The organism is Amycolatopsis bullii, from assembly GCF_014654205.1.
In the GTDB taxonomy this organism is placed as follows: Bacteria; Actinomycetota; Actinomycetes; order Mycobacteriales; family Pseudonocardiaceae; genus Amycolatopsis; species Amycolatopsis plumensis.
Genome location: NZ_BNAW01000007.1, coordinates 1 through 115343 on the forward strand (window position 1 = coordinate 1; position 115343 = coordinate 115343).

103 protein-coding genes and 2 pseudogenes are annotated in these 115343 nt (G+C 71.3%); 64 read left to right on the plus strand and 41 right to left on the minus strand.

What is annotated here, in order from left to right:
* Positions 1-485, plus strand: a 485-nt coding sequence (locus tag IE317_RS11460; RefSeq protein ID WP_191309162.1) for a tetratricopeptide repeat protein, incomplete at its 5' end; no start/stop codon positions are given.
* Between the two features lie 31 nt (positions 486-516).
* The gene (locus IE317_RS11465; RefSeq protein ID WP_191309164.1) at positions 517-1740 is read left to right on the plus strand and encodes an FAD-dependent monooxygenase; all 1224 of its coding nucleotides are present in this window, start codon (positions 517-519) and stop codon (positions 1738-1740) included.
* Here the strand turns inward: IE317_RS11465 and IE317_RS11470 are convergent.
* Together IE317_RS11470 and IE317_RS45295 are read right to left on the minus strand one after the other, a co-directional pair.
* Entirely contained in the window at positions 1709-2029 is a 321-nt protein-coding gene (locus IE317_RS11470) for a DUF3140 domain-containing protein (protein ID WP_191309562.1), read from the minus strand. The genes IE317_RS11465 and IE317_RS11470 overlap by 32 nt on opposite strands.
* 387 nt (positions 2030-2416) lie before the next feature.
* Positions 2417-2794 (minus strand): annotated as a pseudogene (locus IE317_RS45295) (class I SAM-dependent methyltransferase); the annotation flags it as partial.
* 47 nt (positions 2795-2841) lie between these two features.
* Here IE317_RS45295 and IE317_RS11480 point away from each other — a divergent pair.
* Positions 2842-3051: a DUF2945 domain-containing protein gene (locus IE317_RS11480; protein ID WP_191309165.1), complete on the plus strand. Its 210-nt coding sequence runs from the start codon at positions 2842-2844 to the stop codon at positions 3049-3051.
* Here IE317_RS11480 and IE317_RS11485 read toward each other — a convergent pair.
* Both IE317_RS11485 and IE317_RS11490 read right to left on the minus strand, forming a co-directional pair.
* Entirely contained in the window at positions 3048-3497 is a 450-nt protein-coding gene (locus IE317_RS11485; RefSeq protein WP_191309167.1) for an HIT family protein, read from the minus strand. The genes IE317_RS11480 and IE317_RS11485 overlap by 4 nt on opposite strands.
* A 10-nt stretch (positions 3498-3507) precedes the next feature.
* Entirely contained in the window at positions 3508-4626 is a 1119-nt protein-coding gene (locus IE317_RS11490) for a helix-turn-helix domain-containing protein (RefSeq protein WP_191309169.1), read from the minus strand.
* Positions 4627-4803: 177 nt separating this feature from the next.
* Here IE317_RS11490 and IE317_RS11495 point away from each other — a divergent pair, with 177 nt between their 5' ends.
* The gene (locus IE317_RS11495) at positions 4804-6063 is read left to right on the plus strand and encodes a YncE family protein (RefSeq protein WP_191309171.1); all 1260 of its coding nucleotides are present in this window, start codon (positions 4804-4806) and stop codon (positions 6061-6063) included.
* A 3-nt stretch (positions 6064-6066) separates the two neighbouring features.
* Here IE317_RS11495 and IE317_RS11500 read toward each other — a convergent pair whose 3' ends face one another.
* Both IE317_RS11500 and IE317_RS11505 read right to left on the minus strand, forming a co-directional pair.
* Positions 6067-6480 (minus strand): DUF5655 domain-containing protein, encoded by a 414-nt coding sequence (locus IE317_RS11500; protein WP_229902645.1) that lies wholly within the window; start codon positions 6478-6480, stop codon positions 6067-6069.
* A 17-nt stretch (positions 6481-6497) separates the two neighbouring features.
* Positions 6498-6974, minus strand: a complete 477-nt coding sequence (locus IE317_RS11505; RefSeq protein ID WP_191309175.1) for a MarR family transcriptional regulator — start codon at positions 6972-6974, stop codon at positions 6498-6500.
* 222 nt (positions 6975-7196) lie between these two features.
* Between IE317_RS11505 and IE317_RS11510 the strand changes: the two genes are divergently transcribed.
* Positions 7197-7910, plus strand: a complete 714-nt coding sequence (locus IE317_RS11510) for a DUF4142 domain-containing protein (RefSeq protein WP_191309177.1) — start codon at positions 7197-7199, stop codon at positions 7908-7910.
* Positions 7911-7990: 80 nt separating this feature from the next.
* On the opposite strand, the gene IE317_RS11515 is transcribed toward IE317_RS11510, so the two are convergent.
* A complete protein-coding gene (locus tag IE317_RS11515) occupies positions 7991-9784 on the minus strand; it encodes a sigma-54-dependent Fis family transcriptional regulator (RefSeq protein ID WP_191309179.1) in 1794 nt (597 codons plus the stop codon).
* A 103-nt stretch (positions 9785-9887) separates the two neighbouring features.
* On the opposite strand from IE317_RS11515, the gene IE317_RS11520 reads away from it, so the two are divergent.
* The 9 genes from IE317_RS11520 to groL all read left to right on the plus strand — a co-directional run bounded on the left by IE317_RS11520 (position 9888) and on the right by groL (position 18940).
* Positions 9888-10142, plus strand: coding sequence for a hypothetical protein (locus IE317_RS11520; protein ID WP_191309182.1), 255 nt, complete (start codon positions 9888-9890; stop codon positions 10140-10142).
* A 72-nt stretch (positions 10143-10214) separates the two neighbouring features.
* Positions 10215-11864, plus strand: a complete 1650-nt coding sequence (locus IE317_RS11525) for a methane monooxygenase (protein WP_191309184.1) — start codon at positions 10215-10217, stop codon at positions 11862-11864.
* Between the two features lie 19 nt (positions 11865-11883).
* Complete coding sequence (locus tag IE317_RS11530) at positions 11884-12912, plus strand: FAD-binding oxidoreductase (RefSeq protein WP_191309186.1); 1029 nt, start codon at positions 11884-11886, stop codon at positions 12910-12912.
* Positions 12913-12920: 8 nt separating this feature from the next.
* Positions 12921-14090, plus strand: a complete 1170-nt coding sequence (locus tag IE317_RS11535; protein ID WP_191309188.1) for a toluene hydroxylase — start codon at positions 12921-12923, stop codon at positions 14088-14090.
* Complete coding sequence (gene mimD / locus IE317_RS11540; RefSeq protein ID WP_191309190.1) at positions 14087-14458, plus strand: propane 2-monooxygenase effector subunit MimD; 372 nt, start codon at positions 14087-14089, stop codon at positions 14456-14458. Before IE317_RS11535 ends, mimD begins: the two co-directional genes overlap by 4 nt.
* Positions 14459-14492: 34 nt before the next feature.
* Positions 14493-15530, plus strand: a complete 1038-nt coding sequence (locus IE317_RS11545; protein ID WP_191309192.1) for an amidohydrolase family protein — start codon at positions 14493-14495, stop codon at positions 15528-15530.
* A complete protein-coding gene (locus IE317_RS11550; protein WP_191309194.1) occupies positions 15527-16216 on the plus strand; it encodes an iron-sulfur cluster assembly protein in 690 nt (229 codons plus the stop codon). Before IE317_RS11545 ends, IE317_RS11550 begins: the two co-directional genes overlap by 4 nt.
* Positions 16213-17238: an NAD(P)-dependent alcohol dehydrogenase gene (locus tag IE317_RS11555; protein WP_191309196.1), complete on the plus strand. Its 1026-nt coding sequence runs from the start codon at positions 16213-16215 to the stop codon at positions 17236-17238. The genes IE317_RS11550 and IE317_RS11555 overlap by 4 nt, the downstream gene beginning before the upstream one ends.
* A 10-nt stretch (positions 17239-17248) precedes the next feature.
* Positions 17249-18940, plus strand: a complete 1692-nt coding sequence (gene groL, locus IE317_RS11560) for a chaperonin GroEL (RefSeq protein ID WP_191309198.1) — start codon at positions 17249-17251, stop codon at positions 18938-18940.
* Positions 18941-19010: 70 nt separating this feature from the next.
* Here the strand turns inward: groL and IE317_RS11565 are convergent, their stop codons facing one another.
* The gene (locus tag IE317_RS11565; RefSeq protein ID WP_191309201.1) at positions 19011-19610 is read right to left on the minus strand and encodes a hypothetical protein; all 600 of its coding nucleotides are present in this window, start codon (positions 19608-19610) and stop codon (positions 19011-19013) included.
* 132 nt (positions 19611-19742) lie between these two features.
* On the opposite strand from IE317_RS11565, the gene IE317_RS11570 reads away from it, so the two are divergent.
* Positions 19743-20384, plus strand: coding sequence for a GNAT family N-acetyltransferase (locus IE317_RS11570; RefSeq protein ID WP_229902646.1), 642 nt, complete (start codon positions 19743-19745; stop codon positions 20382-20384).
* Positions 20317-20835 (plus strand): LmrA/YxaF family transcription factor, encoded by a 519-nt coding sequence (locus IE317_RS11575; RefSeq protein ID WP_444859539.1) that lies wholly within the window; start codon positions 20317-20319, stop codon positions 20833-20835. Before IE317_RS11570 ends, IE317_RS11575 begins: the two co-directional genes overlap by 68 nt.
* On the opposite strand, the gene IE317_RS11580 is transcribed toward IE317_RS11575, so the two are convergent.
* The 4 genes from IE317_RS11580 to IE317_RS11595 form a co-directional block, all read right to left on the minus strand.
* Positions 20832-21962: an epoxide hydrolase family protein gene (locus IE317_RS11580; protein ID WP_191309205.1), complete on the minus strand. Its 1131-nt coding sequence runs from the start codon at positions 21960-21962 to the stop codon at positions 20832-20834. The genes IE317_RS11575 and IE317_RS11580 overlap by 4 nt on opposite strands.
* Positions 21914-22549, minus strand: a complete 636-nt coding sequence (locus IE317_RS11585; RefSeq protein WP_191309206.1) for an RNA polymerase sigma factor — start codon at positions 22547-22549, stop codon at positions 21914-21916. Before IE317_RS11585 ends, IE317_RS11580 begins: the two co-directional genes overlap by 49 nt.
* Positions 22550-22646: 97 nt before the next feature.
* Positions 22647-23630, minus strand: a complete 984-nt coding sequence (locus IE317_RS11590) for a glutathione S-transferase family protein (protein WP_191309208.1) — start codon at positions 23628-23630, stop codon at positions 22647-22649.
* Between the two features lie 8 nt (positions 23631-23638).
* On the minus strand, positions 23639-24115 hold the full coding sequence (locus IE317_RS11595; RefSeq protein ID WP_191309210.1) for a MarR family winged helix-turn-helix transcriptional regulator: 477 nt from the start codon (positions 24113-24115) through the stop codon (positions 23639-23641).
* Between the two features lie 107 nt (positions 24116-24222).
* On the opposite strand from IE317_RS11595, the gene IE317_RS11600 reads away from it, so the two are divergent.
* Positions 24223-24780, plus strand: a complete 558-nt coding sequence (locus IE317_RS11600) for a YceI family protein (RefSeq protein WP_191309211.1) — start codon at positions 24223-24225, stop codon at positions 24778-24780.
* A gap of 131 nt (positions 24781-24911) precedes the next feature.
* Positions 24912-25514, plus strand: a complete 603-nt coding sequence (locus IE317_RS11605) for a pentapeptide repeat-containing protein (RefSeq protein WP_191309213.1) — start codon at positions 24912-24914, stop codon at positions 25512-25514.
* On the opposite strand, the gene IE317_RS11610 is transcribed toward IE317_RS11605, so the two are convergent.
* The 5 genes from IE317_RS11610 to IE317_RS11630 are packed head-to-tail and all read right to left on the minus strand — an operon-like array spanning position 25515 to position 31560.
* Positions 25515-27518 (minus strand): glycoside hydrolase family 31 protein, encoded by a 2004-nt coding sequence (locus IE317_RS11610; RefSeq protein ID WP_191309215.1) that lies wholly within the window; start codon positions 27516-27518, stop codon positions 25515-25517. It abuts the gene before it with no gap.
* Positions 27519-27540: 22 nt separating this feature from the next.
* A complete protein-coding gene (locus IE317_RS11615; protein WP_191309217.1) occupies positions 27541-28356 on the minus strand; it encodes a carbohydrate ABC transporter permease in 816 nt (271 codons plus the stop codon).
* A complete protein-coding gene (locus IE317_RS11620) occupies positions 28353-29291 on the minus strand; it encodes a carbohydrate ABC transporter permease (RefSeq protein ID WP_191309219.1) in 939 nt (312 codons plus the stop codon). The genes IE317_RS11615 and IE317_RS11620 overlap by 4 nt, the downstream gene beginning before the upstream one ends.
* Complete coding sequence (locus IE317_RS11625) at positions 29288-30520, minus strand: sugar ABC transporter substrate-binding protein (protein ID WP_191309221.1); 1233 nt, start codon at positions 30518-30520, stop codon at positions 29288-29290. The genes IE317_RS11620 and IE317_RS11625 overlap by 4 nt, the downstream gene beginning before the upstream one ends.
* A gap of 32 nt (positions 30521-30552) precedes the next feature.
* On the minus strand, positions 30553-31560 hold the full coding sequence (locus tag IE317_RS11630) for a LacI family DNA-binding transcriptional regulator (RefSeq protein WP_191309223.1): 1008 nt from the start codon (positions 31558-31560) through the stop codon (positions 30553-30555).
* A 346-nt stretch (positions 31561-31906) separates the two neighbouring features.
* Between IE317_RS11630 and IE317_RS11635 the strand changes: the two genes are divergently transcribed.
* Positions 31907-34834, plus strand: a complete 2928-nt coding sequence (locus IE317_RS11635; protein WP_191309224.1) for a glycoside hydrolase family 3 protein — start codon at positions 31907-31909, stop codon at positions 34832-34834.
* Between the two features lie 9 nt (positions 34835-34843).
* On the opposite strand, the gene IE317_RS11640 is transcribed toward IE317_RS11635, so the two are convergent.
* On the minus strand, positions 34844-35200 hold the full coding sequence (locus IE317_RS11640) for an SAM-dependent methyltransferase (protein WP_229902647.1): 357 nt from the start codon (positions 35198-35200) through the stop codon (positions 34844-34846).
* An 11-nt stretch (positions 35201-35211) separates the two neighbouring features.
* Between IE317_RS11640 and IE317_RS11645 the strand changes: the two are divergent.
* The 3 genes and pseudogenes from IE317_RS11645 to IE317_RS11655 all read left to right on the plus strand — a co-directional run.
* A pseudogene (locus IE317_RS11645) lies at positions 35212-35904 on the plus strand (cytochrome P450); the annotation flags it as partial.
* A gap of 73 nt (positions 35905-35977) precedes the next feature.
* On the plus strand, positions 35978-37075 hold the full coding sequence (locus IE317_RS11650) for an alpha/beta fold hydrolase (RefSeq protein ID WP_191309229.1): 1098 nt from the start codon (positions 35978-35980) through the stop codon (positions 37073-37075).
* Positions 37076-37159: 84 nt separating this feature from the next.
* Positions 37160-39253 carry a GGDEF domain-containing protein gene (locus tag IE317_RS11655; RefSeq protein WP_191309231.1) on the plus strand — a complete coding sequence of 698 codons (2094 nt, stop codon included), beginning with the start codon at positions 37160-37162 and terminating at the stop codon, positions 39251-39253.
* A 5-nt stretch (positions 39254-39258) separates the two neighbouring features.
* Here IE317_RS11655 and IE317_RS11660 read toward each other — a convergent pair whose 3' ends face one another.
* Positions 39259-39921 (minus strand): nitroreductase family protein, encoded by a 663-nt coding sequence (locus IE317_RS11660; RefSeq protein WP_191309233.1) that lies wholly within the window; start codon positions 39919-39921, stop codon positions 39259-39261.
* 220 nt (positions 39922-40141) lie between these two features.
* Here IE317_RS11660 and IE317_RS11665 point away from each other — a divergent pair, with 220 nt between their 5' ends.
* The 4 genes from IE317_RS11665 (at position 40142) to IE317_RS11680 (ending at position 43747) form a co-directional block, all read left to right on the plus strand.
* On the plus strand, positions 40142-40558 hold the full coding sequence (locus IE317_RS11665; protein WP_191309235.1) for a hypothetical protein: 417 nt from the start codon (positions 40142-40144) through the stop codon (positions 40556-40558).
* A gap of 31 nt (positions 40559-40589) precedes the next feature.
* A complete protein-coding gene (locus IE317_RS11670) occupies positions 40590-42692 on the plus strand; it encodes a (Fe-S)-binding protein (protein WP_191309237.1) in 2103 nt (700 codons plus the stop codon).
* A 308-nt stretch (positions 42693-43000) separates the two neighbouring features.
* Positions 43001-43375 carry a hypothetical protein gene (locus tag IE317_RS44490; protein ID WP_229902648.1) on the plus strand — a complete coding sequence of 125 codons (375 nt, stop codon included), beginning with the start codon at positions 43001-43003 and terminating at the stop codon, positions 43373-43375.
* Positions 43376-43747, plus strand: coding sequence for a hypothetical protein (locus IE317_RS11680; RefSeq protein ID WP_191309239.1), 372 nt, complete (start codon positions 43376-43378; stop codon positions 43745-43747). It begins immediately after the preceding gene.
* Here the strand turns inward: IE317_RS11680 and IE317_RS11685 are convergent.
* Together IE317_RS11685 and IE317_RS11690 are read right to left on the minus strand one after the other, a co-directional pair.
* Entirely contained in the window at positions 43744-45057 is a 1314-nt protein-coding gene (locus IE317_RS11685) for an MFS transporter (protein WP_229902649.1), read from the minus strand. The two genes, IE317_RS11680 and IE317_RS11685, sit on opposite strands and share 4 nt — an antisense overlap.
* 118 nt (positions 45058-45175) lie before the next feature.
* Positions 45176-45817, minus strand: coding sequence for a TetR/AcrR family transcriptional regulator (locus IE317_RS11690; protein WP_191309241.1), 642 nt, complete (start codon positions 45815-45817; stop codon positions 45176-45178).
* A gap of 114 nt (positions 45818-45931) precedes the next feature.
* Between IE317_RS11690 and IE317_RS11695 the strand changes: the two genes are divergently transcribed.
* The 7 genes from IE317_RS11695 (at position 45932) to IE317_RS11725 (ending at position 54315) form a co-directional block, all read left to right on the plus strand.
* A complete protein-coding gene (locus IE317_RS11695) occupies positions 45932-46780 on the plus strand; it encodes a shikimate dehydrogenase (protein ID WP_191309243.1) in 849 nt (282 codons plus the stop codon).
* A complete protein-coding gene (locus IE317_RS11700; protein WP_191309245.1) occupies positions 46770-48569 on the plus strand; it encodes a sugar phosphate isomerase/epimerase and 4-hydroxyphenylpyruvate domain-containing protein in 1800 nt (599 codons plus the stop codon). The genes IE317_RS11695 and IE317_RS11700 overlap by 11 nt, the downstream gene beginning before the upstream one ends.
* Before the next feature lie 301 nt (positions 48570-48870).
* On the plus strand, positions 48871-50172 hold the full coding sequence (locus IE317_RS11705; RefSeq protein WP_191309246.1) for a sugar ABC transporter substrate-binding protein: 1302 nt from the start codon (positions 48871-48873) through the stop codon (positions 50170-50172).
* On the plus strand, positions 50169-51155 hold the full coding sequence (locus IE317_RS11710) for a carbohydrate ABC transporter permease (protein WP_191309248.1): 987 nt from the start codon (positions 50169-50171) through the stop codon (positions 51153-51155). The genes IE317_RS11705 and IE317_RS11710 overlap by 4 nt, the downstream gene beginning before the upstream one ends.
* Complete coding sequence (locus IE317_RS11715) at positions 51152-51982, plus strand: carbohydrate ABC transporter permease (protein ID WP_191309250.1); 831 nt, start codon at positions 51152-51154, stop codon at positions 51980-51982. The genes IE317_RS11710 and IE317_RS11715 overlap by 4 nt, the downstream gene beginning before the upstream one ends.
* A 5-nt stretch (positions 51983-51987) precedes the next feature.
* On the plus strand, positions 51988-53445 hold the full coding sequence (locus IE317_RS11720) for a glycoside hydrolase family 3 protein (RefSeq protein ID WP_191309252.1): 1458 nt from the start codon (positions 51988-51990) through the stop codon (positions 53443-53445).
* Positions 53446-53556: 111 nt separating this feature from the next.
* Positions 53557-54315, plus strand: coding sequence for a hypothetical protein (locus IE317_RS11725; RefSeq protein WP_191309254.1), 759 nt, complete (start codon positions 53557-53559; stop codon positions 54313-54315).
* Positions 54316-54396: 81 nt separating this feature from the next.
* Here IE317_RS11725 and IE317_RS11730 read toward each other — a convergent pair whose 3' ends face one another.
* From IE317_RS11730 to IE317_RS11750, 5 genes are all read right to left on the minus strand, one after another.
* A complete protein-coding gene (locus IE317_RS11730) occupies positions 54397-55446 on the minus strand; it encodes a DUF2235 domain-containing protein (protein WP_191309256.1) in 1050 nt (349 codons plus the stop codon).
* Positions 55447-55568: 122 nt separating this feature from the next.
* A complete protein-coding gene (locus IE317_RS11735) occupies positions 55569-56066 on the minus strand; it encodes a GNAT family N-acetyltransferase (RefSeq protein ID WP_191309258.1) in 498 nt (165 codons plus the stop codon).
* Positions 56059-56214 carry a hypothetical protein gene (locus IE317_RS11740; RefSeq protein ID WP_229902650.1) on the minus strand — a complete coding sequence of 52 codons (156 nt, stop codon included), beginning with the start codon at positions 56212-56214 and terminating at the stop codon, positions 56059-56061. Before IE317_RS11740 ends, IE317_RS11735 begins: the two co-directional genes overlap by 8 nt.
* Positions 56215-56405: 191 nt before the next feature.
* Positions 56406-57836, minus strand: a complete 1431-nt coding sequence (locus IE317_RS11745) for a DUF1996 domain-containing protein (RefSeq protein ID WP_191309260.1) — start codon at positions 57834-57836, stop codon at positions 56406-56408.
* A gap of 479 nt (positions 57837-58315) precedes the next feature.
* Positions 58316-58930: a sigma-70 family RNA polymerase sigma factor gene (locus IE317_RS11750; protein ID WP_191309262.1), complete on the minus strand. Its 615-nt coding sequence runs from the start codon at positions 58928-58930 to the stop codon at positions 58316-58318.
* Positions 58931-59172: 242 nt separating this feature from the next.
* Between IE317_RS11750 and IE317_RS11755 the strand changes: the two genes are divergently transcribed.
* From IE317_RS11755 to IE317_RS11770, 4 genes are all read left to right on the plus strand, one after another.
* Positions 59173-59580: a pyridoxamine 5'-phosphate oxidase family protein gene (locus IE317_RS11755; protein ID WP_191309264.1), complete on the plus strand. Its 408-nt coding sequence runs from the start codon at positions 59173-59175 to the stop codon at positions 59578-59580.
* Positions 59581-59744: 164 nt separating this feature from the next.
* Positions 59745-61247: a GAF domain-containing sensor histidine kinase gene (locus IE317_RS11760; RefSeq protein ID WP_191309566.1), complete on the plus strand. Its 1503-nt coding sequence runs from the start codon at positions 59745-59747 to the stop codon at positions 61245-61247.
* On the plus strand, positions 61244-61903 hold the full coding sequence (locus tag IE317_RS11765) for a response regulator (RefSeq protein ID WP_191309266.1): 660 nt from the start codon (positions 61244-61246) through the stop codon (positions 61901-61903). Before IE317_RS11760 ends, IE317_RS11765 begins: the two co-directional genes overlap by 4 nt.
* A gap of 109 nt (positions 61904-62012) precedes the next feature.
* Positions 62013-62447 (plus strand): hypothetical protein, encoded by a 435-nt coding sequence (locus IE317_RS11770; protein ID WP_191309268.1) that lies wholly within the window; start codon positions 62013-62015, stop codon positions 62445-62447.
* A gap of 84 nt (positions 62448-62531) precedes the next feature.
* Here IE317_RS11770 and IE317_RS11775 read toward each other — a convergent pair whose 3' ends face one another.
* Entirely contained in the window at positions 62532-63737 is a 1206-nt protein-coding gene (locus IE317_RS11775) for an NAD(P)/FAD-dependent oxidoreductase (protein ID WP_229902651.1), read from the minus strand.
* Positions 63737-64357 carry a GTP cyclohydrolase I FolE gene (gene folE, locus IE317_RS11780; protein ID WP_191309270.1) on the minus strand — a complete coding sequence of 207 codons (621 nt, stop codon included), beginning with the start codon at positions 64355-64357 and terminating at the stop codon, positions 63737-63739. The genes IE317_RS11775 and folE overlap by 1 nt, the downstream gene beginning before the upstream one ends.
* Positions 64358-64446: 89 nt before the next feature.
* On the opposite strand from folE, the gene IE317_RS11785 reads away from it, so the two are divergent.
* Positions 64447-65097: a helix-turn-helix transcriptional regulator gene (locus IE317_RS11785; protein ID WP_191309272.1), complete on the plus strand. Its 651-nt coding sequence runs from the start codon at positions 64447-64449 to the stop codon at positions 65095-65097.
* Positions 65098-65317: 220 nt separating this feature from the next.
* Here IE317_RS11785 and IE317_RS11790 read toward each other — a convergent pair whose 3' ends face one another.
* Both IE317_RS11790 and IE317_RS11795 read right to left on the minus strand, forming a co-directional pair.
* Positions 65318-66442 (minus strand): CU044_5270 family protein, encoded by a 1125-nt coding sequence (locus tag IE317_RS11790; protein ID WP_191309274.1) that lies wholly within the window; start codon positions 66440-66442, stop codon positions 65318-65320.
* Positions 66439-67008 (minus strand): RNA polymerase sigma factor, encoded by a 570-nt coding sequence (locus tag IE317_RS11795; protein WP_191309276.1) that lies wholly within the window; start codon positions 67006-67008, stop codon positions 66439-66441. Before IE317_RS11795 ends, IE317_RS11790 begins: the two co-directional genes overlap by 4 nt.
* 104 nt (positions 67009-67112) lie before the next feature.
* Here IE317_RS11795 and IE317_RS11800 point away from each other — a divergent pair, with 104 nt between their 5' ends.
* The 3 genes from IE317_RS11800 (at position 67113) to IE317_RS11810 (ending at position 73744) form a co-directional block, all read left to right on the plus strand.
* Positions 67113-67982 carry a hypothetical protein gene (locus tag IE317_RS11800; protein WP_191309278.1) on the plus strand — a complete coding sequence of 290 codons (870 nt, stop codon included), beginning with the start codon at positions 67113-67115 and terminating at the stop codon, positions 67980-67982.
* Positions 67983-68062: 80 nt separating this feature from the next.
* Positions 68063-69106, plus strand: coding sequence for a LacI family DNA-binding transcriptional regulator (locus IE317_RS11805; RefSeq protein WP_191309570.1), 1044 nt, complete (start codon positions 68063-68065; stop codon positions 69104-69106).
* A 534-nt stretch (positions 69107-69640) separates the two neighbouring features.
* Positions 69641-73744 carry a beta-galactosidase gene (locus IE317_RS11810; RefSeq protein ID WP_191309280.1) on the plus strand — a complete coding sequence of 1368 codons (4104 nt, stop codon included), beginning with the start codon at positions 69641-69643 and terminating at the stop codon, positions 73742-73744.
* Here IE317_RS11810 and IE317_RS11815 read toward each other — a convergent pair.
* Together IE317_RS11815 and IE317_RS11820 are read right to left on the minus strand one after the other, a co-directional pair.
* A complete protein-coding gene (locus IE317_RS11815) occupies positions 73725-74423 on the minus strand; it encodes a DUF6008 family protein (RefSeq protein ID WP_191309282.1) in 699 nt (232 codons plus the stop codon). The two genes, IE317_RS11810 and IE317_RS11815, sit on opposite strands and share 20 nt — an antisense overlap.
* A 111-nt stretch (positions 74424-74534) precedes the next feature.
* Positions 74535-75152, minus strand: a complete 618-nt coding sequence (locus IE317_RS11820) for a LysE family transporter (protein ID WP_191309284.1) — start codon at positions 75150-75152, stop codon at positions 74535-74537.
* Positions 75153-75372: 220 nt separating this feature from the next.
* On the opposite strand from IE317_RS11820, the gene IE317_RS11825 reads away from it, so the two are divergent.
* Positions 75373-76167, plus strand: a complete 795-nt coding sequence (locus IE317_RS11825) for an SDR family NAD(P)-dependent oxidoreductase (RefSeq protein ID WP_191309286.1) — start codon at positions 75373-75375, stop codon at positions 76165-76167.
* 6 nt (positions 76168-76173) lie between these two features.
* Here the strand turns inward: IE317_RS11825 and IE317_RS11830 are convergent, their stop codons facing one another.
* Entirely contained in the window at positions 76174-77235 is a 1062-nt protein-coding gene (locus IE317_RS11830) for a right-handed parallel beta-helix repeat-containing protein (RefSeq protein ID WP_229902652.1), read from the minus strand.
* Positions 77236-77523: 288 nt separating this feature from the next.
* Here IE317_RS11830 and IE317_RS11835 point away from each other — a divergent pair, with 288 nt between their 5' ends.
* The 14 genes from IE317_RS11835 (at position 77524) to mmsB (ending at position 97083) form a co-directional block, all read left to right on the plus strand.
* A complete protein-coding gene (locus IE317_RS11835) occupies positions 77524-78447 on the plus strand; it encodes a D-alanyl-D-alanine carboxypeptidase family protein (protein WP_191309288.1) in 924 nt (307 codons plus the stop codon).
* Positions 78444-79406: an endonuclease/exonuclease/phosphatase family protein gene (locus IE317_RS11840; RefSeq protein WP_191309291.1), complete on the plus strand. Its 963-nt coding sequence runs from the start codon at positions 78444-78446 to the stop codon at positions 79404-79406. The genes IE317_RS11835 and IE317_RS11840 overlap by 4 nt, the downstream gene beginning before the upstream one ends.
* Before the next feature lie 278 nt (positions 79407-79684).
* Positions 79685-80728, plus strand: a complete 1044-nt coding sequence (locus IE317_RS11845; RefSeq protein ID WP_191309293.1) for a LacI family DNA-binding transcriptional regulator — start codon at positions 79685-79687, stop codon at positions 80726-80728.
* 115 nt (positions 80729-80843) lie between these two features.
* Entirely contained in the window at positions 80844-81824 is a 981-nt protein-coding gene (locus IE317_RS11850; RefSeq protein WP_191309295.1) for an ABC transporter substrate-binding protein, read from the plus strand.
* Positions 81825-81925: 101 nt separating this feature from the next.
* The gene (locus IE317_RS11855) at positions 81926-83428 is read left to right on the plus strand and encodes a sugar ABC transporter ATP-binding protein (protein ID WP_191309572.1); all 1503 of its coding nucleotides are present in this window, start codon (positions 81926-81928) and stop codon (positions 83426-83428) included.
* Between the two features lie 5 nt (positions 83429-83433).
* Complete coding sequence (locus tag IE317_RS11860; protein ID WP_191309574.1) at positions 83434-84471, plus strand: ABC transporter permease; 1038 nt, start codon at positions 83434-83436, stop codon at positions 84469-84471.
* Positions 84468-85451, plus strand: a complete 984-nt coding sequence (gene yjfF / locus IE317_RS11865; RefSeq protein WP_191309297.1) for a galactofuranose ABC transporter, permease protein YjfF — start codon at positions 84468-84470, stop codon at positions 85449-85451. The genes IE317_RS11860 and yjfF overlap by 4 nt, the downstream gene beginning before the upstream one ends.
* A gap of 59 nt (positions 85452-85510) precedes the next feature.
* Positions 85511-89335: a LamG-like jellyroll fold domain-containing protein gene (locus tag IE317_RS11870; protein WP_191309299.1), complete on the plus strand. Its 3825-nt coding sequence runs from the start codon at positions 85511-85513 to the stop codon at positions 89333-89335.
* 70 nt (positions 89336-89405) lie between these two features.
* The gene (araB, locus tag IE317_RS11875) at positions 89406-91034 is read left to right on the plus strand and encodes a ribulokinase (protein WP_191309301.1); all 1629 of its coding nucleotides are present in this window, start codon (positions 89406-89408) and stop codon (positions 91032-91034) included.
* Positions 91034-91711 (plus strand): L-ribulose-5-phosphate 4-epimerase, encoded by a 678-nt coding sequence (locus IE317_RS11880; RefSeq protein WP_191309303.1) that lies wholly within the window; start codon positions 91034-91036, stop codon positions 91709-91711. Before araB ends, IE317_RS11880 begins: the two co-directional genes overlap by 1 nt.
* 17 nt (positions 91712-91728) lie before the next feature.
* Positions 91729-93228, plus strand: a complete 1500-nt coding sequence (gene araA, locus IE317_RS11885; protein ID WP_191309305.1) for an L-arabinose isomerase — start codon at positions 91729-91731, stop codon at positions 93226-93228.
* A 17-nt stretch (positions 93229-93245) separates the two neighbouring features.
* Positions 93246-94349, plus strand: a complete 1104-nt coding sequence (gene chvE, locus IE317_RS11890) for a multiple monosaccharide ABC transporter substrate-binding protein (RefSeq protein ID WP_191309307.1) — start codon at positions 93246-93248, stop codon at positions 94347-94349.
* The gene (mmsA, locus tag IE317_RS11895) at positions 94346-95866 is read left to right on the plus strand and encodes a multiple monosaccharide ABC transporter ATP-binding protein (RefSeq protein ID WP_191309309.1); all 1521 of its coding nucleotides are present in this window, start codon (positions 94346-94348) and stop codon (positions 95864-95866) included. Before chvE ends, mmsA begins: the two co-directional genes overlap by 4 nt.
* Positions 95863-97083 (plus strand): multiple monosaccharide ABC transporter permease, encoded by a 1221-nt coding sequence (gene mmsB / locus IE317_RS11900; protein WP_191309311.1) that lies wholly within the window; start codon positions 95863-95865, stop codon positions 97081-97083. The genes mmsA and mmsB overlap by 4 nt, the downstream gene beginning before the upstream one ends.
* A gap of 187 nt (positions 97084-97270) precedes the next feature.
* Here mmsB and IE317_RS11905 read toward each other — a convergent pair whose 3' ends face one another.
* Positions 97271-98716: a DUF1996 domain-containing protein gene (locus IE317_RS11905; protein WP_191309313.1), complete on the minus strand. Its 1446-nt coding sequence runs from the start codon at positions 98714-98716 to the stop codon at positions 97271-97273.
* Between the two features lie 240 nt (positions 98717-98956).
* Here IE317_RS11905 and IE317_RS11910 point away from each other — a divergent pair, with 240 nt between their 5' ends.
* Positions 98957-99781 carry a substrate-binding domain-containing protein gene (locus IE317_RS11910; protein WP_191309315.1) on the plus strand — a complete coding sequence of 275 codons (825 nt, stop codon included), beginning with the start codon at positions 98957-98959 and terminating at the stop codon, positions 99779-99781.
* Between the two features lie 14 nt (positions 99782-99795).
* Here IE317_RS11910 and IE317_RS11915 read toward each other — a convergent pair whose 3' ends face one another.
* The 4 genes from IE317_RS11915 to IE317_RS11930 all read right to left on the minus strand — a co-directional run bounded on the left by IE317_RS11915 (position 99796) and on the right by IE317_RS11930 (position 105037).
* Entirely contained in the window at positions 99796-101019 is a 1224-nt protein-coding gene (locus tag IE317_RS11915) for a cytochrome P450 (RefSeq protein WP_191309317.1), read from the minus strand.
* An 80-nt stretch (positions 101020-101099) separates the two neighbouring features.
* Complete coding sequence (locus IE317_RS11920; RefSeq protein ID WP_191309319.1) at positions 101100-102236, minus strand: MFS transporter; 1137 nt, start codon at positions 102234-102236, stop codon at positions 101100-101102.
* 88 nt (positions 102237-102324) lie between these two features.
* Positions 102325-104274 carry a glycerol kinase GlpK gene (glpK, locus tag IE317_RS11925; RefSeq protein WP_191309321.1) on the minus strand — a complete coding sequence of 650 codons (1950 nt, stop codon included), beginning with the start codon at positions 104272-104274 and terminating at the stop codon, positions 102325-102327.
* Between the two features lie 10 nt (positions 104275-104284).
* On the minus strand, positions 104285-105037 hold the full coding sequence (locus IE317_RS11930; RefSeq protein ID WP_191309323.1) for an IclR family transcriptional regulator: 753 nt from the start codon (positions 105035-105037) through the stop codon (positions 104285-104287).
* A gap of 154 nt (positions 105038-105191) precedes the next feature.
* On the opposite strand from IE317_RS11930, the gene IE317_RS11935 reads away from it, so the two are divergent.
* The 5 genes from IE317_RS11935 to IE317_RS11955 are packed head-to-tail and all read left to right on the plus strand — an operon-like array spanning position 105192 to position 110403.
* A complete protein-coding gene (locus IE317_RS11935) occupies positions 105192-106013 on the plus strand; it encodes an MIP/aquaporin family protein (protein WP_191309325.1) in 822 nt (273 codons plus the stop codon).
* A gap of 14 nt (positions 106014-106027) precedes the next feature.
* Positions 106028-107542, plus strand: a complete 1515-nt coding sequence (gene glpK, locus IE317_RS11940; protein ID WP_191309327.1) for a glycerol kinase GlpK — start codon at positions 106028-106030, stop codon at positions 107540-107542.
* A gap of 17 nt (positions 107543-107559) precedes the next feature.
* Positions 107560-109248, plus strand: coding sequence for a glycerol-3-phosphate dehydrogenase/oxidase (locus IE317_RS11945; protein WP_191309330.1), 1689 nt, complete (start codon positions 107560-107562; stop codon positions 109246-109248).
* A 60-nt stretch (positions 109249-109308) separates the two neighbouring features.
* A complete protein-coding gene (locus IE317_RS11950) occupies positions 109309-110121 on the plus strand; it encodes a hypothetical protein (protein WP_191309332.1) in 813 nt (270 codons plus the stop codon).
* Between the two features lie 21 nt (positions 110122-110142).
* Positions 110143-110403, plus strand: a complete 261-nt coding sequence (locus tag IE317_RS11955) for a hypothetical protein (RefSeq protein WP_191309334.1) — start codon at positions 110143-110145, stop codon at positions 110401-110403.
* Here the strand turns inward: IE317_RS11955 and IE317_RS11960 are convergent.
* The gene (locus IE317_RS11960; protein ID WP_191309336.1) at positions 110387-111268 is read right to left on the minus strand and encodes an aminoglycoside phosphotransferase family protein; all 882 of its coding nucleotides are present in this window, start codon (positions 111266-111268) and stop codon (positions 110387-110389) included. The genes IE317_RS11955 and IE317_RS11960 overlap by 17 nt on opposite strands.
* Before the next feature lie 91 nt (positions 111269-111359).
* Between IE317_RS11960 and argG the strand changes: the two genes are divergently transcribed.
* On the plus strand, positions 111360-112805 hold the full coding sequence (gene argG, locus IE317_RS11965; RefSeq protein WP_191309338.1) for an argininosuccinate synthase: 1446 nt from the start codon (positions 111360-111362) through the stop codon (positions 112803-112805).
* A gap of 60 nt (positions 112806-112865) precedes the next feature.
* Here the strand turns inward: argG and IE317_RS11970 are convergent, their stop codons facing one another.
* Positions 112866-113873 carry a medium chain dehydrogenase/reductase family protein gene (locus IE317_RS11970; protein WP_191309340.1) on the minus strand — a complete coding sequence of 336 codons (1008 nt, stop codon included), beginning with the start codon at positions 113871-113873 and terminating at the stop codon, positions 112866-112868.
* 77 nt (positions 113874-113950) lie between these two features.
* Positions 113951-114520 (minus strand): TetR/AcrR family transcriptional regulator, encoded by a 570-nt coding sequence (locus IE317_RS11975; RefSeq protein ID WP_191309342.1) that lies wholly within the window; start codon positions 114518-114520, stop codon positions 113951-113953.
* Between the two features lie 200 nt (positions 114521-114720).
* On the opposite strand from IE317_RS11975, the gene IE317_RS11980 reads away from it, so the two are divergent.
* Positions 114721-115296 carry a DUF6801 domain-containing protein gene (locus IE317_RS11980; RefSeq protein WP_191309344.1) on the plus strand — a complete coding sequence of 192 codons (576 nt, stop codon included), beginning with the start codon at positions 114721-114723 and terminating at the stop codon, positions 115294-115296.
* The last annotated feature ends 47 nt before the right edge of the window (positions 115297-115343 follow it).

Here is a 115343-nt window from a genome sequence, read left to right on the forward strand (position 1 = left end):
GGCTGGGCGAGCTCGCGCGGCGCGCGGGCGATCTGGCCGCGGCCCGGCGCTGGTACACCTCGGCGCTCGCCCTGGCCGCCGACCCGGTGACCGGCGGCGAGACCCGCATCCGCGTCCACACCGGCTTCGGCTGGACGGCGGCCGCCGCGGGCCGGCTCGACGAGGCCACCGAGCTCCACCAGGAAGCGCTGGCCACGGCGCTGGAGCACGCGAACCTGCCCGGTGCGGCCCAGGCGATCGAAGGACTGGCCGGGGTGCTGGCCGGACGGGACGAGGACGAGCGGGCCGCGTTCCTGCTCGGCGTGGCGGTCGGGCTGCGCGGCGCGCCGGTCACCGGGGACGCCGACGTCGACGGCGTGGCGGACCGCGTCCGCGCGCGCCTCGGCGCCGCGGCTTACGCCGAGGCGTTCGACCGCGGCCGGGAAACGCCCCCGGAGCAGGCCGTCGAGGAGGCCGGTCAGCGGCGGTTCGCGCTCGGTTCGTGAGCGGTCAGCGGCCGCGCCGATCCTTCGGGGCATGACGAAGCACATCCTGATCTCCGGCGCGAGTGTCGCCGGCCCCGCCCTCGCCTGGTGGCTGCACCACCACGGCTTCCGGGCCACCGTCGTCGAGCGCGCCCCGAGCCTGCGCGAAGGCGGCTACAAGGTCGACATCCGCGGCGTCGCGGTCGACGTCGTCCGCCGGATGGGCCTGCTGGAGCAGGTGCACGCGGCGAGCACAGACATGCGCGGCGCGGCCTTCGTGAACAAGCGCGGCAAGGAGCTCGCCACCCTCGACGCGGACACGTTCGGCTTCCGCCACGGCGACGACACCGAGATTCTGCGCGGCGACCTGGCCCGGATCCTCTACGACGCCACCCGATCGAACACCGAGTACCTCTTCGGCGACTGGATCACCGGGCTCGACGAGCGACCGGACGGCGTCGAGGTGACGTTCGCCCACGGCGCGCCCCGCCGGTTCGACCTGGTGGTGGGCGCCGACGGCCTCCACTCCGGCGTCCGTGCGCTGGCGTTCGGCCCGGAGGAGGACCACCTGCGCCGGTTCGACGCCTACATCTCGATCTCGACGGTGCCCAACAGCTTCGAGCTGGACCGCTGGGAGCTGCTGCACTCGGCGGCCCCGGGCAAGATGGTCAACGTCTACAGCACCGCGCGGGCGGCCGACGCGAAGGCGGCGTTCTGGTTCACCGCGCCCCCGCTGACCTACGACCGGCGCGACGTCGACAGCCAGAAGGAAATAGTGGCCGACCGGTTCGCCGGCCTGGGCTGGCAGATCCCGGCGCTGCTGGAGGCCATGCGCTCGGCGGACGACTTCTACTTCGACCCGGTGTGCCAGATCGTCATGGACCGCTGGTCGGCCGGCCGCGTGACCCTGCTGGGCGACGCGGGCTACTGCCCGTCCCCGGCGTCGGGCCAGGGAACGAGCCTGGCACTGGCGGGCGCGTACGTCTTGGCGGGCGAACTGGCTTCGGACTTTTCGCAGGCGCTGCCCCGGTACGAAGCCGCGATGCGGCCGTTCGTGGAGAAGAACCAGGCGCTGGCGAAGACGGCGTTGCGCGGGATCATCCCGCAGTCCCGGGCGTTCGCGTGGTTCAACACCCGGATGATCAAGCTGATGCCGCACCTGCCGGGCCGCAACCGCGTCCTCGAGCAGATGGCCCGCCCCATCCGGGAAGCGGCGAACGCCTTGGAGCTGAAGGATTACGCTGCTACTTCAGCGGATCGTGGCCCCAGTTCATGAGCGAGTGCCGCCAGGTCGTGTCCTCGACGTCCCCGGACGGGCGCTGGGCCAGGTGCCGGTGGACGTACCCGACCACCTTCCGCATGTGCGCCAGGTCGTCCTCGCTCAGGTCGTCCTTCTTCTTCCGCAGGATTTCGACGATGCGCCTGCCGGACTTGTGCCCGATCGACTCGCTGTCCTCGTGCTGCCCGGCGGCTTTCGACTCGTCGGTCCCCAGCCAGTCGTCGAGCTGCCGGGCGGTCATGTTGACGCTGGTGCCGAACTCGCGGCGCGTTTCCTCGTCGTCCATCCGGGACGGGTACCCGCGCCGGGCGCGCAGCACGCAGGTCAGCATGGGAAGGGTGAATTCACCGTCCGCGGTTTCCGGTTCCTGCGCCAGGAAAGCCCGGATGCGGCCGAGCGTGTCCGCTCGTTCCCGAGGCGGCATGACCAGCATCCCGGCCCGCGTGCCGAGGGTCGCCACCAGGGAAGCGGCGGTGCGGCGCTGCCGGTGCGGGAACCCGGCCCGCTCCGGCGAACCGAACCAGGTGGTCCCGCGCAGGATCTCACTCGTCACGGCACGCCAGCCGCCGGGCGTGTCCCGCGGCCCGATCACCGCGGGCCCGGCGACCCGCGCCAGCCCGGCCACCCACCCGACTCGGTCGTCCACGACATTCCACAGCCCGGCCAGGACGCCGCCGGGAGCGAGGACCCGGGCGATCTCGGGGCCCGCGACGGCCGGGTCGAACCAGTGCAGGGCGTTGCCGGCCAGGACCGCGTCGACGGACGCGTCCGGCAGCGGGACCGCCTCGGCGCTGCCCGGCCGGGCACGGACGTGCGGCTGCGACCGGCGCAACTCGGCCAGCATCGCCGGGTCGGGCTCGACCGCGGTCACGCCGAACCCGTGCTCCACCAGCGTCGCGGTGAGCTTGCCGGTTCCGGCGCCGAGGTCGAGCACCCGTGGGCCGGGCGCGGGGCCGAGTGCCCAGCGCACCGCGGCGGCCGCGTAGTCCGGGCGGTGCGCGGCGTAGGCGGCCGCCTCCGCACCGAACGACAGGCGCTCGTCCGGGTCCACGCGGTCACCGTAGTGGTGAGCGGGCGGATCCGGGGTACCCGCACGCCATGACCCAGGAATTCAAGAAGGGTGACCGCGTCCGGTGGGACGCGGGCAACCAGAGCTCGGTCGGCACGGTCGAGGAGAAGATCACCCAGGACACCCACGCCGGCAAGCGGGACGTCAAAGCGTCGCCCGACAACCCGCAGTACCTGGTCAAGAGCGAGAAGTCCGGGAAGACCGCCGTGCACCACCCGGACAAGCTGCACAAGGCCTAACGCGCCGCCCGGACCTTCTCCGCGACCTCCGTCAGCTCCTCGCGCGACCGCACCCGCCAGTCCGCCTGCATCACGAACCCGTCGCCGGCGAACCGGGGGATCACGTGCAGGTGGACGTGGGGGATCTCCTGGCCCGCGGCCTTCCCGTCGGCCAGGAACAGGTTGATCGCCTCGCAGCGCAGGTCCGTGCGCCGCAACGCCGCCGCCAGCTCCTGGGCGATGGTGAACATCCGCGCGCCCGCGGCCGCCGGGAGCGAGGCCAGGTCCGCGTGGTGGGTCCGCGGCAGCACCAGCAGGTGGCCGGTGGTCACCGGGCGCAGGTCGGCGACCGCCACGAAGTCGTCGTCCTCGTGCACGAAAGCCGCGGGCGCCTGGCCGCTGCCGATCGCGCAGAAAACGCATTCTCCGGTCGAGGTGGTCACCGGCAGACGGCGCAGCTCAGCCATGCGGGTGACCTTATCGGCCCCCGAGCCACCGGTGCAGGGCCCACCACGTCCGCACCGCATCGAGCACGCGGCCGCTGCTGTTCTCCGTCAGGGCCACCGGCGTGAGCTCGGCCAGCCGGTCGAGGCGGTACCGGACGGTGTTGGGGTGCAGGTGCAGTGCCTCGGCCGTGGGGCGGAGCCGCTGGCCGTGGTCGAGGTAGGCCAGCGCCGTCGCGGCCAGCTCGCGGTGGAACGCGTTGCCCGGGTCGAGCGCGCCGAGCAGGCCGGCCGTGAGCAGGCGCGCCAGCAGCGGCTGGGCCGTCAGCGCGATTTCGCCCGCCAGCTCGGTGAGGTCGTGGCAGCCGGGCCCGGCGATCCGGACCGCCGCCGTGCCGAGGCGGTGCACCTCGCGTAGCTCGGCCAGGGCTGCCGGGGGCGCGACGACCAGCCGGACGCCGTCGGCGAGCGCGACCCCGGCCGGCGGGCGGGCCGCGAGGCCGGTGAGCCGGCCCTCGACCAGCCCGTACACCCCGCCGAACTCCAGCAGCGCCTGTTCGAGCGTGCGCGCCCGCGCCGGGTCGCTGACGTCGGACACCACGCACGAGTACCGGCCTTCGGGGCGCAGCCCGGCCTGCCGGAGCTCCTCCGGCGTGGGCGAGTCGCCGCCGAGCAGCAGGGTGCGCAGGAGCTGCGTCCGCGCGTCGCGCACCGTCCGCGACAGCTGCAGCTCGGCCGCGTGGTAGCCCTTGACGATGTGCCGCTCGAGCGCGCCGGTATACCGCTCGGCTTCGAGGATGGTCTCGAGGATGACGTCGTCGGCCAGGCCCGCGGCCCGCGCGCGTTCGACGGCGAAGCGGGCCGCGAGGGTGCGGCCGGCCTGGACCCCGCGCAGCAGGTCGGCGAGCGGGACACCCTGTGCGGCCCGGTCGGCGCCCAGCGCCTCGGCGGTGGTGTAGTCCGCGGTGTCGGGGTTCGTCGTGGCGCGCAGCGCGGCGGAGAGCAGGAACCGGACGTGCCGCCGGTTCTCGGCTTCGGGCAGCCGCGCGACCTCGGGCGATTGGCTGCGCGCCGCCTTCACCAGCTCGTCGACGACGGCGTCGTCCGCGGCCATCGCGTCCAGCACCTGCCGCAGCAGCGGTGAGGCCGGCACGGCACCCTCCCGTTGTGGCAGCGCCACAACACCGCGTCCGCGATGTTGGGCGAGCGGCCCTACCGGAGCGGCTCCGGTGGCCGGTTATCGTGACAATACCGGACAGTAACCCCGTTCCTCCGCGAAATCCATCGACCGAAGGTCACCACACCTCTTCACTGCCGAAAGGTGTTCCCCGTGCGCAGTTCCCGTCGGAAACGGTCGTACCTCTCCCGCCTGGCTTTGCTCACCGCGTCCGTCGCCCTCCTGGCGACCGGCGCCGCGGTGCCGGCGACCGGCGCCGCGGCGGCCCTGCGGGAGGTGATGTTCGTCGGCAACAACTGGGAAGGCACGGCCGACGTCATCCAGTCCCGCGGTTCGTTCGCCAAGATCGGCCGGGTGAACATCATCCCCGACAAGGACCAGCGGCTCGCGGAGATCTACCTCAACCCGATCAAGCTGGCCTTCTTCCTCGGCATCCGCAACGGGCCGGGCGAGGGGCACGACCAGTTCGTCGACGACATGTACACCACGCCGGACGGCGGTTCGGTGGTGGCGTCGCGGCCGAGCTTCGCCGACGTCGTCTCGATCAACCTGACGACCGGCCGGATCAACTGGCGCTTCCCGGTGTCGGGTTTCCGCTCCGACCACATGGCGGTCTCGCCGGACGGCCGCCGCGTCGCCGTCTCCGCTTCGACGTCGAACACCGTGCACGTGCTGGACATCGTCACCGGCCAGCAGGTGGGCTCCTTCGCCACCGGCGACAAGCCGCACGAGAACGTGTTCACCGACGGCGGCCGGTACCTGTGGAACATGTCGATCGGCGAGGTCAACACCGACCTCGACGACCCGGGCTGGGACTTCACCAAGGGGGACCGGCGGATCACCGTGGTCGACGCGGCGACCTTCCGCCAGGTCAAGGTGATCGACATGCGCCAGCGCCTCGACGCCTTCGGCCGCAGCGACCTCTCGGACGCCGTGCGCCCGGTCGCCTTCACCCCGGACGAGTCCAAGCTGTACTTCCAGGTGTCGTTCTTCAACGGTTTCGCCGAGTACGACGTCGCCACCGACAAGATCACGCGGATCAAGGAACTGCCGAAGAACCCGGCCACCAGCGACGACCGCAAGACCTTCGTCAACGACTCGCGCCACCACGGCATGTCGATGAACCCGGCGGGCACCAAGCTCTGCATCGCCGGGACCATGGACGACTACGCCACGGTCGTCGACCGCGCGTCCCTGCAACAGGGGACGCTGGTGCCCGCGGTGAAGCCGTACTGGGCGACGGTGAGCGGCGACGGCAAGGCCTGCGTGATTTCCGAGGCCGGCGCGGACCAGGTCACCGCCATCGACTTCGCGACCGGGCAGAAGCTCGTCTCGGTGCCGGTCGGCGACCACCCCCAGCGGGTCCGCATCGGCCACGTGCCGGACGGCTGGACCGGCCCGTCCGGTTCCTGAGGATCAGGAGACGGCGAAGGCCGCGGTCAGCCAGCCGCGGACTTCGTCGTCCACATCGGACACGGCGCGCAGGCTGAGCTTGTGCCCGACGCGCGGCCCGCTCGCCCAGCTCGCCGGGGCGATGCGGGCCGTTTCGATCGGCCGGGGCAGCCACAGGTACACCAGCACGTCCCGCGACCGCGGGCGCAGCTCGGCCAGCTTCCGGTCCCGCTTGAGGAACACCCCGACCTTGACGGCGTCCTCGTGGACGTCGCCGAGGGTGCGCAGGTGGTCGAGCACCGCGTCGTACACCGAACGCTGCCACGGCGGCTTGCCCGCGAACGTGTCGTCCACCGTGCAGCCGGGGACGCAGGTGTGCCCCTGACCGGCCCGCGCGAACTCCCGGTCGCAGCGGGGGCACGTCCACCGGGTCGGCATGCCGTCCAGGATGGCACTCACAGCGCGGCCGGGCCGAGTGCGGGGATGGTGGCGGCCGCGTGCACCAGCTGCCGGGCCGCCTTGGCCGCGGCCTTCCGCTGCGATGGCGGCAGCTTGTCCAGCAGCGCGCCGAGGGCGGCCTGCCGCCGCTCGAGCATCCGCGCCACGATTTCGTGACCCGTCTCGGTCACCTCCAGCGTGACGACGCTGCGGTTGCCCGGGCTGCGGCCACGGGCCACGTACCCGAGGGCCTCCAGCCGGTCGGCCAGACGCGTCACCGAGGACGCGTTGACGCCCATCGCCGCCGCCAGCTGTGAGCTCGGGACCCGGCCGAGGCGGTCGAGGACGAGCAGGAGCCGCGTCTGCGGGAAGGACACTTCGGGCGGGGCCGCGTGCGCGCATTCCCACGCGATCCCGACCAGTACCACGGTGAGGCCGTCGAGGGCGGCCACGTCCGGGTCGGCGCCCGGGGCCGCGTCTTCGAGGGGTTGCATGACGCAATACTTGCCAATCGCAAGAGCATCGGTCAAGATGGACATCCCCGGCGCTCGCCGGCGGTGCTCGGCCGGACCGGCCGCACTTCCCTTTCCGCTGTCTTCGACGCCTTTGTGCGCTGATTCCGTTGGCAGGCAAGAAAAATACTCCGGATTTCGCTGAACCTCCGCGTGACGGCGTCCGTGTACCCCGTACCAGAACTGTCGTCATAAGGAGGAACCATGCCGGATCACCGTGGCATGACGGGCCGCGCCAAGGCCCGGACCGCGCTGGTCGTCGTGGCCACGCTCGCCGTCGTCGGCGTGGGCTCGGTCATGGTGCTGAACGCCAACGCCCAGACCGCGCCCGGCTCGACGCAGGCGCAGGTCCCCGCCTACGGCCACGACATGGCCGGCATGCAGATGGGGTCGGACGGCGACGCCGCCGCCGGCGCCCCGGTCTCCGGTGCCGGGCCGGTCACCGAGCTCGACAAGACGTTCCTGGTCAAGGTTCGCCAGGCCGGTCTGTGGGAGATCCCCGCCGGCTCCCTGGCGCAGACCCACGCCAGCAGCGAGCAGGTGAAGCGTGCGGGGCTGCACCTGCTCGACGGCCATTCGCGCCTCGACCAGCTCGTCCGCGAGGACGCGAAGATGCTCGGGGTGACGCTTCCGGAGCAGGCCACCGCCGAACAGCAGGGCTGGGTCCGGCAGCTGACCGCCGCCCAGGGGCTCGAGTTCGACAAGCTGTTCGCGAACCTCCTCCGCTCCTCGCACGGCAAGATCTTCGCGACCATCGCCGAAGTCCGCGCCGGCACGCAGAACGACGTGATCCGGCGGCACGCGAAGCAGGCCAACCAGACCGTCATGGACCACATGGAGGTCCTCGAGGACACCGGCCTGGTCGACGCGAAAACGCTCGCCGACGTCGCCGCGGCGGTGAACCCGCCCGCGAAGTGACCCGCACGCAATGAATGACTCATTCCTGGCTTGCGACGCCAGGAATGAGTCATTCACTGCACCGCGCGGCCCGGTGGCGGTTACCGGGCCGGCGGCACGATGCCGTACTCGTGGATCTTGCGGTAGATCGTCGCCCGCGAGATGCCCAGCAGCTTCGCCGCCCTGACCTTGTTGCCGTCCGCGTCCTCCAGGCACCGCACGATGGCGTCCCGCTCGATCGACTCGAAGCGGTTCAGCGGCCGCCGGGTCACCGCGTGGAACTCCGCCGGCAGGTCGCCCGGGCGGATGGTGCCCGCCCGGCGGCGCCGGGCGACCGTGCGCAGCACCTGGTGGAGCTGACCGGTGTTGCCCGGCCACTCCGCCCGCATCAGCAGGTGCAGGGCCGCGGCCGAACACGTGAGCCTGCCGCCGTAGCCGAGCTTGCTCAGCACCAGCGGGACGAGCTCCGCGAGGTCTTCGACGTGGTGGCGCAGCGGCGGCACCCGCACCGTCCGGGGGAAGAACTTCAGCAGCTCGGCCAGTGCCGGCTCGGTTTCGGCCTCCGGCACGAGGGTGACGACGACCCAAGGTGCTCCGGGGTCCTCGCGCAGGGTCCGCAGCACCGCCGCCAGCGCGGCGGCCGCCGGCGCCGTCAGCCGGTCGGCGTGGCGGATCACCAGCGTGCGGATCGGGGCTTCGGCGTGCTCGCGCGGCAAGGCGGCCCACTCCGCGCCGAGGGCCGCGTCGACGGTCAGCAGCCGGGCCGCCGGGTGATGACGCTGGTGGAGGCCCTTCGCCAGGGTCAGCTTGCCGGTCCCGGACTCGCCTTCGAGCGCGACCCACTCACCGCGCTGGTGGCCGGTGTCGAGGTCGTGCGCGCACCGCAGCCACAGCGGCGCCGAGCCGACGACACCCGGCAGGTACAGCGGCAGCATCGGCGTCGGGACGGCCAGGGTCTCCTCGGCCTCGATCAGCTTCACCGACAGCACGCCACCCGCGGTCTCGGAGTCACGCCGTCCCGCGACGCGGCGGCACAGCACCCGGACCCGCAGCCCGCTGGACAGCGACAGGGTCGCCGGGGTCCGGCGGCCCTCCGCCAGCGCTTCGGTGGCGTGGCCGAGCAGCACCGACTGGTCGGCCGGGTCGAGCAGCTGCCGGGCCCGGTCGTTCATCATCACGATGTCTTCGTTGAACGCCAGCACGATCCCGGTCCACCGGCGGCAGGTCTGCAGGTAGGCCTGGAAGAGCAGCATCTCGCGCAGGTCGCTGTGCCGCAGCAGGGCCTGGCGGATCTGCTCGGCCGTCGAACGGGCCAGCGCGACGAGGAGGCCGCCGGCGTCCCGGTGCCAGCAGGTGAGGTCGACGGCGCCGACCTTCTTGCCCGAGATGGGGTGGTGGATCGGCACCCCCGCGCAGGCCAGGTTCTCCAGGTGCTCGGCGTAGTGCTCGTGGCCGAACACCGTCGTCGGGCGGCCGTCCTCCAGCGCGGTCCCGATGCCGTTCGTGCCGACCGACTGCTCACCGTAGCTGAACCCGGGCACCAGTTCGACGCGCTCCAGGTGCCGGGCCAGGTCGGCGTCGCCGGTCCGCTGGGTGAGCACGACGCCGCCGGCGTCGGTGAGGATGAGGCTGATCGGCTGGCCATCGAACTGCTCGCCCAGCTTGTCCAGCACCGGTTCGGCGCCGCGCATGAGCGGGATGTCGAGGTTCTGGTCGCCGAGGTAGAGGGGGTCGATCCGGTCGGCCTCGACCTGGAACTCCCGCGACCGCCGCCACGAAGCCAGGATCGTCGGCCGGACCGTGCCGGCGGGAACCGCTTCCGCGGTGAGGAACCGCACCCGGGTGCGGGCGAGCTCGTCGTCGGCGACCAGTGTGCCGGGCGCGATCTCGTCCACGTGACCTCCCGTAGTGACGCCAGTCCAGCGTAAGCGCGCGCCGACGGCGGCGGTGTCTCAAATTGAGACGCGCCCGGCCGCGCGGCAGCGGTGCGATGGGGGAATGGCCGCCGAAACGTACAACCCCTGGACGATCGTCAACCTGATCTTCACGCACCTGGCCGAGCAGGGACTGCACCCGACGCTGGGCACGGCCGGCGACCCCGGCGAACCCGCCGCCGCGCTCCTGCGGGCCTTCGGGATCGTCCCGGCCGCCGAAGGGGACGCGCGGGTGCGGGCCGGGATCCACGACGAGCTGGCCGCCCTGCGCGCGCGGCTGCTCGACACGCCCGCCGGCAGCGGTTCTGTCTCAGATTGAGACCCGCGTCCGCCGCGCGGGCCCGCCTAATGGTCAGCGCCGGCCCGCCGAGCCGCGAATAAGGAGTGAGCCATGAGTCGCCAGAGTGTGGCGAAAGCCCACCAGAAGATCCAGGAACTGTCGTGGGAACCGGCGTACCACACCCCGGTTTCGCACTACGGCACCGACTACACCTTCCGGAAGGCCAAGAAGAAGGACCCGCTGAAGCAGGTCCTCCGCTCGTACTTCCCGATGCAGGAGGAAAAGGACCACCGGGTCTACGGCGCGGAGGACGGCGCGATCCGCGGCAACATGTTCCGCCAGGTCCAGGAGCGCTGGCTGGAGTGGCAGAAGCTGTTCCTGTCGATCATCCCGCTGCCGGAGATCTCCGCCGCGCGGGCGATGCCGCTGCTGTTCCGCACGGTCCCGAACCCGGAACTGCACAACGGCCAGGCGATCCAGATGATCGACGAGGTCCGCCACTCGACGATCCAGCAGAACCTCAAGCGCCTGTACATGCAGAACTACATCGACCCGGCGGGCTTCAACTCGAGCCTGCGCAACTTCCAGAACGACTACTGCGGCACCATCGGCCGCCAGTTCGCCGAGGGTTTCATCACCGGGGACGCCATCACCGCGGCGAGCATCTACCTGACGATCGTCGCCGAAACGGCGTTCACGAACACGCTGTTCGTCGCCATGCCGGCCGAGGCCGCCGCGAACGGCGACTACCTGCTGCCCACGGTGTTCCACTCGGTCCAGTCCGACGAATCCCGCCACATCAGCAACGGTTACGCGACCCTGCTGATGGCGTTGTCGGACGAAAGCAACCACCAGCTGCTCGAACGCGACCTGCGGTACGCGTGGTGGAACAACCACGCCGTCGTCGACGCCGCGATCGGCACGTTCATCGAATACGGCACCAAGGACCGCCGCAAGGACCGCGAAAGCTACGCGGAAATGTGGCGCCGCTGGATCTACGACGACTATTACCGCTCCTACCTCGTCCCGCTCGAGAAGTACGGCCTGGTGATCCCGCACGACCTGATCGAAGAGGCCTGGAACCGGATCTGGAACAAGGGCTACGTCCACGAGGTCGCGCAGTTCTTCGCCACCGGGTGGCTCGCCAACTACTGGCGCATCGACCCGATGACCGACGAAGACTTCGAATGGTTCGAGTACAAGTACCCGGGCTGGTACGACAAGTACGGCAAGTGGTGGGAGAACTACAACCGCCTCTCGACGCCGAACGGGCACCACCCGATCGTCGCCGAGGACGTCGACTACGTGTACCCGCACCGCTGCTGGACCTGCATGGTGCCGTGCCTCATCCGCGAAGACATGGTGGTGGACCAGGTCGACGGCCAGCACCGGACGTACTGCTCGGAGACCTGCCGCTGGACCGACGCCGAGGCGTTCCGGCCCACCTACCAGGGCCGCAACACCCCGAACATGGGCCAGCTGGTCGGCGCCCGCGAGTGGGAAACGCTCTACCACGGCTGGAACTGGGCCGACGTCGTCTCCGACATGGGTTTCGTCCGTGACGACGGCAAGACCATGGTCGCGCAGCCGCACCTGAACCTGGACCCGAAGAAGATGTGGACGCTCGACCACCTGCGCCGGATGCCCGAGGTGCAGTCGCCGAACGTGCTGCTCAACCAGATGACCGACGCCGAGCGCGCTGCGTTCGTCGCCGACTACAACCGCCAGGGCCCGGCCGGGCGCCCGGCGCCGCAGGCCTGACGGACGGGCGGGGTCCGGCATGAGCGAAAAGCACCGCGTCCGGTTCGAGCCGGTCGGGATCGAGATCGACGTCGCCGAGGACACCACGATCCTGCGCGCCGCCGCCGAGCAGGGCGTGATGCTCATGCACGGCTGCAAGGAAGGGCAGTGCGCGGCCTGCAAGTCGTTCCTCCTCGACGGCGACGACGTCGAACACGACCGGTATTCGACCTTCGCGCTTCCCGACTACGAAAAGGAGGAAGGCTTCACGCTGCTGTGCCGAGCCCACGCCTACGAAGACCTGACCATCGAGCTGCTCAACTACGACGAGGAGATGATCCAGTCCGGCCTGCCGATCCAGGAGGCCGAGGTCGAGGTCGTCGCCAACGACCCCGTCACCCACGACCTGCGCCACCTGGTCGTCCGGCTGGACGGCGACCTCAAGTTCTTCCCGGGCCAGTACCTGGACTTCGCGGTCCCGGGCACCGAGGAGACGCGGTCGTTCTCCATGGCCAACACCTCGGCCCGCGACGGGTTCCTGGAGTTCGTCATCAAGATCTACCCCGGCGGGCTGTTCTCCCGGTTCCTCGACGCCGATGTCGCGGTCGGCGACCGGCTCCGGGTGACCGGCCCGTTCGGGGTGTTCACCCTCCGGGACAACCCGGGCGCGGACCTCGTGTTCGTCGGCGGCGGGGCCGGAATGGCGCCCATCCTCTCGTTGCTGCGGTCCATGGCCGAGCGCGGGATCGACCGGAAGGCGGTCTTCTACTACGGCGCCCGCCGCCGCCGCGACCTCTGTTTCGAAGCGGAACTGCGGGCGCTGGAGGCGAAACTGCCGGGCTTCCGGTACGTGCCGGCGCTGTCGGAGCCGGGTGACGACGACTGGACCGGCGAGACCGGCTTCGTCACCGACGTCCTGCGCCGGGCCGCGGCGAACCTGACCGGCGCGGACGCCTACGTCTGCGGGCCGCCGCCGATGGTCGAAGCGGCGCTCGAGCTGCTGCCCGCGCTGGGCGTCGACGGCAAGCGCGTCTTCTACGACAAGTTCACCACCACGGGCGAAGGGTAAGGAAACCCATGACAGCCACCTCCGAACGCAGTGTGCCGAAGCCGACGTTCACCGACGCCGAAGCGGGCGCCAAGGTCTTTCCGGACTCCACCGCCCGCCAGTACAACTACTTCACCCCGGCCAAGCGCAAGCAGAGCCACTACGAGGACGTCACCGTCGAGGTCCAGCCCGACCCGCGGCACTACCTGTCCCAGGGCTGGCTCTACGCCTTCGCCGACGGCCAGGGCGGCTACCCGCTGGAGTGGACCGCCCTGAAGGCGTGGGGCTCGGACCGGCCGCTGCCCGAGCGCGGCCCGGGCTCCGGTGGGAAGGGCTACGACTGGCCGGCGCACGGCTGGCACGAGTTCCGCGACCCCAACGAGGAGTGGGAGCTCACCCTCTACCGCTACAACGCGAACGTCGTGCGCCAGCTGAACCAGAACGTCGACGCCGCGCGCCAGGCCAAGGCGTTCGAGCAGTGGAACCGCAACTGGGTCGACTTCGTCGCCAAGCACGTCGGCGCGTGGATGCACGTCGACCACGGCTTGGGCCTGTACCTGTTCGCCAACGCCAACCGCCGCGCCCCGACGAACATGCACAACAACGCGATCTCGGTGAACAGCATGCACCGCATCCGGGCGGCGCAGGACCTGGCGCTGTACAACCTGACGCTCACCGAGGAGATCGAGGGCTTCGACGGCACGGCCCACCTGTCCACCTGGAACGAAGACCCGGCCTGGCAGGGCGTCCGGGAGACCGCCGAGCAGCTGACCGGGATCTGGGACTGGGCCGAGGCGATCTTCGCCGCGAACGTCGTCTTCGAGCCCCTGGTCGGCGAGCTGTTCCGCAGCAACCTGGTGCAGCAGGCCGCGCCGGCCAACGGCGACTTCGTCACCCCGACGTTGATCGGCGCCGAGGAGTTCGACTTCTCCGAACGCGACCTCCGCTACACGAAACCGCTGTTCCACCTGCTGATCAACGACAAGGAGTTCGCCGACCACAACAAGGCGCTGCTGCAGAAGTGGCTCGAGGACTGGGTGCCGCGGTGCATCGCCGCCGCCCGCGCGCTGCAGCCGCTGTGGTCGCAGCCCGACGCCAAGCCGATCCGGTTCGAGGACGGTCTCGACCGCGTGAAGAGCCGGTTCGCCGGAATCCTGTCCGAATTGGGTCTCAAGGCACCCGAGGAGCTGGGCCAGTGACTGTCTTCAAGACCGCGGAAAGCCCGTTCAAGGCCGACAACACCGCGTCGAACATGTGCGGGTTCACCCTGATGAACAACCAGGTCGGCGCGATCATCGCGGAGGTGATGGGAACGAAGGACAACGTCACCATCACGCCGCTGCCGTCGATGATCCGGGTCGACGCGACCGGCCGGATGGAGGTCGTCTACGCCGAGGTCGACGAGGCCGCCGGCGAGGAGGAGGGCTGGTTCAACGCGGCCGAGTTCGAGGAAAGCATGTCGACCCACTACGGGCGGATGATCCACGAAGACGACCGCACGATCATGTTCGCCAACCCCGAGGACGCGGCCGAGTACCTCGACTTCGACCTCAAGCCGATCAAGTAAGCGAAGCACTCGATCCCGCTCAGGAGGATCAACCATGTACCAAAAAGACGGCGAAAAATACTTCGTGGTGGACGCTCACACCCACTTCTGGGACGCCAGCCCGGAAAACTGGGTGGAAGGGCAAGAGGAATACGCCAAGGGCTGGATCGAGTGCTTCCACGCCTACCAGGGGCTCGGCCCGCAGGAGACGCACTGGCCGATCGACCGGTTCCGGAAGTACTCCGAGGAACTGATGATGCACGACCTCTTCGAGGCCGGGCACGTCGACAAGGCCATCTTCCAGCCGACCAACCTGCGGCAGTGGTACAAGACGGGCTTCAACACCACCGAGAACGACGGCGCGCTGGCCGAGAAGCACCCGGACAAATTCCTCGTCAACACGACCTTCGACCCGCGCGAAGGCGACGAGGGCATGAAGGCGTTCGAGGAGCGTGTCAAGCGGTACCACTGCAAGGGCGTCAAGCTGTACACCGCCGAGTGGCGCGGGGACTCCCGCGGCTGGAGCCTCAAGGACCCGGATGCCGCGCGCTACCTGGAGAAGTGCGAGGAGCTGGGCGTCAAGAACATCCACATCCACAAGGGACCGACGATCTGGCCCCTCGACAAGGACGCCTTCGACGTGTCCGACGTGGACCACGTGGCGACGAACTTCCAGGGCCTCAACTTCATCGTCGAGCACGTCGGCCTGCCGCGCATCGAGGACTTCTGCTTCATGGCCACCCAGGAGCGGAACGTCTACGCCGGGCTCGCCGTCGTGGTCGGCGGCCTGATGCACGCCCGGCCGAAGTTCTTCGCGAAGGTCATGGGCGAGCTGATGTTCTGGCTCGGCGAGGACAAGCTGATCTTCGGCGCGGACTACGCCATCTGGGAACCGAAGTGGCAGGTCGAGGGTTTCGTCGACTGGAACATGCCGGGTGACGAGGAGCTGTCGGACTTCGCGCCGCTGACCGTCGACCAGAAGAAGAAGATCCTCGGGCTGAACGCCGCCCGGCTGTACGACATCGACGTCCCCGAGGAGCTTCGGTTGAAGGACCCGGAGAACGTCGAGCCGGTCGGCGTGCCGAACTCATGACGACGCTGGTGACCGGGGCCCGCGCCGCCGTGTGGGCGGCGCTGGGCACCGTCCGGGATCCCGAACTGGACGAGCCCCTCACCGACCTCGGGTTCGTGGCCCGCTGCGAGGTGAGCGACGCGGGCCACGCCGTGGTCCGGCTGCGGCTGCCGACGTACTTCTGCGCACCCAACTTCGCGTTCCTGATGGTGGCGGACGCCTACGACGCCGTGGCCGGCGTGCCGGGCCTGACCGGGCTCGACATCCGCCTCGACGACCACTTCGCGTCCGACGTCATCAACCGCGGGGTCGCGGCCCGGCAGGGGTTCGTCGCGTCGTTCGAGGGTGAGGCCGCCGACGAGCTCGACACGCTGCGGTACGACTTCGTCCGCAAGGCCGTCCTGGCCGGCACCGACCGCGTCTGCCGGGCCCTCGGCCGGGACCCGCGATCGCTGACCCTCGGCGACGTCCCGCCGAGCCCGGACCTGGACCGGCTGCGGGCCCGCCGCCGCGAGCTCGGCCTGCCCGCCGAGGACGGCGACCCGCTGCTGCTCGACCCGGCGACCGGCACGACCCCGGCCGATGCGAAGCGGTACCTCGCCTTCGCGCGGCTGACCCGCACGAGCATGGAGGCCAATTCGGGCGTCTGCCGCGGCATGCTGCGCGCGCGGTACGCCTTGACCAGCGAAGAGGAGGGCACGGGATGAAGGCCGTGCGGCTGCAGAAGTACCACCAGCACCCGGTGATCGAAGACGTCCCGGAGCCGCGCGCCACGGGACCCTTCGACGTCGTGGTCAAGATCGGCGGCGCCGGCGTCTGCCGCACCGACCTGCACATCATCGAGGAGCAGTGGGCCGAGAAGTCCGGCGTCGAGCTGCCGTACACGATCGGCCACGAGAACGCGGGCTGGGTGCACGAGGTCGGCCCGGCGGTGACGAACGTCGAGGTCGGCGACACGGTCATCCTGCACCCGACGCCGACGTGCGGGCTCTGCCACGCCTGCCGAGCCGGGGACGACATGCATTGCCCGAACGGCAGCTTCCCCGGCATCAGCAGCGACGGCGGGATGGCGGAGTACCTGCTGACGTCGGCGCGGGCGTGCATCAAGCTCGATCCCTCGACCGAGCCGTCCGATGTGGCCGCGTTGGCCGACGCCGGGATCACCGCCTACCACGCGGTGCGCAAGGCCGTCCCGCAGCTGTACCCGGGCACCACCTGCGTCGTCAACGGCGCCGGCGGCCTCGGGCACATCGGCATCCAGTCGCTGCGCGCGCTGACCGCGGCGCGGGTGGTCGTGGTCGACCGCAACGCCGACGCCCTCGAACTGGCGGCCACCCTGGGCGCCGACGAGACCGTGCTCGCCGACGGCAAGCAGGTCGAGGCCGTCCTCGACCTGACCGGCGGCAACGGGGCGGAGGTCGTCCTCGACTTCGTCGCCGAGCAGGGCGCCCAGCAGGACGCCTTCGCGATGACCCGGCGCGCCGGCTCGCACTTCGTCATCGGCTACGGCTCGAACATCGAGATCCCGACGATCGACATCATCTCCACCGAACGCAACATCATCGGCAACCTGGTGGGCACCTACAACGACCTCGTCGAGCTGATGGTGCTGGCCCAGGCCGGGAAGGTCACGCTGCACACGAAGAAGTACCCCCTGGACGCGGCGCTCGACGCACTGGCCGACCTCGACGCCGGCCGCGTGCGCGGCCGCGCGATCCTCACCCCCTAGGAGCAGGCACATGGCGAAGGAACTGCGGTTCGGCCCGGACGCCCGCGACCTGCTGCTGGCGGGGGTGGACAAGCTGGCCGAAGCGGTCAAGTCCACGTTGGGCCCCAAGGGCCGCAACGTCATCATCGAGAAGATCACCGGGTCACCGGTGGTCACCAACGACGGCGTCACCATCGCGCGCGAGATCCACCTGAAGAACCAGTTCGAAAACATGGGCGCGCAGCTGGTCAAGGAAGCGGCGATCAAGACCAACGACGTCGTCGGCGACGGCACCACCACGGCCACCGTGCTGGCCCAGGCGATCGTCCGCGAAGGCATGCGGGCCATCGCGGCCGGCGGCAACCCGGTGCTGGTCAAGCGCGGCATCGACCACGCCGTGGGGCTGCTGGTGGCGCACCTGGAGAAGCAGGCGCACCCGGTGGTGTCCGAACAGGACTACGCGCGGGTGGCGGCGATCTCGGCCAACGACGACGACGCCGTCGGCGCGGTCATCGCCAAGGCCCTGCACACGGTCGGCGATGGCGGGGTGGTCACGGTCGAGGAGTCGCCGTCGATCGGGATGAGCGTCGAGTTCGTCGAGGGGTTCGAGTTCGACAACGGCTACCTCTCGCCGTACCTGGTCACCGACCCTGGCCGGCTGGAAGCGGTGCTCGACGACCCGTACATCCTGATGTGTGCGGAGAAGATCACCCAGGTGCAGCAGCTGATGCCGTTGCTGGACAAGGTGATGCGGAACCCGCGGCCGCTGGTGGTGATCGGCGAGACGGTCGAGGGCACAGCGCTGTCGATGCTGGTGCACAACCACCTGAACGGCACGTTCCAGTCGGTCGCGGTCCGCGCGCCGGGCTTCGGCGACCGGCGGCTGCACAAGCTGGAGGACCTCGCGGCCATCGTCGGCGGCGCGGTGCTCTCGCGGCAGTCCGGGTTCACGATGGAGACCATGACGCTGGAGCACCTCGGCCGCGCCAAGCAGGTCCGGGTCACCGAGAACCGCACGACCATCGTGGGTGGCGCGGGATCCTCGGAGGCCGTGGACTTCCGGGTCGGCCAGCTGCGGGCGGAGCTGGAGCGCGCGCAGTTCGGCGTCGACGAGGACGTCCTGACCGAGCGGATCGGCGCGTTGACCGGCAAGGTCGCGGTGGTCCGCGTCGGCGCGGCCACCCCGGCCGAGCTGAAGGAGCTGCAGCACCGGGTCGAGGACGCCCTGTCGGCGACCCGGGCGGCCATGGCCGAGGGCATCGTGGCCGGCGGGGGCGCGGCGCTCCTGCACGCCGAACAGGCCCTGGAAGGCCTCGGCTTGGACGGTGACCAGGCCATCGGCGTCGAGATCGTCCGGCGGGCCCTGGCCGAACCGGCGTTCCTGATCGCGCACAACGCGGGCCACCCGGCGCACGAGATCGTCGCGCGGACCAGGGAGCTGGGCGACGACGAGGGCTTCGACGCCCTGCACGACCGCTACGGGGACATGATCGCCCTCGGCGTCGTCGACCCGCTGCGGGTGTGTCGGTCCGCGGTGCAGAACGGCGCCTCGGTGGCGGGTCTGCTGCTCACGACGAACTCGCTGATCGCCGAGGAACAGACCCCGTGGGGTGGCAGCCCGGCCCTGATGACCGAGTTCGGCCCGCTGGACGAAGGCCTGCACCAGCCGTCCCCCGACGCGAGCACGCCGCAGTCGCTCGGGATGGGCCCCTCCGTCGGCTGAGGTCTCCCGGCCTGCGGAGTGAGGAGGTCTTCCCGCCGGTGTCCTGAGCGCCGGCGGGGAGGCCTCCGGCTCAGGGGGCGAGCCCGTGGCGGGCCAGTTCGTGCCCGGCCAGCTTCTCGATGACGTCCCGGTCGCGCTCCCGCCAGCCGGTGGCCGGTTCGCCCACCGACGCCAGGCGGTGGAGGGGCTGCGTCGCGAGGGCGCGCAGGGCCAGCAGGTCCAGCCCGTCGTCGCCGAGCGCCCGGAGCCGGGCGGCCGCGGTGGCGCGGCGGGTGTAGTGCCAGCGCAGCGGCAACCACGTCACCAGGAGCGTGAGCACCGGCAGGGCGATGATGATCGCCGCCAGCCACCAGGCCAGGTTCTCGACGGCCTCGATCTGCCAGCGGCCGGCGTCCGTGAGCTTGGTGCCGACGTCCGAACCGCCGTGCAGGGCCTTGGCCAGTGCGTCCCCGACCAGCGGGATGCCGTCGGCGGTGTTCGCCGCGGAGTCGAAGGTGCCGCGCAGGCCGGTGCCGGCGTCGACGAGGCCGTCGCCGGGCGCCCGCAGCTTCATGACCTGGTCGTACACCGAGGTCCCCAGCCACACCGCGAGGACGACGAGCAGCACGGCCAGCAGGTCGCTGACGAGCTGGGCGGTGCGGCGGATCGGCCGTTCGGCGTAGAGCTGCATCGTCGGACGCCTTTCGCGGTGGGGGAGCGCGGCCACGGCACCGTACCCGCCTCCCGTCCGGGCGAATCGGGTGCCGTGGGCTATGACGTCGGTCATAGTGTGGTCCGGGTCGCCGTGTGGTCTCATGAGACTATGACCACTGTCATAGAGGTCGCGGACCGCTCGCCGGTGGCCACCCTCGTGGCGGCCTGCTCGCCGGACAGTCTCCGGCGCCGCTTCATGATGGGCGGCCCCGCACACCCGGTCGACGTTTTCCAGCGCTACCAGCGTTTCCTGCTCGCCGGGCCCCCGGACGGCGTCGCGCTGCTCGCCTTCCGCGGGGACACTCCGGTGGGGCTGCTCAACTTCGTCTCGGAGACGCCGGGGGAGGCGGAGATCGGGATCCTCGTCGCCGACGCGTGGCAGCGGCAGGGGATCGGCAGTGCGCTCAGCCGGTGGCTGTGGGCGTCGGGGCGCTGGGCGGGCTGGACCGTGCGGGCCACCGTCCAGGCCGGGAACACCGGCGCCGAGGCCCTGCTGCGGGGCCAGGGCTTCCGGCCGGTGCCGTCGTACGAGCGCGGGGAACGCGACTTCGTGCTGGTCGTGCCCGCCTGGGCTACCATGACGGACGTCATGAAGGAGGCGGCCGATGACCAGGACACCGCGCGAGCGGATGGTGCTCAGCGCCGCGCAGCTGGTGCGGATCCACGGTGTCGGGGCGACCGGCATGCGGGACGTGGTCGCGCACGCCGAAGCGCCGCGGGGGTCCCTGCAGCACTACTTCCCGGGCGGTAAGGACCAGCTGATCGCCGAGGCCGTCACCTGGGCCGGCGACTACGCCGCCCGGCGCGTGGCCCGCTTCGCGGCCAAGCTCGAGGACCCGACACCGGGGAACCTGTTCGCGGCCATGGCCGCCCAGTGGACCGACGAGTTCACGACGTCCGGTTTCGACGCGGGCTGTCCGCTGGTGGCGACGGTCGCCGACACGGCCGCCACCAGCGACAGCCTGCGCGAAGCGGTCGGCAAGGCGTTCGAAGGCTGGCAGCGCCCGGTCGCCGCCACCCTGGAGCAGTTCGGCGTGCCCCCGGCCCGCAGCGCGTCCCTGGCGGTGCTGATGCTGAGCGCGCTGGAGGGCGCGATCGTCCTGGCGCGGGCGCATCAGGACGTCGCGCCCCTCGAGACGGTGGTCGCGGAGCTGCGGCCGTTGCTCGACGGGGCCGTGGATCGCCGCCGCCGTCGGGCCTAGCGGCCGCGGAAGAACTCCCGGATGTCCTCGACCAGTTCTCCGGGCGCCTGCAGCGACGCGAAGTGCCCGCCGGTGTCGTACTCCGTCCAGCGCGTGACGGTGTTCGACAGCTCGGCCAGGCCGCGCAGCGCGTGGTCACCGCGGAAGTTCGCGACGGCGGTGGGCACACCGGAGGGCGCGGGCCGTTCACCCCAGCCGTCCTGTCCGGCTTCGAGGTAGAGGCGCGCGGCCGAGCCGGCGGTGCCGGTGAGCCAGAAGATCGTCACGTTGGTCAGGATGGCGTCCCGGCTCACCGGGGTCTGGTGCGTGGCGGTGGGGTCCCAGTCGACGAACCACTCGAGGTTCCACGCGAGCTGCCCGGCGGGGGAGTCGTTGAGGGCGTAGGCGAGGGTCTGCGGGCGGGTGGCCATCTGGGTGGCGTAGCCGGAGTGGGCGTACCACCAGGTGGCGTTCTCCTGCGCCTTTTTGCGGTCCTCTTCGGACAATCGCTCGAGGTCGCCGGGCGCGGTCGGCACCCCGGCGTTGGCGACGGCGTTGACGTGCACGCCCAGCACCGCTTCGGGGGCGACACGGCCGAGTTCGGGGGAGACGATGCTGCCGAAATCGCCGCCGTGGGCGCCGTAGCGGGTATAGGCGAGCCGCCGCATCAGCTCGGCCCAGGCCTTCGCGACGCGGCGGGTGTTCCAGCCCCGATCGGTGGTCGGCCCGGAGAAGGCGAACCCGGGCACCGACGGCGCGACGACGTGGAAGGCGTCCTTCGGGTCACCGCCGTGGGCTGCCGGATCGGTGAGCGGGCCGAGGACGTCCCGGAAGTCGGCGATGGTGCTGGGCCAGCCGTGGGTGATGATCAGGGGCGTGGCGTCGGGTTCGGGGGAGCGGACGTGCAGGAAGTGGATGCGCTGGCCGTCGATCGTGGTCGTGAACTGCGGGTATTCGTTCAGGCGGGCTTCCTGGGCGCGCCAGTCGAAGCCGTGCCGCCAGTAGTCGACGAGGTCGGCGAGGTAGGCCTCGCTGACGCCGTAGTCCCAGCCGGCGCCGGGGAGTTCGCCGGGCCAGCGGGTTCTCGCCAGGCGGTCGTTCAGGTCGTCGAGGTCGGCCTGGGGGATGTCGATGTGGAAGGGATCCATGGGGCGACGGTCTCGCGGATATAGGACGGATCCGGTCCTGTTTGCGGGGAGCCCTCCGCTCGCGGGGTGTCGTGGTACGCGGTGGTGTCCGGCAGCGGCTGGGAAACGGTGAGCGCGCTCGCCGCCACCACGAACGCCGCTGCCACCGCGAAGGCTCGTCTCCGGACCGGGGTGGGGAATCGGTCTTCGGGCCCCCGCAGCTTCTCCAGCGCGCGATGCGCGGCAGCGTCGACCGCACGCGGCGAAAGGGCGAGCGTCTCGGCGATGTCCGCCGTGCCCAGGGCGAGGCCGTAGCGCAGGACGAGGACCTCGCGATGCCGGCGGGACAGCCCGTCGAGCGGCGGGTCCGGCCGCGAGCGCCGCCTCCGCGCCAGCCGCACCACGCTCGCGTGAAGGCGGCGGGTCACCTGGGGCTCGTCGGTCAGTGGAGCCCGTCGCCGGTGCAGCCGGACGAACGCTTCTTGGGCGACGTCCTCCGCGTCGTCCGCGCCCAGCAGGTGGGCCAGCCGCGCCAGCTCACCGAAGTACCGCTCGAACAGGGCCCGGAACACGATTTCCCGCTCGGCGTTCCGCATGTTCACAGTCATGGGTAGGCCACGCCCGACCCGCCTCACCGGTTTAGCCGGCCTGGGAGTGCCTACCGCCGTCGATGCGGATTTCGTGCCCGTGATGAACTCGCCGACCTCAGAGCGCGGGCACCCGCTCGGACTCGGGCGGCGGGCCGGGCGGTGTCCCGTCGCCGAACGGGCGGCCGCCCAGGTCCTCGCGGCCGTGCGGGGTGAGCCAGCCGGCGGTGTCCGGCCCGAGCGGGACGATCCCCGTCGGGTTCACGTTCTCGTGCACCACGTAGTAGTGCTCCTTGATCTGCGCGAAGTCGATCGTGTCGCCGAACCCCGGTGTCTGGAACAGGTCGCGCGTGTACGCCCACAGCACCGGCAGCTCGGTCAGCTTCTGCCGGTTGCACTTGAAGTGGCCGTGGTACACCGCGTCGAAGCGGACCAGCGTGGTGAACAACCGGATGTCCGCCTCGGTGATCGTGTCGCCGACCAGGTACCGGCGGTCCGCCAGCCGCTCCGACAACCAGTCGAGCCGGGCGAACAGTTTCCGGTACGAGTGCTCGTACGCCTCCTGGGATCGCGCGAACCCGCACTGGTACACCGCGTTGTTGACGTCGGTGAACACCTTCTGCGCCACGTCGTCGATCTCGTCGCGCAGCTTCTCCGGGTACAGCTCGGGCGCGCCGGACCGGTGGTACGCCGTCCACTCGGTCGACATGTCCAGCGTCATCTGCGCGAAGTCGTTGGTGACGACCTTGCCGCTCGGGACGTCGACGAACGCCGGCACCGTGATGCCGCGCGGGTAGCCCGGGTCGCGCTTGAAGAACGCCTCCTGCAGGCGCTCGATGCCCAGCACCGGGTCGCGGCCGCCGGGATCGAGGTCGAAGCTCCAGCTGCGCTCGTCGTGCACCGGCCCCGCGATCCCCATCGACAGCACCGGCTCGAGGCCCAGCAGCCGCCGGACGATCACCGCGCGGTTCGCCCACGGGCACGCCCGCGCCACCACCAGCCGGTAGCGGCCGGGCTCGACCGGCCAGCCGTCGCGGCCGTCGGCCGTGATGCGGTCCGGGAGGTAGTTCTGGTCGCGCTTGTACTCGCCCTTGTCGCTCATCGGCGTCCTCAGCAGTCGTCGGTCGGGGGAGCGGTGTCCAGTGCCGCGGCCAGCCGGGCCAGCACCGGCCCGGCCGTGCGGACGTCCTCGGCGCTCAGGTGGTCGAACACCGAAGCCCGCACGCGGGCGAGGTGGCCCGGGTAGGCCGCCTCCAGTCTGGCCAATCCGGCCGCGGTCAGCACGGCGTTGGACGCGCGGCCGTCCTCGGCGCACTTGCGCTTCTCCACCAGGCCACGGCGGGTCAGGTCGTCGACGACCCGGCTGATCCGGCTCAGCGACAGCCCGGTGGTCGCGGCCAGCGCCGAGATGCGCAGCAGGCGCTCGGGCGCTTCGGACAGCGCGACCAGCACCCCGTAGTCGGTGATCGCGAGACCGGTCTCGGGGAGGAACTGGTCCTCGAGCGCGCGCGGCAGCGCGGTGACGATGCGCATCAGCGGCCGCCAGAAGGCGGCTTCGTCGGGGTCGAGCGCGGAAAGATCACCCATGTCGGCGACTCTACCGAAAGCTTGCTTGCGCAACCAGCCAAAGTGAGTACAGTGTCGTTGAACCCTCAATCACCTGGGGGCGCCACCACGAGGAGAGAAGAACGACGATGACCAGCGCGACCACCTACCCCCAGCTGACCGGCGAGTACACCCTCGACGCCGCCCACTCGCGGATCGGGTTCGTCGCCCGGCACGCCATGGTGACCAAGGTGCGCGGCAGCTTCAACGAGTTCACCGGCACGGCGACCATCGACGGTGACGTGCCGGAGAAGTCGAGCGTCCAGGTGACCATCCAGGCCCACAGCATCGACACCCGCAACGCCGACCGCGACGGGCACCTCAAGGGCAACGACTTCCTGTCGATGGACGAGTACCCGCAGATCACCTTCGCCTCGACCGAGATCAAGCAGACCGGCGACACGAGCTTCGACGTCACCGGCGACCTGACCATCAAGGGGGTCACCCGCTCGGTGACCGTCCCGTTCGAGTTCGAGGGCTCGGCCAAGGACCCGTTCGGCAACGACCGTATCGGCTTCGAGGGCTCCACCACGATCAGCCGCAAGGACTACGGCATCACCTGGAACGCCGCGCTCGAGACCGGCGGTGTGCTGGTGAGCGACAAGGTCACGCTGGAGTTCGAGATCTCCGCGATCAAGTCCGCCTGATCCCGCGAGCGGGAACCGGGCTCCCCGGTTCCCGCTCGATGATCCGCGGCCGGGTCGCGGCACCCTCCGGGGTCGGCTTTGGACCCACCGGTCCCCTTAATTCGCTGGCCCCGGCCGGGAGAATGGCGGGTATGTCCACCGTCACCCCGTTCGCGGTCCTGGCCTTGATCGGCGCCGCGTCCGGGTCGGTCACGGCGTGGCTGCTCCTGCGCCGCGACCGCCCCGCCGAGGTGCTGACCCCGTCGGCGCCCCCGGAGCCGGTGCCCGACGAGGTCGCCGCGCAGCTGCTGGCGGACGAGCACACCATCCGGCTGGCCGAGCTGGCCTCCTTCGCCGAGCAGGCCGACGGCGACCCCGAGCGGCGCCAGGAATGCGTCCACGCCATCGCCGCCCGGTTCGACGACGACTGGCCGGACCCGGTCGCTTGGCAGGCCGAGCTGTGGCAGCTCCTGCGGCCCCACCTGCACCGCGAGTCCCCGCGGTTCTGGCCCGGGATGGACCTCGACCTCGACGACGTCGTGCTCTACGCGGTGGACCTGCGGGGCTGCGAAGTCCGCAAGGCGAGCTTCGTGGAGGCCTCCTTCGCCGGCCCTGTCGACTTCACGGGCGCGACGGTCACCGAGTACGACTTCACCGGGGCCCACGTCCGGATCGACGTGGCCGGGAGCTGGCCGCCGGGCTGGGCACCGGGCGAACCCGAGCCGCAGCCGTGGGTCGAGCTGCGGAAGCAGTGACTACGCGTCGCGGATCGGCAGGTCCGCCCCGTCGCGGAGGAACACCGGGATGCGCTCGGCCGGCGCGGGGGCCTCGACCCATTCGCCGCCCTCGTGCCGGGTTCCGGCCACCGCGTCCGTCCAGGTCGCGCCCGCGGGCAGGTACACCCGGCGCGTGGTGACCCCCGGTTCGAGCACCGGGGCCACCAGCACGTCCGGCCCGAGGAGGAACTGGTCGTCCACGTCCCAGGCCGCCGGGTCCGCCGGGAAGTCGACGAACACCGGCCGCATCGGGGGGACGCCCTGCTCGTGGGCCACCCGCATCTGCTCCATCAGGTACGGCCGCAGCCGCTCCCGCAGGCGCAGCGACGCCGTGATCGCCTCGTACGCGGCCTCGCCGAACGACCAGACCTCGTTGGGGCCGCCGGTCATCTCCGGCCCGAACGCCGGGCGCGGATCGCGGAAGCCGTGCAGGCGGAACAGCGGGCAGAACACGCCGTAGGAGAACCAGCGCACCATCAGCTCGCGATACTCGGGCGACTCGGGATCGCCGCCGTGGAAGCCGCCGATGTCGGTGGTCCACCAGGGGATGCCGGCCAAGGCGACGTTCAGCCCGGCCCGGACCTGGGCCCGCAGCGACGGCCACGTCGCCCCGACGTCACCCGACCACAGCGCCGCCCCGAACCGCTGGCTGCCCGCCCACGCCGACCGGGACAGCAGCACCACCTCGTCGTCGCCCTCGGCGCGGATGCCGTCGTGGAAGGTCTGCGCGTTCGCCTGCGGGTAGAGGTTGAACACCTCCGCGCCCGGACCGGCGTGGAAGCCCAGGTTGTGCGGGTGGCCCGGCTGGATCTCCGGCTCGTCGCCGTCCAGCCACCACGCGCGCACGCCGAGGTCGTAGTAGTTCTCCTTGACCTTGTTCCAGACGAACCGCCGCGCCTCCGGGTTCGTCGCGTCGTAGAACGCCACCGGCATCTCGACGCCGAAGCCCTTGTCCTTCCACGGCGCGTGCGCCGGGACACCGCTCTCGGCGGCCACCAGCAGGCCCTGTTCGTGCAGCTCGCGGTAGTTCTCCGAGAGCGGGTTCACCGACGGCCACACCGAGACCATCAGCTTGACGCCGAGGTCGGAGAGCTCGCGCACCAGCCCGGCCGGGTCGGGCCACTCGGCCGGGTCGAACTTCCAGTCGCCGAGGTGCGTCCAGTGGAAGAAGTCCGCCACGATCACCGACAGCGGCAACCCGCGTTCGTGGTACTCCCGCGCGACGGACAGGAGCTCCTCCTGCGTGCGGTAGCGCAGCTTCGACTGCCAGAACCCGGCCGCCCACTCCGGCAGCATCGGCGCGTGGCCGGTCGCGTCGGCGTAGTGGCCGAGGATCTGCCGTGGGCCGTCGCCGGTGGTGATCCAGTAGTCGAGCTGGCGGGCGTCGTCGGCGACCCAGCGGGTGCCGTTCTCCGCCAGCTCGACCCGGCCGACGGCGGGGCTGTTCCAGAGGAACCCGTAGCCGCGGCTGGACAGCAGGAACGGCACCGACACCTCGGCGTTGCGCTGCACCAGGTCGAGCACGAGGCCCTTCTGGTCGAGCCGGCCGTGCGTGTGCTGCCCGAGCCCGTAGATCCGCTCGTCGTCGTAGGCGCTGAAGCGCTGTTCCAGCCGGCCGTAGCCGTTGCGCGAGGGCATGAACAGCCGCGCGCCGGGCCACCAGAAGTGGGCGCGCTGCTCGGAAAGCAGCTCCTCGCCGGTGTCGGTGCGGACGAATTTCAGCTGCGCGTCGATCCCGGTGTCGGTGTCGGCGATCTCGACGATCGCGGTGAGCGCGCCGTTGACCACCCGGCCGGTCCGCCCCTCCACCGAGGCGGTGGCGGCGGACGGCTTCGCGGGCAGCAGCGCACCCGGGACGTCGTCGAGGATGCGGTGCCGTCCGGCCCGCACGCGCAGGCTGCCGTCACCCCACGGCTCGATGCGCAGCACCTCGTGGCGCACGCTGACTTCGAGCGAGCGGCCGTCTTCGGTCGTGGCGATCACGGAATCTCCTTGGAGAGAGGAACTAGTCTTTGACGGCGCCGCTGGTGAGCCCGGCGACGACGTAGCGCTGGGCGACGACCAGCAGGACGGCCGCGGGGATCGCGGCGAGGACGGCGGTGGCCATGATCCCGTTCCAGTCGGCGGACTGGTTGCCGACGAACCGGTAGATGCCCACGGTGATGGGCTCGAACGACTGCCCGGTGGTCAGGGTGACGGCGAACAGGAAGTCCGCCCAGGCGAACAGGAACGAGAACAGCCCGGCGGTGACGAGGGCGTTGCGGCTGACCGGCAGGATGATCGAGCCGAACGTGCGCCAGTACCCGGCACCGTCCACCCGGGACGCTTCGGTGAGCTCCTTCGGCACGGAGATCATGAACGCCCGCAGCAGCAGGATGGCGAACGGGATGGTCGCGGTGGAGTCGGCGAGCACCAGCCCGAGGTAGTTGTCGATCAGGCCGAGGTTGCTGAACACCGTGTAGAGCGCGTTGGCCATCACGATCCCGGGGATCATCTGCACGATGAGCAGCACGAACACCAGCACCGGGCCGCCGCGCACCTTCAGCTGGGCCAGCGCGTACGACGCCGGTGCCGCCACGACCAGCGACACGACCACCGTGCCGAGCGCGACGACGACGCTGGAGAGCAGGTTCGGCCCCTGCGTCGAGACGGCCTTGCGGTAGCCGTCCAGCGTGCCGCCGACGGGGAAGAACGCCGGGTCGGGGCGCAGCAGCGCGCCGCTGGGCTGCAGCGAAGCGTTGACCATCCAGTACAGCGGGAACAGCAGCACCGCGACGATCAGCACGCCGAGCACCGTCCGCGGCCAGTTCGCCGTCCTCATGCCGCCTCCGCCAAACTCGCCTTCGCCGAACGCAGATAGAGCAGCCCGAAGAGGGTCGCCACCACGATGAGGACGTTGCCGACCGCCGCGCCCTGCCCGAACGCGAAGTCCTGGAAGGACAGCCGGTACGACCACGTGGTCAGCGTCTGCGTCGAGCCGGCCGGCCCGCCGCCGGTGACGACCATGATCACGTCGAACACCTTGATCGTGTAGACCAGCCCGAGCATGAGCACGATCCCGGTGACCGGCCGCAGCAGCGGCCAGGTGACGTGCCGGAACCGCTGCCACGCCCCGGCGCCGTCGAGCGCCGCGGCTTCGTAGAGCGACGCCGGGATCGCCCGCAGCCCGCCGTGCAGGATCACCAGGTTGAACGGGATGCCGATCCAGATGTTGGTGACGATCACCGCCGGCAGCGCCCAGCTCGTGCTGCTCAGCCACGGCACCGCGTCGAAGCCCAGGAACCGCAGGCCCGCGTTGAGCACGCCGTGGTCCTGGTCGAACATCCACCGCCAGACCGCGCCGCTGACCACCAGCGGCAGCAGCCACGGCAGCAGGAGCAGCGACCGCAGCAACGCGCTGCCGAGGAAGCGGCCGTTGAAGAACACCGCGAGCGCCAGGCCGATGCCGAACTGGAACACGATCGACCCGGCGGTGAACAGGACCGTGTTGAGGGCCGCCGTCGAGAACAGCGGGTTGTTCAGCACGGCGGAGTAGTTCGCGATGCCGACGAAGGGCGCTTCGCCGGTGTAGAACGACTTCACCGTGTAGTTCTGGGTGCTCATCACCAGGTTCGCGACCAGGGGATAGCCGAAGAACACGATGATGTAGGCCAGGGCCGGCAGCAGGAACGCCCACGCGGCGAACCGGTTGTCCCGGCGGGACTTCCGGTTCGCGCGGGGTGCCGCCGAGACCGTCGGGGCGGCGGCGACCGTCACGAGCCGCTCGCCTGCTGCGCGGTCTTGAGGGCCGCGTCGACCGGCGTCTTCCCGGTCAACGCCGCCTGGAGCGCGTCGGCCAGCGCCTGCGAGACCTTCGGGTACTTCTCGCCGAGCTCGGCGGTGCGGGAGCGGGCCGTGCCGACCTCGTCGACGAAGGCCTGCATCGCCGGCTGCTCGGTGCCGAACTTCTGCGCCACGGCCGTCTTCGACGGGATGTAGGCGTGTGCCTTGCTCCACTCGAGCATCGTCGGCTCGGAGAGGATGCACGAGAGCACCTTGCCGGCGGCCTGCTGGGCGGGCCCGCTGCTCACCGGCACCGCGCCGACCTCGCCGCCGAGGGCGACCACCGGCTTGCCGCCGGCCTGCGGCACCGGGATCGGCACGACGCCGTAGTGCAGCGACTTCTGCTCGTCGAGCCGGGCGATGTTCCACGAGCCGTTGATCATCATCGCCGTGTTGCCGCTGACGAACTGGTCGGCGACGTCGTTCTGGCTCCAGGTCACCACGGACTTCGACGCCGAACCGGAGTTCACCAGGTCGGTGACGTACTGCAGCGCCTGCGCCGCCTGCGGCGAGTCCAGCTTCGACAGTTCCGCACCATTGCTCCAGAAGAACGGCAGGAACTGCCAGGTGCCCTCTTCCGAGGAGATGGCGGAGAAGGACAGGCCGTACTTGCCGTCCTTGGTCAGCTTCGCCGCGGCGGTCTTCAGCTCGTCCCACGTCTTCGGCGGCTCGACGCCCGCGGCCTGCAGCAGGTCCTTGTTGTAGATCAGCGCGAGGCCGTTGACGCCGGGGGCGACGCCGTACACCTTGCCCTGGTAGGTGCCGGCCTTGACGATGCTGTCGTAGTAGCCGTCGGTGCTGATTCCGTAGTCGCTCAGCGGGGTCAGCGCGCCGGTGGCGGCGACCTGCTGCAGCGTCGGGTTGTCGGTGAAGAGCAGGTTCGGCAGCGTCTTCGAGCTGGCGCCCTGCAGGACCTTCGGCAGCATCTGGTTGGTCGGCACCTTCTGGCGCTCGATCTTGATCCCGGTCTGCGTCGCGCAGGTGTCGAGGATCTTCTGCCAGGCGGCGGATCCCTGTTCGTCGGCGTAGTAGTCGAGCTCGGTGATCGATGTGGCGGCCGGGGCGCCGTCGCCGCCCGGCGCGGACGGGGCCGGGCTGGGGCTGCAGGCGGCCAGCAGCGCGGCGCCCGCGGTGAGCACGAGGGCACGACGAAGTACGGACATGGTGATTCTCCTTCGGCGGCGGCAGAACCGGTTCAGGCGCGCGGCGCGGCGGTGCTGTCGCGGCGGGTGAGGCGGGGTCCGAGCAGCCGGACCTCCGGGGTGGTGTGGCCGGCGAGCCGGCGCATGGTCATTTCGACGGCCTGAGTACCGACCTCTTCGGCCGGGATGGCCACGTTGGTCAGCGAAACGACGTGCTGCTCGGCCATGCTGTCCGGGCAGACGGCGATGACCGAGATGTCCTCGGGCACGCGCAGGCCGCGGTGGCGCAGGTCCGACAGCAGCCCGGGCAGCACGGCCTCGTTGTGCACGACCAGGCCGGTCAGGCCGGGATCGGCGGCGAGCAGCTCGTCGAGACAGGCGCTCACCGCCTCGTAGGAGTGGGCGCACGCGTGGGAGGCGGCGCGCACGTCCCGGCTCTTCGTGGCTTCGTCGAAGCCGCGCAGGAACCGCGTCGCGTAGCTCGTCCCGCGCCGGTAGACGGCCGGGGACGGGCCGATCAGCGCGATCGAGCGGTGGCCGAGCTCGGCCAGGTGCGCGACGCACGCCGAGGCCGCCGCGGTGAAGTCGAGGTCGACGCAGCTCAGCCCGGCCGGGTGGTCGGGCACGCCGATCAGCACCACCGGCAGGTCGAGGGCCAGGAGCATCGGCACCCGCGGGTCGGCGGTTTCGACGTCCATCACCATCAGCGCGTCGGCGATCGCCGAGGACGCCACCCGCTGCAGCGCGGCAGGCCCCTCGTCCTTGGTGAGCAGCAGCAGGTCGTGGTCGTGCGCGCGGGCCGCGGTGACCGCCGAGGCGACGAACTCCATCACGACGGCGACGTTGAGGTCCGTGCGCAGCGGCACGACCAGCGCGAGCACGTTGGTCTTGCTGCTGGCCAGCGCCCGCGCCCCGGCGTGCGGGTGGTAGCCGAGCTTGCGGATGCTGTCCTCGACCAGCCGCCGGGTCTTCGGCGAGATCGAGCGCTTGCCGCTGATCACGTACGACACCGTGCTGGGGGCGACCCCGGCCGCGTTGGCGACGTCGTTGATCGTGACCACGGGCGGCCTCCTGGGGACGGGGAGGAGATGGGGTGTCGAAGCGCATCGACGATGGCACGAAGGTAAGTGACACCCGCCCGAAACACAAGCATCATTCGCCGTTTGCCGGTATTCGACGACTATTCGACGACCGGCGCGTTCGTCGAAAGTGTCGAAAGACCCTGTTGACGGTTCTTTTCGCAGCTCAGCGCCGGAGAAGTCCAGTTCGATCACGCGGCCTGGGAGCGTTCCCAGCGACTCTTGACCGCGCGCTCACACGGCTGTAATAGTCGTCGGGTTCCCCGCCGTTCGACGCGAATGTTCCGCGCCACGCCGTCGAAACGATTCGACGAATCGGAGGCCGTCCGTGCGCCTGTCCCTCTTCCGCCGTGCCCTCGTCCCGGCGGTGGCCGCGACCCTGCTGCTGGCCCCGTCGCCGGCGCTCGCGGCGCCGCCCCCACCCTTCCGCGATCCGTCGCTGCCCCTGGCCACCCGGATCGACGACCTGTTGTCCCGGCTGACGGCGGACGAGAAGATCTCGCTGCTGCACCAGTACGAACCGGCCATCCCGCGGCTCGGCATCGGGGTCTTCAAGACCGGCACCGAAGCCCTGCACGGCGTCGCCTGGTCGACCGACTACGACAACAAAGGTGCCGTCGTCAAGGCGGACGGCACCGTGTTCCCGCAGGCCATCGGCCTGGCCACCACCTGGGACCCGGCGCTGGTGAAGCAGGTGGGCGCGGCGGTCGGGCAGGAGGCGCGCGGCTTCAACGCCCGCAACCCAACGCTGTGGGGCTTGAACCTCTGGGCGCCGGTGGTGAACCTGCTGCGCGACCCGCGGTGGGGCCGCAACGAAGAGGGCTACTCCGAAGACCCCTACCTGACCGGCGAGTTCGCGACCGCCTACGGCCGCGGCATGCAGGGCGACGACCCGCGGCACCTGCAGGCCGCCCCGACGCTGAAGCACTTCCTCGCCTACAACAACGAGGTCAACCGCGACACCAGCAACTCCTCGGTGCCGCCGAAGATCCTGCACGACTACGACGAGCAGGCGTTCAAGATCCCGCTGCAGGCCGGCGCGGCCAACGCCGTCATGCCGTCGTACAACCTGGTCAACGGGCGGCCCAACCACGTGAGCCCGGACCTCGACGGCAAGCTGCGGAAGTGGGCGCCGCAGGACATCGCCGTCGTCAGCGACGCCGGCGCACCGTCCAACCTGGTCAACTCGGAGAAGTACTACGCCACCAAGGCCGAAGCGGACGCGGCGGCGATCAAGGCCGGGCTCGACAGCTTCACCGACAACGACACCGACGGGTCGATCACCGTCGCCGCGGTCAAGGAGGCACTGGCCAAGGGCTTCCTGACCATGGCCGACGTCGAAAACGCCGACCGCCACCTGCTTTCGCTGCGGTTCCGGCTCGGCGAGTTCGACCCGCCGGGGCGCAACCCGTACGCGAAGATCACCCCGGCCGTCATCGGGTCGCCGGAGCACCAGGCACTGGCGCGCAAGACCGCCGACGCGCAGATGGTGCTGCTGCGCAACAACGGCGGCGCGCTGCCGCTGAACGCCGCGCAGAACAAGAAGATCGCGGTCGTCGGCCCGCTCTCGAACACGCTGTACGAAGACTGGTACTCCGGCGCGATGCAGTACAAGGTCACGCCGCTGCAGGGCATCAAGGAGCGACTCGGCTCGGCGGGCGCGGTCGCCTCGTCCGAAGGCGTCGACCGGATCGCGCTGAAGGACCTGTCCACCGGCCGGTACCTGACGGCCCCCGCGACCACCGGCAGGATCACCGCGGGCGGGACCGTGGCGGGCACCGCCGAGTCCTTCGACGTCTACGACTGGGGCGCGGGCAAGAACACGCTGCGCGCCGCCGCGAACGGCAAGTTCCTCAGCTACTCCGGTGGCGGCCTGGTGAACGACGTCGACCAGCCGGCCGGCTGGTTCGTCCAGCAGCAGCTGAAGCTCGACGCGCAGCCCGACGGCAGTTACGTGCTCGAGTACGCGGGCAACGAGGTCAACGAGCCGTGGTTCGGCCCGAACAAGTTCGCGGTCGTCGGCGCCGACGGCGTCCTGACGATCTCCTCCCCGGACGCCGCGCACGCGACGAAGTTCGGCCGGGACGTGCTGACCAGCGGCGTCGGCAGCGCGGTCGCCGCGGTCAAGGACGCGGACACCGCCGTCGTCGTGGTCGGCAGCATGCCGTTCATCAACGGCCGCGAGGCCAACGACCGCACCAGCACCGAGCTCGCCCCGGCGCAGCGCGCGCTGATCGAGGCGGTGCAGAAGGCGAACCCGCACACGATCGTCGTGGTGGAGAACAGCTACCCGACGACCGGCTGGGACACCCTGTCGGTGCCCGGCATCCTGTGGACCAGCCACGCCGGGCAGGAAACCGGGCACGCCGTCGCGGACGTGCTCTTCGGCGACCAGGACCCGAGCGGGCGGCTGACGCAGACCTGGTACGCCTCCGACGCCGGGCTGCCGAGCATCCTGGACTACGACATCGCCAAGACCGGGATGACCTACCAGTACTACCGCGGGAAGCCGCTGTTCCCGTTCGGTTACGGGCTGAGCTACACCAGCTTCCGCTACGACAACGTGCGGGCGGCCCGGTCCGGGGACCAGGTCCGGGTGAGCGTCGACGTGACGAACACCGGCGCCCGCAGCGGGTCCGACGTCGTCCAGCTCTACTCGAAGAACTCCGGCGTGCAGCGGTTGCGGGACTTCTCGAAGCTGACGTTGAAGCCGAAGGAAACCCGCACGGTGCGGTTCGAGGTGCCCGTGGCCGACCTGGCGTCCTGGGACGTCGCCCGGGAACGGTCCGTGGTCGCGGCGGGGGTGTACGAGTTCTCGGTGGGCCGCAACGCCTCCGAACTCTCGGCACCGCAGCCGGTGTACGTGCCGGGGGAGCGGCCCCAGCCGCGGGACCTGAGCCGCCCGACCCAGGCCCAGAACTTCGACGACTATTCCGGGACGAGCTTGACGGACACGTCGAAGGTCTCGGGTACCTCGGTCGCCGCCGTGGCCGGCAGCTGGGTGGCGTACCGCAATGTGGCGTTGAACGGACCGGCGCGGTTCTCGGCCTCGGTGTCCGCGACGGCGTCTTCGCGCATCACGGTGCGCCTGGACTCACCGACCGGCCGCGTGCTGGGCACGGTCCCGGTGGCCTCGACGGGTGACCACTACGCCTACTCGACGGTCACCGCAGCCCTGGCGAAGGCGAACGGCAGGCACGACGTCTACTTGACGTTCGACGGCCCGGTGAACCTGGCGACGTTCTCCCTGCGCTGAGCGGGGCAGTCAGGGTTTGCGGCCCACGCCCGTGTACGGGAGGGAGTTGACCGAGGGGTCGTCGGACATGTCGCCGGCGCCCTCGGGGTTCCACATCGCGCAGCCGACCAGGCCCGGTTCGACGAGGTCGAAGCCCTCGAAGAACCGGAGCACCTGGTCGTGCGTGCGCGGGAACGGCTGGTTCTGCTGGTTCTGCCGGGTCGTGTAGACCTTGATCGCTTCGTCGAGGCCGGTCGATCCGGGGTCCGCCGCGACGTGCGTGACGGCGAGGAAGCTGCCCGGCGCGAGCCGCTCGCGGTAGCGGGCGAGGATGCCTGCCGGATCCCAGGAGTCGGGCACGAAGTGCAGCAGCAGCAACATGAACACGCCGGTCGGCTGCTCGGGGTCGAGCAGCCGACCACGGCGACCTGCTCTCGATGCTGCTGCTGGCCCGCGACGAGGACACCGGCGAAGGCATGACCGACCGCCAGGTGCACGACGAGGTCATCACGATCCTGACCACCGGCGCGCAGACCACCGCCGTCGCGCTGGCCTGGTTCTTCCACGAGCTGGGGCAGCACCCGCAAGTCGAACGCCGGTTCCACGCCGAGGTCGACGAAGTCCTCGGCGGCCGCCCGGCGCGCTTCGAAGACCTGCCGGAACTGGTTTACACGCACCGGATCGTGAACGAGATCGTCCGCCGCACCCCGCCCCTGATCCTCATGCGCCGCGCGCGGGAGGACGGCGAACTCGGCGGCGTCCGGATCCCGGCGGGCAGCGAGGTCGCCGTCAGCCAGCACACCCTGCACCGCGATCCGCGCTGGTTCCCCGAACCGGACCGGTTCGACCCGGACCGCTGGGCGCCCGGCCGTGCCGCGGAACTGCCGAAGGGCGCCTACATCCCGTTCGGCGCGGGCGCGCGGCTGTGCCCGGGGCACGTGTTCGCGCCGACGGAGATCGCCACCGTGGCCGCGACCATCGGCGCCCGGTGGCGCCTGGTCCCGGTGCCGGGCAAGAAGGTGTACGCGCAGATCAAGGCCACGATGCAGCCCAACCGGCTGCCGATGACCGTGGTGCCCCGCCGGACCTGACGGTGGCGGATCCACTACCGGGTGTAGTGTTCCGGGGTCCTGCAGCTCGCCCGGGCCGGAAGGGGATTGCGGTTTGAGACGGCCGCTCAAGCTGACGTCGGCGTTGTTCGCCTGCGGTGTCCTGTTCGCCTCGCTGACCGCGGCGGTTCCCGCCGAAGCCGCCGCGATTTCCTGCAGCGACACCGATCTTCCGGTCAGCGGCCCGGGCCTGCCACCGCTGGTGCCGGGCGCGCCGGCGACCGTGCACGGCCGGCTGTGCCTGCCCGCCGGCGAGGCACCGGACACGGTCCAGCTGCTGGTGCACGGCGGGACGTACAACAGCGCGTACTGGGACCTCCCGTACCAGCCCGAGCGCTACTCCTACCAGCGCGACATGGCCGCGCACGGCTACGCGACCTTCGCCGCCGACCAGCTCGGCGCGGGGCGCAGCAGCCGGCCGCTGAGCCTGCCGTTGTCGGTCTGGGCCGCGGCCGAGTCGATGCACGAGGTGGTCGGCCACCTGCGGGCCGGCCGGGTGGGCGGGGTGCCGTTCGCGAAGGTGGTCATCGTCGGGCACTCGGTCGGGTCGGGGATCGTCGCGGCGGAGGCGTCGGCCTACCACGACGTCGACGGCGTGGCCCTCACCGGCATCACGCACCTGCCCGCGCTGCCGGTGCTGGCCCTCGGCGCGGCGCTCGGCCTGCAGCCGGCCCTGCTCGACGGCCAGCTCGGCCGCCTCGGCAGCGACCCGCTGTACTTCACGACGAAACCCGGCGCGCGCGCCGGCCTGTTCTACGCGGCGGGCGACGCCGATCCGGCCGTCATCGCGGCCGACGAGGCGACGAAGGACCAGGTTTCGGTCCCCGGCATGGGCACGGTCGCGGTGTTCGGCATCGTCCTGCCCGCGACGTGGGGAATCACCGTACCGGTTTTCCAGGTGGTCGGGGAAAAGGACGTCCTTTTCTGCGGGGTGCCGGCGTTGCGTGACTGTTCGGACGCGGCCGTGTTGCGGGCCCAGGAAGCGCCGTATTACGCCGATCCGTCGAAGTTGTCGATGTTCGTGCTGCCCGGCGCGGGCCATTCCGTGGCGCTGCACGAAAACGCCGGCGAATACCGCAGTGCCACCCGGTCCTGGCTGCAGGGCCGTCTGGGTGTCGCTCCGGAGGGTTATCACTCGATCGGACGAAACTGAACCCGTGCGCGTCGCAGAATTCCGGGCCAAGATATATCGATTGGCCCGAACCGGTGTGTGCACTGAACCCTTGGACAGCCTGAGGTGACTGCTCCCCATCCCCGCGGCGGCGACCCGCGGAAGAAACCGTCCGCCGACCACGCGGCGAGACGGCTCGGCGTGGTCGCGCGCAAGTGGGGTTACCTGATCAGCACGACCGCCTACCTGCCGCACACGCCCGAGGAGATCGAGCGTGAGCTGGCCGTCCTGGCCGAGCGGCTGTTCGAGGCGGTGGCCAGCGATCCGCCGGGCACCGAGGCGGCCGCGGCGGCGGGCGGGCGGCTCGTCGAGCTGCGCTGCGTCGGCGCCGGCAGCCTGCGCCGCAGCCTGGAGGTGCTGGGCAAGGCGTTGCTGCGCGAACCGGAACTGCGCGGGGTCGATCGGCTGGCCGAGCGGGTCGTGCTGGTGCTCGGCGCCTTCAGCTCCGGCTACGGCGAGATGCTGCGCGAAGACATCCAGAAGCGGCAGGAAGGCCTGAGCCGCGCGCTGCTGAAGGTCGAGCAGGAGACGCGGCAGAAGCACGTCATCAGCCGCGCGCAGTTCGAGGAGGTGTTCGCCGGCTCGGCCAGCGGCGTGGCGCTCACCGAGCTGGACGGCCGGGTGCTGCGGGCCAACGCCGCGCTCGCCAAGACGCTCAACCGGACGCCGGCGGAGATCGCCGCGATGACGCTGTTCGACCTGGTGCACCCCGAAGACGTCGCGCAGTTGCGGGAAAGCTACGGCGAGCTGGTGGCGGGCCGGCTGCACCGGCTGCGCGCCGGGCGCCGCCTGGTCGGCAGGGACGGCGAGCCGATGTGGGCTACGTTCGCCGCGTCGGTCATCCGGGACGCGGTCGGCGTGCCCCGGCAGCTGCTCACGATCGTCGACGACGACACCGAGGTGTCGCTGCTGCAGCGGCGCCTGAGCCACCAGGCCCTGCACGACGTCCTCACCGGGCTGCCGAACCGCCAGTTCTTCAGCACCCGCCTGGAAACCCTGCTGCGCGACGCGGACCCGGCCCGCGGGGTGACCCTGTTCCACCTCGACCTCGACGGCTTCTCGCAGATCAACGGCGGGCTCGGCCAGGAGCTCGGCGACCGCGTGCTGCGCGGTGTCGCCGCGAAGCTGAAGACGGTCTTCGAAGCGGAGACCGCGCTCGTGGCCCGGCTCGGCGGCGACGAATTCGGCGTGCTCGTCCAGAACACGGCGGACACCCCGGGCGTCGTGACGCTCGTCCGCCGGATCACCCGCGAGCTCGCCGAAGCGGAGTACGTCGACGGGCAGCGCGGGGTCGCGGTGTCGGCCGCCATCGGCGTCGTCCACCGCCCGCCGCGCGACAGCACGCCCGCGGAGCTGCTCCAGGCGTCGGACCTGACCCTGCGGCGCGCCCAGCGGACGGGCAACCAGTGGGGCCTGTTCGACCGCGAACTGGACCGGCGCGACCGGCACGACTTCGGCTTGGCCGCGTCGATGGCGGGAGCGTGGGAGAACGGCGAGGTCGAAGCCCGCTACCGCGTGCTGGTGTCCGCGACGACCGGCTCGGCCGAGGGCGTGGAGGCGCGGCTGCGCTGGAACCACCCGGCCGAAGGCGTGCTGCCGCACGAGACGTGCGTGCGGCTGGCCGCGGAAACCGGGCTGGCGCTCCCGCTGGGCACCTGGCTGCTGCGCACGGCGGCCGAACGGCTGGCGGCGTCCGGGCTCGAGGTCCCGCTGGTCGTCGAGCTCACGGCGCAGCAGGCGGCGGACCCGGAACTGGTCGGCGAAATCCGGCGCGTCCTGGAGGACACCGGCCTGGCGCCGGACCGCCTGCGCCCCGGCTTCCCGGCGGCGGCCCTGGACGTCAGCGACGCGGCCGACAACTTCAAGGTCCTGGCGGAAATCGGGGTGCGGGCGGAGATCCACGGTCTCGGCGAGGTCACCTGCCTGACGGAGTTCTCCGCCCCGGCGGTCCGGATCGCGGCGAGCCTGGCCGCCAAACGGGAACACCCGCTGGTGACCGGGCCGCTGTCGGCCCTGATCGACGCGGCGCACGCGGCCGGGGCGGCGGTGTCGGTCGCCGGGGTGCGGACACCGGACGAGGCCGCGTGGTGGCAGGAGCACGGCGCGGACCTGCTCTCGGGCCCGGCGTTCCCCGAGGTGCCGGGCGGCCTGCCCGGCTGAGGCGGTCAGATCCGCACGAGGACTTCGTCGAGGGGCTTGCGCCGCAGGTCCGGCACGACGCAGTCGTCGGCCGGGTAGCCGACCGGGATCACCGCGAACGCCTTTTCGTTGCGCGGCCGGCCGAGCAGCTCGCCGAGGAACCGCATCGGTGACGGCGTGTGCGTCAGTGCCGCGAGGCCCGCCACGTGCAGCGAGGTCAGAAGCATGCCGACCGCGATGCCGACCGACTCGTCGACGTAGTAGTGCTTGCGGACGCCGCCGTCGTCGTCGAGGGCGAACCGTTGCTGGAACACGACGATGAGGTACGGCGCGTCGGTCAGGTGGGGCTTGACCGCGTCGGTGCCGAGGGGCCGCAGCGCGTCGAGCCATTCGTCGCCGAGCCGTCCGTCGTAGGAGACGCGTTCCTCGGCCTCGGCGGCTTCGCGGATGCGCCGGCGCACCTGCGGGTCCGAGACGAGGACGAACGTCCACGGCTGCTGGTGCGCGCCGCTCGGCGCGGTGGAGGCGACCGCGATCGCGTCGAGCACCGCGCGTTCGGGGACCGGGTCGGGGGAGAACATGCGCACCGAGCGCCGGGTTTCCATCTGCTGCCGGAGCGCAGCGGCCCGGGCGAGGGCTTCGGCGTCGGGCAGCCGGGCGGGCCGGTAGGGAACCGGGTGGTAGGTCATGCCGGGATTGTGGCGGGGGACACGGATGCCGCAGCAGGGCCGAACGTACGATTCGCGGGGTCAAGCGTCCGCTGTACGGACAGTAAGGTGATCCTTCCTCGAAAAATTGCGTCGAACAGCGCACTCAAACTAGGCCGTCCGGTCCTGTCGCGTGCCGTGATCTCCTCATTACCCTCCAGTAGCAGACAGTGGTGCCGATCACAGTCGCTCAGGAGGCCTCATGGCGGCGCGCGTCCGGGGACCCGGGTCCGAAGACCGGCGCGAACTGCGGATCCGGCACCTCACCGGCTGTCTTCCCTGCACGCTCAAATGCGCGTACTGCGGGCTGCCGGTGCGGCTCGCCGGGCCGGGTGACCACCCGGGCTACGGCGTGGTCGAAGAAGTGACCGGCGATCTCGTGCTCCTGCACCGGTTCTGCCGCACCGCGCTCGGCCGGTGCCGGACGCGGGGGTGCGTGCTGCGGCGCGCCCACCTCGGCCGCGCGACCGAGCAGTACGAAACCGGCCGGCGGCCCGGGCGCTACCAGCGCCTCGGCGTCCGGCGCTCGCCCGACCTCGATCTGTACCGGAAGCACTGGCGGATCGCGAAGATGCGGTACGCGTGCAAGGCGTGCCGGTACTACACCGGCTCGCACTGAGCCGGTCCTTCCATCACGACGCGGAGGACTCGTGCTCGTTCGTCTCATCCTCGGCCTGCTCATGACGGTCGTCGGCCTCGCCGTCGCCGGCAAGCGCGTGGCCTTCCTGTACCGGCTGATCAAGGCCGGCCAGCCCGACACCAAGCGCTCCGACGAGCTCGGTGCCCGGGTCTTCGCGCAGGTGCGCGAGGTGTTCGGCCAGCGCAAGCTGCTGAAGTGGTCGGTGCCGGGCCTGGCGCACTTCTTCACGTTCTGGGGCTTCGTGATCCTCGCTTCGGTGTACCTCGAGGCGTACGGCGCCCTGTTCGACGAGAAGTTCGCCATCCCGTGGATCGGCTACTGGGCGGTGCTCGGGTTCCTGCAGGACTTCATCGCCGTCGCCGTGGCCGCCTCGCTCGGCGTGTTCACGATCATCCGGATCCGGAACGCCCCCGCGCGCAAGGACCGCGCGTCCCGGTTCTACGGCTCGCACACCGGCGGCGCGTGGCTCATCCTGCTGATGATCTTCAACGTCGTCTGGACGATGTTCTTCTTCCGCGGCGCCTCCGCGGCGTCCGGCAACTTCCCGTACGACTCCGGCGCGTACGTCTCGCTCGGCGTCGGGAACCTCCTGGAGCCGCTCGGGCACTCGACGACCGAGGTGCTGGAAACCGTCGGCCTGCTCCTGCACATCGGCGTCATGCTGGTGTTCCTGTCGATCGTGCTCTACTCCAAGCACCTGCACATCTTCGTGGCGCCGATCAACGTCTCGGCGAAGCGGCTGCCGGACGCGCTCGGCCCGCTGCTGCCGATGGAGTCCGGCGGCAAGCCGATCGACTTCGAGGACCCGGGCGAGGACGACACGTTCGGCCGCGGCAAGATCGGCGACTTCACGTGGAAGGGCATGCTGGACTTCACCACGTGCACCGAGTGCGGCCGCTGCCAGTCGCAGTGCCCGGCGTGGAACACCGGGAAGCCGTTGTCGCCCAAGCTCGTCATCATGAACCTGCGCGACAACCTGTTCGAGGAGGCGCCCTACATCCTCGCGGGCACCGAGCACGAGGGCGCGCGCCCGCTGGTCGGCCCCGAAGACGACGGCGGTGTCATCGACCCGGACGTCCTGTGGTCGTGCACCACCTGCGGCGCGTGCGTCGAGCAGTGCCCGGTGGACATCGAGCACGTCGACCACATCGTCGACATGCGCCGCTACCAGGTGATGATCGAGTCGGCGTTCCCGACCGAGCTGGGCGGGCTGTTCAAGAACCTGGAGACCAAGGGCAACCCGTGGGGCCAGAACAACTCCGAGCGGCTGGCCTGGACGAAGGACCTCGGCTTCGACGTCCCGGTGTTCGACGGCGAGCTGGCCGAGGACGTCGAGTACGTCTACTGGGTCGGCTGCGCGGGCGCGTTCGACGACCAGGCGCGCAAGACCGTGCGGGCCACGGCCGAGCTGCTGCACATCGCCGGGGTGAAGTACGTGGTGCTGGGCAAGGAGGAGTCCTGCACCGGTGACCCGGCGCGCCGGGCGGGCAACGAGTTCCTCTTCCAGATGATGGCGCAGCAGACGGCCGAGACGCTGAACGCGGTGTTCGAGGGCCGCGAGCCGCGCCTGCGCAAGATCGTCACCACGTGCCCGCACTGCCTGAACACGCTGAGCCGCGAGTACCCGGACCTGGACGGGCACTACGAGGTCGTCCACCACACCCAGCTGCTCAACCGCCTGGTCCGCGGCGGGCAGCTGACCCCGGTGAAGCCGGTGGAGGACGGCCCCCGCGTCACCTATCACGACCCCTGCTACCTCGGACGCCACAACAAGGTCTACACGCCGCCGCGCGAACTGGTCGGCGCGACGGGCGCCTCGCTGGCGGAGATGCCCCGCCACGCGGACCGGGCGTTGTGCTGCGGCGCGGGTGGCGCCCGCATGTGGATGGAAGAGCAGATCGGCAAGCGCATCAACCTGGAGCGGGTGGACGAGGCGATCGCCACGGACGCCGAGACGATCGTGACGGGCTGCCCGTTCTGCCGCGTGATGCTGACCGATGGGCTGGTCCAGCGCCAGAGCGAGCAGAAGGCGGAGAACGTCGATGTACGCGATGTGGCGCAGTTGCTGCTGGAGCGGGTGAAGGCTCCGGACACCTCGGCCCCGAAGGTCTGAACGAGTTCACCCGTTCGCTCTATATCCCTCGGCCGCCGCACGGCTCTTCCTTGAAGGGAGCCGTGCGGCGTGAGAAGGGCCGGTGGGCGAGGCGAGGATCGAAACGGCGCGTGCACGATTGGTGGTACGTCGGCTCTTGGCTGGTGGGCGCGGACCCGACGCGGACCTGCGGCTGAGGCTGGCGCCGCGGCAGGACCACCCGCTGCGCCACGGTGACCGGCTCGAATCCGGCCCGATCGCGGCGGTCTACTCCGACGGGACGGGCGGCGTTCGGCAGACCCGGAACTGGCAGCGCCCGTCGTCCGGGGGTGTCCTTCGGTGACGTCTCGGCGGGACAGCACCACCGGTACGAGTTCACCACTCCGCAAGGCGAAGCGCTTTCCCTGATGGCGACCGGGAAGGGGCTCGGCCGGCCGATCATGGTCCTCGGGGTGCTCATGAGCTTGACCGGCTTCGGCTTGTTCGCGTCGGGGATCTTTCGGTTCATGAAGGCGACTGCGGGCGAGATGTCGGCGGGTTCGTTCGCCGCGCCACCCTCGCCGCTCGGTCCGGACGTCTTCGGCGGGGTGCCCTTGGGCGCGCTCGGCTTCGCGCTGGTCGTGCTGGGTGGCGTGGTGTCGTCGATCGGGCTGGTGATGGCCAAGGCGGCGCGCGAGCGGCGCCGCCGGAGCGGGAGGCGCTAGATGGACGGCATCCACTTCCACGGCGAGGTCAGGGCGGGGACGGTCAACAACGCCGTCCACGGCGACATCAACAACAACTACGGTGGACACCAGGAGATCCACCGCGGCTTCGACGCGCGGCAGGTCGCCTCGCTGGTGCGGGCGGTCCGCGCGGAACTTGACACGGCCCGGCTGCCGCCGGCCACGAAGGACGCCGTGCACGGCGTCCTCGACGAGGTCGACCGGGACGTCGTGCACGGCGGAGGCGGCGTGGGCGCGAAGGTGCGCCGGGCCCGGGACCTGCTCCGGGACGCCGGCGGCCTCGCGACCGCCGGCGCCGGGCTGTGGACCGCGGTGCGCGCGCTCGCGGCCGCGGCCGGTGTCCCGTTCTAACCGTCCACAGCGGACGCGACCACAGTGGACGGTGCCGCGGGTGCCGCGCCGCCCAGGTGCGCGGTCGGCACCCGGTGGGTCTCCCGGGCCGTCGCCGCGGCCAGGGCCGCCACCACGCACACCGCCGCGGTGAAGATCGCGACGCCGAGCCAGTCCTGCTTGCCGGACCCGATCGCCGCCACGACGCTGGGGGCGAAGCCCGCCACCGCGAAGCCGATCTGGGTGCCGATCGCCATGCCGGACAGGCGGACCCGGGCGCTGAACATCTCGCCGTAGAGCGCCGGCCAGACCCCGTTGACCCCGGAGTACGCCACGCCGAACAGCGCGATGCCGAGCACGAACAACAGCGCGTACGAGCCGATCGAGATCGACCACAGGTACGGGAAGATCAGCACGCCGCAGGCCAGGCAGCCGGTGATGAACACCGGTTTGCGCCCGACGCGGTCGGCGAGCCCGGCCAGCAGCGGGATGGCCGCCAGCGCGACGATGTTCGCCAGCACGCCCACCCAGAGCATCGGGGTGCGGGACAGGCCGATCGTGTTGACCGCGTAGCTCAGCGCGTAGACGGTGAAGATCGTGCTCACCGAGGCGATCGTCGCCGCGACGATCACGCGCAGGACGTCCGCCCAGTGCTGCCGGAACAGGATGGCGACCGGCAGTTTCGCGACCTCGGTGCGTTCGAACACCGGCGTCTCGTCGAGCTTGCGCCGGATCACGAAGCCGACGACCACCACGAGCGCGCTGGCCCAGAACGGCAGCCGCCAGCCCCAGGTCAGCAGGTCTTGCTGCGGCAGCGCGGCGACCGGCAGGAAGATCGCGGTGGCCAGGATCTGCCCGGCCTGCGTGCCGCTGAGGGTGAAGCTGGTGAAGTAGGCGCGCCGGTGCTCCGGGGCGTGCTCCAGCGACATCGAGTTCGCGCCCGCCTGCTCGCCGGCCGCGGAAAGTCCTTGCAGCAGGCGGAGCACGACCAGCAGAACCGGGGCGAGGACGCCGACGCTCGCGTACGTCGGCAAGCAGCCGACGCAGAACGTCGCGAAACCCATGAGCAGCAAGGTGAAGACGAGCACCCGCTTGCGGCCGAACCGGTCGCCGACGTGGCCGAGGACGAACGCGCCGACCGGCCGGGCGAGGTAGCCGACGCCGAAGGTGGCCAGGGCCAGCAGGGTGCCGGTGGCGGGGGAGGAGGCCGGGAAGAACACCTTGCCGAACACGAGCGCGGCGGCGGTGCCGTAGATGAAGAAGTCGTAGTACTCGAGCGCGCTGCCGATCCAGGCGGCCAGCGCCGCCTTGCGGGGCATCGATCCGGTCACGGGAACTCTTCTCCTGACGTCCGTGCTTCGGTGCGCAGAGTTCGGCGGGGAAGCAATGTACGGTCTAGTTAGTTAATAGAGAGTGCGAGACCGGACTCCGGGTGTCAAGAGCGGGATTTCAGGCGGTCAGGTAGTCGATCACCAGGTCGCCGAGCATCGAGCGGTAGTGCTCGCGGCGGGCCGGGTCGAGCATGTCGCGGCCGAAGATCGCCTGGAACGTGTGCCGGTTCGCCAGCCGGAACACGCAGAACGAGCTGATGACCATGTGGACGTCGAGCGCGTCGACGTCCTCGCGGAACAGGCCGGCCTTCCGGCCCCGCTCGAGGATCCGCGTGATCCCGCCGAGGGCGGGGTCGGCCAGTCCGGCCAGGATCTCCGACTGCGACAGGTGTTCCGCGCGGTGGATGTTCTCGATGCTGACCAGCCGGATGAAGTCCGGGTTCGCCTCGTGGTGGTCGAAGGTCAGCGCGGCCAGCTGCCGCAGCGCGTCCTCGGGCTCGAGGTGCTCGACGTCGAGCTGCCGTTCCGAGGCCCGGAGCGCGGAGTACGCCCGCTCCAGCACGGCGATGTAGAGCTGTTCCTTACCGCCGAAGTAGTAGTAGATCATCCGCTTGGTGGTGCTGGTGCGGGCGGCGATCTCGTCGACCCGGGCGCCGGTGTAGCCCTTGTCCGCGAACTCGCGCGTGGCCACCGCGAGGATGTCGGCGCGCGTCCGGTCCTTGTCGCGCTGGCGCTCGGCTTCCGACGATGGTGCGGCCACCGGGCTCCCTCCGCTGCAGGTGAACGGCCCCACTTTAGCCCAGGGCTTCCGCGGGAGCTCTCGCCGCGCTAACGTGAACGTACTAGTTCGTACATTAGCGACGGAGGGCACCGCGTGACCAGCTACCTGATCGGGCTCGTCGGCACGGGCATCGGGCCGTCCGCCAGCCCGGCCCTGCACGAACGCGAGGCCGACGAGCTCGGCCTCCGCTACCTCTACCGCCTGCTGGACCTCGACGTGCTGCGCCGCCCGGTCGCCGACGTCCTCGCCGCCGCCCGGCTCGCCGGGTTCGACGGCCTCAACGTCACCCACCCGGCCAAGCAGGCCGTCCTGCCGCACCTCGACGAACTGTCGCCGGAAGCCGAAGCGCTCGGCGCGGTCAACACCGTCGTCTTCCGCGACCACCGGGCGATCGGCCACAACACCGACGCGACCGGGTTCGCCCGCAGCCTCACCCGCGGCCTGCCGGACGTCCCGCTGGACGACGTCGTCCTGCTCGGCGCCGGGGGAGCGGGTGCGGCGGTCGCCCACGCACTCCTCTCGCTGGGCACCGGGCGGCTCACCGTCCACGACGTCGACGACCGCCGGAGCGCCCGGCTGGCCGGGGCGCTGGAGCACAGGTTCGGCAAAGGGCGCGCGCGACCCGGCGACCCGACCGCGCTCGCCCGCGCCGACGGCCTCGTGCACGCCACCCCGACCGGGATGGCCGCCCATCCCGGTTCGCCGGTCCCGGCCGAGCTGCTGCATGGAGACTTGTGGGTGGCCGACATCGTCTACCGCCCCCTCGAAACCCCGCTGCTGGCCGCCGCCCGCGCCCGCGGCTGCCGGGTGCTGCACGGCGGCGGCATGGTCGTGCTGCAGGCGGCCGAATCGTTCCGGCTGTTCACCGGCGCCGAGCCCGACCCGGCGCGGATGCTGCGGCACTTCGACGCACTGGAAGGGGAGGCCGCCCGTGCTGCCTGAACCGCGCACCGCCATCGCCACCGTCTGCCTGTCCGGCACCCTGGAAGACAAGCTCGCCGCGGCCGCCGCGGCCGGGTTCGACGGGGTCGAGCTGTTCGAGAACGACCTGGTCGTCTCCCCGTCGAGCCCCGCCGAAATCCGCCGCCGCTGCGCCGACCTCGGCCTGTCCATCGACCTCTACCAGCCGTTCCGCGACTTCGAAGCCGTCCCGCCGCGGCTGCACGCGGCCAACCTGCGCCGGGCGGCGCGCAAGTTCGACGTCATGGCCGAGCTCGGCGCGGACACCATGCTGGTCTGCTCCTCGGTGGCGCCCGAGGCGATCGACGACGACGAACTGGCCGCGGAGCAGCTGCACGCCCTGGCGGAGCTGGCCGCGACACGCGGGATGCGGGTCGCCTACGAAGCACTGGCCTGGGGCCGGCACGTCAGCGGCTACGAGCACGCCTGGCGCATCGTCCGCCGGGCCGCGCACCCCGCGCTCGGGATCTGCCTCGACAGCTTCCACATCCTGTCGAAGGGCCACGACCCGGCCTCGATCCGCGCGATCCCCGGCGAGAAGATCTTCTTCCTGCAGCTGGCCGACGCGCCGAAGCTGCCGATGGACGTGCTGCCGTGGAGCCGGCACCACCGGCTCTTCCCCGGTCAGGGCGACTTCGACCTGACCGCGTTCACCGGGCACGTGCTCGACGCGGGCTACCGCGGACCGCTGTCCCTGGAAGTCTTCAACGACGTGTTCCGCCAGGCCGACCCGCGCCCGGCCGCGGTCGACGCCCTGCGGTCCCTGCTGGCGCTGAAGGAGTCCCTGGGTGTGCTCGAGCTGCCGGCCGCGCCGTCGCTGACCGGGCACGCGTTCGCCGAGGTCGTGACCGATCCCGGCGCGGGCGGGGTGCTGGCTGCACTGGGGTTCGCGCGCACCGGCGTGCACCGGACCAAGCCGGTCGAGCTGTGGGAGCAGGGCGACGCCCGGGTGGTGGTCAACGAAGGCGGCGCGGCGCACGGTGCCGTCGGCGCGGTCGCGCTGGCCAGCAGCGACCCGGTGCGCTCGGCCGCCCGTGCGGAGGCGCTGCGCGCGCCGGTCCTGCCCCGGGTGCGGGGCCCGCGCGAGGCCGACCTGGCGTCGATCGCGGCGCCGGACGGGACCCAGGTGTTCCTCTGCGGCGACGACTGGCGCGACGACTTCGTGCCGACCGGGGAAACGGCCCGCGGCGCCGGGGTCTTCGGAATCGATCACGTGGCGCTCACGCAGCCGTTCGACCACTTCGAGGAGGCGGCGCTGTTCTACCGCTCGGTGTTCGGGCTGGCCCCGTCGCCGGTGACGGAGTTCGCCGCGCCGTTCGGGCTGGTGCGCAGCCGTTCGGTCGGGGCGGGGGAGGTCCGGCTGACGCTGGAGGCCGCCGTGGTCCGCCGCGGTGAGTGGGCGCCGGCGGTCCCCGAACCGCAGCACGTGGCGTTCGCCTGCACGGATGCGCCGTCCGCGGCCGCGGCGATGCGGGCGGCGGGCGCACCGCTGCTGGACATCCCGGGCAACTACTACGACGACCTGGCCGCCCGGCTGGACCTGCCGCCCGCGCGGCTGGCCATGCTGCGGGAGCATTCGCTGCTCTACGACCGGGACGCCCACGGCGAGTTCCTGCACTTCTACACCGCGCTGGCGGGGGCGCGGGTGTTCTTCGAGGTGGTGCAGCGGATCGGCGGGTACCGCGGGTTCGGCGTGGCGAACGCGCCGGTGCGGATGGCCGCCCACCGCGCACGGAGACACGCGGCGCCGCCGGTGAAAACGCCGGCCTGATCACCACTGCCGCCCCGAGAAGTCTTTCCCGGGGCGGTTTTCGTCGTCGCCCGCCGGTGCGGGCGCGCGGAATTCCGGTGCCCCGCCGGTGAAAAACGTCCGGGACACCTTCCTATCCGGACGACTTCTGGCGCGGCTCCCGGGTCGCGCGTAACCGGTCGGCTACTCCTCGCATGCGTTTACAACGTTCCGGCAACCGCCTTGACAGAGCCTGTGGTACGTACCACTCTAACCCCAACATTGGTCTACACCATTTGGGGCGCCTGGCCGCGGTGGCCGGGCATGGAAAGGACGGCATCGAGTGAAACGCTGGCTCAAGCTGGCGGCGGGCGCCGCCGCACTCACGCTCGCGACCGCGGGCTGCGCGGGCTCCGGCGGCTCGGACACCGCGGCCTCGTCGAGCGGCAACGCGCCGCTGAGCGGGACCGTCACGGTCTGGCTGATGACCGGCTCCGCGCCGGCCACCCTGACCGACGCGCTGAACAAGGAGTTCGAGGCCGCGCACCCCGGGGTCAAGGTCAAGTACGAAGTCCAGCAGTGGGACGGCATCCAGCAGAAGCTGACCACCGCGCTGGCCAGCGGCGCGCCGCCGGACGTCATCGAGATCGGCAACACGCAGACCGCCGCGTTCGCCTCGCAGGACGGCGTCCTGACGGACCTGACCGCCGAGAAGGACAGCTTCAACGGTTCGCAGTGGCTCAAGGGACTCGCCGACTCGGGCACCTACGACGGCAAGGTCTACGGCGTCCCGTTCTACGCGGCCAACCGCGAGGTCATCTACCGCAAGGACATGTTCGAGCAGGCCGGCATCGCGAAGCCGCCGGCGTCGAACGACGAGTGGATCGACGCGATCGGCAAGCTGAAGACCAAGTTCGGCTCCGACCCCGACTTCCAGGCGCTCTACATGCCGGGCCAGAACTGGTACGCGCTGCTGTCGTTCATCTGGGACAACGGCGGTGACATCGCCAAGGCCGACGGCAAGAACTACAAGGCGACCCTGGACACCCCCGAGGCCAAGGCCGGCCTGGAGTTCTACAAGAAGCTCGTCGACACCTCCGGCACCAAGGCGCCGAAGGACGCCGACGAGGCCAAGCCGCAGCAGGCGACCGTCTACGGCGCCGGCAAGGTGGCCATGATGATCGGCCTCCCGTGGGAGCTGGCGACCGCGGCGAAGACCGACCCGAGCCTGACCGACAAGACCGCCGCCTTCGCGATCCCGGGCAAGACCGCCGGCCAGAGCGCCCCGGTCTTCCTCGGTGGCTCGAACCTGGCGATCCCGGCCAACAGCAAGAACGTGGCCGCGGCCAAGGAGTACGTCAAGCTGCTCTCCAGCCCGAAGTACCAGAGCCAGCTCGCCGCGGCGGGCGTCGTGCCCGGCACGTCGACCGACCTCACCGGGCTGGACAAGGACCCGCTGGGCAGCGTGATGGCCAAGGCGTCGGCCAACGGCAAGGCCGTGCCGGCCAGCCCCAAGTGGGGTGACGTGGAGTCCGGCCAGAACCCGGTCAAGGACATGCTGACCGCGTACCTGACCGGCAAGAAGACGCTCGACCAGGCGACCGCCGACGCCAACGCAGCGCTGAACAAGCTCATCGGCGGATGACCGCGACCGCGAATGTGACGATGCCGGCGGGGGCGACCCCGCCGGCATCGCCGCGCGACCCGGGGATCAAGCGGCGCAGGCGGGGCCGGTTCGGCGACCGGGTGCTCCCGTACCTGCTCCTGCTCCCCGCGTTGGCGGCCATCCTGGTGCTGCTCGCCTGGCCGCTGGTCCAGGTGCTCGCGATCAGCTTCCGCAAGCTCGACATCGGCCAGCTCGTCTCCGGCAAGATGGTCTGGATCGGGTTCGACAACTACACGAACACCCTCTCCGACCCGGAGTTCTGGACGATCACCGTCCGGACCCTGGTCTTCACCGCCGCCATCGTGGCCGCCACCATCCTCGGCGGCCTGCTGCTGGCGGTGCTCATGCGCCACCTCGACCCGGTCGTGCGGATCATGGTGCAGGTGACGCTGGTGCTCGCGTGGGCCACGCCGGTGATCGCCACGACCACGGTGTTCCAGTGGATCTTCGACGAGCAGTACGGCATCCTCAACAAGACGCTCGACCGGCTCGGCTTCCACGGCTTCATCGGGTTTTCGTGGTTCTCCAGCGGCGCGAGCACGCTGACCGTGATCGGGCTGCTCATCGTCTGGCAGGCCGTGCCGTTCGTGACGTTCTCGCTGTACGCGGGCATCATCGGCGTCCCGCGCGAGCAGTACGAGGCCGCCGGCATCGACGGCGCCAGCGCGTGGCAGACGTTCCGCGCGGTCACCTGGCCCGCCATCCGGCCGATCACCACCATGGTCACGTTCCTGTCGGTGCTGTGGGACTTCAACGCCTTCGCACAGATCTGGGCGATCCGGGAGGGCGGCCCGGACGGCGGGAGCACCACGCTGGCCGTCGTGCTGTACCTCAAGGGCATCGCGGGCAACCACTTCGGCGCGGCGGGCGCGATCGCCACGCTGATGCTGATCGTGCTCGCCCTCATCACCGGCCGGTACATCCAGCTGCTGGTCCGGACCCCGGAAGGTGATCTCAAGTGAGGAAGTCGCTGCCGCAGCGGATCGCGCTCTCGGTCGTCGGCGTGGTCGTGGCGCTGCTGATCCTCTTCCCGACGTACTGGATGTTCGTCACCTCCCTGCGCACCCCCGGCGAGATCCTGTCGCCGAAGTACGACCTGATCCCGACGTCGTTCTCGTTCGGCAACTTCGCCACCGCGCTGGGCAAGGACAACTTCCCGACCTACCTGATGAACAGCCTGATCGTCACGGTCGGGTCGGTGCTGTGCGCGCTGGTCGCCGGGACCCTCGCGGCGATCCCGCTGTCGCGGCTGCGGTTCACCGGCCGCAAGGGGTTCCTGGTCCTGGTCATGGTGGCGCAGCTGGCGCCGGTGTCGGCGCTGTTCATCCCGCTGTTCCTGCTGATGAAGGACGCCGGGCTGCTCAACACGCTGCCGTCGCTGCTGCTGATCTACTTCGCCACCACGCTGCCGTTCACGGTGTGGATGCTCTACGGGTTCGTCAACGGGATCCCGTACGAGCTGGAAGAGGCCGCGATGATCGACGGCTGCAGCCAGACCGGCGCCTTCCGGCGGGTCACCCTGCCGCTGCTCGGCCCGGGCCTGGTCACCACGTCGGTGTTCAGCTTCATCACCGCCTGGAACGAGTACCTGTTCGCGCTGGTTTTCATCCGGGACAAGCCGAAGGAGACCCTGCCGGTGTGGCTCGCGTCGTTCCGCACCGCGTTCGCCACCGACTGGGGCGGCGTCATGGCCGCGTCGGTCATCTACGCGGTCCCGGCGCTGATCTTCTTCCTGCTCGTGCAACGCAAGCTGGTGTCCGGCACGACCGCCGGCGCCGTGAAGGGGTAGCCCCGTTGTCCACGCCTGAGACGCACTCCTCGCCCGAGAAGCTCGCCGAAGCCGTCCTCCTGCCCGGGTTCGCCGGGACCACCGCGCCGGACTGGCTGCGCCGCCGGATCGAGGGCGGCCTCGGCGGGGTGGTGCTGTTCGGCCGCAACGTCGTCGACGACGAGCAGGTCGCCGCGCTGACCGCGCAGCTGCGCGGGGAGCGTGCCGGGGTGGTCGTCGGCATCGACGAGGAGGGCGGCGACGTCACCCGCCTCGACGTCAACACCGGGTCGTTCGTGCCGGGCCCGCTCGCCCTCGGCGCGGCCGACGACCCGGAGCTGACGACGGCGGTCGCCGCGGCGCTCGGCGAACGGCTCGCGGCCTGCGGCGTCACGGTGAACCTCGCGCCCTGCGCGGACCTGACCCTGGCCGCCGAAGATCCGATCATCGGCGTCCGGGCGTTCGGGTCCGACCCGGCGAAGGCGTCGCCGCACGTCGCGGCGTACGTCACCGGCCTGCAGAAGTACGGCGTCGCGGCGTGCGCCAAGCACTTCCCGGGGCACGGCGCGGCGACCGAGGACTCCCACGTGGCCCTGCCGGTGCTGCCGCGCACGGTCGAGGAACTGCGGGAGATCGAGCTGGTCCCGTTCGCCGCGGCGATCCGGGCCGGGGTGCGCTCGGTGATGTCGGGCCACCTGGTCGTCCGCGCCTGGGGCGACGAGCCGGCCACGCTCAACCGGACCGCGCTCACCGACGTCCTGCGCGGCGAGCTCGGCTTCAGCGGCGCGGTGATCACCGACGCACTGGAGATGGGCGCGGTGTCCGGGGCCTACGGGCGCCACGACGGCCTCGGCCGGTCGGCCGTGCGGGCCCTGGCCGCGGGGGCGGACGCGCTGTGCCTCGGCGGCGCGGCGTTCGAGGCCGAGCACCTCGACGCCTGCGTCGCCGCGATCGTGGCCGCGGTCGCGGCGGGGGAGCTGCCCCTGGAGCGGCTGGCGGAGGCGGCGTCCCGGACGGCGGCGCTGGGCACCGACCCGGCGCCGGCGTCGGTGGGCCCGGTGGACCGGCGGCTGGGCCTGGAGGCGGCCCGCAAGGCGCTGCGGGTGCAGGGCGAGCCGCGGCTCGAGGGACCGCCGCTCGTGGTCGACGTCCAGACCGAGCCGACCATCGCGGCCGGGCCGATGCCGTGGGGCCTCGGCGCCCACCTGGCAGAGCTCGTGCCGGGCACCCGGGCGCTCACCGTGACCCCCGGCGACGCCGACACGGTGCTGGACGCGGCCCGGGGATTCCGCAGCGTCGTCGTGGTGACGCGGGAGGCACACCGGCACCCGGAGGTACGCGCGCTGCTCGACGCCCTGTCCGGGCTGGACTTCGTGCGCGTGGAGACCGGTGTGCCCGGCCCCGGCGGCGACGCCGGCCCGCGGATCGACACGTTCAGCGGCTCCTGGGTCAGCCTGCGCGCGGCGGCCGAATACCTGGCCTGACCGCGGTTTCGTCCGCTTTGCCGCTTCTCCAGAAGTTCAGCCGCGGTTTGTACGCGGCTTGTACCGGTGGTCCCCATGCTGTCCCCACACCGAAAACTGGAGGACGGAACAATGAACATGGGGATCGTGAAGCGGCTGGCCGGGGTGGCCGGCATCGCCGCGGCGATCGTGGTCGCCGGGGCGGGCCCGGCGTTCGCGGCATCGGGCACCGTGCACACCGATTCGGGTGCGCCGCTGACCGTGCGGTCCGGCCCGAGCGCCACCGCGGGCTCGATCGGCAGCCTCGCCGACGGCACCGCGGTGACCATCAGCTGCCAGACCAACGGATCCACGGTCGACGGCAAGTACGGCACCTCGGACATCTGGGACAAGGTGGGTGACGGCTACATCAGCGACGCCTACGTCTACACCGGCTCCGACGGCCGGGTCGCCCCGGACTGCGCGGGCTCCACCCTGACCTGCTCCACCGCGGGCACCGGCAACCCGAAGACCTGCGCCCAGGCGGTGGCCTACGCCAAGACCCGCATCCACACGAGCGACCTCGACTCCTACGAGGGCTGGTGCGACCGGATCAACGCGCAGAACTACGGCTGGCCCGCCTCGGGCTCGGAGACGGCCTACATCCACTGGACCCAGATCCCGTCGTCGTTCAAGCACGCCGGTGACTACCAGGTCCCGGCCGGTGGCCTCGCCTTCTTCAAGAGCAGCGGTGCCGGGCACACGATGATCTCGATCGGCGACGGCAAGTTCCTGTCGAACGACATCAACGGCTACGGCAGCTACACCGAGACGACCATCGCGCAGATCAAGAGCAAGTGGGGCCAGACCTACCTCGGCTGGGCGCAGCCGTGGTTCAAGGTGAACCACTGACCCCCTGACCGGGCACGAGCCCCTGTCCACCTCCCCCGGACAGGGGCTCGTCCGCGTGCCGGCCCAGTCCGGTTCGGACAGTCAGACCTTCATGATCCGGTGCGCCGGGTCCGCCAGGTAGGCCAGCAGGTTCCCGGGCCGGTACGGCGGGCGCATCTGCTCACTGCGGTACAGCGCGCACGACCCCGCGAACTCCGTCGCCGGGTCCACCCCGCCGATGACGCGGTTCGCCGAGCCGAACCACCGGAAGAAACCGTTGAGCGAATCGTGCGCCTCGCCGAGTTCGTCGCGGGCGGCCAAGTACCCGAAGGCGTCCTCGGTGAAGGCGAGGCCGCACTGCTCGGCGCGGTCGGCCATCCACCGCAGGGCGAGGTTCGACAGGGCCGGCTGCCGGTAGCCGCCGCCGACGTCGGAATGGGCGCCGGCGAACCAGACCTGTTCGCGCACCCGGCCGTTCGCGGCCTTCGCCGGCTTCCACACGGCCGGGACGAACGACTTGCGGTGCTCGTCCACCGCCAGCGCCTGGAACGCCGCCTGCACGATCGACGTCAGCTCCATGTCGTGGAACTGCCAGCGTTTGTTCAGCAGGTGGATCAGCCGGCCGCCGCTGAGCGGGATGCCCAGCGCGCCGACGGTGTCCCAGACGCCGACGAACCGGATGGGCGTGCGGTCTTCGTGGGCGTACTTCGCGCGGAATTCCCGGGCCCGCGGGCTCTCCGGGCCGGAGGTCGCCCGGTCGCGGGCGCGGTAGAGCCGGTAGGCCTCCTCCAGCCGGCCGAGCTCGCCGGGGCGCAGGACGCCGCAGTTGCGGATGAGGCCGACCGTGCTGCGCGCGGTGTAGGCGCCGCGGCTGAAACCGAAGAAGAACAGTTCGTCGCCGGGTTCGTAGTTTTCGGCGACGAAGCGGTAGGCGTCCTTCACGTTCGCCGAGAGGCCCACACCGAAAGCGCCGCCGGTGAGGCGGTCCCACAGCTTTCCCGTGCCGACGCCCTCGTGGTAGTACACCCGTTGTTCCGTGCCCGCCGGGTCCGCGGGCGCGACCACCTTCTGGAGCTGGCCGACGTTGGTCGGGGCGGGCTGGCGGAGGCTGTTCCAGGTCCCGTCGCAGCAGATCACCAGACGTTTCGCCATGCTTCCTCCCCGGTCCGGACGCCCGTGAGTCGCCGGTGCCCGGTGCCGCGTTACGCCGGAGGAATACTCGATCCGGTGACGTTTCCCGATTTCCGGATCGGTGCCCGACCGGTGATTCCCCGTTACCGGGAAATGGCGCGCGCTTCCGCGCGAAGGTCGAGCGCCAGCAGTTCCGAGCGGCCCGGCGTGAGGGCGCCGACCGGCTGCCAGCCCCACCGGCGGTACATGGTGTGCGCCGGGGCGGCCGTCGACGCGGCCAGGAGCGCGAACGGCTCGGGCCGGGGCTCGAGCAGCCGGTCGAGCAGGTCCCGGCCGTGGCCGCGCCCGCGCCGCCCCGGCCGGATGGCGAGTTCGTACACGTAGAACAGCGGGTGCCCGGCCAGCCGGTGCGGTGCGGCCGCGGCGGCCCGCGGGGGCCACCAGCCCGCCTCGCGGCCGACGCCGTAAGCGAACCCGGCCAGCTCGCCTCCGGTGTGGACGGTGGTCAGCGCGAACCCCGGCAGGAGCGCGTGCCGCGCCGCGGTCTCGCGGAACCCGGCCGCCTCGGCTTCGCCTTCGCCGTACGGTGGTTCGCGGTAGACGTCGAGGTAGAGGGCGCCGAGTTCGGCCCAGTCAGGCATCCGCGGTCTCCCGGGTCGCGGCCGGCTCCGGAACCGCCTTCAGTCCCGCGAGGACGACCACCACCAGCATGCAGGACCCGGCCAGGACCAGCCAGGGCAGCTGCGGGCCGGCGCCGAGCAGGGCGGTGAACGTCACCGGCGCGAGCACCCGGGCCACTCCCCACAGCCACGAACACGATCCGTCCCACCCGGAACTTGATCCGGTCGCGCACCACCGCTTCGTACGCTCGCGGCAGAGTGGCAGCGAACGCGCGGACCTCGTCACCGGTGACCATCCGCCCATTCTCGCGCGGAACCGGCGGCGCACCATCCCCGGGTGCGCCGCCGGTTCCGCCCGGATCACGCCCGGCAGGTCCGCCCGCGGTTGACGCAGTTGACCAGCCCGTTCATGATGCGCTGCGACATCACGTTGGCGAAGTCGTCGTGGTCGGAAGCGGGGTTGTGCTTCTCCTGCGGGAATGCGTCCACTTTGTACTGCTTCTTGACCTGGATGTCGTGCGGGATGTCGTAGGTCAGCGAGATCTGCAGCTGCGGCACGGCCTTGAAGCCGTTGGCGCACCGGCCGAACCGGTCCGGGAACACGATGTGCGTGCGGTGGTTGGCGCTGTCGGTGTTCTTGCCGTCCCAGCAGCTCGGGAACGTGTGGACGCGCTTGACCTTGCTGCCGTCGGGGCAGATCGGGTACTTGTCGGTGACGCGGTTCTCGAACCCGGTGCACGTCCAGCTCGCCTTGGCGTTGGCGGGCCCGTTGGTCGAGACCTTCGCGTCGCCGTAGAGCACGCGCAGGAAGCGCGGCATCGCCACGACCTTGCCGACCGGGCTGCCGCGGAAGGTGATCTGCACGCGCTGCGGCCGCAGGATCTTGCCGTCGTTGCCGGGCAGCTCGTTGTTCTCGTCCTGCCCGGGCAGCGCCCCGCCGGCCGTGGTGCTCGGGGGCGGCGTCGGCGTTCCGGTGTCCTTGCCCGGCTTCGTCGCGCACGGCGCGAGACCGCCGAGGTCGCCCGGCTTCTGCGTGAACCGGCCGATCGCGTTGAGGATCCGTTCGATGATCGCGGCGCGGCGGTCCTTGAGCGGGTTCAGGATCGCGTTGCGCACGAAGTCCTGGCCGCCCTGGCCCTGCGTCGCGGCGATGCGCTGGTTGGCCTCGTCGGCCTGGTTGTCGAGCTGGTCCAGGTTGTCGTCCACTTCGGCCATGGCCTGGTCCGGGATGTCGGTGAGCTTGCTGGCGACGTCCGGGCAGGCCACCTGCACGGTCTTGGCCTCGCGGTCGGACTGGGCGCGGTCGCCGTCGGGCTTCTTGGCGGGCTCGTTCTTCTCCTCTTCGCCGGTGTCGATGCGGACCACGGGCCAGAAGTAGGCGGACTTGTCGCCGTTGCGGCAGGTGGTCCCGGCCTTGACCAGGCTCTTGTTGTTCGAGTCGGCGTTCGTCGACAGGTTGCCGACGTAGTCGTGCAGGTGCTGGGCACCGTTGCGGACACCGGGCTGGGCGATGAAGTTGTCCGGGTTGAAGTGCTGGTTTTCGTTGCGGCCGCAGTCGACGGTGAACGTGCCCGTCGCCGCGCCGCTGACCGGGCGCGGGTCGAACTGGTTCGGTTTCACCTTCAGGATGTCGACGAAGAACGCGGGGTTCGCTTCGTCGGCGCTGGCTTCACCGGTGTGGCCGGTGGTCGTCGCGACGACGATGCCGCCGACCGCGATCGCGAGGGCGAGGCCGCCGGTCGCGATCTTCGTCCGGCGGGAGAGGCGATGCCGTCCTTGGGTGCGGGACATGGAAAAATCCTCCGGGGTGTCGGGCTGGCGGGAACGCGCGACACTGAGCCGGGACGAGCCCAGGCTCGTCCCGATCAGGCGGGGTTCTTGCGGGTGCGTGCGGGATGGTCGGCAGGAACGAAGCCCGGCTGGTCCACTGACCCGACATCAGTGGATGCGCGCCCACCTGCCCGTGGCCGCGCCGTCAACCGGCTGGTTATCGTTCCGTTATGGAACCTACACGGGCGTTTGACACCGGGCAAGAAGTTCTTTTCGACAGTTACAACCCGTCAGGCCGGGTTCGTGCCTGCGTAGCGAAAGAGGCCGCTGACCTGCGAGTTGTCGGCCGGTGGCGGACTCGTGGAAAAAAGTTTGAACCGAAGTGAACCGGCATCCGTATCCCCGGGTGAGACCGGTCGAATGCCCGCAGCACGGACGCTGCCGGGAATTGCCGTGAAATGCGGGAATGGCAGTGCCGGTTTCCATTCACGGCGGAGTCGTCAGGACGCCTCGTGGTGCGAAAGCAGGCTGCGTCGCAGGGTCGCGAGGGCGCGGTGCTGGGCGACCCGGACCGCACCCGCGCTGCCGAGGCCGACCGCCGCGGCCGTCTCCTCCGCCGTCATGCCGAGGATGATCCGCAGGACCAGGATCTCGCGCTGGCGGGGCGGGAGCGTGTCGAGCAGCCCGGAGGACCAGTCGAGCGCGGCGGAGCGCTCGACCTCCTCACCCGTCGGGTCCACGCCGTCCGCCCGCCCGGCCGGGGGCTCGGCGACCGGGCTGGTGCGGTCGCGCGCCCGGCGCCGGTGGAAGTCGGACACCTTGTGCGCGGCGATGCCGAAGACGAACGGCAGGAACCCGTCGGCGGAGAGCCGGTACCCGGGCAGGGCGCCGACGATCGCGAGCAGCACGTCCTGCGCGCAGTCCTCGGCGTCCGACGAACCGTCCTGCCACGTGCGCAGCCGCCCGAGGCAGTAGCGGAAGACGATCGGCCGCAGGGCGCGCAGCAGCCCGGCCACCGCGGCGCGGTTGCCCTGCACCGCCGACCGGACGAGCGCCGGGTCGAGGGAGAACGTCGCCGTGGGCGTGGAGCCTCCCTCGGCGGAGTGCGGCGGCATCGGCCCTCACCCCCTCTTTCGTGCAGCTCGGCAACGGACCGTCACGACGCTAGGTCACTCCGCGTGGCCGCCACACCGGCCGGGCGGCCGGTGCGGACCGGGTCTTCCGGCCCTGGCCGGAACCGCCCGGATGTGCGTCGGCGCCGCGGTCGCGGTGGCCGGGCCGAACGGCCCTATCGGCGGGCCGGGGGCGGCGATCACGCTGGTGGCCGGGGATTTCACAGGAGAAACACAGGGACGCGATGGTGGACGACGTGGGCTACGGGCTGCTGCTCGACCGGCAGCAGTGCCTCGCCTTGCTCCGGACGGCGAGCCTCGGCCGGGTGATCTACACCCACCGGGCCATGCCGGCGGTGCGTCCGGTGCGCTTCACGGTCGTCGACGACGCCGTGGTGTTCGCCGTCCCGCCCGGAAGCCCCCTGTACGCGGGGGCGCGCGACGCCGTCGTCGCCTTCGAGGTCGACGAGTTCGCCGCCGACTCCGGCGCCGGCTGGTACGTCAGCCTGCTGGGCCGCGCCACCGAGTCCGGTGCCGTCGACCTCGGCGCGCTCGCCTGCCCGTGCCCGGTGCCCACTCCCGCGGGCCACCGGTTCCTGCGTGTCCCGGCGGAGACCATCAGCGGTCACCGGATCGCGTGCCACGCGGAGTGATCTCCCGATCGCCGTAACGGAGTGGGTCCCGGTATCGACCCACCGGATGGACGAACCGGATTGGGCCGAGACGGGCAGTGCCTGTGGACCCTTGACGGCCCCGGGGCAGGCCCGGGGACACGGCGGACCAACGGGGTCGACGCGAAGTGGCGGACGAAATCAGCATGCCGGCGATCCTGGCGGCGGTGGGCGGCATCGCCCGCGAGCTGGAGCTGCCCGCGTTGCTGGACCGCGCGGTGACAGCGACGTGCGAGCTGCTCGGCGCCCGGCGCGGCCGGCTGGACCTGGCCGAGGGCGGGACCGCCGACTACGGCCGGGGCGCGCTCGGCCCCCGCGCGGTCGAGCTGCCGGTCCGCGCGGGCGCGGAAACCTTCGGCACCCTGAGCGTCGAGCCCGGCGACGGCGGGGAGTTCGGCCGCCGCGAACGCGAGGTGCTCGGCGCGCTCACCGCGGCCACCGGGATGGCCGTCGAGAAGGCCCTGCTCGTCGGCCAGATGCGCCGCCGCGAACGCTGGCTGGAGGCGTCCTACGACGTCACCCGCGCCCTGCTCGCGGCCCAGGACCTGCGGGCCACGCTGCGGCTTGTCGCCGAACGCGCCCGCGTCGTCGCCGGCGGCACGGCGGGCGCGATCGCCCGGCCCGACGGCCCCGGCCGGCTCGTGTTCGACGTCGTCGAGCCGCCGGGCGAGGACGCCGACCGCCTCACCGGAATGACCGTGCCGGCCGAAGGCACCGCCACCGGGATGGCGTTCACCACCCGGCGCCCGGTCGTGGTCCGCGACTACGGCGAGCACGTGCAGGAGCAGCAGCGCCACCACGGCGGGCCGATGCCGGCGATGGTCAAGGACCTGGACTCGGCGATCTCGGTGCCGCTGATCGTCGGTGAGGAGACCCTCGGGGTGCTGGTGGTCGCGAAGTTCCGCGACCGCTCGCCGTTCACCGACTCCGACGTCCAGCTGGCCGAGACGTTCGCCGGCCACGCCGCGCTCGCCGTCGAGTTCTCCCGGGCCCAGGAGGCGCGCCAGCAGCTGGCGGTGTTCTCCGACCGCGACCGGATCGCCCGCGACCTGCACGACCTGGTGATCCAGCGGCTGTTCGCGACCGGGCTCGGGCTGGAGGGGGTCAGCAGGCTGATCGCCGACCAGGCGGTCGCCGCGCGCGTGGCCGGGTTCGCCCAGGACCTCGACGGCACGATCCGCGAAATCCGCAACAGCATCTTCTCGCTCCAGGCGCCCGCGCAGGCCCAGGGCAGCCTCCGCGCGGAACTGCTGCGGGTGGCCGTGGACGCCCGGGACGCACTGGGCTTCGAACCGCGGGTCGGCTTCGACGGCCCGCTGGACGCCGCGGTGCCCGACGCGGTCCGCTCCGACCTGATCGCGTCGCTGCGGGAAGCGCTGACGAACGTGGCCCGGCACGCGGACGCGAAATCGTCGTCGGTCGAAGTCACCGTGGACCGGCTCGGCCGCCGGCTGACGCTGGTGGTGCGCGACGACGGGGCCGGCCCGCCGCCCGAGGCGGACCGCATCAGCGGCCTGGCCAACCTCGCCTCGCGGGCGGCCCGGTGGGGCGGCCACTGCGTGCTGGCGGCGGGCGAGGAAGGCGGGGCCCGGCTGGAATGGACGGCGGAGCTGCCGGCGATGCCCGCGGAGCAGGGGAGGGGACGATGACGATCGCGGTGTTCCTGCTGGACGACCACGAGCTGGTGCGGACCGGGCTGAAGACCGTCTTCGAGCCCGAACCCGACATCGAGGTGGTCGGGGAGGCGGGGACGGCGGCCGAGGCGCTGGTGCGGATCCCGCAGGCCCGCCCGGACGTGGCCGTCCTCGACGTCCGGCTGCCCGACGGCGAGGGCGTGGCGGTGTGCCGGGAGATCCGGTCCACGGTGGACCCGCCCCCGGCGTGCCTCATGCTGACGTCCTATTCGGACGACGAGGCGCTGTTCGGCGCGATCATGGCGGGCGCGGCCGGGTACATGCTCAAGCAGGTGTCCGGCCGGTCGCTGATCGAGGCCGTCCGCACGGTCGCCGCCGGTGGCTCGCTGCTGGACGCCACGCTGACCGCGTCGGTGATGAACAAGCTGCGTGGTGAGGACGTCGCGGCCCCCGATCCGCGGTACGAGCAGCTCAGCCCGCAGGAGCGGCGGGTGCTGGACCTGGTGGCGGAGGGCCTGACCAACCGGCAGATCGCCGAGCGGCTGTTCCTGGCCGAGAAGACGGTGAAGAACTACGTGTCGTCGGTGCTGCACAAGCTCGGCGTCGAGCGGCGCACTTCGGCGGCGGTGTACATGTCCCAGCGGCGGGCCGGACCGGGACGATCGGGCTGATTTCCGGGCTGTTCGGACGAAACCGGTGGGGCATCCGACGTATCCAGCCGCCGATGGAGTACACCTGTCGGGTGACGCACGAACTGTTGTGCGCGACAGAGGGGACGACATGTGGGGGTTGTCGGGCGGGGACTATGTCACGCGGCAGATCAGGGCGCTCGCGGACGCGGTGCGCCACGAGGGGGCGGGCGGCGTCGGCACGCGCAGCTTCCAGCTGGCGGAGCACCTGGCGGCGGAGGGAGGCGTCCACCGCGGCGACATCCTGACGGCCACGGCGACGCTGCTGGCGATGACGGCGTGGTGCGACGGCGAGGTGGAGGCGGCCTGCCGGTTCGCGGAACTCGCGGGCGAGCACGACGAGGAGTCGCGCGAGCTGGTGACCCACCTGCTGCGGCTGGAGGCGGGTGCGGATCGCGGCTGGCTGCCGCGGGACCAGGCGGAGGCGCTGCTGGAGTACGCCCGCCGGGAGCGCCGGGGCGACCTGGCGCTCCGGCTCCGGACGATCGCGGGCGCCCGGCGCGGCCGGCACCGGCGGGACGACTGACCTCGCTTTCCGGCTCGTGAGTGGGAAACCGGGTTGGAACCTGTTTCCCACTCACGACCCGCGGGAGGGCGCGCTCCGGCGGCGCTAGTCCGTCAGCGGCTGCTCCGGGTCGGCGAGCCGGTCCGGGTCCACGGTCCGGCCACTGAGGATCAGCTCGCGCACCGCGTCGAGGCCCTCGTCCCACTTGTTCACGTGCAGGCCCGCGACCACCCGGCCGCCGGTCAGCCAGAACGCGTGGAACGCCTCGGCGTCGCCGCGGGTGACGACGCGGTCGTAGCCACCGGGCGGGAACCAGCCGGTGAACTCCATCCCGGCGTCGTACTGGTCCGAGAAGAAGTACGGCAGGTCGTCGTGGACCACCTCGCGGCCGAGCATCGCCAGTGCCGCCGCCGGGCCACCGTTCGTCGCCGCGGCCCAGTGCTCCACGCGGACCCGGCGGCCGTAGCGCTCCTGCCACACGCTCGCGACGTCTCCCGCCGCGAACACGTCCGGGTCTTCGGTGCGCAGGCCCGCGTCGACGAGGACGCCGTCGTCGACGGCCAGGCCCGCGTCGGCGGCCAGCTGCGTCTCGGGCCGGGCGCCGATGCCGACGACGACCACGTCGGCCGGGATCTCGCCGTCGTCGGTCAGCACCGCGGAGACCGCGGAGTCGCCCGCGAAGCCCGTCACGCCAGTGCCGAACCGCAGCTCGACGCCGTGGCGGCGGTGCAGGTCGGCGAAGTACCCGCCCAGTTCCGGCCCGAGCGTGGCGTGCAGCGGGGCCGGTCCGGGCTCGACGATCGTCACCGGGCAGCCGTGGTGGCGCGCGGCCGCGGCCGTCTCCAGCCCGACCCAGCCTGCCCCGGCCACGACGACCCGGCCCCCGGCGGCCAGCGCGTCGCGCAGCCGGTCGGCGTGCCCGAGCCGGCGCAGGTAGTGGACGCCGTCGAGGTCGTTGCCGGGCACTCGCAGCCGCCGTGGCGACGCCCCGGTCGCCAGCAGCAGCTTCGTGTACCCGAGGCGTTCGCCGCCGGCCAGTTCGACCTCGTGCGCCGCGCGGTCCAGCGCGGTGACCCGCCGGCCGGTCAGCACCTCGATGCCGTGGTCGACGTACCACTTCTCGTCGTGGACGAACACCGACGCGCGGTCGTCCTGGCCGAGCAGGTAGCCCTTCGACAGCGGCGGCCGCTCGTAGGGCAGGTCCGGTTCGGCGCCGACGACGACCACGCGCCCGCCGAACCCTTCGGCGCGCAGCGTTTCCGCGGCCTTCGCGCCGGTCAGCCCGGCGCCGGCGATGACGAAGGTGTCCATCAGGCGCTCACCCCGGAGAGAGCGAAGAACTCCTGCCGCGTCTTGGGTTCCTCCCGCAGCAGGCCGTGCAGCGACGACGTCACCGTCAGCGCGCCGGAGGCCCGCACCCCGCGCAGGGACATGCACAGGTGCTCGGCCTCGATCACGACGCCGACGCCCTTCGGGGCCAGGTGCTCCTGGAGCCAGTCCGCGACCTGCTTGGTCAGCCGCTCCTGCACCTGCAGGTCGCGCGCGAACATCTCGACGACGCGGGCGAGCTTGGACAGCCCGAGGATCCGCTCGCCGGGCAGGTAGCCGACGTGCGCGACGCCGCGGAAGGGCAGCAGGTGGTGCTCGCACAGAGACTGCACCGGGATGCTCTTCGCCAGCACGAGCTCGTCGTAGCCCTCGTCGTTGGGGAAAGTCGTCAGCTGGAAGTCACGCGGCTGCAGCATTTCCGCGTAGGCGTGGGCCACCCGCCGCGGCGTGTCGCCGAGGTGCTCCGACGACGGGTCCTTCCCGAGGGCGCGCAGCAGGTCGGCGACCGCGCGTTCGGCGGCGTGCAGGTCGACGGTGTCCCGGTCGTGGACGACGCCGAGGTGCCGCAGGGGAACCGGTGCGCTGACGGGTTCGACGGTCACGGGGAGTGCCTCCTTCTAAAATCAAGTCAGACCGACGTTAGAAGCTCCCCGGGGTTTTCGTCAACAGGAGTTTGTTTTAGAATGCGGTGATGCAGGAAACCCAGGCGCTGGCCGCGGTCGCCGCCCTCGACGAGCCGACCCGGCGCCGGTTGTACGAGTACGTGATCCGCTGCCCGGAGCCGGTCAGCCGCGACGACGTCGCCGCGGCGCTCGGCGTGCCCCGGGCGACCGTCGCCTTCCACCTCGACCGCCTGGTGGAGGGGCAGTTGCTGGCCGTCGGCCACGAGCGCCGGACCGGCCGCAGCGGCCCGGGAGCGGGCCGCCCGGCGAAGCTGTACCGGCGGTCGGACCGGCAGGTGAGCATTTCCCTGCCGGAGCGCCAGTACGAGCTGGCCGGCGGGCTGCTGGCGGCCGCGGTCGAGGAAGCCGACGAAACCGGCGGGTCACCGCGGGAGATCCTGGCGCGCCGGGCCCGCGAGCGCGGGACGGAGCTGGCCGCCGGCGGCCAGGACATCCTGAGCACGCTGGAGGAAAACGGCTTCGAGCCGCGTTCCGGGGACGGCGAGGTGTCGCTCGCGAACTGCCCGTTCCACCGGCTCGCCGAGGCGCACACGAGGCTGGTGTGCGAGATGAACCTGGGCCTGGTCGAGGGCATGCTGGCGGGGGCGGGTGAGACCGGCTTGCGGGCCCGGCTGGACCCGCAGCCGGGCTCGTGCTGCGTCCGCCTGTCAGCAGACTGAGGACAAAGGGCGCTCGCCTACAGCCTGGCCCCAAGCGCCCCAAGCGCCCCAAGCGCCCCAAGCGCCCCAAGCGCCCCAAGCGCCCCAAGCGCCCCAAGCGCCCCAAGGCGGCCTTCGGTGCGTTGAATGGGCACTGCGGAGCGAAGCGCCTCCGTTGAGGGTGGCGGCGGGGGCATGGATGGAGCAACCAAGGCCGCCTTGGGGCGCTTGAAGCCGGGTGCTACTTCGGGGGGATCTCGCCGAGCCTGCCGACCACCGCGGTCGTGATCGCGCTGGCCCCGAGCTCCGTGCCCGGCTTGAGCCACGGCTGCTCGGGCTCCGCCCCGGCGACCGTGCGCTCGCCGATGAACCCGCCGGTCGCCGGGTCGATGATCAGCTGCCGGATCTCGTGGCGGTCGTCCAGACCCAGCGCGACGCCGGTGCGGCCGTCCAGGTTCGCGGAGGCGGCCAGGACCGTGATGCCCGGGATCTTCGCCAGCGCCCGGTACCACTGCGCCCGCAGCTGCGCCGGCATCTGCCCGGCGCGGAGGATCTCGATGCCGAAGTGGAACATCACCGACGGCGTCGAGCCGCGTCCCTTCGTCAGCTGCTGCAGCTTCGCGTAGAGCGCCGCCGGGTCGTGCGGCAAGGCGGCGTAGAACGCCGGGCTGTCCCAGTCGCTCGCGTCGCCGCACTTCTTCGGCGGCTTGGCCTTCGGGAAGAAGTCGCCGCAGGGGCCCTGCCACTGGCCCCGGTCGGTGTCCGTGACCTCCGGCTCCGGGGCCTGCGCCTGCGGCACCGAACCGCCGAGGAACTTCCCGGTGCTCAGGATCCTGCGGGTCTCCTGCCAGACGTCGCGCTCGTCCGCCGGGATCCAGCGGTCGACCTCCTGCTCCCACAGGTAGGTGTAGCCGGTGCGGTCGCCCGTCTGGACGCCGCGCTGCACCCAGGTGTGCTCGGCGACGTACCGGAACTGCCCGGGCCCGACGGGCTGGTCGGCGGCGCCGACGGTCAGGTCCGCGGCCCGGGTCAGCACCTGGACCGCGGACATCAGCCGGACGTCCGGGGCGGTCGCCGTCGGGACGGACCCGGTCGATACCGGGACCGAGCCGGCCGGCGGCGCGGCGGCCGGAGCGGGCGCCGGAGCCGTCGGGCGCTGCTGGGCGAGCACGACCGTCACCGCCACCACGCCCGCCACGGCGGCCGCGACCGGCACCGCGAACCGGCGCACCCGCTTCGGGCGCAGGGGGAGGACGGTTCCGGCGTCCAGCTCGGCCAGCAGCCGGGTCCGGGCCGCGGACAGGTCGGCCGGCGCGGTGCGGGCTTCGCGGTGGAGCAGCTCGAGGGTCTCGTCGAGCTCGTTCATGACTGGTTCTCCTCGGTGGGGACGAGCAGGGCCTGGAGCCGGTGGCGCACGCGGTGCAGGCGCGAGCGCACCGTGCTGGCCGGCACCCCGAGCGCCTCGGCGACTTCGGCCGGTTCGAGACCGGCCCAGGACGTGAGCAGCAGGACGTCGCGGTCCTGTTCGGACAGTTCGGCGAGCTCGGCGGCCAGCACGCGCAGCCGCGCCGCCGCGTCGACGCGGCCGGCGACCGCGGCGTCGTGGTTCTCGGCCGGGCGGTCCCGGGCACCCGCCTTCGCGGTCAGCTGAAGCCCGCGAACCTCCTGGCGCACGTGGTTGCGCAGCAGGTTGGTGGCGATGCCGTAGAGCCAGCCGCGGATCGGCGCCTTCTCCGGGTCGTAGCTCGCCCGTCTTCGCAGCGCGACGACGAACGTCTCCGCCACGAGGTCGTCGGCGGCGTGCACGCCCACCCGGCCCGCGAGGTAGCCGCGCAGGGGAGGGGCGTACTCGTCGAAGAGCCGCGCGAAGATCTCCTTCGGATCCCGCGTGGCGAGGTCGGGCCGGTCCAGCCGTTCGACGATTCTGGTCACGGTACTGGTTGTCGCGGTCCGGCGCCCGCGTCCCCGCTCACCCGTCCGGATGAGACGCAGACCACATCCGGGAACGGTTCCAGGCTCGGCGGACAAGAGCCGGTATGGACCGACGGAACGCGATGCTGCTCGCCGGGACGGCCGCCGCCGCGGTGGTGGCGATGCTGACGACGGCCGCCGTGGTGCGACCGCTGGGCCCTCCGGAGGCGCGGCTCACCGCGCCACCGGCTTTGACGACGAGCGTGGCGACGACGGCGACCGCGGCCCCGCCCGAGGACGCCGGGCAAGGAGTGCCCACCGCCGCAGAGCTCGCCGGCCTCGTGCCCGGCGAGCTCAGCGTGCTCGTCCACGACCGCCGGACCGGCCGGGACCTCGTTTCCCACCGGCCGGACGCCGCCTACCCGGCGGCGTCGCTGGTCAAGCTGCTCATCGCGCTCGAAGCGCTGCGACGGGGCGAGCCGGCGGGCGTGGTCGCGGAGCTGCTTTCCCGCAGCGACGACGAGGTCGCCGGACGGCTGTGGACGAAGCTGGGCGGCCCCGCGATCGTCACCGGCTGGGCGGCCCGGATCGGCCTGACCTCGACCCGCCCGCCCGAAGATCCCGGCAAGTGGGGCGGCACCGTCGTGACCGCCGCCGACGTGGCGCGGGTCTACCGGTACCTCCTCGACACCGCGCCCGCCGCGACCCGGCAGATCGTGCTGCGGGCCCTCGGCAACGCCGCGCCCCGCAGCTCGGACGGCTCCGACCAGCTCTACGGCATCGCGGCCGCGGTCACCGCCACCGGCCGGGCGGTGAACCAGGGCTGGTCCTGCTGCGACCCGGACCGGCACCTGCACACGAGCGGGGTGGTCGGTGACGGCCGGTTCGTCGTCGTCGTGCTGACCGCCCAGCCGGCCGGCACGAGCCGGGCGAGCGCCGCCCAGCGCGTCACCGCGGTGGTGAAAGCGCTCTCTGGTGCCTTCGGATGGTCCTGATCCGGCGCGGGACGTCCGGATACCGCCGATTCGGCGGTACCGTCTCGGGGGTGAGACGGTACGACGTGGAGGGGGCCAGGGTGGTGGACCGGGCGAAGCCGGGGGAGCAGACGAGGACTCCCCTGCCGGGGCCGCGACAGCCGAGCCTGGCCGACGTCGCCGGTATGGCCGGCGTCTCGCACATGACCGTTTCGCGCGTGGTCAACGAGAGCGGGCCGGTGCGCCCGGAGACCCGCGAGCGGGTTCTCGCCGCCGTGCAGAAGCTCGGCTACCGGCCCAACACGGCCGCGCGGGCGCTGGTCACCGGCCGGTCCGGCACCCTCGGCGTGGTCGCGCTCGAGTCCAATCTCTACGGACCGGCGAGCACGCTCTACGGCATCGAGAACGCGGCCCGCGAGGCCGGGTACGGCGTCGCGATCTGCAGCGTGACGCGGCCGGGCCGGACGTCGATCGGTGACGCGGTGGAGAGCCTGCGGCGCCAGGCGGTGGAGGGGATCGTCGTGATCGCCCCGCACGTCACGGCCGGGCGCGCGCTGGCGGCGGCCCCCGCGGACATCCCCCTGGTCGCGGTCGGCGGCGGCGAGGCGGCCCCGGTGCCGGTGATCTCGGTCGACCAGTACGACGGCGCCCGCCTCGCCACCGAGCACCTGCTGTCCCTGGGCCACCGGACGGTCTGGCACCTGGCCGGACCGGAAGACTGGCTGGAGGCCCGGGACCGGGAGCGCGGCTGGCGCGAGACGTTGGAACGGCGAGGGTTGCGGGTGCCCGCGGTGGTGCGGGGTGACTGGAGCCCGCGGTCGGGGTATGAGGCCGGGCGGGCGCTGGTGGGCAAGCGGGGGCTGAAGGCCGTTTTTTCGGCGAACGACCAGATGGCGCTGGGGTTGTTGCGGGCGTTCACCGAGGCGGGGATCCGGGTGCCGGAGGACGTGCAGGTCGCCGGGTTCGATGATGTGCCGGAGGCGGAGTACTTCACGCCGCCGTTGACGACGGTGCGGCAGGACTTCATCGAGGTGGGGCGGAGGACGTTCGGGTTGCTCGAGGAGCGGATGGCCGGTGGGGATGCCGGGGCTCGGCATCTTGTGGCGGCGGAGCTGGTTTTGCGGGAGAGCACCCGGGCTCGGTGATCGGGCGGTCGGGCTGACCGGCGGGTCGGTTTGGGCCGTTCGTGCCGGGCTGGGGTTGAGCTGCTTGTGGTGGGGGTGGTGCGCCGTCTGTGTCGGTGGGTTGAGCTGCTTGCGCCCCGCTGCTTGTGATGGCGTGTTTTCGCCACCCCGATGCCCGATTGTGAGTACGGCCGGCGGCATCATGTCAAGGCGGGAAAGCGTGCCTTGACATGATGCCGCCGGCCATGTTGGGGCTTCGGATCGGGGTTGCGGGGGGTTTGGGTCCCGCCTTGGCTTTCCGATTTGGAGGCTGCCGGGCTCTGGTGAGGCTTCCGGTTTGGGGGGCTGCCGGGCCTTGTTGAGGGCTTCCGGTTCGGGGGCTGCCGGGGTTTGCTGTGGCTGGCCGTTTCGCGCGGTGGTTTCCCTTTCGCCCGAATGATGTTAACGCTAACAAGCCCACCGCACTGATCCATTGCGGTGTTGTATCTTGACCACTTCTGTGCGGTCGGCAAAGGTTTGTGTTCGATTGTGGTCCCCGCCGCTCAGGAGGCTCGCGTGCGCGCCGTCCGTCGTCGTTGCCGGTTGCTGTTCACCGTTCTGCTCTGCGCCCTGCTTGCCTTGGCCGGCGTTGCCGGCCCGGCGGCGCACGCCGCCCCGGTGGGGCGGCCCGCCCACGCCGTCACCTATGACGGCTACTCCTTCCTCGTCGACGGGAAGCGCACCTACCTGTGGTCCGGGGAGTTCCACTCCTACCGGCTCCCCAGCCCGGACCTGTGGCTCGACATCTTCCAGAAGATGAAGGCCGCCGGGTTCAACGCGACCTCGCTGTACTTCGACTGGGGCTACCACTCGCCGAAGCAGGGCGTCTACGACTTCAGCGGCGTCCGGGACCTCGACAGGCTGCTCGACATGGCGCAGCAAGCCGGCCTGTACGTCATCGCGCGGCCCGGGCCCTACATCAACGCCGAGGTCGATGGTGGTGGGTTTCCGACCTGGCTGTCCACCACTCCGGGCCACACCCGCAGCGCCGATCCCGTGTACCTGCGGTACTCCGACGAGTGGCAGACGCAGATCGACCGAATCATCGCCCGCCACCAGCTCACCAACGGCACCGGCGGCGTGCTCGCCTACCAGGTCGAAAACGAGTACTACAACGGCAACGCCGACGGCCGCGCCTACATGCAGCACCTCGAAGACAAGGCCCGGGCCGACGGCATCACCGTGCCGCTGGTCGGGAACAACAACGGCACCTTCAACTCCGGCGCCGCCGCGCTCGACGTCGATGCCGCCGACTCCTACCCGCAGGGCTTCGACTGCTCGAACCCCACGCGGTGGAACGGTGTGCCGGACATCAGCTACGACCACGTGCCCGGCAAGCCGCTGATCACCGCCGAGTTCCAGGGGGGTGCCTTCGACCCGTGGGGCGGCCCCGGCTACGAAAAGTGTGCCCAGCTGATCAACGACCAGTTCGCGAACGTCTTCTACAAGCAGAACATCGCCGTCGGCGCCACCGGGCAGAGCTTCTACATGCTGCACGGCGGCACTTCGTGGGGGTGGAGCGCGATCCCGCAGAACTACACCTCCTACGACTACGGCGCCGCGATCACCGAAGGGCGCCAGTTCGACCCGAAGTACAACGAAGACAAGCTGATCGGCTACTTCACCCAGTCCGTCGCCCCGCTCACCAAGACCGACGGTCTCGCACAAGCGCCGCTGAGCGATCCGGCGCTCACCGACACCGCGCGGATCAACCCCGACACCCGCACGCAGTTCCACACCCTGCGGCACAGCGACTCGACGTCCACCGCCACGAACACCACCAGCGTCGCGCTCGATCTGGCCGCGCACGCCGGCTACACCTACGACGACCGCGCCACCGAGGTCGGCTACACCGGCACCTGGAGCCACGTCGGCCCCGAGGTCAACTACACCGGCGGGGACTACCAGCACACCGAGTCGTTTTCGAACGTCACCGGGGACAGCGTCAGCATCCCCTTCACCGGCACCGGAATCCGCTGGGTGACGTCGAAGGACCCGAGTCACGGCGTCGCCGACGTCTACCTCGACGACACGAAGGTCTCCTCGGTCGACCTCTACGCGGCGGGCAAGCAGAACCAGGTCACCGGCTACGAGGTCCGCGACCTCCCCGCCGGGCCGCACACGCTGAAGATCGTCGTCACCGGGCAGAAGAACGCCCAAGCCACCGGGCCGTACGTCGTGGTGGACGCGGTCGACCTGCTCTCGGGCAGCTCCGACTACTACCCGGTCGTGCCGCAGCAGCCCGGCACCGGCATCACGCTGAACGGACGGCAGTCGAAGATCCTCGTCGCCGGCTACGACCTCGGCGCCACGCGGATGCAGTACTCGACGTCGGAGATCATGACCAGCGCCACCATCGGCAACCGGGACGTCGCGGTGCTCTACGGCGACCAGGGCGGGCCGGGGGAAACCGTGCTCCGATTCGCGAAGCAGCCGTCGGTGCAGGTCCTCGGCGGCGCCGCGACGTCCACTTGGGACGCCGCCCGCGGCGACCTGCGGCTGAACTACACCCACGACGGCCTCACGCGCGTGCTCGTCACCGCGCCCGGCGCGCGCCCGCTGCTCCTGCTGCTGGCCGACAAGGCGACGGCGGCGACGTTCTGGCGCCAGGACACCCCTTCGGGCCCGGTCCTCGTCCGCGGCACCCACCTGGTCCGGACCGCGACCGAACAGTACGGCCTGCTGTCGCTGACCGGCGACACCGGCACCGACGGCGGTTTCGAGGTCTTCAGCACGGCGAAAGCCGTGCTGTGGAACGGATCCTGGGTGCCGGTGAAGCCGACGTCCAGCGGCAGCCTCACCGGAACGGCGCCGACCGCCAAAGCCGTGACACTGCCCGCCCTCACCGGCTGGAAGCACCAGCAGGAGTCCCCGGAGAGCCGGCCGGCCTTCGACGACTCGGCCTGGCCCGTGGCGGACAAGGACACCACCAACAGCTCGACGGCGCTCGGGACGAAACCCGTCCTGTTCGCCGACGACTACGGCTTCCACACCGGCAACACGTGGTACCGCGGCCACTTCACCGGCGACGGCAAGCAGACCGGGATCACGCTGTCGAGCCAGAGCGGGGGCCCGGCGGGCGCGTTCTCGGCGTGGCTCAACGGCGTCTTCCTCGGCAGCTCGACCAGCCCGCAGCACACGTTCACCTTCCCCGCCGGGTCGCTGCACCAGGGCGACAACGAAATTTCCGTGCTGACCGTGAACATGGGGCACGAGGAGGACTATGGCGCCAGCAACGGCAACAAGGCCGCCCGCGGGCTCACCGCGGCCCGGCTGACGGGCACCCCGCTGACGTCGGTGACCTGGCGGCTGCAGGGCGTCCGCGGCGGCGAGACCGGCCTGGACCCGGTGCGCGGGCCGCTCAACACCGGCGGGCTCTACGGCGAGCGCGCGGGCTGGTCGCTGCCCGGGTTCCCGGACCGGGGCTGGGCACCGGCGTCGCTCCCGGCGAAGGACACCACCCCCGGCGTTTCGTGGTACCGCACGACGGCGGACCTCGACCTGCCGCGCGGCCAGGACACCTCGCTCGGCCTGACCATCACCGACGACCCGGCGCGGCAGTACCGCGCGCTGATCTTCGTCAACGGCTGGCAGCTCGGCCAGTACGTCAACTACCTGGGCCCGCAGCACAGCTTCCCGATCCCGAACGGCATCTTGAACCCGAACGGGCGCAACACGATCGCCGTCGCGGTGTGGAACCTCGACGGCGGCACCGGCGGCCTCGGCTCGATCGCCTGGACGAACTACGGCAGCTACCGCTCGCCGCTGACCGTCCGGCAGAACGCGTCGCCCGGCTACGACCCCGCGCGGTACGCGATGCCGCCGGCGCCCACGGCCGGGGTGGCGCTGACCGCGCCGGACACCGCGTCCGCGGGGCAGCCGTTCACCGCGTCGGCGACCGTGGCCGTCCCGGCGGGTGCGCCGCCGGCGTTCGACGTCCGGCCGTCGCTCACCGCCCCGGCCGGGTGGACGGCCGGTGCCGCGTCGCCGCCTTCGGTGCCGCGGATCGACGGCGGGAAGTCGGCCACGTTCACCTGGACCGTGACTCCTCCCGCCACTGTGGGCACGGCCGCGCTGAAGGTCGCGGTGGCCTATCGGCAGGCGGGGCGCCCGGGCTCGGTGACCGGGGAACGGATCGTGGGGGCTGTTCCCGCGGCACCGCCCGCCGGGCAGGTGGCCGTGAGCTCCCTGCCGTTCCTCACCGCCACGAACGGCTGGGGCCCGGTCGAACGCGACACGAGCAACGGCGAAGCGAGCGCGGGTGACGGCAAGCCGATGACCATCGGCGGGGTGGCCTACGCCAAGGGGCTCGGCGTCCACGCGGCCAGTGACGTCCAGCTCTACCTGGCGGGCACCTGCACCCGGCTGACGGCTTCGGTGGGCGTCGACGGCGAAACCGGCACGGGCGGCAGCGTGAGCTTCAGCGTCTCGGCCGACGGCGTGACCAAGGTGACGACGCCGGTGGTGCGTGGTGGCCAGGCGGCGATCCCGGTCGACGTCGACGTCACCGGGGCCCAGGTCCTCGACCTGGTGGTGTCCGACGGCGGCGACGGCAACGGGCAGGACCACGCGGACTGGGCGGTGCCGACGCTGACCTGCGTCACGCCGCCCGCCCGGTGACCGCGGGCAGCGGCCGGAGCACGAAGCCGGCGCGGATCTCCCGGCGTTCGCGCCACAGGTGGTACAGCGCGAGCCCGAAGATGACCGAGCCGACGACGTTCGCGGTGAAGTGCCACCAGACGCGGTAGGTCGTCAGCCCCGGGCCCGGGTCCACGAGACCGAAGAACGTGGACAGCCCGATCGCCCGGGGCGCGCCGAGCCCGACCGACAGCGTCAGGACCAGGTGCTCCAGCCCGTGCAGGCCCTGCATCCAGACGCCCATCCTCGCCCAGCGGCGGGTGCGGGTGCCCGCGGCCCGGCGGGTGATCACCATGACGCCCGCCAGGCCGGCCAGGAAGAGGAAGTTGCCGGTCAGGTGCAGCAGCTCCATGCCGAACGCCGGCCGTCCGGGCAGGATCTGCTGCAGGCCGCTCGCCAGGCCGGTGCCCCACGGCGTCATCCAGGCCGAGGCGTTCGGGTGGCCCAGCCAGTACCCGGCCTGGGCGACGTGCTCCTGGACGTGCCCGAGCTGCCCGAGGACGCCGAAGCCGATCACCGCCACCGCGCCGCGGAACACCCACGGCCGGACCGGACCGCGGCCGGCGCGGGCCAGCACGCCGACCGCCGTCCACATGGCCAGCGCCCAGAGCACCAGCAGCACCGCGCCCGCGGTGTCCCACCCCGACATCGGCATCGCCATGGCCGCCTCCCGTGTCCGTCCCTTCGACGCTAACCGGGGGCCGGGCGGCCGGACGTCTTCCCGCGTGCGCCCGGAAACCGGACAAACCCTTGCAGGACAACGGTTGTGGCCTCACGGGAGGACAAGCCGGACGGCGAGCGCGGTGATCACCGCGCTCGACACGAGCGCCGTCACCAGCCGGCCCCGCCGCCCGGTGAGGACCCGGCCGAGCAGGGCCCCGCCGCCGGCGAGCGCGGCTTGCCAGCTCGCCGACGCGGCGAACGCGGCGAGCACGAACACCGCCTGGTCGAGCCCGGGGACGTCCGCGCCGGCGCGGTCCCCGACCACCAGCGCGGTGAAGTAGACGACCGTGGCCGGATTGACGAGGGTGATGCCGAGCAGGCTGACGTAGGCGCGGCCGGGCGCGAGCGGGGTCACCGGCCGGGTGGCGGGCACGCGGTGGGATCGCAGCGCGCGAACGGCGCCAAGCGTCGCGAGGGCGATCAGGATCGCCGCCGAGATCAGCCGCAGCGGCCCGGCGAACGGGGTGATCACGCCCGCGATCGCGGCGCCGCCCAGCACGGCGACCAGCGCGTACACCCCGTCGGCCGTCGCGACGCCGAGAGCCGCGGCCAAGCCGGTCCGGAGGGAGCTGCGGGCGGTGAGGGCCACCAGGTACGTCCCCACCGCGCCGACCGGGATCGCGATGCCGTAGCCGGCGACCAGGCCGGCGAGCAGCGCGGCGCTCACGGCGCCGAGGTGATCGACCTCCGCGGACGGCACGGCTGCTGCTGGACCGGCGCGGTGGTGGCGGCGACGGTCGGCAGGAGCGGGGTGGGTTGCGTGGTCATGCGCAGATCGTGGCCACCACCCGGTGGGCGGGGCAACCGGGTTTTCCAGCGGGTGGGCTCCGCCGGGCTGTGCTTGAATCGGCTCCGGGGAGGCACGCGAGCGAGAGAGGGCTTTCACGATGCGGGTCGACCTGAGCGGGAAGACGGCACTGGTCACCGGATCCACCCAGGGCATCGGCGCGGCGATCGCGACCGGCCTGGCCGCGGCGGGCGCGCGCGTCGCGATCAACGGCCGCAGCGAAACCGGCGTCCACAAGGCCATCGCCCGGCTGCGGGAGGAGGTGCCGGAGGCGGACTTCCTGCCGGCCCCGGGCGACGTCTCCGAGGAGGCCGGCGCGGCCCAGGTGGTCGAGGAGGTGCCGGACGCCGACATCCTGGTCAACAACCTCGGCATCTTCGGCGCCCAGGAGCCCCTCGACATCACCGACGCCGACTGGCGGCACTACTTCGAGGTCAACGTCCTGGCCGCGGTGCGCCTGACCCGCGCCTACCTGCCGGGCATGGCCGACCGCGGCTGGGGCCGGATCCAGTACATCGCCAGCGATTCCGCGATCGTCATCCCGGCCGAGATGATCCACTACGGCGTGTCGAAGACGGCGCTGCTCGGGGTGTCCCGCGGGTTCGCCAAGCACGCGGCCGGCACCGGCGTCACGGTCAACGCGGTGATCGCCGGCCCCACCCACACCGGCGGTGTCGAGGACTTCGTCTACGAGCTGGTGGACAAGGACCTGCCGTGGGACGAGGCCCAGCGCGAGTTCATGAAGCAGCACCGCCCGCAATCGCTGCTGCAGCGGCTGATCGAGCCGGAGGAGATCGCGCACCTGGTGGTGTACCTCAGTTCCCCGTTCGCCTCGGCGACCACCGGCGCGGCGGTGCGGGTGGACGGCGGGTACGTCGACGCGATCGTGCCCTGAGGCCGCTCACGGCGTGACGGGGATGTTCGCCAGGCCCGACCGGGCGTTCGTGACGGTGTTCGACGCGGACACGACGTTGGGGTTGGCCTTGCACTTCGAGACGGAGCTGATCTTGATCGCATAGGCGCCCACGCCGCCGAGGTCGGACTTGTTGCCGCGCCAGACGTTGCCGCAGCCGTTGTCGAACGACGGGCTCGTGCTCGGGTTGTGCGTCTCGTAGCCGTTGGCGAACGTGCCGGGCGGGGCGAAGGTGCCGGTGTTGCCTTCGATCGTGTAGCCGGTGCCCTTGACGTCGATCCAGGAGTCCGCCGAGTTCTGGCCGGAGATGCCGCGGCCGTCGAAGGTGTTGCCACCGATGTATCCAGCCGCCGTGCCTTCCTTGACGTCGATCGGCTCGGCGGCGATGAACGGGCCGAGGTGGTTGTCCAGCACCTGGATCCGGTCGCTGCGGTCGGCGCCGCCGGAGTTGCCGTGGCAGCCCCAGTTCGAGCCGGCCGAGCTGAGATAGACGCCTTCGCCGTAGCCAGGCTGCACCTGGCCTGTGTAGCTGATCGAGGAGTTCTTCAGCACGCTGTCGGCCGATGAGCGGCGGAAGTGCACTGCCTCCTCGTCGATGTGGTGGACGGTGACGCCGTCGATGGTGGTGTGCGGGGAGTTGTCCGCGACGATGCCCTTTTTGGACTCCCGCACGGTGAAGCCGCGCAGGGTCCAGTAGGGCGCGTTGGCGAGCCACAGGCCGTAACCGGAATCCCAGCCTGCGGTCGGCACCGGGCAGTCGGGGGCGTCGCCGGCGGGACCGTCGTTGATCAGGACGGCGTCCGCTGGGCCGGACAGGGTGATCGGCTTGGCCGCGGTGCCGGGATTCGTGGTGACGAAGGAGCCGTGGTAGGTGCCGGCGGCGAGCCGGATCGCCTGCCCCGGGATGGCGCCCGCCAGGGCGGCCTGGAGCTGGGTGGCCGTGGCGACGACGACGTCGGCCGCGCCGGCCGGCGCGGGCAGCGTGAGCGTGGCGGAAATGCTTGCGGTGACGAGGAAAACGGCGCGAAAGAGCGACTTTCGAGCGGACACCGATGGCCTCCGGAAAGCGACTGCGGAGGTGTTGCGGCGGACACCCGGACTTTTCCTTTATAGGGCAGCGGCCCAGGGGGAGTCAACAGGATGAACATTGATCACGCATGTGAACGCCGAAAGTCAGTCGGACGGATGGCACCCTGAGAAAGTTCCTTCGGCGTTGAGACGAAAACGGGACATTTCTGGTTCAGACCTGTCGAACAGCCCCGACGAACCCGCGATCTTCTCCGGACAGAGTGACCGGTGTGCGCTGCCCCGAGCGCACCCCGCACCCGGAGGAGACCGATGGCTCCCACCCGCATCCCGCCCGTCACCGCGGGGATCGCCGCCGCGGTGGCCGTTGTGCTCGCCGCCGCGTGCTGGGTCTTCTTCCCGCCCGAGACCGCCGGGCGCGCCCTCGCCGGCCGGCCGGACGTCGACCTCCCGCTGCCGTGGCCCGCCGAAGGGCAGTCCAGCGCCGAGGTGCAGAACCTTGGCTCGCTCGGCAGCCGCGGTGAGCGGGGGCCGGTCCCGATCGCCAGCGTCACGAAGGTCATGACGGCCTACGTCGTGCTCAAGGACCACCCTCTCGGTCCCGACGAGGCCGGGCCGGAGATCACTGTCGACGAGCAGGCCGAAGCCGAGTCGGCCTCGGCCGAGGAGTCGAGCGCGCCGGTCCGCGCCGGGCGCCGGTTCAGCGAACGTGACCTGCTCGCCCTGATGCTCGTCCCGTCCGGGAACAACGTCGCCCGCCTGCTCGCCCGGTGGGACGCCGGCAGCCAGGATGCCTTCGTCGCGAAGATGAACCGCGAGGCGGCGGCGCTCGGCATGACCAGCACCACCTACACCGGTGCCAGCGGCGTCGAGGACTCGACCACGAGCACCGCCTCCGACCAGCTCCGGCTGGCCCGCGAGGTGATGCGGAACCCGGTGATCCGCGCGATCGTCGCCACCCCGAGCCTGCGGATCGACGGTGTGCCGGGCGCGGTCGTCAACACGAACACCCTGCTCGGCCGCGACGGGGTGATCGGGCTGAAGACCGGCTCGTCGACCGCCGCCGGGGGTGCCCTGATGTGGGCCGCGCGAGCCGGCAACGGCGCGTTGATCCTCGGCGTCGTCCTGCACCAGAGCCCGGGCGGGACCCCGGCCGCCGGGCTGCGGGCCGCGCTCGACACCAGCGAAAAGCTCATCGCCGCGATCCAGCGCGAGCTGCCGGCGGCCACGCGATGACCGCGACCACCGAACGGCCGGCCGCCCCGGCCTGCCGGGCCTGGACGTGGCGGCGGGGCCGCGTCCTCGCGGCGTTCGCCGTCCTGACGGCGCTGCTGCTGCTCGCGCACCCGCTGGTGCCGAACCAAGTGGGCAACGCGGGCAGCCTCCTGGAGACGTTCCTGCCCTGGACCGGCCTGCTCGTCGTGCCGCTGCTGGCCGTGGCGCTGGTCCGGCGCTCGGCGCTCGCCCTCGTCTCCCTCCTGCTGCCGGCGCTGGTCTGGGGCGGGTTCTTCGGCGGCAGGCTGTTCGACAAGCGCGGGCACGGCGGGGACCTGACGGTCGCCTCGCACAACGTGAACGACGAGAACCCGGACCCGGCGGGCACCGCGCGCGCCCTGGCTGCCGCGGGTGCGCAGGTGATCGCGCTCGAGGAGCTGAAGAAGTCCGAGATCCCGAAGTACGAGAACGCCCTCGCCGCGGCGTACCCGTACCACTCCGTGCAGGGGACCGTCGGGGTCTGGAGCACCTTTCCGCTGCGGGACACGCGGCCGGTGGCGATCATGCCGTGGACCCGCGCGCTGCAGACCACAGTGGACACTCCGAAGGGGCCGGTGGCGGTGTTCGTGGCGCACCTGCCTTCGGTGCGCGTGCGCCTCGACGCCGGGTTCACCGCGGTCGGCCGGGACGAGGCCATGAACCTGCTGGCCGGTGCCATCGCCGCGGAATCCGCGCCGCGGACGGTGCTCGTCGGCGATTTCAACGGCACCGCCGACGACCGCGCGCTCGCGCCGATCACCACGCGGCTGCAGAACGCGCAGGACGAAGCCGGCGACGGTTTCGGCTTCACCTGGCCCGCCGGGCTGCCCCTGGCCCGGATCGACCAGGTCTTCGTGTCGGGGGTGCGCACGGTGGCGGCCTGGACGTTGCCGGCGACCGGCAGCGATCACCTCCCCGTCGCCGCCACGGTGGCGTTCTGACCCCGGGAGCCGGGCCCGCCGGCAGTGTGTGGTAGACGCCCCGCAGGACCCGCGAACATGCCGTTGAACACCGGGCCGTGCTGACGGGCGGTGAATTTCAAACGACGCTCCGCGCAGGTCGCGCCGTCGAATTCGTCGTCGGGGCCATGTGAAGGGCACGTGACTAGACCGTTACGCGAGCCGGGGTTGACCCCGTGGGTGTTATCGCTAACACTAACTCCTCGTCGTCACCGGACAGGTGACGCAGACCATGTCGGAGCGCACGGAAGGGGACGCCGGTGGCCGAACGACCCCGCTCCGGCGGACCCGTCAAGGCGACTGCCACCGGGACCCGGCAGCCGAGCCTGACCGACGTCGCGGGCGTGGCGGGCGTGTCCCACATGACCGTGTCCCGGGTGATCAACGGGACCGGTCCGGTGCGCCCCGAAACCCGGGCCCGGGTGCTCGCGGCGATCGAGGAACTGGGCTACCGGCCCAATTCCGCCGCCCGCGCGCTGGTCACCGGCCGCACCGGCACGCTCGGCGTCGTCGCGCTCGAGTCCAATCTGTACGGTCCGGCCAGCACGCTGTACGGCATCGAGAACGCCGCCCGGGAAGCCGGGTACGCGATCACGATCTCGAGCGTCAGCCGTCCCGGCCGGTCGTCGATCGCCGACGCGGTGGAGAACCTGCGCCGCCAGGCGGTCGAGGGTGTCATCGTGATCGCCCCGCACGTCAGCGCGGGCCGGGCCCTGGAAGCCGCGCCCGCGGACTTCCCGGTCGTCGCGGTCGGCGGCGGGGAGGCGGCACCGGTGCCGGTCATCTCCGTCGACCAGCGCGACGGCGCCCGCCGCGCCACCGAACACCTCCTGGCGCTGGGCCACCGCACGGTGTGGCACATCGCCGGGCCGGAGGACTGGCTGGAGGCCCGCGACCGCGAACTCGGCTGGCGGGAAACCCTGGAACGCCACGGCGTCGGGGCCCCGCGGGTGATCCGCGGCGACTGGAGCTCGCGTTCCGGCTACGAGGCGGGGCGATCCCTCGCCAAGGAAAAGGATCTGGACGCCGTCTTCGCCGGCAACGACCAGATGGCACTGGGCCTGCTGCGCGCGTTCGCGGAAGCGGGTATCTCGGTGCCGCGGGACGTGCGCGTGGCGGGCTTCGACGACGTCCCCGAGGCGGCGTACTTCACGCCGCCGCTGACGACGGTGCGCCAGGACTTCATCGAAGTCGGACGGCGTACGTTCGGCCTGCTGGCCGGGCGGATGGACGGAGGCGACCGGCACGCGCGCGCCCTGGTCGTCCCCGAGTTGATCGTGCGCGAGAGCACCGGACCGCGCTAGCGCCGCGGCCGGCGGGGACCGTTGGTTCCCGAGGGATTGTTAGCGCTAACAGGCAAGACGTCTTCACCCGATAGTCCCCACACAGGTTTTCCCACAGATCATCGTCGATCGAGGAGTGAACGTGCTGAAGAAGCGATGGGCCGCCGCGGCGGCCGCGGCGGCCGGACTCGTGCTGCTCACCGCCTGCGGGAGTGGCGGTTCGTCCGGCGGTTCGGGCGGGGCCATCACGCTCGGCTTCGCCCAGGTGGGCGCCGAGAGCGGCTGGCGGACGGCGAACACGAAGTCGATCCAGGAGTCGGCGAAGACCGCCGGGATCGAGCTGAAGTTCTCCGACGCGCAGCAGAAGCAGGAGAACCAGATCTCCGCGATCCGCTCGTACATCCAGCAGAAGGTCAAGGTCATCGCCTTCTCGCCGGTCGTCGAGTCCGGCTGGGACACCGTCCTGAAGGAAGCCAAGACGGCCAATATCCCGGTCATCCTGACCGACCGCGCGATCGACTCGCCGGACAAGTCCCTCTACAAGACCTTCCTCGGCTCCGACTTCGTCGCCGAGGGCAAGAAGGCGGGGGAGTGGCTGACCAAGGAGTTCGGCAGCGCCACCGGCGACGTGAATATCGTCGAGCTGCAGGGCACCACCGGCTCGGCGCCCGCGAACGACCGCAAGAAGGGCTTCGCGGACGTCATCGCCGCGGACCCGAAGTACAAGATCGTCGCCTCGCAGACCGGTGAGTTCACCCGCGCCAAGGGCAAGGAGGTCATGGAGGCCTTCCTGAAGTCCCAGCCCAAGATCGATGTCCTCTACGCCCACAACGACGACATGGCCCTCGGCGCCATCGAGGCCATCGAAGCCGCGGGCAAGGTCCCGGGCAAGGACATCAAGATCGTCTCCGTCGACGGTGTCAAGGACGCTCTGCAGGCGCTGGCCGACGGCAAGATCAACCACGTCGTCGAGTGCAACCCGCTGCTCGGCCCGCAGCTGATGGACCTGGTGAAGAAGGTCGCCGCCGGCGAGCAGGTGCCCGCCCGCATCGAAACCCAGGAGACCGAATTCGACCAGGCCTCCGCCAAGGCCGCCCTGCCGCAGCGCCAGTACTGACCGCCTGCGGGTCGTGGGTGCGTAACAGTGTTCTAACACCGTTACGCACTCACGACCCCCGCGTCCACTCCGGAGCACAGCAAATGCCTGAACCGCAGCCCATGGTGCGGATGAGCGGTATCCGCAAGGAGTTCCCCGGCGTCCTCGCCCTGGACGGGGTCGACTTCCGGATGTACCCCGGCGAAGTCCACGCCCTGATGGGCGAGAACGGCGCCGGCAAGTCCACCCTCATCAAGGTGCTCACCGGGGTGTACGGGGTGGACGCGGGCACGATCGAACTGGGCGGCGACGACGTCGCCTTCAGCGGGCCCGGTGAGGCCCAGCAGGCCGGCATCAGCACGGTCTACCAGGAAGTCAACCTCTGCCCGAACCTGTCCGTGGCCGAGAACGTCTGCCTCGGCCGGGAACCCCGCCGCCTCGGCCGCATCCAGTGGGGCCCGATGCGGAAGCGGGCCGAGGAGCTGCTGGCCCGGCTGGACGTCCACGTGGACGTCTCGGCCGAGCTGTCCACCTGTTCCATCGCGGTGCAGCAGCTGGTCGCGATCGCCCGCGCGCTCGACGTCGACGCGCGCGTGCTCGTCCTTGACGAACCGACGTCCAGTTTGGACGCCGGCGAGGTCGAACAGCTGCTGAAGGTCGTCCGGTCCCTGCGCGAAAGCGGCATGGCGATCCTGTTCGTGTCCCACTTCATCGACCAGGTCTTCGCCATCGCCGACCGGATGACCGTGCTGCGCAACGGAAAGCTGATCGGCGAGTACCGCACCGCGGACATCACGCCGGTCGAGCTCGTCACCAAGATGATCGGCAAGGAGCTCCAGGTCCTCGAGGACCTGGAGGACTCCGGTCCCAGCCGGGCCGAGGTCGCCGGCGCGCCCGTGCTGCTGGCCGCCGAAGGCCTCGGCCGCAAGGGCGGCGTCGAACCCTTCGACCTCGCCATCCACGCCGGCGAGGTCGTCGGGCTGGCCGGCCTGCTCGGCTCCGGCCGCACCGAACTCGCCCGGCTGCTCTTCGGCGCCGACCACGCCGACAGCGGCTCGCTGAAGGTCGACGGCGAGCCCGCCGCGCTGCGCACCCCGCGAGCCGGGCTGGACCACAAGATCGCGTTCCTTTCGGAGAACCGCAAGGCCGAAGGCCTGGTCGAGGAACTGACCGTCCGCGAGAACATCGTGCTGGCGCTGCAGGCCTCCCGCGGCTGGGCGCGGCCGCTGTCGCGCCGCCGCCAGGACGAAATCGCCGAGAAGTACATCAAGGCCCTCGACATCCGGCCCGCCAACCCCGAAGCGCTGGTGGGCAACCTCTCCGGCGGCAACCAGCAGAAGGTCCTGCTGGCCCGCTGGCTCATCACCGAACCGCGGCTGCTGATCCTCGACGAGCCCACGCGCGGCATCGACATCGGCGCCAAGACGGAGATCCAGCGGCTGGTCACCCAGCTCTCGGGCGACGGCATGGCCGTCGTGTTCATCTCCGCCGAACTCGAAGAAGTCCTGCGGCTGAGCCACCGCGTCGTGGTGCTGCGGGACCGGAAGGTCGTGGCGGAGCGGGAAAACCAGGCGCTCACCGCGGACGACATCATGGCCACGATGGCCGAGGGGGTGCAGGCGTGAAAGCCATGACCAAACACCGGCTCTTCTGGCCCGTGGTGGCCCTGCTGGTGCTGCTGCTGGGCGACCTGATCGCGAGCCCGTCGTTCTTCAAGATCGAGTTCCGCGACGGGCACCTCTACGGGAACCTCGTCGACATCCTGAAGAACGGCGCCCCGCTGATCCTCATCGCGATCGGCATGACGCTGGTGATCGCCACCCGCGGCATCGACCTCTCGGTCGGTGCGGTCGTGGCGATCAGCGGCTCGCTCGCCTGCCTGTGGATCAGCGACAACCCGGACGGCACCGGCACCACGCTGGTCGCCTTCGGCCTGGCGCTCGGCCTCTCGCTGGTGCTCGGGGTCTGGAACGGCTGGCTCGTCGCGGCACTGGGCATCCAGCCGATCATCGCCACCCTGATCCTCATGGTCGCCGGCCGGGGCATCGCGCAGCTGATCAGCGGCGGCCAGATCATCACCGTCAACTCCCACTCGTTCGAGTGGATCGGCAGCGGGTTCCTGTTCACCCTGCCCAGCGCCATCCTCGTCGCGCTGGCGGTGTTCGTGCTCGCATCGGTGCTCGTCCGCCGCTCCGCGCTCGGCCTGCTCGTCGAGGCCGTCGGCGGCAACCCCGAAGCCAGCCGCCTGGCCGGGCTCCGCTCGGCCCGGCTCACCTGGCTCGTCTACGTCTTCTGCGCGCTGTGCGCGGGCGTCGCCGGGCTGATGATCAGCGCGAACGTGCACAGCGCCGACGCCAACCACGCCGGCCTGTTCATCGAACTCGACGCGATCCTCGCGGTCGTCGTCGGCGGCACCCAGCTGACCGGCGGCCGGTTCTCCCTCGGCGGCGCGGTGATCGGCGCGCTGCTCATCCAGACGCTCACCACCACCGTCTACGCCCTCGGCATCCCGCCGGAGTCGATCATGCTCTTCAAGGCGATCGTCGTGCTGGTGGTGTGCCTGCTGCAGTCGCCCGCGTTCCGCCGCAGGTTCCGGCGGCGCCGGGGAGCCCGTCCGGTCACCCCGGCGCCCACGCCCGCTCCGGAGAAGGTGGAGGTCACCGCATGACCACGCTCGCCCGCGTGAAGGGCTACCGGCCGCAGCAGCGGCACGTGCCGATCCTCGCGACGCTGGCGCTGCTGATCGCCGCGTACGTGTTCGGTGCGGTCCAGTACGAGGCCTTCGGGTCCGGGCAGGTCATCCTCGACCTGTTCATCAACAACGCCTTCCTGCTCGTGGTCGCGGTCGGCATGACGTTCGTGATCCTCACCGGCGGCATCGACCTGTCCGTCGGGTCGGTGGTCGCGCTGTCCACGGTGATCTCCGGCGACCTGATGCAGAAGCACGGCTGGCCGGCGTACGCGGCCATCGCCGTGGTCCTGGTGGTCGGCGCGGTGCTGGGTGCCGGGATGGGCGCGCTGATCCACTTCTTCGAGATCCAGCCGTTCATCGCGACGCTGATCGGGATGTTCTTCGCCCGCGGCCTCTGCTACACGATCACCACCGAGGCCTACTCGATCGACAACGCGACGATCGCCACCCTGGCCCAGACCCAGATCCCGCTCGGCGGTGAGCTGCACATCTCGATCAGCGTGGTGGTCGCCCTGGTGGTCGTCGCGGCCGCGGCCTACGTCCTGGCCTTCACCCGGTTCGGGCGCACGGTCTACTCGATCGGCGGCAACGCGCAGTCCGCGATGCTGATGGGGCTCAAGACCGGCCGCACCAAGATCGCGGTGTACACGATCAGCGGGGTCTGCTCGGCGCTCGGCGGGATCCTCCTGGTCCTGTACAAGTCCTCGGGCGACCCGCTCAACGGCGTCGGCCTCGAGCTGACGGCGATCGCCGCGGTCGTCATCGGCGGCACCATCCTCACCGGCGGCTCCGGCTACGTGCTCGGGACCGTGCTGGGGATCATGGTGCTGGGCATCATCCAGACCCTGATCACCTTCGACGGCACCCTCAACTCCTGGTGGACCTCGATCATCACGGGGGCCCTGCTGTTCGTCTTCATCGTCCTGCAACGCCTCGTCACCCGACGGACCCGCTAGCCCGGGAGGGGCACTTTCACGTGAAAGTGCCCCTCCCGCGCATCACTCAAAGGAGAGTCATGCTCCGCAGACTGCGGCGGCCCATGGCCGTGCTCGCCGCTTTGGCGCTGTGCTCCGCCGTGCCCATCGTGGCGGCGCCGGCCGCCGTGGCCGACGCCGATCCGGCCCTGGCGGGGCACTGGACGTTCGACGACGGCAGCGGGACGACCGCCGCCGACACCGCGGGCAGTCACCCGGCGACCCTGTCCGAGGGGGCCGGCTGGGGCCCGGGTATCCGGGGCGGCGCCCTGACGACCGACGGGTCCAGGGGGTTCGCCGACGCGGGTGCGCCCGTGCTGGACACGACCAAGAGCTTCTCGGTGAGCAGCTGGGTCAAGCTCGACAAGACGTCCGGTTACCAGACGTTCGTCAGCGTCGACGGCGCCCAGGTGAGCAACTTCTTCCTGCAGTTCCGCGACGACTCCCGCCGGTTCGCCTTCACCCGGCTGGCCGGGGACGCCCCGACCGACGGCGTCGTGGCGGGCGCGAACTTCGACCCCGTCGCCGGCCAGTGGTACCAGCTGACCGGCGTGTACGACGCGAGCGCGTCGACGCTGTCGCTGTACGTCGACGGCACCCGCCAGACCACCGTCGCCGCGCCGGCGGCCTGGGCGGGCACCGGGCACCTGGTGATCGGCCGCGGCAAGTACGGCGGCAACCCGGTGGACTTCGTCGACGGCACGATCGACGACGTCCGCGCCTACTCGGGCGCCCTGACCGCCGCCGACGCCGCCCGCCTGGCCATCGCCGGGCACTGGGGCCTCGACGAGGGCACCGGCACCACCACGGCGGACGACTCCCTCGACGGGCGCACCGCCACCCTGACCGGCGGTGCCACCTGGGGTGACGGCGTCGTCGGCCCGCACGGTGTCGCGCTGAACGGCACCGACGCCGCGGTCGACGTCCCGGGGCCGGTCGTGGACACCGCGCAGAGCTTCTCGGTGTCGGCGTGGGTGAAGCCCACCGCGGCCGGCGGCTTCCGGACCGCCGTGAGCGTCGACGGTTCGTCGATCAGCGGCTTCTACCTCCAGCGGACCAACGACGGCCGCTTCGCCTTCACCCGCCGCGCGGCCGACGGCGATTCGGCTTCGTCCTCGGCCGTGTCGACGCTGCCCGCGCAGGCCGGCCAGTGGCAGCACGTGGCCGGTGTGTACAACCGAGCGGCGGGCACGCTTTCCCTGTACGTCAACGGGACCCTGCAGCAGAGCGTCCCGTTCACCACGCCGTGGACCGCGGGCGGGCACCTGGAGATCGGCCGCGGCAAGTGGGCGGGCGCTCCCGCCGACTGGTTCGACGGCGGCATCGACGACGTCCGCGCGTACCCGACGCCGCTGACCGCGTCCGCCGTCGCCGCCCTGGCCGCGAGCGGTTCGTGGCACTTCGACGAAGGCGCCGGCACGGTCGCCCGTGACGCCTCGGCGAACGCGGCCGACGGCACGCTGAAGGGCGCGACCTGGACCGCGGGAGCGGCCGGGCAGGCCGTCCAGCTCGACGGCAAGTCCACTGTGGACATGGGCAGCTCGCCCGCGTTCGACACCGGCACCGGCTCGCTGTCCCTGGCCGCCTGGTTCCGCACCACCGCGTCGGGCACCCTGGTGGACCACGGCGACGGGTACGCCCTCGGCGTGACCGGCGGCAAGCTCACCGCCCGCGTCGGCACCATCCAGGTGACCACCAACGGCGGCGGGCTCGCCGACGGCACCTGGCACCACGCCGCCCTGGTCCTGGACCGTGCCGCCCAGCGGCTCACCGTCTACGCCGACGGCGACGCCGCCGCGGTCACCAGCTCGTGCGGGACGCCCACCGGCACGACCCTGGACGTCTCCGCCTGCCCGGCCTCGGGCACCGCGGCGGCGCCGTTCACCGTCGGCGCCGGGTTCACCGGGGCCGTCGACGAGGTCGAGCTGCGCCGCTTCCCGCTGACCGCCGCGCAGATCGGCACCCTGGCCGGGGCCAACCAGCTGGCCGTCGACGCCAACGTCGTCCGGGCCAACACCCGGCCGACCACCTACGGCTCGATCCTCGAGGACATCAGCCACTCGGTCGAGGGCGGGTTGTACGCCGAGCTCGTCCGCAACCGCACGTTCAAGGAGGGCTACCAGCCCGGCAGCGGCGCGGGCAACACGCCGGTGCCGTACTGGTCGCTGCTCACCTCGGCCGGGGCGACCGGCACCTACTCGGTCGACACCGCGAACCCGCTCAACACCGCGCTCGACCGCTCGCTGAAGCTGCACGCCGACACGGTTCCGGCCGCCGGCCGGGTGGCCGCGGCGAACGTCGGCTTCTACGGCGTCGCGGCGAAGCCGTCCACCAAGTACACCGGCAGCTTCTTCGCCAAGGGAACGTGGACCGGCGGGGTCCGGGTCAGCCTGGAGAAGCCGGACGGCACGGTGCTGGCGAGCAAGGACCTCCAGCCGGTCGGGCCCGCGTGGACGCAGCAGGCGTTCAGCTTCACCACGCCGTCGACGATCACGCCGTCCACCGACAACCGGATCGTCGTTTCCCTGGTCAACAAGGGCAAGAAGGCGCTGAGCGGCGACGCCTGGTTCCAGCAGGTCTCGCTGTTCCCGCCGACCTTCAAGAACCGGCCCAACGGCGTCCGCGCCGACCTCGGGCAGAAGCTCGCGGCGATGAAACTGGGCCTGTTCCGCGTTCCCGGCGGCAACTACCTCGAAGGCAACACGCTCGACACCCGGTTCGCGTGGAAGAACACCATCGGCCCGCTGGAACAGCGGCCCGGCCACCAGAACACCGCGTGGGGCTACTGGTCCACCGACGGCTTCGGCATCCTCGACTACCTCAAGCTCGCCGAGGACATCGGTGCCCAGCCGCTGCTCGCGCTGTTCGCCGGCTACACCCTCAACGGCCAGCACGTCGACCAGGCCGACTACCCGGCCTACGTCCAGGAAGCCCTCGACGAGATCGAGTACGCCATCGGCGACAGCTCGACCACGTGGGGCGCCAAGCGGGTCGCCGACGGGCACCCGGCGCCGTTCGACCTGCACTACGTCGAGGTCGGCAACGAGGACTGGTTCGACGGCTCGGGCAGCTACGCCTGGCGCTTCACCGACATGTTCGACGCCATCAAGGCGAAGTACCCGCAGCTGACCGTCATCGCCACCACCGGCGGGCTGCAGGGCGGGACCGCGTCGAGCACGTCGACCGGCGTGCGCCCGGACGCCGCGGACGACCACTACTACCAGTCGCCGCAGTGGTTCACCGACAACTCGACCCGCTACGACACCGCCGACCGCAGCGGCCCGGACATCCTCGTCGGCGAGTACGGCGCCCAGGACGGCCGGCCCACCGGCACCCTGGCCGCCGCCATCGGCGAGGCCGCGTTCCTCACCGGGCTCGAGCGCAACAGCGACGTCGTCATCGGCTCGATGTACGCGCCGGTGCTGGTGCAGGAGAACCAGTCCAACTGGCCGGTCAACCTGATCGGCTTCGACGCCGGGACGAGCTACGCCTCGCCGTCGTACTGGGTGCAGCAGATGTTCTCCAGCACCCTCGGCAAGCAGATCGTCACCAGCCGCCTCAACCAGGGCAGCCCCCTGCGGCAGGTGGTCAACGTGACCACGAAGAGCGGAAGGAAGACCTTCACGGTCAAACTCGTCAACCCGACTCCGCAGGTGCAGACCACCCGGCTGTCGCTCACCGGCGTCACCGCCGTGGACGGCACCGGCACGCTCACCACGCTCACCGGCGACCCGGCGGGGCGCAACAGCCTCGCCGCGCCGACCGCCATCGTGCCGCAGACCAGGGAGATCACCGGGCTGGCCGCGACGTCGAAGCTGACGCTGCCGGCCAACTCGGTGACGACGCTGGTCCTCACCGGCCGCTAAGACCCCGGGACGCGGCGCGTTCACCGCCGCCCGCGCCGCGTCCCGGTCACCAACCAGGAGGGAAGACACCGTGGGAGAACCACTCACCGTCGGCGTCGACTTCGGCACCCTGTCCGGCCGCGCGGTGGTCGTGCGCGTGGCCGACGGGGCCGAACTCGGTTCCGGCGTCTTCGAGTACCCGCACGGGGTGCTCGACGAGACGCTGCCCGCCACGGGCCGCGCGCTGCCGCCGGAATGGGCGCTGCAGGTCCCGGCGGACTACGTAGGAGTGCTCCGCAACGCCGTACCGGCGGCGCTGCGGGACGCCGGCGTCGACGCGGCGGACGTCGTCGGGATCGCCACCGACTTCACCGCGTGCACGATGGTGCCGACGACCGCGGACGGGACGCCGCTGTGCGAACTGCCCGAGTTCGAAGGCAACCCGCACGCGTACGTGAAGCTCTGGAAGCACCACTCCGCGCAGCCGCAGGCCGTGCGGATCAACGAGCTGGCCCGCACCCGGGGCGAGAAGTGGCTCCCGCGCTACGGCGGCCTGATCTCCTCGGAGTGGGAGTTCGCCAAGGCCCTCGAGATCTTCGAAGAGGCCCCGGACGTCTACGCCGCGATGCGGCACTGGGTGGAGGCGGCCGACTGGATCGTCTGGCAGCTCACCGGCAGCTACGTGCGCAACGCCTGCACCGCCGGCTACAAGGGCATCCTGCAGGACGGCCAGTACCCGAGCCGCGACTTCCTCCGCGAGCTCGCCCCCGGGTTCGAGTCCTTCGTGACCGACAAGCTGGAGCACCCGCTGGGCCAGCTGGGTTCCCGCGCGGGCTCGCTGACCGCGGAAGCCGCGGCCTGGACCGGGCTGCCCGAGGGCATCGCGGTCGCCGTCGGCAACGTCGACGCGCACGTCACCGCCCCCGCCGCCCAGGCCGTCGAGCCCGGCCAGATGGTGGCGATCATGGGCACCTCGACCTGCCACGTGATGAACGGCGCCGAGCTGCGCGAGGTCCCCGGCATGTGCGGCGTCGTCGAGGGCGGCATCGTGGCCGGGCTCTGGGGGTACGAAGCCGGCCAGAGCGGTGTCGGTGACATCTTCGGCTGGTTCGTCGAGCACTTCGCCGACGCCTCGCACGAGGAGCTCACCCGGCTCGCCGCGCAGCAGGAGATCGGCGAACACGGCCTGATCGCGCTGGACTGGCACAGCGGCAACCGGTCGGTGCTGGTGGACCACGAGCTCTCCGGCGTGATCGTCGGCCAGACGCTCGGCACCCGCGCCCAGGACGTCTACCGGGCCCTGCTGGAGGCCACCGCCTTCGGCACCCGGAAGATCATCGAGACGTTCGACGAAGCCGGCGTCCCGGTCACCGAGCTCATCATCGCGGGCGGACTGACGAAGAACGCGCTGCTCATGCAGATCTACGCCGACGTCACCAACCTCCCGCTGTCGGTGATCGGCTCGGCGCAGGGACCCGCGCTCGGGTCGGCCATCCACGCGGCCGTCGCCGCCGGGGCCCACGCGGACATCCGCACGGCCGCCGCCGCGATGGGCTCGGTCGAGCGCGCGGTGTACCGGCCGGTGCCCGCGCACGTCGTCGCCTACGACGAGCTGTACGCCGAATACACGCAGCTGCACGACTACTTCGGCCGTGGCGGCAACGATGTCATGCACCGGCTGGCCGCCCGCAAGCGCGCCGTCGCGAAAGGACAGTCCTGATGTCGCTGACCGGTGAAGTGCTCGACACCGTCGCCGAACTGCGGGAGACGGTCGCGAAGCTGCACGGCGAGCTGACCCGCAACGAGCTGGTCATCTGGACCGCGGGCAACGTCTCGGCGCGGGTCCCGGGCCGGGACCTGCTGGTCATCAAGCCTTCGGGGGTGTCCTACGACAACCTCTCGGCGGACACGATGGTGGTCACCGACCTGCACGGCGAACTCGTCGAAGGCGACCTCGCGCCGTCGTCCGACACCGCCGCGCACGCCTACGTCTACCGGCACATGCCGGAGATCGGCGGCGTCGTGCACACCCACTCGACCTACGCCACGGCGTGGGCCGCGCGCGGCGAACCGATCCCGTGCGTGCTGACGATGATCGCCGACGAGTTCGGCGGGGAGATCCCGGTCGGGCCGTTCGCCCTGATCGGCGACGACTCCATCGGCCGCGGCATCGTCGAAACGCTTCGCTCGAGCCGGTCGCCCGCGGTGCTGATGCGCAACCACGGCCCGTTCACCGTCGGCCGGACCGCTCGTGACGCGGTCAAGGCCGCGGTGATGGTCGAGGACGTGGCCCGCACCGTCCACAAGGCCTTCGAGCTCGGCACGCCCGAACCCCTCCCGCCCGAGGACGTCGACCGGCTCTACGCCCGGTACCAGAACGTCTACGGCCAGCACTGATCTTCCCAAGGAGAACGATGACTTCGGCATCGAAACCCCAGCTCTGGTTCCTCACCGGCAGCCAGGCCCTCTACGGCGAGGAGACCCTCGAGCAGGTCGCCGGCCAGTCGCTGCGCATCCAGCAGCTGCTGTCGGCCTCCGGCGCGCTCCCCGCCGAGATCGTCGGCAAGCCGGTGCTGACCGAGGCCGCGTCGATCCGGCGGGTGCTGCAGGAGGCCAACGCCGACGCCGCCTGCGTCGGCGTGATCGCGTGGATGCACACCTTCTCGCCCGCGAAGATGTGGATCACCGGGCTCGACGCGCTGCGCAAGCCGCTGCTGCACCTGCACACGCAGCTCAACGAGGCGCTCCCGTGGTCCACCATCGACATGGACTTCATGAACCTCAACCAGGCCGCGCACGGCGACCGCGAGTTCGGGTTCATCCAGACCCGCCTCGGCGTGCCGCGCAAGACCGTGGCCGGGCACGTGTCCGACCCGGCGGTGGTCGCGCGGATCGACGCGTGGGCGCGGGCCGCGATCGGCGCCGACCACCTGCGCAACCTGCGGCTGGCCCGGTTCGGCGACAACATGCGCGACGTCGCCGTCACCGAAGGCGACAAGGTCGAGGCCGAGCTGCGCTTCGGTGTCTCGGTCAACACCTACGGCGTGAACGAGCTGGTCGAGCAGGTCGACGCGATTTCGGACGTCGATGCCCTGGTGCAGCGGTACGCCGACGAATACAACGTTGTGCCGGAGCTGGCGGCCGGGGGAGCGCGGCACGAGTCGCTGCAGTACGCCGCCCGCATCGAGGCCGGCCTGCGGAAGTTCCTCACCGACGGCGGGTTCGGCGCGTTCACCACGAACTTCGAGGACCTCGGCGGGCTCCGGCAGCTGCCCGGCCTCGCGGTGCAGCGCCTGATGGCCGACGGCTACGGCTTCGGCGGCGAAGGCGACTGGAAGACCTCGGCGCTGCTCGCCGCGGTCAAGGCGATGAGCGTCGGCCGCGACCGCGGCACGTCCTTCATGGAGGACTACACCTACCACTTCGGGCCGGGCAAGCCGAAGATCCTCGGCGCGCACATGCTCGAGGTCTGCCCGAGCATCGCCGCCGCCAAGCCGTCCTGCGAGATCCACGCGCTGGGCATCGGCAACCGGGAAGACCCGGTCCGGCTCGTGTTCGACGCCGCGCCCGGCCCCGGTGTCGTGCTCGGCCTGGTCGACCTGGGCGACCGGTTCCGGCTGGTGGCCAACGAGATCGACGTCGTCGCCCCGGACGAGCCGCTGCCGAACCTGCCGGTCGCGCGGGCGGTCTGGGAGCCGGCGCCGTCGCTGGCGACGTCCGCGGAGTCCTGGATCACCGCGGGCGGCCCGCACCACACCGTGCTCACCCAGGCCGTGGGCACGGAAACCCTTCGCGACTTCGCGAACCTGCTCGGCGTCGAACTGCTGGTCATCGACAAGGACACGACGCCGCACGATTTCGCCGACCGCATCCGCTGGAACCAGGCGTACCACCGGCTCGCTCAGGGCTTCTGAGAAAGGAAGAAGGAACGATGAAGTTCACCAGAGGAATCGCGGCGCTCGCCGCCGCGGGGCTCGCGCTCACGCTGTCGGCGTGCGGCTCGAGCCAGAAAACCGCGGACCAGACGGCCGCACCCGGTGCCGGCGCCGAGGGCAGCCTGGTCGGCGTCACCATGCCGACCAAGTCGTCGGAGCGCTGGATCCACGACGGCGACAACATCAAGGCCGCGCTGGAGAAGCTCGGCTACAAGGTCGACCTCCAGTACGCCGAGAACGACATCCCCACCCAGGTGAACCAGATCGAGAACCAGATCACCAAGGGCGCGAAGCTCCTGGTCATCGCCTCGATCGACGGCACCGCCATCACCACCCAGCTGCAGGAGGCGGCCGACAAGAAGATCCCGGTCATCGCCTACGACCGGCTGATCCGCAACTCGCCGAACGTCGACTACTACGCCACCTTCGACAACTTCAAGGTCGGCGTCGAGCAGGCGAACTCGCTGGTCAAGGGCCTGGGTGACGGTGCCGGTCCGTTCAACATCGAGCTGTTCGCCGGTTCCCCCGACGACAACAACGCCACCTTCTTCTTCAACGGCGCGATGTCCGTCCTCAAGCCCCTGATGGACAGCGGCAAGCTGGTCGTCAAGAGCGGCCAGACCGACTTCGCCCGCGCGGCCATCCTGCGCTGGGACCCGGCCACCGCGCAGAAGCGCATGGAGGACCTGCTCACCAAGACCTACACCGGTGGCGCGAAGGTCCAGGGCGTGCTCTCGCCGTACGACGGCCTGTCCATCGGCATCCTGTCGGCGCTGAAGAGCAACGGCTACGGCACCGCCGGCCAGCCGTACCCGATCGTCACCGGGCAGGACGCCGAGGTCGCCTCGGTCAAGTCCATCATCGCCGGTGAGCAGTACTCGACGATCTTCAAGGACACCCGCAAGCTCGCCGACACCACCGTCAAGATGGCCGACGCGGTGCTCAAGGGCGGCAAGCCCGAGGTCAACAACACCAAGGACTACGACAACGGCAAGAAGGTCGTCCCGTCCTACCTGCTGCAGCCGGTCACCGTGGACAAGACGAACTACCAGAAGGAACTCGTCGACTCGGGCTACTACACGGCAGGTCAGCTGAAATGACCGAACTGCTCGGCATGCGCGGGATCACCAAGACCTTCCCCGGGGTCAAGGCGCTGTCGGACGTCAACCTTTCCGTGCGCCGCGGGGAAATCCACGCGATCTGCGGGGAGAACGGCGCCGGGAAGTCCACCCTGATGAAGGTGCTCTCGGGCGTCTACCCGCACGGGAGCTACGACGGCGAGATCACCTTCGACGGGCAGCGGTGCGAGTTCGGGTCGGTGCGCGACAGCGAACGGCGCGGGATCGTGATCATCCACCAGGAACTCGCGCTGTGCGGCCAGTTGTCGATCGCGGAGAACATCTTCCTCGGCAACGAACAGGCCAAGCGCGGCTGGATCGACTGGAACCGCACCAACCACGAGGCCGGCGCGCTGCTCAAGCGCGTCGGCCTCGCCGAAAACCCCACCCGGGCGGTGCAGGAACTCGGCGTCGGCAAGCAGCAGCTGGTCGAGATCGCGAAGGCACTGTCCAAAGAGGTCAAGCTGCTCATCCTCGACGAGCCCACGGCGGCGCTCAACGACGACGACTCGGCCCACCTGCTCGAGCTGCTGCGCGGGCTGCGGGACGAGGGCGTCACGTGCGTGATCATTTCGCACAAGCTCGGCGAGGTGACGGCGATCGCCGACACCGTCACGATCCTGCGTGACGGCAAGACGATCGAAACGCTCGACGCGGCGGGGCTGACGGAAGAGCGCATCATCACCGGCATGGTCGGCCGTGACCTCGAGCACCGGTTCCCGCCCCGGGAGCCGGAGATCGGCGAAGAGGTGCTGCGGATCGAGGACTGGACCGTGCACAGCCCGACCCAGGCCGGCCGGGTCGTCGTCGACCACGCGTCGCTTTCGCTGCGGCGCGGGGAGATCGTCGGCTTGGCCGGGTTGATGGGCGCGGGCCGGACCGAACTCGCGATGAGCGTGTTCGGCCGGTCGTGGGGCAAGGACATCTCCGGGCGGATCATCAAGCACGGCAAGGAGATCGAAATCCGCTCGGTGCAGGATGCCGTCCGCCACGGCATCGCCTACGCCACCGAGGACCGCAAGCGCTACGGGCTCAACCTGATCGAGGACATCCAGCGCAACGTGTCCGCGGCCGGGCTCGGCAAGCTGGCGAAACGCGGCTGGGTCAACGAGCACGCCGAGCACGACACGGCCAACCGCTACCGCCGTGACCTGCGGATCAAGGCGCCGAGCGTGCAGAGCGTGACCGGGAAGCTCTCCGGCGGCAACCAGCAGAAGGTCGTGCTGGCCAAGTGGATCTTCACCGATCCGGACGTGCTGATCCTGGACGAGCCGACCCGCGGCATCGACGTGGGCGCGAAGTTCGAGATCTACACGATCATCAACGCCCTCGCCGCCCAGGGGAAGGCCGTCCTGGTCATCTCCTCCGAGCTGCCGGAGCTGCTCGGGCTCTGCGACCGGATCTACGCGCTCTCGGCGGGACGGATCACCGGCGAGGCCCGGCGCGAAGAAGCCACCCAGGAACTGCTGATGCAGTACATGACTAAGGAACGGGAATGACCACGACCGAAGCGCGGCCCGCCGTGCCCCCGGTTGAGCGCTCCAAGCGGAGGATCTCGATCAACCCGCGCCAGAGCGGCATCTACGTCGCGTTCGCGCTGATCGTGGTGCTGTTCGAGGTGCTCACCGGTGGCGCGCTGCTGGAACCGCAGAACATCTCCAACATCATCGTGCAGAACAGCTACGTGCTGATCCTCGCGATCGGGATGATCCTGGTGATCATCTCCGGGCACATCGACCTGTCCGCCGGGTCGGTGGTCGCGATGACCGGCGCGGTGTCGGCGGTGCTGATGGTGAATTCCCACATGCCGTGGTTCCTCGCGGTGCTGATCACCCTCGTGGTCGGCGCGGTGATCGGCGCGTGGCAGGGTTACTGGGTCGCCTACTTCGGCATCCCGGCGTTCATCGTGACGCTGGCCGGCATGCTGGCGTTCCGGGCGCTGACCCTGACGGTGCTGGGCAACCAGGGCATCGGCCCGTTCCCGGACGCGGTCCGCACGCTGTCGAACGGCTTCACCGACGGCTACCTGGGCAACATCGGCCTCGGCCCGCTGGGCGGCGCCGACCTGGTGTCGCTGCTCGCCGGCCTTGCCGCGGTGGCCGGGATCGTGTTCACCCAGTGGCGCAAGCGGATGGGCCGGCTCGGCTACGGCCAGGACGTCGACCCGTTCCCGGTGTTCGTGCTGAAGCTGGCCGGCATCGCGGTGCTGGTGCTGGCCCTGGTGGTGCAGCTGGCGCGGTTCAAGAACCTGCCGTGGGTGCTCATCCTGCTGGTGGCGCTGGTGCTCGGCTACTCGCTGGTGGCCGGCAAGTCGGTGTTCGGCCGGCACATCTACGCCGTGGGCGGCAACCTGCAGGCCGCGACGCTCTCGGGCGTCAAGGTCAAGCAGGTGACGTTCTGGATCTTCGTCAACATGGGCGTCCTGGCGGCGCTGGCGGGCATCATCTTCGCCGGCCGGCTCAACCAGGCGGGCCCGACGGCGGGCGTCAACTTCGAGCTCGACGCGATCGCGGCGGCGTTCATCGGCGGCGCGGCCGTCCAGGGCGGCGTCGGCAAGGTGGTCGGTGCCATCACCGGTGGCCTGATCATGGCGGTGATCAACAACGGCATGTCCCTGATCGGCGCCCCGAGCGAGCGGGTCATGCTGGTCAAGGGCGTGGTGCTGCTGGCGGCGGTGGCGTACGACATCTGGACCAAGCGCCGCGCGGCCTCCTGACGCGCGGCCGGCAGTGCAGTGAATGACTCATTCCTGGCGTCAGACGCCAGGAATGAGTCATTCACTGCGTTCGGGTGCCGGATACCGGGCGTTTCCGTCACCCGCGCCCGTACCAAGACCAGCCAGTCGTGAGTGGTAAGGCGGGTTCTAACCCGCCTCACCACTCACGAGCGTGGGGTCACCGGGGTCACTGGTTGCAGCGCTTGCCGGTGTTGATGCAGTTGACGACCTGGTTCATCAGGCGCTGGCCCATGACGTTGGCGAAGTCGTCGTGGTCCGAGCGCGGGTTGTGCTTCTCCTGGGCGAAGGCGTCGACTTTGTACTGGCCCTTGACCTGGATGTCGTGCGGGATGTTGTAGACCAGCTTGATCACCAGCTGCGGCACGTTCTGGAAGCCCTTCGGGCACTTGCCCTGCTGGTCGGCGAACACGATGTGCGTGCGGTGGTTGGCGCTGTCGATGTTCTTGCCGTCCCAGCAGTTCGGGAAGGCGTGGATGCGCTCGACCTTGCTGTTCTGCGGGCAGATCGGGTAGTGGTCGGTGAGCCGGTCCTCGAAGCCGGTGCAGGTCCAGCTGGGCCGGGCGTTGGCCGGGCCGTTGGTGCTCTGCTTGGCGTCGCCGTACAGGATCCGGAGGAACTGCGGCATCGCGACGACCTTGCTCGCGCCGCCGCTGGTGAACGTGATCGTCGCCGACTGGACGCGCTGGATCTCGCCGTCGTTGTCGCCGACCTCGTTCTTGTCGTTGACGCCGGGCAGTTCGGCCGGCTGGCCATTGCTGTTCTGGCCGCCGTTGTCCAGCCCGCCCTTGCCGTTCTGCTTGAGCGCGCACTGCGCGAGTCCGCCGAGGTTGGTCGGCTTCGCGGCCCGGCGGCCGATCGCGATGGCGATCCGGTCGATGGTCGAGGCGCGCTTGTCCTTGAGCGGGCCGACGACGGCGTTCTGGATGTCCTGCGGCGTCTTCAGGTCGCCGTTCGCGATCCGCTTGTCGGCCTCGTCGATCTGCTTGTCGAGCAGGTCGAGGTTGCGGTTCACCTCGTCCATGGCCTGGTCCGGGACGTCGGGCAGCTTGCTCGCGACGTCCGGGCAGTCGACCTGCGCGCTCGCCTTGTCCTTGGCGCTGCCGGCCCGGTCGGGCTGCTTGGCGGGCGGGTTCTTTTCGGCGTCGCCGGTGTCGATGCGGACGACCGGCCAGAAGTAGGCGGACTTGTCGCCGTTCTTGCAGGTGGTGCCGGCCTTGACGAGGCTCTTGTTGTTCGAGTCGGCGTTGGTGGAGAGGTTGCCGACGTAGTCGTGCAGGTGCTGGGCACCGTTCTTGATGCCGGGCTGGGCGATGAAGTTGTCCGGGTTGAAGTGCTGGTTCTCGTTGCGCCCGCAGTCCACGGTGAACGTGCCGCGGGCGCCCTTCTGCTGGAGCGCCTTGTTCACGTTGATGCCCGAGGGGACCTTCGCGATGTCGATGAAGAACGACGCGTCGGCCTCGTCGGCGCTGGCCTCACCGGTCCGGCCGGCGGTGGTCGCGACGACGATGCCGCCGACGGCCAGCGCCAGGGCCAGTCCACCGGTCGCGATCTTCGTGCGGCGGGTGATGCGATGTCTGCCCGTGGCGGGGGTGCGGGAAGTATTCCGGGCCATGTTCACCTCGTTCGGTTTTCCGGGCACGCCGAAGAAAGCCTGCGTGCCCGGGCTGGAGACGCGCGGAACCCGGGGAGTGAGCACCGGGGCACGGGTATCGGGGGAACCCGCCCGGTGTCACTGGTTCCGGCAATGGGGGGAACGGCTCCCGGCGGAGGCCGGTTCAGCGCGTTACCGTTTCGTTATTTATGGAAGGTGAACAAAGTTCACGTCTGCTGGTGTGATCGCTAACATCAGCCCATGGCCGTGGACGACGCAGGTCCCGATGGCCCGCTGCCCCTCCGGCGGCGGGGCACGCTCGGGGTGATCGCGACCGGGGCGTCGGCGTCCGGGCCCGTGTTGCACGGCCTCCGGGTGGCCGCCCGCGAGCAGGAGTACGCGCTCAGCGTCTTCAGCGTGTCGGGCAGGAGCGGGGCGGCCGTGCTGGCCGCGGTGGCCGGACTGCAGCTGCAGGGCGTGGCCGGGATCGTGGTGCTCGACGGGCACCTGCTGGCCGAGCTGGCCCCGGTCGCCGGCATCCCGCTGGTGCCTGCGGCCTCGACCGACCAGTACGCCGGGGCGCGCCAGGCCACCGAACACCTCCTGGAACTCGGGCACCCGACGGTCTGGCACCTCGGCGGCCCGGAGGAAGGGCCGGTGGCCCGCGCCCGCGAGCGCGGCTGGCGCGAGACGCTCGAACGCCACGGAGCCGAGGTCCCCCCGGTGGTCCGCGGCGACTGGTCCGCCCGCTCGGGGTTCCGCGCCGGCCAATCGCTGGCGGTCGAGTCCGGCGTGGGCGCGGTCTTCTCGGCGAACGACCACATGGCACTCGGGCTGGTGGCGGCGTTCGCGGAGGCGGGCATGCGCGTCCCCCGCGACGCCCACGTGGTCGGCTTCGACGACGTCCCCGAGGCGGCCTACTTCGCGCCCCCGCTGACGACGGTCCGCCAGGACTACGTGGCCGCGGGCCGCCGGACCCTGGCCACCCTGGCGGCGCGCATCGACGGTATCGCGGTCCCGGCGTGGGGCACGGTCGAGGCCGAGCTGGTGGTCCGGGAGAGCAGCCGCTGCCTCAAGGGCGCCTGACGGCCGCTCGCGGATCACCGGGTCAGTGGCAGCGCCGCCATCCCGCGCAGCGACGGGTTGGGGCGGCGCCGGACCTCCCCGCCGATCGCCAGCGCCGGAAACCGCTTCCCCAGCTGTTCGAGCAGCACGGTCATCTCGAGCCGCGCCAAGGCCGCGCCGAGGCACAGGTGCAGGCCGTGCCCGAAGAACAGCCCACGCCCGTCGTCACGGGTGATGTCGAAGCGGTCCGGGTCCGCGAACCGCGCGGGGTCCCGGTTCGCCGCTCCGCCCAGGATCACCACCATGTCGTCGGCCGGGATCTCCCGCCCGTCGAGGACCACCGGACGGACGGCCGCCCGCTGGCTCATCTGGGCGGCCCCGTCCCACCGCAGCACCTCCTCGACCGCGCCGGCCGCCAGCCCCGGATCGCCGGCGAGGAGGGCGAACTGGTCCGGATGGGTCAGCAGCGCGTGGACGCCGTTGCCCAGCGCGCCCGCGGTGGTCTCGTAGCCGCCGCCGAACAACACCAAGAGCGCGTTGAGCACCTCCTCCTCGGACATCAGCTCCGCGCCGGTGCCGGGCCGGACCAGCAGCGCGGACGTCAGGTCGTCCGCCGGTTCCGCGCGCCGTCGCGCGATCAGCTCGGTGAAGTAGTCCCGGAATTCGACGGCGGCGGCGTCGACCTCGGCGCGCAGGGCCGCCGGCATCGCCGGATCGACCTGCTTTCCGATCAGGTCGGTGAGGCGGCGAAGCCGGTCGTGGTCGACATCGGGCACGCCGACCAGGTCCCCGATCACGGCCATCCCCAGCGGGTAGAGGACGGTGCCGACGAACTCCGCCGCGGTCCCGTCCGCCGTGGCGTCGGCGAAGCGGTCCAATACGCGGTCGGTGGCCCGGCGGACGGCGGGCTCCAGCTCCTGGACCCGCCGGACGGTGAAGTCGCGCACGAGCAGGCGGCGCTCGCGCGTGTGTTCCGGCGGGTTCTTCCACGGCAGCAGCGCGGTCAGCAACACCATCGCGGCGTTGTCGCGCCAGCCCGGCCGGTGCCGGTCGCGCCACTCGGCGTCCAGCACCCGGAAGGTCTCGCCGTCGGCGAGCACCTGCTGGCAGTCGGCGAACCGGCTGAGGACCCAGCCGCCGAAGATTTCGCTGCGGAAGACCGGCGTCTCTTCGCGGAGTTTCGCGTAGACCGGGTACGGATCGGCGAGCCCCGCCGGGGTGGACAGGGACAGTAAGGCCTGGTCGGCGGCTGCGGACACGAGTGCTCCCTCCAGTGGCGAACCGGTGTCCGCAGTCTTCTCCCCGGCACCGGTGCCGGGGCAGGGGTCCGGACCGGGCGTCACCCCGATGGCAGAGTGGCGGTCAGCGCGAGCAGGGCGAGCGCGGCCGCCGGAGCGAGGGCGAAGGCGGCGGAGGCGCCCAGTGCGTCCGCGGTGTGCCCGGCGAGGAACGCCGCCAGGGCGGAACCCGCTGCGCTCGTGGAGTTGTTCCAGGTGAACGCCCGGGTGCGGACCGCCGGGGCGACGGCCCGCTCGGTGAGGACGTTCAGCAGGACCAGCGTGGGCGGGATGGCGGCCTCGGTGACGACCACCGCGGCGCCGAGCCAGAGCGCCGACCGCGCCAGGGGGAGCAGCAGCGCCGTGGCCGTCAGGTACGCCGCGGCGACGACCAGCTGGACGCGGGCCGGGGCACGGTGCCGCCGCAGTCCGTAGAGCCAGCCGGAAACCAGCCCGGCGACACTCCCGGCGGCGACGATCGGCGTGGCCGCACCGGGCACCCCGTACTCCGTGGCGAACGCGCTCACGGACACCCCCATCGTGCCGAAGTACAGCCCCACGGCCAGGTTGAGCAGCGTGATGCGCATGAACCGCGGCCGCAGCGACCCGGGGCGAGCGGGCGGTGGCGCGGTCCGGCGCTGGGCGGCGAGGGCCGCACCGCCGCCGACGATCAGGGCCGCGGCGAGCGCACTGGCCAAGGGGGCGCAACCGGCCGCCCCGAGTGCGGTGACCAGCGCCGGCCCGAGGAGGAAAGCGCCGGCGTTGGCCAGCGATTCGAGCGCGAACGCGGTGGGCAGATCCGCCGGCCGGGAGCGCAGCAGGTGCGCCCAGCGCGCCGCCGAGAGGGCACCGAGCTGGGGGACGGCCGCGCCCGCGCCGGCTGCGAACGCGATGGCCGCCGTCGGGGGCGTGGTGAGCACACCGGCGATGGCGATGCCGTGGGCGGCCACCGAAAACGGCAGGACGCGGGCTTGGCCGAACCGGTCGGCCAGGCGGGCGAGCTGCGGGCCCGTGACGGCTTCGGCGAGGGCGAACGCGGCCGTGGCGAGACCGGCCGTCCCGTAGGAGCCGGTCCGGGCGTGCACCAGCCAGACCAGGCCGAGGCCGGTCATGGCGATGCCGACCCGCCCCGCGGCGGCGGTGCAGAAGAAAGCGGCGGCGCCGGGCAGGCGCAGCACCGGCCGATAGCCGGACGACATGGGGGTCCCGTGGCGGAACGGCCCGGCCTGGGCGGGTCCGGACGACTGGGGACACCCTGACAGACGGCACCGGGACCGGACAACGGGGTTAAAGCTGCAGGCGATCACCGAGTCCGCGGACGTGGTCCGCCGTGCCGCAGCCGAGGTCGAGCTGGCGGCGGCGCTCCGCGACGAACGCCCGGCCCAGCCCGGTCCGGTCCGAAGTGGACATACTCCGGCGCAGTTCGTTCAGCAGCCCGCGTTCCTCGCCGCGGACGTGCGCGTCCACGGCGTTCTCCAGCCGCAGCAACGCCTTTTCGAAGTCGTCGCCCTCCAGGACGGCCAGGAGGTCTTCGCCGAACGGGGAACCCGGTGCGTCCGGGCGGACGATGCGCTCGGTCGCCGTCGCGTGGGCGACCAGCAGGGCCGCCAGCTCCGCGACCAGCGCCGGGCGGTCGGCTTCGCTGTTGCGCAGGTCGCGCAGCAGCTGCTCGAACCGGCGGTGGTCGGCCAGCAGCACCTCGACCACGTCCGAGCCCGGCGCCGCCGCGGCCGGGGCCGGGCGCATCCAGCCGAACGTCAGCTCCACCGCCTGGCGCCAGTGCCCGTACTCGGAGTCGCGGCGGGCCGGGTCCATCGCCGGCAGCCACTGGCCCGCCCGGTGCCAGTTGCGCCGCAGGCCCTCCAGGTCGGGCCAGTACCCGACGGACAGCCCGGCCGCGTAGGCCGCGCCCAGCGAAACCGTCTCCGCCACCATCGGGCGCACCACCGGCACGTCGAGGACGTCGGCGATGAACTGCATCAGCAGGTTGTCCGCGGTCATCCCGCCGTCGACCTTCAACGTCGAGAGCGCCAGCCCCGAGTCGGCGTTCATCGCGTCGACGACCTCGCGGGTCTGCCAGCCGGTCGCCTCCAGCACCGCCCGCGCGAGGTGGCCCTTGGTGATGTACGACGTCAGCCCGGCGATCACGCCGCGTGCCTCGCTGTGCCAGTGCGGCGCGAACAACCCGGAGAACGCGGGCACGATGTAGCAGCCGCCGTTGTCCTCGACCGTCCGCGCGAGGGTCTCGATCTCGGGCGCGCTGCCGATCAGCTCCAGGCCGTCGCGGAACCACTGCACCAGCGACCCGGTGACGGCGATCGACCCTTCGAGGGCGTACACCGCGGGCTCGTCACCGATCTTGAACCCGACCGTGGTGAGCATCCCGTGGGTGGACAGCACCGGTGTCGGGCCGGTGTTGAGCAGCAGGAAGCTGCCCGTGCCGTACGTGCACTTCGCCTCGCCGGGCGCGAAACATGTCTGGCCGAACAGCGCGGCCTGCTGATCACCCAGGGCGGCGGCGATCCGGATGCCGGGCACCACGCGCGACGTCGTCCCGTAGACCTCCGTCGACGACCGGATCTCCGGCAGCATCGCCCGCGGGACGTCGAAGAACTCCAGGAGTTCGTCATCCCACGAAAGCGTGCGCAGGTTCATCAGCATGGTGCGCGAGGCGTTGGTGACGTCGGTGACGTGCACGCCGCCCTCGGCGCCGCCGGTCAGGTTCCAGATCAGCCAGCTCTCGATGGTGCCGAAGAGGACGTCGCCGCGTTCGGCGCGCTCGCGCAGCCCCGGCGTGCGTTCGAGCAGCCAGCGGATGCGCGGCGCGGAGAAGTACGTGGCCAGCGGCAGGCCGCACAGCTGCCGGACGCGGTCGGCGCCGGGCTCGCGGGCGAGCTGTTCGAGCATGGCGTCGGTGCGGGTGTCCTGCCAGACGATCGCCCGCCCGACCGGGTTGCCGGTGCGCCGGTCCCACAGGACGGTGGTCTCCCGCTGGTTGGCGATCCCGAGCCCGACGACCTGCTCGGCGCTCGCCCCGGCGTCGGCCAGAGCCTGCGGCACGATCCGCGACAGGTTCCGCCAGATCTCGGTGGCGTCGTGCTCGACCCAGCCGGGCCGCGGGAAGTGCTGCTGGTGCTCCCGCTGCACGACGGAGACGAGCCGGCCGCGGGCGTCGAACAGGATGCACCGGGTGGAGGTGGTCCCCTGGTCGATGGACATCACGTACCGCTGGACCATGCCCCTCCCTTCACCATCGGGACGCACCCAGGTCCCGGGAGACCGCGCGTGCCGCGTCGCGGACGTGGCCGAGCAGCCGGGTGCTCGGGCTGCCGTCCGGCTCGCAGATCCGCTCCACCGCGCCGGACACCCCGATCGCGCCGACCACGATCCCGCCGTGGCCGCGGATCGGCGCCGCGATCCCGGCCTCACCCGAGATCATCTCGCCGTTCTCCGCCGCCCAGCCCGCCTCCCGTACCTTCGCACACGCCCGCTTGATCGCCGTCTGGGTGACCAGCGTGCGGCGGGTGAACGGCTCGGGATCGGCCTTCAGCGTCGTGTCGTAGGCCAGCAGGACCTTCCCCAGCGCCGTCGCGTGCAGCGGCAGCAGCGTGCCGACGTCGAGGGTCTGCAGGCTGTCGTCCGGCCGGAACACGTGGTGCACGACCAGCACCCGGCCCTCCAGGGGCGCGCCGATCCGGACGGCCTCACCGCTGCGGGCGGCCAGCGCGTCGGCCCAGTTGATCGCCCGGGAGCGCAGCTCGTTGACGTCGAGGTAGCTCGTGCCCAGGTGCAGCAGCGCCGCGCCGAGCTGGTACTTGCCCGTGTCGCGGTCCTGCTCGACGAACCCGACGCCCTGCAGCGTGCGCAGGATGCCGTGCGCGGTGCCCTTCGCCAGTTCGAGGGACTCGGCGATCTCGCCGACGCCCAGGCGCCCCGAGCCGCGCGCCAGCAACCGCAGGATCGCGGCGGCGCGCTCGATGGACTGGATCGGACCGGGCACCGCGAGACCCTAGCCCGACCGGCCGCGATTCGACAATGTCGAACATCCACTTCGGCCGTTCGACAATGCCGACCGCCGTCCGTTGACCCTCCCGACCAGCGAACTTAACTTTCATCCACCAATAGGGGGACAAGGTCCTTTGTGGAGGAAAGCAATGGTGCGAAGCCTCAAGGCCCGTGGACTCGCCGGCGAAATGGCCGCCGAGTTCGTGGGGACGATGATCCTCATCCTGTTCGGGTGTGGCGTGGTGGCGCAGGTCGTCGCCGCGGGCATCGGGGACCACGACAGCATCGCCTGGGCCTGGGGCCTCGGCGTCACGCTCGGTGTTTACGTCGCTTCGCGGATCAGCGGCGCGCACCTGAACCCGGCGGTGACCATCGCGCTCGCGGTGTTCAAGGGCTTCGAGTGGCGCAAGGTCGCCCCGTACGCCCTGGCCCAGACCGCCGGCGCGTTCCTGGCCGCGCTGCTGGTGCGCTGGAACTACACCGAGGTGCTCAACGCCAAGGACCCGGGGCTGACGATCAAGACCCAGGGCGTGTTCTCCACCCTTCCGGGTAACGGCACGCTGCCCGTCGGTGACTGGGGTGCCTTCCGCGACCAGATCATCGGCACCGCGATCCTGCTGATCGTCCTGTTCGCCATCACCGACCTGCGCAACACCTCGCCGGGCGCGAACCTGGCCCCGGTCGTCGTCGGCTTCCTCGTCGTCGCCATCGGCATGGCCTGGGGCACCGACGCCGGCTACGCGATCAACCCGGCCCGTGACTTCGGCCCGCGCCTGGCCTCCTGGCTGACCGGCTACGACACGGCGTTCACCGACCAGTACGGCTTCCCCTACTGGTGGATCCCGATCGTGGCGCCCGTGATCGGCGCTCTGATCGGCGGCGCGATCTACAAGTTCCTCATCGAGCGGTTCCTGCCCGCGGGCGAGCCGCTGGACGCCATGCCCGCCAAGGACCTCGAGCCCGCCAACTGAGTAGGAGCACGACCATGCCGGACTTCGTCGGTGCCGTGGACCAGGGCACGACCAGCACCCGCTTCATGATCTTCGACCACGGCGGCAACGAGATCGCCCGCCACCAGCTCGAGCACGAGCAGATCCTGCCCAAGCCGGGCTGGGTCGAGCACGACGCCACCGAGATCTGGGAACGCACCCGCTCGGTCATCGCGACCGCGCTCAACAAGGCCAACCTGACGGTCGGCGACCTGGCCGCGCTCGGCATCACCAACCAGCGCGAGACCACCGTGGTCTGGAACCGCCGCACCGGCCGCCCGTACGGCAACGCGATCGTCTGGCAGGACACCCGCACCGACCGGATCGCCTCCGCGCTCGAGCGCGAGGGCAAGGGCGACATCATCCGGCGCAAGGCCGGCCTGCCGCCCGCCACCTACTTCTCCGGCGGCAAGCTGCAGTGGATCCTGGAGAACATCCCGGGCGTGCGCGAGGACGCCGAGAAGGGCCACGCCCTCTTCGGCACCACGGACACGTGGCTGATCTGGAACCTGACCGGCGGGCCGGACGGCGGCGTGCACGTCACCGACCCGACCAACGCCTCCCGCACCATGCTCATGGACCTGGAGACCCTCGACTGGGACGACGAGCTGCTGTCGTTCTTCACCGTCCCGCGGCAGATGCTGCCGGCGATCCGGCCGTCGTCCAACCCGGGCTTCGGCACCACCCGCACCGGCGGCCCGCTCGGCGGCGAGGTCGCCATCACCGGCGTCCTCGGCGACCAGCAGGCCGCCACCGTCGGCCAGGTCTGCTTCCGGCCCGGCGAGGCCAAGAACACCTACGGCACCGGCAACTTCCTGCTGCTCAACACCGGGCAGGAGCTGGTGCGCTCCCAGCACGGCCTGCTGACGACGCTGTGCTACCAGTTCGGCGACGACAAGCCGGTCTACGCCCTCGAAGGCTCGATCGCCGTCACGGGTTCCGCGGTGCAGTGGCTGCGCGACCAGCTGGGCATCATCAGCGGCGCGGCCCAGAGCGAGAGCCTGGCCCGCCAGGTCGCGGACAACGGCGGCGTCTACTTCGTCCCGGCGTTCTCCGGCCTGTTCGCCCCGTACTGGCGCTCCGACGCCCGCGGCGCGATCGTCGGCCTGACCCGCGCCACGACGAACGCCCACATCGCGCGGGCCACCCTGGAGGCGATCTGCTACCAGACCCGCGACGTCGTCGAGGCGATGCAGAACGACTCCGGCGTCACGCTGGACGTGCTGCGGGTGGACGGCGGCGTCACCGCCAACGAGCTGTGCATGCAGCTGCAGGCGGACATCCTCGGCGTGCCGGTGTCGAAGCCGGTCGTCGCCGAGACCACCGCGCTGGGCGCCGCCTACGCGGCCGGGCTGGCCGTCGGCTTCTGGAAGTCGACCGACGAGCTCGAGCAGAACTGGAACGAGGACAAGCGCTGGACGCCGTCGTGGAGCGACGAGCAGCGCGCCGAGGGCTACGCGGGCTGGCAGAAGGCCGTCGGCCGCACGCTCGACTGGGTCGACGTGCAGTGAGCAGGAGGAGGAACACCGTGACCCCGCTTTCCCCGCAGTACCGGGCGGAAACCCTGCGGAAGCTGGTCAACGAAGAGGTCGACGTGCTCGTCGTCGGCGGGGGAGTCACCGGGGCCGGCGTCGCGCTCGACGCCGCCTCCCGGGGCCTGGAGACCGCGCTGGTCGAGGCCCGCGACTTCGCCGCCGGCACGTCCAGCCGGTCGTCCAAGCTGATCCACGGCGGCCTGCGCTACCTGGAGCAGCTGGACTTCAAGCTGGTGCGCGAGGCGCTCAAGGAACGCGGCCTGCTGCTGCAGAAGCTGGCCCCGCACCTGGTGCGCCCGGTCAAGTTCCTGGTCCCGCTGCAGCACCGGGTGTGGGAGCGCGGCTACATCGGCGCCGGCGTCACCCTGTACGACACCCTCGGCGGCGCCCGCGCGCTGCCGAGGCACCGGCACCTGTCCAAGCGGGGGGCCTTCAAGGTGGCCCCGGCGCTCGCGGACGACGCGCTGATCGGGGCGATCCAGTACTACGACGCCCAGGTCGACGACGCCCGCCACACGATGACGATCGCGCGGACGGCCGCCGAGCAGGGCGCTTCGGTGCTCACGCGGACTCGCGTCACGTCGCTGCTTCGCGACGGTGAGCGCGTGGTCGGCGCGAAGGTCGTCGACCGCGAGAGCGGCGTGGAGTTCGAGATCCGCGCGAAGACGGTCGTGGCCGCGACCGGCGTGTGGAGCGACGACATGGCGGAGGCGGCCGGGATTCCCGCGCCGTTCACCGTCCGCGCGTCGAAGGGCATCCACCTGGTGGTGCCGCGGGAGAAGATCGATCTGGACACCGGGCTGATCCTGCGCACCGAGAAGAGCGTCCTGTTCGTCATCCCGTGGGGACGGCACTGGATCGTCGGCACCACCGACACCGAGTGGGACCTCGACCGCGAGCACCCGGCGGCGAGCCGCGCGGACGTCGACTACGTGCTCGAACACCTCAACGCCGTCCTGCGTACCCCCGTGACGCACGACGACATCGAGGGCGTCTACGCGGGCCTGCGCCCGCTGCTGGCGGCGAAGGCGGCCGCGACGACCAAGCTGTCGCGGGAGCACGCGGTGGCGCACCCGGTGCCGGGCCTGGTCATCGTGGCCGGCGGCAAGTACACGACCTACCGGGTGATGGCCGCGGACGCGGTCGACGTGGCGGTCGAGGAGCTCGGCCGCCCGGCCCCGCCGTCGTGGACCGACCGGCTCCCGATCGTCGGTGCCGAGGGCTACCACGAGCTGTGGGAGGACCGGTACTCCGTCGCCGCGCGGACCGGCCTGCCGCTGACCCGGGTGGAGCACCTCCTGCAGCGCTACGGCACGCGGATCTGGAACCTCGTCGAGCTCATGGAGGAGGATCCCTCGCTGGCTGCGCCGATCACGGAGACTTCGGAGTACCTGCGCGTGGAGGCGGTCTACGCGGTCTCCCACGAGGGTGCGCTGCACCTGGAGGACGTCCTGACGCGGCGGACGCGCATCTCCATCGAGGAGCGCGACCGCGGCGTGGCGGCGGCGCCCGTCGTGGCGGGTCTGATGGCCCCGCTGCTGGGCTGGGACTCCCACCGCACGGACCGCGAGGTGGCGAACTACCTGGCCCGCGTCGAAGCGGAGCGCTCGGCCCAGGAAGCGCCGGACGACGCGGCGGCGAACGCCACCCGCCTCGCGGCCCCGGCGCTCCTGCCGAGCTAAACCGATCACCGCCGTCGCGCGTGGACACACCGGAACCGACCTGAAGGGGAGGAGCAGGGGATGTTCAGAGGTGTTCTCGCGACGGCGGCGGTGGCGATGGTGCTCACCGCGGTCCCGGCCGGTGCGGACGAACCGGTCGTCCCGGTCGACCTGGGCACGCTGCCCGGGGGACTGAACAGCTACGGAAATGTGGTGTCGAACGACGGATCGGTGTTCGGGACGGCGGTCGACAAGGCGAACAACCCGCGCGGGGCCCGGTGGGACGCGGCAGGCCGGATCACCGAGCTGCTGCCGCAGCCGGGCTACGACACGGTCGACCCCGTCGCGCTCACCGACGACGGGGTGGCGCTCGGGAACTCGATGAAGGCCGACGGGTCCGGCTGGCGGGCGACACTCTGGGGCGCCGCCGGGGTGCCGGTGGACCTGCCGCCGGTGCCGGGCTACCCGTCTTCCAGGGTGGCCGCGATCAACGCCCACGGCGTCGCCGTCGGGTATTCCTACGGCGCTTCGGCTCCGGACACGGCGGTGAAGTGGGACACGACCCGGGGCACGGTCACGGCCCTCGGCGACGGCCGCGGCTTCGCGATCAACGACGCGGGCGCGGTCCTCAGCGCGTACGAGGGGGAGTCGAAGTACTGGGACCCGGCGGGCAACCTCGTGCCGCTGGAAGGCGGCGGCACGCCCGCCGACCTCGACAACGCGGGCACGGTCGTCGGCTCGAGCGGCTCCCACGCCGCGAAGTGGGATGCGGCGGGTCACCTCACCGTGCTCGACACCACCTGGAAGTTCAGTACGGCGGAGCAGATCGGCGAGGACGGGACGATCTACGGCACCGTGGAGGCGGGGGACGGCACCAAGCAGCTGGCCCGCTGAAACCCGGCCGGGCAGCCGACCGTGCCCCCGAACCCGGACGGCGTGTGGACCCGGTTCGTCACCGCGAACGACACGGGCAGCGCGCTCGTGGCCATCGGCTCCGGCCAGTTCTTCGTCTGGGGGCCCGGCGGCGGGTTCACCGCGCTGGGGCGGCTGCCGGACCACCACTGGTGCGGCGCCGAGGACCTCAACGACCGCGGCGCGGTCACGGGCGCCTGCACGGTCCGGGGCCGGGACCTGCACGCCCTGCGGTGGGACCTGCCGGTCATCGGGAACGGGTGAGCACGCCCAGCTCGGTGAGCACGTACCGGGCGTTGGCCGAGATGACCGGGTTCGTGTGCCGGTAGTACGGCAGCTGGATCACGGCCATCGACAGCGCGCGGCCGCGGCCGCGCGCCCAGGTGGCGTCGTCGTCGCCGACGGCGTCGCGGAAGGCGGGCCGGGTGTCCGCGGTCAGCAGGTTCCACGCGGGGATCAGGTCGATCGCCGGGTCGCCCACCCCGGCGGTCGCCCAGTCGAGGACGCCGCTCAGGCGGCCGTCGCGCAGCAGGAGGTTGCCCGGCATCAGGTCGCCGTGCAGCCGGCACGGCGGTCCGGTCCACGGTGGAGCGTCGAACGCCTCGGTCCAGGCCGCGAGGGCCGCCTCCGCGTCGAACGGCTCGTCGGTGCCGCGCAGCTCCTCGATCGCCCGGCGGGTGGCCGTGTCCACGTCGGCCAGCGGCTTCCCGCGTCGGGTCGGGGGACCGTCCGCCGGGTGTGCCCGCAGCGCACGCACGAACTCCGCCAGGTCGCGGGCCGGCGCGTCGCGGCCTTCGCGCGCCGGCGTGCCGTCCAGCCAGCCGTGCACCGCCCACGGCCACGGGTAGTCCTCGGCGGGCTCGCCGACCGCGACGACGTCCGGGACCGCCACCGGCAGCTCGCCGAGGGCGCCGAGGGCCCGGCGTTCCTTCGTGATGTCGGAGGCGCCGCCCGAGGTGAGCGGCAGCCGGACGGTCAGGTCGTCCCCGAGGTGGTACACGGCGTTGACCGTGCCCCCGGAGGCCAGGGGAGTGACCGGCAGGTCCGCCCACCGCGGGAACTGCCCGCGCACCAGGCGCCGGACCAACGTGGTGTCGATGGCGTGCTCATCGGCGTGCATCCGGCCCATGCGATCACCGAACCACGCACGTCAACGGGGTTTTCGTGACCCGGCGCACCCCGGATTGCACGACGATGCATAGCCGTGCATAATTATTCGCATGTCCAAGGTGCTCACTTCCCTGCCCGTCGGCGAGCGTGTCGGTATCGCCTTCTCCGGTGGCCTCGACACTTCCGTAGCGGTCGCGTGGATGCGCGACAAGGGCGCGGTGCCCTGCACCTACACCGCCGACATCGGCCAGTACGACGAGCCCGACATCGAGTCGGTGCCCGGGCGGGCCGGGCAGTACGGCGCCGAGATCGCCCGGCTGGTCGACTGCAAGGAAGCCCTCGTCGAAGAGGGGCTGGCCGCGCTGACGTGCGGCGCGTTCCACATCCGCACCGGCGGCCGCAGCTACTTCAACACCACCCCGCTCGGCCGCGCGGTCACCGGCACCCTGCTGGTGCGCGCCATGCTCGAGGACGACGTCCAGATCTGGGGCGACGGCTCCACGTACAAGGGCAACGACATCGAGCGGTTCTACCGCTACGGCCTGCTGGCCAATCCCTCCCTGCGCGTCTACAAGCCCTGGCTCGACGCGGACTTCGTCACCGAGCTCGGCGGCCGCAAGGAGATGTCCGAGTGGCTGCTCGCGCACGACCTGCCCTACCGGGACAGCACCGAGAAGGCGTACTCGACCGACGCCAACATCTGGGGCGCGACGCACGAGGCGAAGTCCCTGGAGCACCTGGACACCGGCATCGAGATCGTCAAGCCGATCATGGGCGTGGCGTTCTGGGACCCCGAGGTCGAGATCCCCGCCGAAGACGTCACGATCGGCTTCGAGCAGGGCCGTCCGGTGACGATCAACGGCAAGGAGTTCGCCTCCGCCGTCGACCTGGTGCTGGAGGCCAACGCCATCGGCGGCCGGCACGGCCTCGGCATGTCCGACCAGATCGAGAACCGGATCATCGAGGCCAAGAGCCGCGGCATCTACGAGGCGCCCGGCATGGCGCTGCTGCACGCCGCCTACGAGCGGCTCGTCAACGCCATCCACAACGAGGACACCCTCGCCAGCTACCACAACGAGGGCCGCCGCCTCGGCCGCTTGATGTACGAGGGCCGCTGGCTGGACCCGCAGGCGATGATGCTGCGCGAGTCGCTGCAGCGCTGGGTCGGCACCGCGATCACCGGCGAGGTGACGCTGCGGCTGCGGCGCGGCGAGGACTACTCGATCCTCGACACGGCCGGCCCGGCGTTCAGCTACCACCCGGACAAGCTGTCGATGGAGCGGACCGAGGACTCGGCATTCGGCCCGGTCGACCGGATCGGCCAGCTGACCATGCGCAACCTCGACATCGCCGACTCGCGGGCGAAGCTGGAGCAGTACGCGAGCCTCGGCATGGTCGGCGGCTCGAACCCGAAGCTGATCGGCGCCGCCCAGGCCGCGTCGACCGGCCTGATCGGCGCGATGCCCGAGGGTGGCGCCGAGGTGATCGCCTCGCGCGGCAAGACCGACGACGTCGAGCTGCTCGACAACGCCGCGATGGAGTTCGGCACGGACTGATCGCCCACGACCCGAAGGCCACCACGCCCGCCGGATCGGGCACGGTGGCCTTCGGTGCGTTCAGGGGACGAGCACGACCTTGCCGGTCACGGTGCCGGATTCGGCCAGTGCCAAGGCTTTCGCCGCTTCGGCCAGCGGAATGCGCGCGGCCACCTGAGCGTGCAGCTCTCCCCGCACCGCCAGGTCGAAGACGGCCGTCAGGTCTTCGGCCAGCCGCGCGCGGAACCGGGTGAGGTTCCGCTTGCCGGCCCAGATGTTGTAGAAGTGCGTCCGGCGGCGGTTCGGCAGGGCGTTCCACCACAGCAGGCGGGCGAACAGCTTCAGCACCGGCAGCCGCGAGTTGCCCGGCTCGTCCTTGGTGGCCGCGGTGCCGTAGGCGACCAGCGTGCCACCCGGGGCGAGCAGCCGGAGCGAGTCGGCGATACCGGGCCCGCCGACGTGGTCGAACACCGCGTCCACGCCTTCCGGGGCCAGCTCGCGCACCTCGGCGGGCACGTCGCCGCGGTAGTCGACGGCCGTCGCGCCGAGCGCGGTCACCGCGTCCAGGTTCCGGGCCGACGCGGTCCCGATCACCTCGATCCCGGCCATGCGGGCCAGCTGCACCAGGGTCGTGCCGACGCCGCCGTTCGCGCCGTGCACCAGGATCGTCGCCCCGGCGCGCACGCGGGCGATCCGGTGCAGCATCTGCCACGCCGTGATGCCGCTGACGACGAACGTTTCGGCCTCGGCCGCGTCCAGCTCCGCCGGAACCGGCACGAGGTCGGCCTGGGGGAGGACCACGTGGCTGCGCCAGCCGCCGACCTTGGTCAGCGCGGCCACCCGGCGGCCGGTCAGGCCCGGGTCCGCGGCTTCGAGCACGGTGCCGACGACGTCGTAGCCGGGCACGAACGGGAACGGCGGCTGGTCGAAGTACTTACCGCGGCGCATCTGCTGCTCGGCGAAGGAAACGCCGGTCGCCTCCACGCGGACGAGGGCTTCGCCGGCGCCGGGGCGCGGCAGCTCGCGGTGTTCGACGCGCAGGCCGTCCGGCTCGACGAGGCCGGGGAGGACGATCTCGGTGACGGTCATGAAGGATTCTTCCTTGGGTGAGTGACTAGTCAATCACTCGACGGTCGAGAGAACCGGCCTCGCGACGGGGCCGGGTTTCAGCTGGTGCCGGGGTGGCGGATCCCGGCGGAGAGCACGGCGGCCCATTCGCCGGGGTGCTCTTTCAGGTCGAGGGTGGTGATCAGGTGGCAGAGCTGGCCGAAGGCGATGAACCGCTGGACTTCGTCGTCGGTGGCGCCGGAGCGCGACCGGGCGAACTCGGTCACCTTGGCCAGCCCGCGGCGGACGGCGTCGGCGATCTCGGGCGTGTCGGCGGCCGACTGGGCGTGCACCTGCAGCATCAGCAGGTTCCGGTCGGCGATCAGCTCCCCGTAGGCGCTGCCCATCGCGTCGAGGATCTTTTCCGGGTCGGCGTCCCCGACGCGGGCGGCGCCGTTCGAGAGGGCGTGCACGACCAGTTCGTAGCACCGGTCGAGCGCGGCGACGAAGAGGGAAACCTTGCCGGGGAACAGCTTGAAGACGTACGCGGGGGAGATGTCGGCCCGGGCGGCGACCGCGCTGATCGGCGTGCCGTGGTAGCCGCCGCGGGCGAACTCGGCGATGGCCGCCTCGACGACGGCGTCCCGCCGGGCGTCGGAGGTGGAGAGCGTGGCACCGCGTTTCGTCATGTGAGTGACTGTACACTCACTCTCGTCCGCTCGGCAACCGTCCGGCTCCCCGGGGTGCGCGAGCCGAGCGCGGGTGAATGACAAAAAACGGACGGCGCGGCCGGAGGCGCATGACAAATTCCCCGCTTCCCGAAAATCGTCATGGCTGGTTGGGAAGTTTTCCACCTAGTATCCGAAGCCCGACGAGGAAAGGACGAACAATGCTGAAGACCCGACGCCGTGGAATCGGCGTTGCCGCGCTGATGGCCGCCGCGCTCGCCATTGTTTCCGCCGGTCCGGCCGCGGCGGCCGAAAAGACGCTCACCTACCGGGGCGGGTTCCCGCTGATCGGCGACCAGCAGGTCGCCGTGGTGGTCCACGCCGACATCCCGGCGACCGCGACCGCCGGCAGCACGATTTCGGTGCCGTTCAGCCTCGACGTCGACGCCGGCCAGACCGCCGGTGACGGCCTGCGCCTGGTCGGCGCGACCAAGCTTTCCGGCACGATCAAGTCCCAGGTGAACGTCGCGATCGGCGGCCAGTCCGTGGCCATCCCGGTCGAGCTGCCGATCCCCGAGACGCCGGTGCCCGCCGAAGGCAGCCTGAAATTCACCGCGCTCGGCCAGGTCGACTTCACCGTCCCGGCCGGCACCCCGGCCGGCGAGGCGACCAGCAGCGTCGACTCCGCCGCGACCACGCACGTCGTCACCGACAGCGGCCTCGGCGAGTTCGACGTCGCCCTGACGCTCGACCCTCCGGACCAGGACGTCACCCTCGGCACGACGACCGTTTCCTGACCGGCCGCGACGCAGGGGCCGCCGGAATCCGTCCGGCGGCCCCGAGC

Coding starts and splice junctions, on each gene's coding strand:
- IE317_RS11465 (WP_191309164.1), top strand. CDS start 517: ATGACGAAGCACATCCTGATCTCCGGCGCGAGTGTCGCCGGCCCCGCC.
- IE317_RS11470 (WP_191309562.1), bottom strand. CDS start 2,029: ATGGACGACGAGGAAACGCGCCGCGAGTTCGGCACCAGCGTCAACATG.
- IE317_RS11480 (WP_191309165.1), top strand. CDS start 2,842: ATGACCCAGGAATTCAAGAAGGGTGACCGCGTCCGGTGGGACGCGGGC.
- IE317_RS11485 (WP_191309167.1), bottom strand. CDS start 3,497: ATGGCTGAGCTGCGCCGTCTGCCGGTGACCACCTCGACCGGAGAATGC.
- IE317_RS11500 (WP_229902645.1), bottom strand. CDS start 6,480: ATGCCGACCCGGTGGACGTGCCCCCGCTGCGACCGGGAGTTCGCGCGG.
- IE317_RS11505 (WP_191309175.1), bottom strand. CDS start 6,974: ATGCAACCCCTCGAAGACGCGGCCCCGGGCGCCGACCCGGACGTGGCC.
- IE317_RS11510 (WP_191309177.1), top strand. CDS start 7,197: ATGCCGGATCACCGTGGCATGACGGGCCGCGCCAAGGCCCGGACCGCG.
- IE317_RS11520 (WP_191309182.1), top strand. CDS start 9,888: ATGGCCGCCGAAACGTACAACCCCTGGACGATCGTCAACCTGATCTTC.
- IE317_RS11525 (WP_191309184.1), top strand. CDS start 10,215: ATGAGTCGCCAGAGTGTGGCGAAAGCCCACCAGAAGATCCAGGAACTG.
- IE317_RS11530 (WP_191309186.1), top strand. CDS start 11,884: ATGAGCGAAAAGCACCGCGTCCGGTTCGAGCCGGTCGGGATCGAGATC.
- IE317_RS11535 (WP_191309188.1), top strand. CDS start 12,921: ATGACAGCCACCTCCGAACGCAGTGTGCCGAAGCCGACGTTCACCGAC.
- IE317_RS11545 (WP_191309192.1), top strand. CDS start 14,493: ATGTACCAAAAAGACGGCGAAAAATACTTCGTGGTGGACGCTCACACC.
- IE317_RS11550 (WP_191309194.1), top strand. CDS start 15,527: ATGACGACGCTGGTGACCGGGGCCCGCGCCGCCGTGTGGGCGGCGCTG.
- IE317_RS11555 (WP_191309196.1), top strand. CDS start 16,213: ATGAAGGCCGTGCGGCTGCAGAAGTACCACCAGCACCCGGTGATCGAA.
- groL (WP_191309198.1), top strand. CDS start 17,249: ATGGCGAAGGAACTGCGGTTCGGCCCGGACGCCCGCGACCTGCTGCTG.
- IE317_RS11565 (WP_191309201.1), bottom strand. CDS start 19,610: ATGCAGCTCTACGCCGAACGGCCGATCCGCCGCACCGCCCAGCTCGTC.
- IE317_RS11570 (WP_229902646.1), top strand. CDS start 19,743: ATGACCACTGTCATAGAGGTCGCGGACCGCTCGCCGGTGGCCACCCTC.
- IE317_RS11575 (WP_444859539.1), top strand. CDS start 20,317: ATGCGGGACGTGGTCGCGCACGCCGAAGCGCCGCGGGGGTCCCTGCAG.
- IE317_RS11580 (WP_191309205.1), bottom strand. CDS start 21,962: ATGGATCCCTTCCACATCGACATCCCCCAGGCCGACCTCGACGACCTG.
- IE317_RS11585 (WP_191309206.1), bottom strand. CDS start 22,549: ATGACTGTGAACATGCGGAACGCCGAGCGGGAAATCGTGTTCCGGGCC.
- IE317_RS11590 (WP_191309208.1), bottom strand. CDS start 23,630: ATGAGCGACAAGGGCGAGTACAAGCGCGACCAGAACTACCTCCCGGAC.
- IE317_RS11595 (WP_191309210.1), bottom strand. CDS start 24,115: ATGGGTGATCTTTCCGCGCTCGACCCCGACGAAGCCGCCTTCTGGCGG.
- IE317_RS11600 (WP_191309211.1), top strand. CDS start 24,223: ATGACCAGCGCGACCACCTACCCCCAGCTGACCGGCGAGTACACCCTC.
- IE317_RS11605 (WP_191309213.1), top strand. CDS start 24,912: ATGTCCACCGTCACCCCGTTCGCGGTCCTGGCCTTGATCGGCGCCGCG.
- IE317_RS11615 (WP_191309217.1), bottom strand. CDS start 28,356: ATGAGGACGGCGAACTGGCCGCGGACGGTGCTCGGCGTGCTGATCGTC.
- IE317_RS11625 (WP_191309221.1), bottom strand. CDS start 30,520: ATGTCCGTACTTCGTCGTGCCCTCGTGCTCACCGCGGGCGCCGCGCTG.
- IE317_RS11660 (WP_191309233.1), bottom strand. CDS start 39,921: ATGACCTACCACCCGGTTCCCTACCGGCCCGCCCGGCTGCCCGACGCC.
- IE317_RS11665 (WP_191309235.1), top strand. CDS start 40,142: ATGGCGGCGCGCGTCCGGGGACCCGGGTCCGAAGACCGGCGCGAACTG.
- IE317_RS11680 (WP_191309239.1), top strand. CDS start 43,376: ATGGACGGCATCCACTTCCACGGCGAGGTCAGGGCGGGGACGGTCAAC.
- IE317_RS11710 (WP_191309248.1), top strand. CDS start 50,169: ATGACCGCGACCGCGAATGTGACGATGCCGGCGGGGGCGACCCCGCCG.
- IE317_RS11725 (WP_191309254.1), top strand. CDS start 53,557: ATGAACATGGGGATCGTGAAGCGGCTGGCCGGGGTGGCCGGCATCGCC.
- IE317_RS11730 (WP_191309256.1), bottom strand. CDS start 55,446: ATGGCGAAACGTCTGGTGATCTGCTGCGACGGGACCTGGAACAGCCTC.
- IE317_RS11735 (WP_191309258.1), bottom strand. CDS start 56,066: ATGCCTGACTGGGCCGAACTCGGCGCCCTCTACCTCGACGTCTACCGC.
- IE317_RS11745 (WP_191309260.1), bottom strand. CDS start 57,836: ATGTCCCGCACCCAAGGACGGCATCGCCTCTCCCGCCGGACGAAGATC.
- IE317_RS11750 (WP_191309262.1), bottom strand. CDS start 58,930: ATGCCGCCGCACTCCGCCGAGGGAGGCTCCACGCCCACGGCGACGTTC.
- IE317_RS11755 (WP_191309264.1), top strand. CDS start 59,173: ATGGTGGACGACGTGGGCTACGGGCTGCTGCTCGACCGGCAGCAGTGC.
- IE317_RS11760 (WP_191309566.1), top strand. CDS start 59,745: ATGCCGGCGATCCTGGCGGCGGTGGGCGGCATCGCCCGCGAGCTGGAG.
- IE317_RS11765 (WP_191309266.1), top strand. CDS start 61,244: ATGACGATCGCGGTGTTCCTGCTGGACGACCACGAGCTGGTGCGGACC.
- IE317_RS11770 (WP_191309268.1), top strand. CDS start 62,013: ATGTGGGGGTTGTCGGGCGGGGACTATGTCACGCGGCAGATCAGGGCG.
- IE317_RS11775 (WP_229902651.1), bottom strand. CDS start 63,737: ATGGACACCTTCGTCATCGCCGGCGCCGGGCTGACCGGCGCGAAGGCC.
- IE317_RS11785 (WP_191309272.1), top strand. CDS start 64,447: ATGCAGGAAACCCAGGCGCTGGCCGCGGTCGCCGCCCTCGACGAGCCG.
- IE317_RS11790 (WP_191309274.1), bottom strand. CDS start 66,442: ATGAACGAGCTCGACGAGACCCTCGAGCTGCTCCACCGCGAAGCCCGC.
- IE317_RS11800 (WP_191309278.1), top strand. CDS start 67,113: ATGGACCGACGGAACGCGATGCTGCTCGCCGGGACGGCCGCCGCCGCG.
- IE317_RS11815 (WP_191309282.1), bottom strand. CDS start 74,423: ATGGCGATGCCGATGTCGGGGTGGGACACCGCGGGCGCGGTGCTGCTG.
- IE317_RS11825 (WP_191309286.1), top strand. CDS start 75,373: ATGCGGGTCGACCTGAGCGGGAAGACGGCACTGGTCACCGGATCCACC.
- IE317_RS11835 (WP_191309288.1), top strand. CDS start 77,524: ATGGCTCCCACCCGCATCCCGCCCGTCACCGCGGGGATCGCCGCCGCG.
- IE317_RS11840 (WP_191309291.1), top strand. CDS start 78,444: ATGACCGCGACCACCGAACGGCCGGCCGCCCCGGCCTGCCGGGCCTGG.
- IE317_RS11855 (WP_191309572.1), top strand. CDS start 81,926: ATGGTGCGGATGAGCGGTATCCGCAAGGAGTTCCCCGGCGTCCTCGCC.
- IE317_RS11860 (WP_191309574.1), top strand. CDS start 83,434: ATGACCAAACACCGGCTCTTCTGGCCCGTGGTGGCCCTGCTGGTGCTG.
- yjfF (WP_191309297.1), top strand. CDS start 84,468: ATGACCACGCTCGCCCGCGTGAAGGGCTACCGGCCGCAGCAGCGGCAC.
- IE317_RS11870 (WP_191309299.1), top strand. CDS start 85,511: ATGCTCCGCAGACTGCGGCGGCCCATGGCCGTGCTCGCCGCTTTGGCG.
- IE317_RS11880 (WP_191309303.1), top strand. CDS start 91,034: ATGTCGCTGACCGGTGAAGTGCTCGACACCGTCGCCGAACTGCGGGAG.
- araA (WP_191309305.1), top strand. CDS start 91,729: ATGACTTCGGCATCGAAACCCCAGCTCTGGTTCCTCACCGGCAGCCAG.
- chvE (WP_191309307.1), top strand. CDS start 93,246: ATGAAGTTCACCAGAGGAATCGCGGCGCTCGCCGCCGCGGGGCTCGCG.
- mmsA (WP_191309309.1), top strand. CDS start 94,346: ATGACCGAACTGCTCGGCATGCGCGGGATCACCAAGACCTTCCCCGGG.
- mmsB (WP_191309311.1), top strand. CDS start 95,863: ATGACCACGACCGAAGCGCGGCCCGCCGTGCCCCCGGTTGAGCGCTCC.
- IE317_RS11905 (WP_191309313.1), bottom strand. CDS start 98,716: ATGGCCCGGAATACTTCCCGCACCCCCGCCACGGGCAGACATCGCATC.
- IE317_RS11910 (WP_191309315.1), top strand. CDS start 98,957: ATGGCCGTGGACGACGCAGGTCCCGATGGCCCGCTGCCCCTCCGGCGG.
- IE317_RS11920 (WP_191309319.1), bottom strand. CDS start 102,236: ATGTCGTCCGGCTATCGGCCGGTGCTGCGCCTGCCCGGCGCCGCCGCT.
- glpK (WP_191309321.1), bottom strand. CDS start 104,274: ATGGTCCAGCGGTACGTGATGTCCATCGACCAGGGGACCACCTCCACC.
- IE317_RS11935 (WP_191309325.1), top strand. CDS start 105,192: ATGGTGCGAAGCCTCAAGGCCCGTGGACTCGCCGGCGAAATGGCCGCC.
- glpK (WP_191309327.1), top strand. CDS start 106,028: ATGCCGGACTTCGTCGGTGCCGTGGACCAGGGCACGACCAGCACCCGC.
- IE317_RS11950 (WP_191309332.1), top strand. CDS start 109,309: ATGTTCAGAGGTGTTCTCGCGACGGCGGCGGTGGCGATGGTGCTCACC.
- IE317_RS11960 (WP_191309336.1), bottom strand. CDS start 111,268: ATGGGCCGGATGCACGCCGATGAGCACGCCATCGACACCACGTTGGTC.
- argG (WP_191309338.1), top strand. CDS start 111,360: ATGTCCAAGGTGCTCACTTCCCTGCCCGTCGGCGAGCGTGTCGGTATC.
- IE317_RS11970 (WP_191309340.1), bottom strand. CDS start 113,873: ATGACCGTCACCGAGATCGTCCTCCCCGGCCTCGTCGAGCCGGACGGC.
- IE317_RS11975 (WP_191309342.1), bottom strand. CDS start 114,520: ATGACGAAACGCGGTGCCACGCTCTCCACCTCCGACGCCCGGCGGGAC.
- IE317_RS11980 (WP_191309344.1), top strand. CDS start 114,721: ATGCTGAAGACCCGACGCCGTGGAATCGGCGTTGCCGCGCTGATGGCC.